Genomic DNA, 115,343 nt, shown 5'->3' with positions numbered 1-115,343 from the left:
TCTCCTTCAGGATGCGCTTCCTGCCGTACGAGATGACCCCACGCGGAGCAGACAACAACGCGCTGATCCAAACCGGGGCGTTCGCTTCACTACTGTCATTTTTTCTTTTTTGGTTTAGGTACTGGTAATTCAGTCAATGATATTCTGACTAATTCACTTAACCATGAGCTGTCTTCAATTTTGTCTTCTATTAAAAAACTTGGCTTTGCTCCCTCATAAGGCGATGCTTCAACAACATTTCCTATAAACTTTCGCCCTGAAGGGGTTGGCTTAATAAATAGTTTATTGTCACATATCAACCCAAATAGTTTTTCTTCTGAATAAATACCGTATTCACCAAACATCTTTTTAGCCGTTATTTCTCCTGAATTTCTGATTTGGTCTACTACAAAATCTACAAAGCTTGTGTCGGATGCCATTGGTTAATCTTTTAGCTGAAAGTGAGGATTATAAATCAACCCAATTACGTTTCCAAATGGGTCTTTAACAGTCGCTGTCATTAAATCTTCACCAACGCTATATGGTTTTTCATTTTCGGTCGCCCCTAATTCAATTAGTCGGTCAAAAGTCGCTTGAATGTTTTCTACTCCCCAATAGGAAACAACACTTTCAACTTTATTAAATGTCGGGTTTTCTTCTGGCTGAAGTCCAAGTTCGTAACCTCTAATGTTAAAACCAACGTAATAGGGTTCGTTGTAATAAGGATTAGTTTCAAATGCGTTTGAATACCATTCTGTCGCTTTTTGAATGTCTGAAACTTTGTAAATTGTTGTTCTAAGGCCTAACATACTGTTTCTTTTTATTTATTAATTTTTCATTTTTTTGATGGTTGCTGGTTTTTTACGCTTACCGCTAACTCGCCGATTGCCGCACTTTCAATACAAAATACCCACCGATACGCCGGCCCGGTTCGCATTTTGTATTGCTCTACCTGTTTCCAAGCCCGAATCTTGCCGGGTCGGCTGGCCTATCGCCAGAGCGCAACCCCACCAACCAAAACCTGCTAGACCGGGGCGTTTACTTTGTCGCCATAACGCTGGGCGCGGAAGATAAACCTTTTATTATCAAAGGATTTCCCCCTGTTGCCCGGACGCTACCCTGCAAACTCTGTCAAATCAACCACCCAACACCCACAGGTGTTGATGGTGAGCGAAGCGAGCCTTTACACCTGTGGGTGTTGGGCTGAAAACGCTGACCTTGCGGCCTGCGGCCTGTCGCTCACCAGGCCACCCAAGCGGAGCGGACAATACGGATTTGCCGAGCACAGTCAACAAAAATCTTCTATTCTCATCCGTTTCGTTTGGCTCAGTTGTCAAAGCTACATCATCCAATAATAAGGTAGCATGACAAACATATTCAAACAAATCGTAATTACAGAGTACGGTAGTCCCGAGGTCTTACACGTTGTTGAAACACTGCTTGTTCAACCGGAAGTTGGCGAAGTTCTGATTCGGGTAAGCGCCGTTGGCGTAAATTATTCAGACATACTTCGGCGGAAAAATCAGTATTTCCAACCCACACCGTTGCCTTACGTATTAGGGGCAGAAGCTGTTGGAGTGGTTGAGTCCATTGGCCCGGAGGTGTCAGATACTGTTCAGCCTGGAACCCGCGTACTCGCAATTCTACCTTCTGGGGGAGGGTATGGTGAGTATGTCCGCGCGCCTGCTCAATTCTGTGTGCCTCTTCCACCGTCAATAAGCGATGCCGCAGCGACGGGAATTTTTGTACAGGGCAGTACGGCCCAACTCATGGTAAGCCAACTGGCGAAGGAAATTAAGGGGAAAACTGTATTGATTACCGCAGCCGCTGGCGGTATTGGTTCACTATTAGTGCAGTTAGCCAAACAAGGTGGGGCTACTGTTATCGCTGCCGCCAGTTCAGAGGATAAATTGACCGTAGCTAAAGCACTGGGGGCCGATGTGACGGTGAATTATTCAGTTCCACAATGGGGGCAGTCTGTCAGGGAGGCTACGCAAAGCAAAGGCGTTGATATTGCCTTCGAGATGGTTGGTGGTACCGTTTATGAGCAAACGATTCGGTCATTAGCTCAGGGTGGCCATCTTATTGTCTACGGTTGTGCCAGTGGTGTACAGGGACAAATTCATCCTGAGTATTTTGTGGACGAAAACATCACTCAGTCCGGATTTAATCTGGCGTTTTACATCACTTCGCAAATGTCGGTTTGGCAGGAAGCTTTGGGTATGGTGATAGGCCAAATTGCGAGCGGTCAACTTAAAATTAAAACACCGAAAACCTTTGTGTTAACTGATGTTGCTGAAGCCCATCGGCAGATTGAAGCCCGCATGACAACAGGAAAAGTAGTATTAACGGCATAAATAGATCAGATGCCTGACAGGCACTAATTCAATTCATATATGGAAACTCAGGAACAAATCTGGCAACGAGCCGCTCAGAACGGGGATATTCAGGCGTTTCAAAGCCTTTTTCTAAATTTTCAGGATCAGTTACGTTCTTATTTATACCGACTATTGGCAAATCGAAACGATGCTGAGGATTTGACGCATGACACCTTTATCAAGGCTTTTGATAAATTGTCAACTTTCAAAAACGAATCGTCTTTAAAAACATGGGTATTTCAGATAGGCACAAATTTGGCATACAATCGATTGAAAATAAAAAAACGTTGGACTTCCGATGTACTGGAACAGGCGAAAAACAAAACACTTGCTGATCGTAATTTATACAATAATATTGTACGAATTCACGAAACGGCACCAGATGCGCGCTATGATATGAAAGAACACATTGATACTTGTTTCACCTGCATAGCCAAAAATTTGACTGTTGAAAATCAAGTGGCTATAATTCTGAAAGACGTGTACGATTTTCCAATTATTGATATTTGCCGTATTTTGAGTAAAACGGAAGGGGTAATTAAATATTTGTTACAGGACGGCCGAAAAACAATGATGGACATATTCGATGACCGTTGTTCATTGATAAACAAAGCGGGTGTTTGCCATCAATGCTCTGAACTCAACCACTGGTTTAACCCGAAGCAAAACCAGCAGGCTGCGCTACTATCACTAGCTTTGGTAAAAGGATCAAAAAAATTCAATAGGAGCGAGCTTTACACACTCCGAACCCGGCTTGTTAACGCGATTGACCCCTTACGGTCTCCGGGATCTGATTTGCAGGAGATTTTATTAAGTTGTAGCAAACAGGTTATGGATGATCTGTAGCCCATTTTGATGTACATCACATTACAGTTCCCTTTTGCCTATCTTGGACGTTTTCGCTCCGGCAACCTGCCGATTCCACAAAAAACCTGACGACTGTGATCTGCAACCTGTCGCCCGATAAGCCGCCCACGCGGAGTGAACTACGACTTGATTTTACTCAAATAATACAGTGAAAACCCACCAATGAAAAAATGACTAATGAAAAAAGGCAATGATTCAAGACCTATAATTCCTTGATTATAAGCCATCAGGTCATGTACGGTGTTAATGGCGTGATTGACTAAATTACAAATTAAAACTGCCTTCAACGTAGCCGAATCTCCATGATTGCGAACTAGAAAATTTAGAATCGCTAAGGAAAAAATAAGTCCTCCTGAATGGTGAAATGAGATTTCTATGAAGGGTATAAAATAATGTCTTTCAACTTTATAATTTGGAGGGAACGACATTACAAACCCCGCAAATGCAGAAAGGATGGCAGTAATCAGGAAAAACAGTGAACGTTTCATGGTTAAATTACTGGAACTGATTTTTTAAGTCTGCTCTTTTGGGGTGTTTCTCGTGTCAACCGTAACCCGACTAACGGACAAAAACCTCACCTCTACTAGTTGCAACCTATCGACCGAAACGCCGAAATGGAAGCTTAAACCTGCCCACACTAGAAGTACAATATGTCACGCGGAACCTGACCCCCACAAGCACTGTCTGACTGACGCACCCAACACCAACGGGGGCTGATGAGGAGCGTAGCGAGACATTTGCACCCCCGTTTGGTTGGGCTGAATGCTTTCCTCCAGGGGCGAGCAACCTGTCGCCCGAAACCCGCCCACGCGAGGACTACTTCAATACAAACTATCAGGTCAATAGGTAATATGTCACTGAGATGCCTAATGGGATTAATACTATTCCTAAACACCCACCTTGACCACTTGCAGCTTGTCTATTTTCGGATTGATTAACAGATTCCTCCTTTTGATTCCGTCTTATAAAAAGCTGAATACCTGCTTTGCTACCATTAATAAGAAGTGTTTGTGGAGTCTTGGTTTTGGTATCCCAATAATTGAGTACAAGGTATGATTTATCCTGAACCTTCTGTTTAGAACCGATACCTGACATTCCACCAACGACTGCTCCTAGAGGACCAAGTATCAACCCACCAACAACTGCTCGGCCAATGACAGACTTGTCCATATTGACAAGCTCTGACTTTGTTGTTTGTTTGATACTTATCACTTGGGAATTATGAATATCAAAAATCGGTATATACATACTATTTGCGATTCGTATGCCGTGAGTATGCAAAATCACTTTGACCTTGTCGCTTGGAATTTCAACTACGTTCTCATCACTCTGATATTCTCCATCAATTGCCGCGTCACCGCCCCAATTAACAATCTGCCTACCAATGCTCAAGTTTGAAGGAAGCTCTGGAAATTGCAGTAGTTCGGAACTAATCGAATTAGTTGAGGGTGGATTTGAGTCTAATGGAAACCCACAATTCGGACAAGCCCTCGCTTTATCACTTACTTCCTTATCACATTCAGGGCAGGTTATTAATGCCATTCTACGGTTGAAAATGCTGTGTAAATGAAATGAAATCAGACATTTAGTTTATAATTATCAGTTAGAGGCCAAAGGTTAGCCAACTTCAAAACTGACATTTGAATCATCTAAATACAGTCGAACCCGTTTACCATCCTTATCTGTGGCTTCAATAATCAGCACGGAGACGGGTGGTCTCATGTCGGGCATAAAGTATTTTTCAATAGCCCGCTTAGGTGAATCAAATGACAACGGATAACTTTCACCGCCGTCTACTGTTCTTACAATCACTGTAATCGTATTCTCCATATTTTGAGATAAAAATGTTTGCCTGTTGGGGCATTTGCTTTGTCGCCAGAAAGCTGGACTTTGAACACCCAAAACTACCACTTATAAGCGTTCGGCTTGTCAGCCGAAACCCGCCGAACAAGCAAAAAGCCTAACCTCTGCAGCCTGCAACCTGTCGCCCGAAACGCCGAAATGGATGCTAATTTATGGACCCGCACCCAACGACCACAGGTGTTGATGGCGACCGTAGGGAGCCTTTACACACATGGCCGGTTGGGCTGGCGGCCTGACTTCGGGACGTGCTGCCTGTCGCCGGTAACTTGCCTTGCTTCCAGTAAAAAATCTATGTCATTATTGCTCATTCCATTTTTTGGGGAATTTTGTTCCAAAATCACTGTAGCGGCTATTTGAATTGAAAATAATTAGATTTTCTCTTGTCCTAGTTAATGCGGTATAAATTATTGTGTCAAGTTTTTTATTAGTCTCAGGGGATTCAGATGGGATAAACAAAACAATGTTCAACAACTCCCACCCCTTGAAACTATGGATTGTCGACATTTTCAATCTTCCATCACCCATCCAGAATGCTTTTTTATGAGGATGGTATCTTGCTTCTGTGTCTTCCTCAAAGACATGGTTTACACCAATTTTCTTTTCCTTAAATAAATCAACAGCTATTTTTCCGATTTTATGACTAGGCAATAAGATGACCATATCTGATGCGCTATAACCTTCTTTTTTTAATCTTAAAAAAGCGTTGTAAATATAGTACTGCCAGTCGTCCTCATTTATATTCAACCAAATAATATGATGAGAATGGAGTAAGACTGGATTATCTTCAATCCTACCAACCTTTAGCTCCTGATTAAGATTAAAAATTTCACTAAATTCATTTGACATGATTGCAACTCTTTTAGGAAGTCTAAAAGTGACAGTCAGATCAATATATGGTTCTTTAAATTTATCTAACCCCTCTTTGGTTACTCTCTTATCTAACCAATCTAACTCTCTATCAAATATATTTTGTCTTTTATCACAAACAATCATTACTTCATCTCTACTCTTAAGAAAATATCTGTTTAGAAGGTAATACCAATCAAAATGATAGTCTTGCCCTTCATCGATGAGTATTGCGTCGTACTTTTGATAATCCTTTCCTCTTATTGCAGTAATTACAGCGGCTGGAACTGTAGATTTAAAAAAATCATCTATAGCATTTTCGTAGTCTACTTGTTCTTTAAAATCCGTTCGCTGAGGAGATTTCGGCCACTTAGTTTCAAACTCGTTTAACTTGTCTTTACAAAACCCGTGGAAATGAGTGAAAGTAAACTTACCCCAACTAAAATTGAAAGGTGAACGGGCAATCATATCCTTGACATAATGCCATAATGTAATATTGAAAGATATTATAAGTACATCAAATCCTTGTGAAGCTAATTTTCCAGCCCTGTAAGCGAGTGCTTGGGTTTTGCCACTCCCGGCTACACCTCTGACACGATAATGGCCACTTTTAGGTTCAGCTACCTTAATTTGATTACCTCTTAGTTTTAGAACAGTTCCTTGCTCAATACTATGATAAGGTGGATTAAGCCAGAAAAGTATATCCTCATTCCAATCTCTATTCCAGTAGTTACTACTACTAATGTTAACATCTGGCACAATTTCTTTGAGATTATTTTCTCTAATACTATCAAATCCAAAGAAGGGAAAATATCTGTAATCTTCTATTTTTGCACCTAATTTTTCTTGACATACACTTGTTTGAGCCTTGTGAAAGTAAACCCCTGTTTTAATAAGACCGAAGTTTTTCTCGTTTTGATCTATGGCTTCACCAATGTTAGGAACTAATTGACCAATTAACTTTTCTTTATAATGTTTTACTTGCTCAATAGGACTTTTAATTTGATGAACACCTTTGCCGTCATTTACGAATAAACCTCCTTCATTCGACTCATAAAATTTCAAATCCCAGTCTTTCACTTCATAGATAACTATCCCTACTTGTGGATTAAATATAATAACGTCTGGTCTTGTACCATTTAAGAATGGTTGGGCAAAAATTATCCATCCTTTGTAATCCTCTAATTTATGGTTTTGCTGCCAATTTTCATCTTTCGGCAAGTAAGTATCAAGATACCTTATTAAATGCTCTTCACCGGCTGTTAAGGGGTTATTTTGTTCTTTTAATTGTTCCCAATTCGGATATAGTCTATTTGCCAAGTTGAAGCTGTCTTTTAGAGACGGATTATATAGTCTGAAAGGTATTTTGATGTAAAACTTACTGAGTCTTGCCAAACCTGACCTGTTGGGGCGATTGCCCTGTCGCACAAATGCTGATCCACAGATCTAAACCTGCCGAACATGGGCGTTCACCCTGTCGACCGAAAGCTGGAACTGCGAGCCTAAAACTTGACCTCTGAGGCCTGCAACCTGTCGCCGGAACGTTGCCTTGCAAGCACTTTATGGACGGGCCACCCAACGCCCCAAAGGGCTGATGGTTAACGAAAGATAAGCCAAAACGCAGGTACGTAACAACCTTTACACCCTTTGCCACGTTGGGTGCGCTCGGGCTAGCCGGGCAGTTTCCTGTCCGAGGTAAGTGGACCCAGCAAAGCTGAACAACAACGCACGTAACCGAACAAGCCGAGAGAGGCCGAGCAAACGAGCCGAGGCTGTCGAGCGGTGGCACTCAGGTACGTTCCTATGTCGCACGAAACGCATTTTGATCGTGCTGTCCACGGATGTTTGACCTGTCCAACCACACGCGATACACCAACCAAAGCACGCTGTCGAACGGTGATTCACCTGTCGACCGGAACGCAAAACTCAAATAAAAATAACGCTCACTATCAATTGGTTATCCTGTCGCCCGATACGTGAAATACCTACCGACATGAACGGGCCACCCAACGACCATGAGTGTTGATGGTGGGCGAGTTACTCGACTGAACGCACGTACTTGCACCTTTACACACTCATCATGTTGGGCTGCCCGCTTGTCTTTGAGACGTGCGGCCTGTCGCCAGACAGCCGCCCACACGGAGCTAAAAGACATGTATTTCCTTTAACTGCAAGTACAGACCGTCGGAACACTTCACAAGGTCAAATGTCACAGTCAAGTCACTCCATTCGTCATTTAAAGGCAGGTCATACCACAATTCTGCTAACCGTTCTCGTCCTTCAACAAAGTTCACTACCTCGCCTTCATACCACATTACATCAAATCTGTTACCTTCTCCTACAGCTTTATCAGGTGAAGTGACTTCATATTTTGTTTGGCCTTCTTCGTAATCCATACCGTACCCATTCACAATTGACTCCATAAGTGTAGGAGTCCACTCGTAATAGTCATACTGAAGGACTGAATCATAAGCTTCCTGATATTTCCGCTGTGCCAGTAGGCCAACCCAATTTATGATAAACCGATAGAAATCTTGCTCAGTGGCGGTAAAGGGAAACTTGGCAAACATTGAGTCCAGATTTATGTCAAACTTTAGTCAAGTACAAACTGTCAACCGGAACCTGACTTGTGAGCTTACTTACCCAACCGGGACGTTTCCTCTGTCACAGGAGACTCGGTGATGGAAGCTTAATTCTTCCTGTCGAGCGTGAGCCCTGTCGCAGGTAACCCGCCTTTAACTCTCATTATGGACTATCACCCAACATGGTATTGTACGCAAAACTGCGGAACTATTTCTTGCTGATAGTCAGGCAGATATAGTTCCGCAAATAACGCATAATTTTGTGTTGCTTTCGGCACCGTTTGTAAAGAACGAGAAAGCCAGTAGCCCCCACAACTACTTACTATCCAATTGACTAAGCGGTATATATCTTTATCAGTACAGCGGCTTTGGGATATCGACGGTTACCCGAACTACTTCTTCGATCAGGCTGGTCAGTTGTACCGATTTACGGCCCGCGGTGATGTCAAAACCGTGCGCCGGACGATGAAGCGATACACACAGGGCTATGTATTGACCAGTAAATTCTATAGTCTGACCCAACTTCGTCCCCTGCTCCGGCGGCACGTACCTACAGATTATCTAATGGGTTCGTGAGGGTGTCGATTTTGTTAGCCGTAACGTGGGTGTACCGCATGTGCTCATGACCTAACCGTCACGGCATAGCGAGTTGGCCGTGCCCATCGCCAGACGGCAGTCAGCTACGAAAGCATCGCGTGCGCGAGATGAAACTGAGCCGACACGACTGAAAAAGCCACCCTGGTTATCGCTAGGCCTCTACCGGTTTCAGATCAAAATAGGTCTGAAAAATGGCCGTACCTACTTCGTTTGTGCGCGTCTGAAACTGATCGAGGTACTGGTGCAGGCCCGCTTTGAAAATATCGGCGGTTTCGGTGAATTCAATTTCGGTACGGAGCTTGGAGAGAGCCCGTTCGGCGGGGGTACCGAAGCCCTGGGTTGGGTTATTGCCCGATATTTCATACAGCGACAACTCGGCCTGCCGGATGCAATGGGCCACCGCTCGGGGAAACATCTTATCCAGGATCAGAAATTCGACAATGCTGGATGGCGTCAGACTACGGTACTGCTGGCGGTGCATATTATACGCACTGACCGACTTCAGTACGGCCGACCAGATCATAAGGTCGATGGTTGACCCAACGGCGTCTACTTCGGGCAGCAGCGTGAAATACTTCACGTCCAGAAAGCGCGACGTTTTGTCGGCCCGTTCCAGAAACCGGCCCAGCCGCCCAAAATGCCAGGCTTCGTTACGGGTAATGGTTGCGTCGATGATGCCGTAGAACAGCTGGGTACTGTTGCGTACTTCGGTAAAAAAATGCTGAGTCTGGTTCTGGCCCCACTGCTGCTTGGGAGCCATGTCACGCACCATGAGGTAGAACTGGTTCAGGTGTTCCCACATCTCTTTGGAGATGGCCTCCCGAATGGTACGGGCGTTTTCGCGGGCGTTGCTCAGGCACGACACAATCGAGTTCGGATTCCGCTTGTCGAACGTCATGAACTGAATTACGTTCTCCCGGGTGGGCTGGTCGTAATATTTCTCGAACAGATGATTGTCGGCCGTAGCAATCAGCAACGGCTCCCACTGCTGATCTACGTTGGGAGGCAGGTCGAGCGCCAGGTTAAAATTCACGCTCATGAACCGGGCGTAGTTCTCGGCCCGCTCAATATAGCGGTGCATCCAGTAAACAGAGTTGGCAACGCGGCTCAGCATAGACTAAAAGCGTTAGTTTTAGAGGTGGGTGACCAACAAAAATAGGGTTTATGCGCTATTCTACAAGTATTGCGACCCCGGTTTTCGCTTTTCAACCACAGCGCCCGTATCTGATCAACCCCCTACCGGTCGGTCAGTACGACCATTTACTCTTTATCGACCACGTCTATCAGTATCGCCTGCCTGTTGTCAACATCATGTCCAGACTGTCTTTTTTACTGACCCTTATCTCGCTGTCAGTATCTGCTCTTTATGCAAGCGCAGCGCCGGGAAAACCGGCTTCGTCCAAACTCTACGAAATTCGTATCTACTACCCTACTCCCGGCAAATATGCCGAGATTGTGGATCGGTTCCGGCAGTATACAACCCGGATCTTTGCGAAACACGGGATGGAAAATATCGGCTACTGGACCCCCACCGACACGAGTCGCAAAGAATTGATTTACATACTGGCCTATCCCGATCGCGAAGCCCGCGAAGCGTCATGGCAGGCTTTCCGAAACGATCCTGAATGGAAAGCGGTGGTGGCCAAAACGGAGGCTAACGGAAAGCTGGTCGACCACGTAGACCAGATTTTCATGACCGAATCGCGGCTGTCGCCAACTATCAAAACGGGCGTCAAAAACCCCGAGCGTATTTTCGAGATGCGTACGTACACGTCCCCTCCCGGTAAGCTACCAAACCTGTTGACCCGCTTCCGGGACCATACGATCAAGCTGTTCAGCAAACACGGCATGACGCATATCGGCTACTGGATTACAACCGAGGTCGATGGGAAACAGCCTAAGCTCATCTACATCCTGGCCCATCCGAGCGAAGCAGAAGGCCGACAGCACTTCAAGGAATTTGCCGCCGACCCCGACTGGGTTAAAGCCCGCGAGGCCTCAGAAGCTAACGGCAAAATCACCGAAAAAGTCGAGTCGGTCTATATGAAACCCACCGATTATTCCCCGATCCGGTAGAGACACAAGGGCCGGGCGGCCCGGTCATTGCGTCTCACGCGCGTTAGCAACAATCCATCCGGTCAGGAGACGATAGCCGTCCGGTCAGGAGATGATAGCCGTCCGGTCAGGAGACGCAAGGGTTTGCGTCTCTACGGGTTCGAAGAAATACGACATGCGTTCGCCTTCTACGTCGTCGTAGGTGTAGATAGTGCGGGGACGGCGTTTGTACCAGTATCGGATCAGGGCGAAATCGCCGATGCAGGCGCTGCTGTGAATGAGCAGAAGCCCCGCCCAAAACACGTAATAGGCCGGTACGAGCACCCAGCCCACAATCAGGCCGGCTGTGATAACCAGAAAAGGCATGACGGCCACAAAGGCTACTTCGCGCATGGTGGTTGGGAAGTGCTGGCTATAGGCATACACCATCAGGCTTTTCAGCGAATAGCCATACCCTACCTTTGGCGCGCCGATGTATTTGAAAGCCAGCCCGTGGATGAGTTCATGAATAGGCAGCAACAAAAAAAGACCCAATACGGCCGCGCCGATCTGCCATAATTCTGTTCCAGCGCCCGATTTGCCCACGCTGCTTACCAGGTAGTAGGTAACAGTAAAACCAAGCCCACCGCTGATGGCACCCACTCCCATCATGGTCAGTGTTTTCTTCCAGTTTTGCCGGGCGGATTGCTGCGGAGATGGGGCCGTGCCCAGCTCGCGCATGATGAACTGATTCATCTCGTCGATTTTAAACGATTCGATCAGTCGATACTGCCCGGAATGATGTAGTTCTTCGACGGTAGGACGCATGGGCGCAGTCGATTAGTTTTCGTAACAAAGGCACAAACAGCAGGTTCAGTCACCAAAGCTACAACGTTATGAAATTACTTGAACACCTCGCCAATGGGTCGGCTACCGACACCACGGGTACCGCTTTGTCGCGCCAGCATTTTCTGCGGCTGGCGGGGCGCAGCGTAGCCGCGGGCTTCGCGGGAAGCCTGGCCGCATCGTGCCGGACGAACCGGAACCCGGCCACAGCCTCGGGCGTATACAGTACCGCGGGAGGAGCGTCGGTGCCGAAGCTCCCGGCCACATCGCCCCCCGCCAACGTACCCGACAAACCCGAAGATCCCGTTAAGCTGGAAGCCTGGAAGGCAAAGACCGAACGGGAGTCCGGGCCTACGCCGACCCCCATGGCCCCGGATCAGCGCGTTGGCTATGCGCTGGTAGGTCTCGGCCATCTTACCCTGGAAGAGTTGCTACCCGCTTTTGGCGAATGTAAAAAGTCGAGGGTGGTAGCCTTGGTGAGCGGTAATCCGGACAAAATGCGAAAGGTAGCCCGCCAGTATGGCATCAAAGAAACCAGCCTCTACAGCTACGACACCTACGACCAGCTGAAAAACAACCCGGAGGTTCAGGTCATTTACATTATACTGCCCAACGGCATGCACGCCGAGTACACCATCCGGGGTGCGCAGGCCGGCAAGCATATCCTCTGCGAAAAACCCATGGCCAACACCCCCCAGGAGTGCCAGGCGATGATCGACGCCTGCCAGAAGGCCAACCGAAAGCTGATGGTAGCCTACCGGATTCAGTATGAACCGAACAACCGCATGATTCGGGAAATAATACAGTCGAAGCGATTTGGCCAGACCAAGTTCGTTGAAGCGTTCAATGTGCAGAACTCAGCCAATCCGGATCACTGGCGCCATAAGAAAGCCCTGGCGGGTGGCGGGGCCCTGCCCGACATCGGCTTGTACTGTCTCAATACGGTTCGATACCTGCTGGGCGAAGAACCTACCGAAGTGTTTGCGTATCAGCACAGCACGCCCGGCGACGCTCGTTTTCGGGAAGTAGAAGAGATGGTCAGCTGGCAGATGCGGTTCCCGAGTGGTATCGTCGCCAACTGCGGCACCCACTACGGTGTTCACGAAACCCGTCGATACCGGGTCATGGCCGAACGCGGCTGGATGGGACTCGATCCGGCTTTTGCCTATAACGGACTGCAGCCAGAGGTGTCTTATGCAGAAGGAAAAATCGAGCATAAAGAGCAGCCGAAACAAGCCGAGAAAAATCAGTTTGCGGCCGAGATGGATCACTTCTCGGACTGTATCCTGAACGACAAGCAACCGTTTACCCCCGGCGAAGAAGGGCTGCAGGACCATAAAATCATGGCCGCTATCTACCAGTCGGCCCGCGACGGTCGCCCCGTGAAACTGACGGCCGTGACGAAAAAAGATGCCTTTCGCGGACCACTGCCGGAGATGCAGTAACCGGCCCGGGCTAGAGCAGCACAAACTCGACCCGGCGGTTCTTCTTTCGGTTTTCTTCGTTATTGTTCGGCGCTACGGGTTCAGTGGGGCCGCGCCCTACGGCCCGGAGCCGCTGTTTGCGGATGCCTTTACCAACCAGATAATCAACCACCGACTGGCAACGGTCGCGGGAGAGCTGAACGTTGGCGTCGAAGTCGCCCTGGTTGTCGGTATGGCCCTGTATCTCGATACGCATCGACGGATACTGGCTCAGTACCTCATACAGCTGATCAAGTTCGGCATACGATTCGGGACGCAACACCGGACTGCTCTGATCGAAATACAGCTTGTTGAGCCGGATGCGTTTTCCTTTTTCAACCACACCGAACGCTTTGGTAGCTACCGCCGATACGGAAGCGGCTGCGGTTTCGGGACCAGGAGCTGGCGTTGGCCTAATCGCGCTGGAGTCCGCCTTCTGAGCGACTATCGCAACGGGTTTCGCCACTAGTCTGACCAACACCTCGTTCTGCGCTTTATCGATGGTAACGGACCGGCTCAGGTCTTCGTACCCTTCGGCCAGGGCACTAAGCTGGTAGGTTCCTTTGGCGGGCACCTGAACGCTGGCCAGCTGCGTACGCGAATCGGTTTTTAACGGCTGAGCCTCCGGATTGCCAGGCCCGGCCAGTCTGAACTGTGCATTCGGAACGGACTGGCCGGTCTGGCTGTCGACGGCCCGCATCGTCAGGAAAAAACGAATAGCATCCAGCTCCGCGTCGAACTCGTACCGTTTCCCGCCCGCCGGTACGTCGATGCGGAGCGTTCGTCGAATCGATGTATAGCCCGGCGCACTCACCTCGATCGTTAGGTCGTCGTTGGCCGTAAACTGTTGCTCGAGTCGCCCGTCGGGTAGCGTAAACTGTTCCGTCTTCCCGCTGGCTGTCGACGTGATGGCAACAACGGCCGAACGCAGCGGCTGCCCGATGTGCATGGCAAACACTTTGATGGTTAGCACGCTGGGCTGTCGGCGCACGGTATCGGTCAGCACCAGACGCGCCGTATCGGCCAACGCCGGTTGTGACGCCCGTATTCGCTCAACGACGGGCTCTGCCGGTTTGGGAGCCGCTACGGGCGGGGGTACGGGTTCCACACTGGTAGCCGCCGACCGCGGTGGCTCGGTTACAATTACAATATCGTCGGCATGACGGCCCGCTGCGGGCAGGGCGCTGGGGTCTGCCCGAATGGATTTCAACCGAAAATTGGCCGGAATTACGGCGCAGGTCAGGTAAGCTGCCCGGTCGACAGCCCGGCTCATAAGCCGGTATTCTTTTTCATTGACCGACAGCCGATACCCGTTCGTTATGGGCAGCAGCACCGTATAACGCCCATCGGCCGGGTTGGTCTCGACCGTGGTGACCACGCTTCCGGACGCTACGTCGGTCACCACCACCCGGACCGGCAGGGGCGCGCCCGTCAGCGAGTCGGTCACGAAGCCCTGTACGGTAGCCAGTTTAAACGGCCGGAGTTCTTCAGGAATTGCCGTTGTGTACAGGTCGCCGTCGCTGACGTAGTAGAGCAGATCCCCGCAGGCGCTGATGGCCACCGACTGATCGGATCGTTTCGTGTTGATATATTGTAGGTTCTTCGGCTCTGACCAGCGCCCGTCGGCCTGCATGGTACTCATGTAAAGATCGAAATCGCCCATGCCTCCGGCTTTGATCGACGAATACACCAGGGTCCGGCTGTCGGCCATAATGCGGGGAGCTTTCTCGCAGTCGAGATTAACCGGCGGGGGCAGTTCGATCGGGCGTTTCCACTGGCCGTCGCGTCCTTTTTCGGAGACCAGAATGCTGTAGCAGGTATGCCCCTCCCGGGAGCGGCTGGTCAGGTTTTCGCGGACAAAATACAGCCGGCGCCCATCGGCCGAAATACTGGGAAACCCTTCGTAGCCGCTGGTGTTGATGGCTGGACCAGCGTTGACAGGCGGTCCCCAGCCGTCGCGCTGCCGAACGCAGTAGTAAATATCCTCGCGACCAAAACCGGGTTTGGTGGGAAAATTGGCGAAGAAAAACAGGTAATTGCCATCGTAGCTGATGCTGGGCCCGCCAATCAGGGGTGTCATCCCATCGCTATCGTATCGATTGATCGACTGGATCGGCTCGGGCCGGGTCCACTGCCCGCTCGGGTGCAGATGCGCTTCGTACACGCCGAAAAACTGGGCACTGAGCTTATCGTCTACGGCCTGCTGATCACCCTCGGCGTTGATACGCGGCACTTTCCGATACGCATTGACAAACAACCCGTAGCGATCCGACTGAAAAATGAGCGTTTGCCCGTCGGCACTCACCGATGGGGCATATTCGATATGGTCGCGTAGGTTCAGCGGCTCCGGCATTCGCTTTTTCCCCTGCGCCAGCGCATCGGCACCTGGCACAGTCAGCAGCCCGGTCAGTACGGCCCTGGCCAGATACCTAAAAACCGGTCGACTCAGGCATTGCCGGAAGCCAATAGTGATCATCATGCAGGTTGTTTTCAGCTATCGACGCGATGCTCGACTCCTTTTATTCATCCTTGAACGAAACCCGCAGGCCGGCTGCGGTACCCGACCGCACCGCTACCGAGAAACGAAACCGTTTCGTATCGCCGAAAGCCGTGCCCAGCTCTTCTTTGAACAGATTAGCCACCCGAACCAGCGGTTCCTGATCGCCCCCCGAAAACTCCAGCACAACCACCCGCTTCGGATTGGCCGACAAGTACGTTTTCAGGTTCCCAATCGCGTCGTCATCTTTTTTGGGCCCAAGCAGCCAGCGCCGGTTCAGTTGATCGAGCAGAGCGCTTTCGGCAGCCGACAAATTCGCAGCAGGCAGCGGCTCCAGTGCTTTCAGGGCGCAGCCATCCAGTTCTTTCAGGCCAGCTTCGGTAGGGCAGGCGTCCTGACTATCGCGCAGGCCATCCTGATCCCGATCGGGGCAGCCGCCCAGCGCCGGTACCCCCGCCACCGTCGGGCATTCGTCGTCGTTATTGGCGATTCCGTCGTTGTCCGTATCGGGGCATCCGTTGAACCGGGCCGGGCCTGCTTCGTTGGGGCAGGCATCGTTTTTGTCGAATATACCGTCTTTATCAGCGTCGGGACATCCTTTTGTTTCCGCGGGTCCGGCATCCTGCGGACAGGCATCATCTTTATCCTGAATACCATCGCGGTCGGTATCGGGGCATCCCTGAAACATCCAGATACCGGCCAGATCGGGGCAGCGGTCCCGCCGGTTCGACACATAATCGCCGTCGCGGTCGGGCGGTCGTCGGGCGCCTATGGGCAGGGCTACACCCGCAAAAACATGGGCCGACAAGCCGTTGTCGCTGAAGAAGCCCAGCAGGTTATCGGTACCGACCGTAAACAACCCCACCCGAACGTGGGTACCGACCGAGAACTTTCCGAGTGGCTGCCAGTAGTTACCCGTCACCGAGAACTCGCTGCCCGCCGACTCGTAGCGCGGCCCAAAGGTAATCAGTTCGGCCCGGTGCTGGGCAGCGGCATCGGCGGTAGTCGGTTTCCACCAGGCCGCGCCGAAGAACCAGCCCTTCCCCAGCTGCGCATCGGCCTGAACCGAGAACGTCTGCGGGAGTTTATGGGTCAGATCACCGATGCTTCCTTCGGGCAGCACCCCCAGCGACTGCGCCACGGCATTGCGTACCTCGGTGGGTGTTTTGGGGGGTTGAACGGCCGCCTGCTGCAGCGTACCGGTTCGGGGCTGAACGGTCCATGAGCTGGCATTTTTATACCGGATCGAGCCGATATCGAGCAAGGCCAGCCCCAGCCGGAACTGGTATTTGGTCTGCGTCACATCGGACATCGGCCTGCCATCCATCTGATACCGGAACGACTCGGCCCGGGGCCTGAACTCATAGGTAACGCCAATGTCGAAGCCACTCCCGCTTCCCGGAACGCTACCGAGCAACACATCGGCCACGTTCAGCTTGCTCAGCGTGGCCAGGTCTGAGTAGGTCGTCTGCAGGCTGTTCAGCGAATAGCTGACCTGGGTAGACGGGGCGCTGAAATCACCATTGGCCTGTAGGCTGGACGACTGAAGCCCCCGGATGTATTTGTAAGTAAGACCCGCTTTCACGAAATGCTGCTGCCAGTCGAATACGGGCATCGCATACGAAAAAGCCACCTCGCCGAACGCGTCGGAGCTGAGCGCCACGGAACGGTTCCCGGCGGGGAGCGGGGCTTTGCTTCCTTCGAACCAGTCTACCAGATCGTATCCCCCCGTCAGGTTGATGTCGGATCGGTAGCGGGTTGTGATCGCAAACGCTTTACTGTCGCGCAGTTGTACCATCAGGCCCGGTCCGCGCAGGTCTGCCTCTTTTACGGCCAGGTCCTGCCCGCGCAGTTTCAGGCTGGCACTGGCAAAAGGAACCGTAGCCAGCGGCAGGCGGGGCTGAGCTGCAGCCTGAACCGATACCGTAGCCAGATTGATGTGCGTACCCAGTCGCGAGTCAGCCATCGAAGACGGATTCAGATATACGCCGTTAGTACCGGCATAATTACTGAGCTGATAGGCCGTCAGGCGCTGGGCAAACGCATGAGCAGACAGCAGACACAAAACAAGCGCAACGAAGAAGTGGGGCATATCGAGAGGAGAAACGTACCCGGCAAAAATGCCGAATTGTGCCCCCGCATCCAAAACTAACCCAGTCTGATTTAGTAAGCGCGCAATCTACTGATAACCACGAGCCTGCAAACCAAACAATTCGGCGTAGCGACCGTCTTTCTCGAGTAGTTCGTAATGACTGCCAATTTCGAGCAGGGTGCCGTTCTCCAGCACCAGAATCCGGTCGGCCATCCGAACCGTACTGAACCGATGGGAAATGATGACTGATGAGCGGCCTTCGGTCAGTTTGATGAACCGCTGAAACACCTCGTACTCGGCGCGGGCATCGAGGGCGGCCGTGGGCTCGTCCAGAATGATCAGCTGCGCATCGCGCATGTAAGCCCGGCCCAGCGCTACCTTCTGCCACTCGCCCCCCGACAGTTCAACGCCTTTGTTGAACGAACGACCCAGTTGCTGATCGTAGCCCCCGGCCAGTTTAGCGATTACGGTATCGGCCAGGCTTCGCTCGGCCGATGTTTCAATGCGCGGCTGGTTGGTTCGTTCGTCGATGTCACCCACGGCGATGTTGACCCCCGCCGACATTTTGAAGCGTGTATAGTCCTGAAAAATAACCCCGATGTTTCGCCGGAGTTCGAGCAGGTCGTACTCGCGCAGGTCATAGCCGTCGAGCAGGATACGGCCTTCGGAGGGGTCGTAGAGCCGGGCCAGCAGTTTAACGAGCGTGGTTTTACCCGCTCCGTTCTCGCCGACCAGCGCCAGCTTTTCGCCAGCCTGCAGCGTGAACGACAGGTTGCGTATGGCCCAGCGTTCGCTGTTGGTGTATTTGAAGCCGACGTTCTCGAACACGAACCCGATGCGAATGGGACTGGGAAAAGGGCGCGTCGTTGCGGGCGAGTCGATCAGCGGCTTGATGGCAAAATAGTCGAACAGGTCCTGCAGGTAAATGGCTTCCTGAGTCAGGCTGCTGAACTGCAGCAGGATCCCTTCCAGCGAAGCGCGCACCTGCCGGAACGAGCCCGCCAGAAACGTCAGGTCGCCCAGCGAAATCTGCCCGTTTACGGCCCGGAGCACAATCCAGACGTAGGCCCCATAGTACCCCGCCGTACCCAGCGCCGTCAGCAGCACTCCCCAGCTGGCCCGGCTGATAGCCAGCGCTTTGTTTTTCTGAAAGAACTCGCTCGATAAGGTCCGGAACCGATCGATCAGGAAACCCGACAGACCAAAAATCTTTACTTCTTTAGCCGTTTCATCACTGGCCCCTACGTAGCGGAGGTAGTCCAGCTCGCGCCGTTCGGGCGTCCAGGAACGCGACAGCGAGTAGCTACGCTGGTTGAAGTAGTTGTCGCCGATAAACGAGGGGGTTACGGCTACCAGAATCAGCAGCAACAACCAGGGGTTATACACGGCCAGACCAGCCGCCAGAAAGCCAACCGAAATTAACTCCTGCACCTGCCCGAACACCCCCGACAGCAGCACCGTACGACCCGTAGTTTGCCGACGGGCGCGCTCCAGCTTATCGTAAAACGTAGCGTCTTCAAACTGTTCCAGATCGAGCGATGCAGCATGCTCCATCAGCCGGATCGAGGTGCGGTTGGCAAACAGATCGCCCAGCAACCCGTCCATGAGCGACACGGCCCGGCCCAGAGCAGTAGACAAAATAGCCATGCCAAATTCGGCCGCCACCAGCCACCACAGGTAATCGGTATCCTTGTCGGCTGTCTGTCCCGCCAGCCGCACCACTTCGTCGATGAGCAGCTTGCCCACGTAGAGCGTCGCTGCCGGAATAGCCGCCCGCACCAATCGCAGGAGTGCATTCCCGATAAAAAGCCCCGGCGACACCGCCCAGACCAGTCGAAAAAAGGCGGGCAGGTTACCCAGAGCGGCAAACCGGTCGCGCCAGCTTAGCTCTTCCTTCCGGTCCGTTGGCACCGCACCGTTCGGCGGACCGGCGGGGCGTGTAGTTGTCTTTGCCATATACGAAAAAGACAAGGGTCGTATGTGATTAGTTCATAGATAGCCGACCCCGCCAGACTGGTAGTAAAATCATATTATGCCAGTCTGGCCAGAATAGCCGTTATTTCGTGTAAAGATGCCAAACTGCCCCACTGCATGAATACGAACAAATTCACCGCCTTCTTCGAACGCTTCGCATCCCGGGCCACCCGTGCCACTGGCTCCTCAACCGCCTTTCTGCTCGCCCTGCTGACCATCCTGGTCTGGGTGATCACCGGCCCTGTTTTTGGCTATTCAGACACTTGGCAACTGGTCATCAACACTGGCACGACTATCATCACGTTTCTGATGGTGTTCCTGATCCAGAAATCGCAGAATAAAGACTCGCTGGCTATGCAGATCAAGCTGAACGAACTGATTGCCGTCAATCGAAAAGCCAGCAACCGCCTGCTCAACCTCGAAGACCTCAATGAAGCCGATCTGATTGCACTGCATCAGTTTTTTGGTCGACTCGCTGAGAAAGCCAAACAGGAAGACAGCCTTTCGGAGTCACACTCGATCGAAGAAGCCGAAGAGATCCACTTCGAAAAACAGGAGGAGAAGAAACAGCGAAAACAAAAGAAAACATCTAAAACCAGCCCGCAGAGCACTCAGGCGTCAACGCTGTAGACCAGTGAACTAGCTGGCCTGCCCGGACACCTAAAATATTCAACTGACTGTCAGCGAATTATCGACGTACCAATTACGAAATACAGCCTTTTTTGAGAGGGGTAGATGACTTTGCGCGCTGCTATCGTCAATAGCGCACAGTCATTTACCCTTTCTTATGTTACGACCCTACAAAATTGTGGTATGCGTTGTACCAGCCATCCGATCCACGATCCTTTTTCTTTTCGGACTCTGGCTGCTTGCGAGCTGTAGGGAAACGTTGCAACACCGGAACCGGCTTACAGGAGCGGCACCGAAACCAGTTGTTCATTCAAGGCCTCAGGAAGAAGGAAATCATCCTCAGGTTGATTTCGCCCACAATTCGATTGCTCTGTTAAAAAGCCACTTTACCGCCTATCCTGGCGACGGCGTTGTTATTTGTCAGAAAGAAAATCAGTTCAATAAAAGCGACATCGACTTTACCGGAAAAGTACGCCCTTCAGACCGGGCTTCGGATCGTATGACCGACCACGCTACATCGATAGCCTCCATGCTGGCTGGTCTAGGGCATTCGTCACCGCTGAATGAAGGAATTGCGCCAAACGCTCATTTAATTTCAGCCTCTTTCAATTCATTATCGCCGGAGCCAGATGAGTTTATTCTGGACAACAAAGTATGCCTGGTCAATCACTCTTACGGTTCTTCGATAAGCTACCAGTACAGTGCTGATGCCGCTGCCTACGACGAGCAGGTAAGCCGGCTTCCGTACCTGATGAACATTTTCTCAGCTGGCAATAGCGGCCAGGATACGGCTTCGGATGGTCTTTACAGAGGAATTCCGGGCTTTGCCAACCTGACAGGTCATTACAAAATGGCTAAGAACGTGCTGCTTGTCGGCGCCGTCGATGCAGAGGGATCCGTTATGGAAAACAGTTCGCGGGGTCCGGCTTATGATGGTCGGCTGAAGCCCGAACTAGTGGCTCACAGTCCCGATGGTACTTCGTTTGCGGCAGCCCTGGTTTCGGGCGTAACCGCCATTCTGCAGGATATTCATCAAAAATATTATCGGCAAAAAGCACCGGCCTCCCTGCTGAAAGCATTACTTATTAATTCGGCCGACGATCTGGATGTACCGGGTCCAGATTTTAAAACGGGATATGGAGCCCTGAATGGGTATGCAGCAGCATCGGCTTTAACCAATAAGCTCTTTAAAAACGGTATCGTAAGTAATGGCAAAGAGGTAACGTTTAGCCTGCCCGTACCAGCCAACGTACGCCGAATGAAGGTCACATTAGCCTGGGTAGACCCTGCTGGGAACCCCCAAAGCCTGACATCTGCCGCTTTAACCAACGACCTGGATCTGGAAGTCGTACAGAACAAAACCGTATGGCAACCCTGGGTGCTATCAAATAGCGCCCATGCAGATTCGTTACGATTACCAGCCCGGCGCAAGCGAGATGCACTCAATCCTGTTGAGCAGGTAACCCTGGATAACCCCAAAGCTGGTATTTATACAGTGCGGATAAAAGGTAACAGGCTTACATCGTCTGCGCAATCCTTTCATGTTTGCTACCAATTTGATCTGGCCAACACTTTGACCTGGCTCTACCCTACGGCTAACACCCTTCTTCGTAGCGCTCAGACAACAACCCTTCGCTGGAAAAGCACCTATACTGCTGACGAAGGAAGCCTGCACTATTCAATCGACCAGGGAAAGACCTGGCGTCTGATTTCCAGCGAGGTACCCTTAAAAGCAGGCCAGTACACATGGGAACCTCCCAATCTATTAACCGACTGCAGGCTCCGTCTAACCCCAAACGGTAGTGTAGTCCCTATAGACGTACGCTGTTCGGTATCACCCCAGCTGGAAGTAGTTCCGCAACGGCTTTGTGCCGATTCCTTGCTACTCACCTGGCCGTCTGTACAGGCTACCACACCGGTTCGGTATCTTGTTCAACAATTTAATACTCGTACGGGCTGGGCCACTATAGCCTCAACGGATCAGCGTCAGGTTTTTGTCAGACCTTCCGATAAAGCGGTCTGGCTTGCCATAACCCCCATCTTATCATCTGGCAAAGCAGGGTTACGCAGTACCGCGTTTTCTTTGGCCGACCAACCCGTTTATTGTTACTACGAAAGCTTCGACGCTAGCACAACCAATAACATGAGCGCGAATCTCTTCGTAACGCTAACCCAGACCACAGACATTGCGGAGGTCGTATTTGAAAAAATGACTTCATCGGGTGAATTCAATCCAGTATATACAAAGCCCGTAACGCCTGATTCGCTATATTACGAAGCTACAGATGCTACTCTGAACGATGGTTTGAATAGATACCGGGCGCGAATTCGGTTGGCTTCAGGAGCCGAAGTGGTCACAACCACAAAGGAGGTTTTCCGATTCCAGGAGCGGCAGCCGATTGTGTTATATCCCAACCCCATAAACGCCCAGGCTGCCGAGCTGACTGTTATGATTCAGCAGCCTAATGACTACACACTGGTGCTTTATAATCTGCTCGGGCAGATCGTACTCAGCACCAATCTATCGCAGTCAACGAATACCGTAGGTTTGACGGGGCTGCCACCTGGCCTCTACATAGCCCGCATCCAGCTGGCCGGCCAACTCGTTCAGACCAGTCGACTTCTGGTTCGGTAGGGCTGACTTTTGTTTATCGGTAAGCTATCGAGTACCCGTTTTGCAACACCAACCAGTTAACGAAGCTTAACTCTTCCGCTAACCAACCGATAAATAGACTATTGAATGCGAACACTGGCCATAGCTGACCAGGGTGACACACCGTTATCGGTATACAATATCCGCACTTTGACATTCAACAAACCTCCTCCTGTTGTACATGCACAACGTCTATAACGGAATGTGTATGAGCCAGCTCTACCGTCTGAAGTCTGTATAGTGAAGACTGGGTTATCAACCTCAATACCCCGCTGAATGGTTGAATGGACTATCTGAAAACCGGCTATTCTGTGGTAAGGACCTTTCCAGCGTAAAATTACCGGTATACTAGTAGGGTCAAAGTACAAACTGTAGGGCGCTGACGGATACAGGGCTTTAACAGCTAGTTTGTCTTTTGCTGAAAGTCCGGTCAGATTGCTATTACTACTAACAATGTAAACAGCGTTCATAATTGAGGCAGCGTCTGCTTCGGGCACGGCTGGTATGTCAACAGAATTTGGTTCACCAAAACGGCGCCAGTCTGTATGACGAAAGCCAATGGTATGACCAAATTCGTGAGCTATCAAAACCTTCTTAATATTATCTGGCATCACACGTATTTTGGCCACATCAAGTACGATGTCTCGCCCAGGCTTTCCCAGCAAGGGCAAGTTGGATTCACCAACAGCATCAGGACCATCTATAGTGCCGTTGTAAATAGTTATATCTCTATCAAACCGGTTTGGGGCATTTACAAATCGAATGCTGCTCCCGGCATTGTTCCACATTTGCATAGCTTGCATTACATGGCCAGCAATGGGAGCTATTTCTGGCTGTGCCCAAACCCGGATGTTTCGAATTCGGTTATATCGCTCGATCAAGGCATCTCTATCTTCCCAGGCCTGCTCTTCCAGGGCACCAGTCAGGTTGGGCACTTTCCTGTCTTTGGGAAACCTCATATCGCCTTCGACCACAAAGTATTCGCCCGCATCGACAATCAGTGAGTCGGCATAGCCTAACTTATTGAGGTAGGCCCGCACGGCCGCAGCGTTGTCGGCACTGGTGGGGAGGGGTAGCTCCTGCACCTGACAGGCATATGAAAAAACCAATACAACCAGCAGCCAGACAAATCCTAAAATGATCCGCATAATTTAGTAGTATTAAAAATGGGTAGAGATAAAACGAGGTACTTCTTTCACCCCCCTTTTCGTCGTCTTAGACTAGCAAAAACACCCAGGTAACCACATCGCGTCAATTTGCTTTCAGAAATAGACTTTCTGTTCTGAACACTGACCGGCGGCAACCAAGCACCCACCAATTTACTCATAGCCAATTCGTTAACCATCCCCCATCTGTCCGTTCAAAACAAATTTTTAAGTATATCAAACCCACCAATCAGACACTAGCAAGAGCCGCTTTTACTTACTGGCTACGTCGAAAAATTGATAATAAATTAATTGACCCATCGCTATGTTGTTCACGTCGAACAGGTATAACCAAGGCCTTCAAATCGTCACTTCGACATGTTGGGTTTGGGCAAGTTCTATGAACTCAATTTTATAGATACCAATAAGAACACTGCTATAGTCCTTAGTACCCCATCGGCTATCTTTATGCCATGAAGCGACTTATCTCTGTTTGCGTACTGTGCCTGCTGTTGATCAACGTCCGCGCCGACGAGCCGGTGGGCATGCGGTTCTTTGTCGGCTCCTGGCAACAGGCTCTGGCCGAAGCCCGCAACCAGCATAAACCGTTGTTCGTCGACTTCTATACAGCCTGGTGCCCGCCCTGCCGTCGTATGGCCCGCGAAGCGTTCCCCAACCCGGCCATCGGCGACGCATTCAACGGCCGTTTCATCAATTACCAACTCAATGCCGAAGTCGGTGAAGGCCCCGATGTGGCCCGGCAATACGGCGTAGGCAGTTACCCGACCGGCCTCTACCTGACCCCTACTGGCGAACTGGTTCATCGGTCGGTCGGTTACGCGGGCGTTAACGCCATGATTCAGCAGGCAGACCTGGTCTGGCGGATGCCCAAGCTACGCCGGTCGATCAGCAAACGGAATCGGGTCTATACCGAGGAGGGAAAGTAAAAACACCGCATCGGGCACTTTCTCTGGGGTTGGTACTTCTTGATCCTCAGCCCGGCTATGCTCACCCGTCGTGACTTTTTACAACGTTCTTCGCTCAGTGCGGCTGGCGCGCTGGTAGCGTGGGAAACCACCTCCGGCATGCCCCTTCAACTCCCGACCCAGCCTTCCGGCGTTCAGCCGCCCGCTGGCCTTCGGTTTCGCCAGGTGCATCTGGACTATCACACCAGCGAGCTGATTACCGATGTGGGCGCCCAGTTCGACCCCGACGAGTTTGCCGATACGCTTGCCAAAGCCCGCGTTAACTCGGTTACCTGCTTTGGGCGCTGCCACCACGGCTACATTTATCACGACACCAAACGCTTTCCGGAGCGGCATCACCCCCACCTGAAGCGGAACCTGCTGAAAGAGCAGATCGAAGCCTGCCACAAACGCAACATCCGGGTTCCTGTGTACCTGACCGTGCAGTGGGATCATTTTACGGCCCGGGAGCATCCCGAATGGATCGTCATTGACGAACACGGCAAAGCCAGCGGCACCGAACCCTTCGACGCCGGGTTCTACCGCAATCTGGATGTCAATACGCCCTATGGCGATTTCCTGAAGGAATACGTAGCTGATCTGTTCGAAGCGGTACCGGTCGACGGGCTATTTTTCGATATCATTAAAGTGCTCGACTCGTCGAACCCGCATACCATCCGCCAGATGACGGCCAAGGGAATGAACCCGGCCCTGAAGAGCGACCGCATCCTGTTTTATAACGAGGTGATGGCCAACTGGCGGGCTCATATGTCGGCCTTCGTTCGCAGCAAAGACCGCAACGCTACCATCTTCTACAACTCCGGCCACGTTGGCCCGTATATTCGCCGACACCTGCCTACATACAGTCATCTCGAGCTCGAATCGCTGCCGAGCGGTGGTTGGGGATACCTGCATTTTCCGCTCACGGGCCGCTACGCCCGCACGCTGGGCATCGATTTTCTGGGTATGACCGGCAAGTTTCACACCTCCTGGGGTGACTTCAGCTCACTCAAGAACAAGGCCGCGCTGGAGTTCGAATGTTTCTCGATGCTGGCCCTCACTGGCAAATGCTCCATCGGCGATCAACTGGCTCCCAACGGCAAAATCGACCCGGCTACCTATGATCTGATTGGCTCGGTATACAGTCAGGTCGAGCAGAAAGAGCCCTACTGCGTCGACGCCCGGCCCCTGGTCGATATTGGTGTTGTAACCATGGAAGAGATTCAGCCGCTCGACGTCACTACCCGCGTACCGGACCCGATGATGGGCGCTATCCGGATGTTGCAGGAGGGTAAACACCAGTTCGACGTCATCGACGGTCTGACCGACTGGTCGGGCTACCGCGTGCTTATCCTGCCCGACCAGATCCTGCTGACCGACGCCCTGAAGGCCAAACTCGACGCTTATCTGGCCGGTGGCGGGGCTGTAGTGGCCTCCCACAACTCGGGCCTGACACCCGACAAGCGAGCCTTTGCTACCAACGCCTTTGGGGTGTCGCTCGTGGGCGAAGCACCGTATAGCCCCGACTTTATCGTATCGACCGGCGAAGGAGTCAGCGCCGGGCTACCCGCCACGGAGCTGGTCGTTTATCAGAAAGCCAATGAAGTCCGGGTAACCGGCGCTACTGTACTGGCCATGACCAATGTGCCGTATTTCAACCGGACATATCAGCATTTTGTGTCGCATCGCCACACGCCCTCCAGCGGCAAACCCGGCTACCCGGCCATTGTACAGAATGGGAAGGTCATTTACATGGCTCATCCCCTCTTTTCGCAGTACGCCCAGAACGCGCCACGCTGGTGCCGTCAATTGGTGCTGAACGCCCTCCAGCGGCTCCTGCCCGACCCGCTCGTGCGTACGCCCGAGGCTCCCACTAGCCTGCTGGCCACCCTGAACAGCCAGGCGACCGAGAACCGCCGTATCCTGCATTTGCTGCATTACGTTCCCGAACGGCGCGGGCGCGATTTTGACGTTATCGAAGATGTGATTCCGCTGTACAACGTAGCGGTTTCGGTAAAAGGGTCGGCCAAACGGGTAAGCCTGGCTCCGTCGGGAACAGCGCTGAAGTTCACCCAGCGAAACGGTCGGGTCGAGTTTGTGGTGCCGGCGCTGCGCGGGCACCAGCTGGTGGTGTTGACCTGAGTTAGTCGGCAACCGCCCAGGTACCGGAAGCGACGTACTGTACCCGACCGCCAATCTGCAGATCAAACAGCCCTCCGCTGGTGAGCGAACCGTTCAGTTCGAGCAGCGATGGTCGGCCCGCTTCGTAGCCCTGTTCAAGCCGCAGCTGAACCGGACCCAGGCCAAATACCCGATGCCGGAGCAGGTAGGCCAGCAGGCATGACCCCGCGCTGCCCGTAGCAGGATCTTCGGCTACCTGCCCCTGCTCAAAGCAGAACATGCGCGCATTGAGCTGATTGGTGGCCTGGTAGGTTTCCCGGCAGAACGGGTAGAGCGAGCCGTGCAGCCCTTCGGGACTGTTGGTCTTATGTAACCCATTCGCCAACAGCCAGGCTTCCAGCTCGTTTTTGTCGAGTCGGATCGCGCGCACCGCAGCCAGCGAGCGAAGCAGCACCATCACGTAGGCAAGCCCTGTACTGACCCATTCAACGGGCCAGTCCGTATCCATTGCATCGGGATGCAGGTGTAGCAGGCGAGCCAGATCGGCAGAATCATAGGTTTGACCGAAACGAGGCTGGGCGGCTTTTAGCCAGGGCGTCTCCCCTTCCCATCGCACCGGAACGGGGCCTACACCCAGGTTCAGCGAAAAAGGAACAATGCCGGTTTTAGCCAGATGGTGGGCCAGTACCCAGCTCGTTCCTAACGTAGGGTGGCCAGCAAAAGGCACTTCGTATTCGGGCGTGAAGATGCGTACATCAAATCCCCGCTCCACCGACCCACCCATCACGAACGTACTCTCCTGAAAGTTTATCTCGCGCGCCAAGGCCAGCATCAGCTCGGTTGTCAGTACATCGGCGGGTGTATTACGCGCATCGAAAACAGCCAGGGGGTTGCCCTGATAGCGCTGGCTGGCAAACACATCGACAATAAAAAACGGCAGAGTAATCATGGGAAGCGTACAGATCAGGCGGTAATCTCGATCCGATTCTGCTCGGGATCGAGTACCACACTTTCGTAATAGCCGTCGCCGGTTCGGCGGGGTTCACCCACAACGGCGTAGCCATCGGCCCGAAGCCGTTCGGTTAACGCATCGACGGCGGCTTCGCTTCCTGCTGATATAGCGAAATGAATTAGCCCTAAAGCCTGCTTGAACGGGTCGTTCTGCGAGTAGGGAATACCGGGCATTTGCATTAGCTCCAGCCGCGCCCCACCGTCGAAGCTGAGAAAATAGGATGAGAACCCGGTCCGTGCGTTTCTGTACGTATCGTTACTGGTAGCGCCGAAATAGGTTTCATAGAATGTCCTCATCGACTCCAGATCAAGAACCCAAATAGCCAGATGGTCGATACGCATGTCAGAAACCTACTTTTACGGCTTCCTGCCGCTCGCCCGAAACTGTTTGTTCTTCGAGGTTGAAGATGTCGGCCAGCGTCATGGCCTCCTGGGTACGGTACTCCATGCCGAGATGGGCCAGCAGGTCGTTGGCTTTGTTGGTAGCCAGTTTACCGAAGGCGTAATCGACCATCAGGCGACCTTTCCGGAGGAGGGCTTTATCGAGCAGATGTTTGCTGGCGTTGAAGGTAGCAATGACCTGAATATGCATACAGTCGGCCAGCAACCCGTCGGTCAGGTTCAGGATGTTGGAAACGCTGTTAGTATCGCCCCCGGCCTCACGCGACTGAAGAATCCGCTCTGCATCTTCGATGATCAGCACCGAATCTTTGTTATCGAGCAGAAACGGAATGATCTCCGGCGAAGTCAGGTAGTTGGTCATGTAGGGCGGCAGAATCAGCATGTCCTTCTTGACCAATGAACTCAGGTACTTGATATAGGTTGTTTTGCCGGTTCCCGGTTCGCCATGGAGCAAAATCAACCCTTTGCTTTTGGGTTGTGCCAGCAGGTTTACCAGCCGTTCGTGTACCGGCGGAAAATCGCTGTTGTAATGCAGTTCGAGGTCTATGCTCGGCGGCAGAATCTCAACGCGCTCGGTATGCAAGCCACCCAAACCACTCTGAATCAGGTAAATATGCGTCTGATTCTCTTCATGCACGTATTTGTGTTCGTAAAAACCGGTCAGCAGTTCTTTTGCCGAGGCCTCATTGAGGTAATAGCCATAGAGCCGAAAGAAGCGTTCGCCAACAAATTCGGCTTTCAGTACCAGGCCTTCGTCGTGTTGATAGATACGCTCGATGGTGTGCCAGCCTTCGTCGTTGACGCGGCTCGTATGGTTGATCAGCCGAAACCCACGCCCATCCAGTAACTCCCGCGCCGACAACTTGAAGTCGTCGTTAAAGTGCAGATAGTTCGGGTAGGTACCGAACGCCTGTACAAAATGGGGAGCCAGCGGAAACTCACGGTCAAGATCGCTGGGAATATACAGGTTCTGAATAGTTTGTTGGTTGGGCATACGACTGTCGGCCGTCAGATAGCGAAACATGTCAGCCCTTGAAAGCTCTTCGTAAGGTTTCAACGGGACGCTGGATTACGTTTCAACGCGTCTAAGTTACCGAAAAATTAACGAATAGACCAAGGAGTATTGTGTGTGTACAACCCGGTTTGCGTGGCTAGTAGACGAACTGCAATGCACCGGGCGAGAAGCGTAACGCAATTTCGTGCACGCTTGGCTGGAAATACAAACTGGCGTTCGGATTCTCGGGTGTTTGTGAATAGAACAGATAGCTGATCCGAATCGCTTTGGTAAACTGGTATTCGGCCAGGGCGTGCAGGTAGTTGGTTTGCACCAGACCGGGGCTGTTGTGCCGATACGAAATGCCCAGTCCGATCTGCTCGTGGAACCAGATGCGGGCATTCAGGTCAGCTCCCACCGGGCGATCGGCAATTTTGGAGATCAGCACCGACGGGATCAGGACGGCGTTGTCGCCAACGGCAAAGCGAGTGCCGGCCTGCACCATCAGCGGCCGTACGCTCTGGTACAGAAACCGCCCTGACAGATCGAGCGCGCGTCCCGTAAGTTCGGGCAAGGAAATACCGCCAAAAAATCGGTCTGACTGGTAATAAACGCCAACGCCAAAACTTGCGATAGCCCGGTTCAGGCTCGATGCGGTGGCATAATCATACAAGGGTAATACATTGACACCGCCCTGAACGCCGATCGACAGTCTTGCCAGCGCGGGCAGGTTAAACCGATACGCCACGCTCCCCGACACGCCGGTAGCGGCAAAGAGCCCCATTCGATCATTGAGCGCCTGGAAACCTAACCCGACCCGCCCGTTGGCCACCGCCCCATCGGCAGCCACGCTCTGCGTCAGTGGCGCCCCCCGAACACCGAGCCATTTGCGTCGAAGCAAAGCCGTCAGCTGAAACGATTCGCGCGCGCCCGCATAAGCCGGGTTGATAGCCAGTGGATTAACCAGGTACTGTGAATAAAGCACTTCGCGCTGGGCCTGGACCGGCTGAACCAGCCCGCCACATAGGGCAGTCAGAAAAAGGAGAAAAAAACGGACGCGAACAAAGCGGGGCATACCAAAAACCAGAGTTGAGCAATCAAATTGGCCGCTTTTCATCTAAAATCCTAATCGGGACTAACTGGCTTGCCCTGTTAGCCCGATGCCTGTTTATAAAAGCAAAAGCGAGCAATACACCAGGGTATTGCTCGCTAATTTATTGTTAAGTTGGATAAAGCGCTTGTCTGTGTAACAGGCAAAAACTATACCAATGTTTCTACATTTAATCAATCCATCGACAGAATTTTTATTTCTGTCCGCCGATTTTGCTGATGATCCGTTTCTGAGCAGTTGATGCCGTCTTTACAGGTGTTCAGCAGCAACGTTTCTCCGTATCCTTTGGCGATCATTCGTTTGGCCGGAATACCTTTCGATTTCAGGTAAGCAACGGCTGCTTTGGCACGGTTGGCAGAGAGCGTATTGTTGTAGGTACTGGTAGCGCGGCTGTCTGTATGCGACCGCATTTCGATCCGCATGGTTGGATATTTCGTCATCAGCGCTACCACTTTATCAAGCTCCACAGCCGCATCCGGGCGGATGTTGAATTTATTGAGGTCATAATAGATGTTGTCGATTTTGATAACATCTCCTTTACGGAACATAACCAGTTCAGTAGGCCCCGTGCCATCTTTGGCGATATGCGATCCGGTAGTACCCATGTCGTTTTTCATCGCTTCGAGCGAGTAATCACAGCCCGATGTAATCGAGAAGGAGTAGCTGCCGTCTTCTGTCGTAGTCGTTTCCTGGGAGCTGCCATCGCATTCGTTGATCATTACTACCTTAACGCCCGACATGGGTTTTTTATCAGACTGGGCTATTACACGCCCCCGCAACGTACTAACCACCCCCGCGGCTTTGGCTGAACCTTTGGGGCGACTGAGTGGAATGTCGAGCCGGGAGGGCTGATCGTCAGCCATGTCTTTGGTCGAGAAACCGATTTTATTGTCGAGGTACCCATCCCGGCTGGCCAGGATGCTGAATTCATTATCTACGTCGACGCAGAATCTGACCAGTCCTTCGGCATCGGTCTGGAGTTGCTTCTGCCCGTTAGCCGCTGCATTATCGACCGCCACCGTGGTGTTGATCAGCGGTTCGCGGGTTTCAGCGTCGAACACGCTTACCGTCAGCTCCCGACACGGATACAGCGAGCCTTCGCGCGTGAATCGATACAGATCGTCGTCAGCCCCTCCGTTTTTTCGGTTACTGCTGAAATACCCCCGCTGCCGATTGCCATCGGTAACAATGCCGAAGTCATCTTTGGGCGAGTTGAGCGGTTCACCCAAATTGCGGATGCTGGTAGCTGACGTTCCCTCTTCTATCAGGCTCGCATAAAACATATCCAGATCGCCCAGACCCGGGTGGCCATCCGACGAGAAGTACAGATTACCTTTTTCGTCGACAAACGGGAACAGCTCGTTGCCCTTCGAGTTGATCGTAGGACCAAGATTCACGGGTTCACCCCATTTATCTTTGTTCCAGCGGGAGACATAAATGTCACTCCCCCCGAAGCCACCTGGCCGGTCAGATGCGAAGTAAAGCAACTGATCTGGCGTGCCGTTTTTATCTTTAGCCAGGGCCGGGTGACCCGTTGAAAACTCGTCGCTATTGAATGGTAACTCTTCCGCTTCGCTCCAGTACCCATTGGTATGGGAAGAGGAATACAGCTTTAGTTTGTTAATCCGGTCAGAACTCTGGCCGTATTTCCCGTTTGTATAGTTATTCCGGGTGAAGATGACCCGTGAACCATCTTTGGTAAATGAAGCCGGCCCCTCATGGTACTTGGTGTTAAGGGTCTGGCTAAACCGATCTGCTTCGCTAATGACCTGATCTTCGTACCCCTGGCTGATATTTTTACCCCCAAAGAAACCTACCGTGCGCGAATCATTGGCCGTAGGACTGGTAAAATCATCGCTACCCAGCGGACGAATGAGCTGCATACGAGACGTAGGCTGTTTTATAGCCGACCCACCCAGGCTCGAGGCTTTAGCGGCCCGTAGTCCTTTTACTTCCGGGAGGTAATGCAGATCCAGAAATGGGGTGCTGTTCCAGTTAAATACGCGCTTTATACCGGCTCCACTGCTTTTGGACGATACAAATACCAGTCCGTCTTTATACAGCATGGGGCTAAATTCAGCTTTGCGGGTATTCATCCGCAAAAATTCGACCTTGTAACTAGCTGCGTTTTTTGTGAGCGGGGTTACGTCGCGGTAGAGCTTGGAGAAGGCTGGCCCCCGTTTATCCGTCGTCTGAAGAGTACTGTATTTTTCATAGGCTTCCTGCGCTTCCCGGTACTTGCCATTACTGGCCAGCGACTGTGCATAATACAGGTAATATTGATTGTCTTCCGGCGATAATGAGCCGCTGCTGATCAGGTCTCGATATACCCGTTCGGCGTTGACCATATCCCGAATTTGCTGGTAACTATAGCCCAGGCGCGTTTTGGTCAGGCGCAGCTCTTCGGCCGAGAGCGAAGCCGGTTTAGCGAGTGCCTGTTCATAGAGCTCGATCGCTCTGGCATAAGCTAACTGACTGAACTGAGTGTCGGCTTGTTTAACCAGCGATTGAGCCAGCAGCGAACCCGCCAAAAGACATAAAAAGGCAAGAATAGGAAATGTACGTGTCATACATTATGGTGGTTATGAGACGGAACGAGAGGGAGTAAGCAAGTTTATGCTTTCAGAGTCCCGTAGAAAATACAACTTTCCAGTAAGCAAATACTGCGCCGAATTTCTGCCGTTTTGTTCCGGAGAAGACAGCCAAACGGCCCATGATATCGACAGCGTTTCAGGCTTTGTCAACATCATGGGCCGTCAGAAAACCCACACTCCTATGATAGGTCTATTAGAAGTAACGCGGGGTCAGGATGCGGTTTTTACCAAAGCCAAACTCGTACCGAAGCATAACCTCGTGTGAGCTGGGAGCAATGGACCGCAGGCCGTTCATGGTTCGGTCGTAGGCATACCCAAACCGGAACTGATCGGTCAGCTGAACTTCCAGCATCCCGACGATAGCATCGGTCGAATAATCGGTCCATGTAGAGAACTGATTCCGGCGAATCGAAGCACCAATGGCTATCCGATCGGCAAACCAGAAGTTAATATTCCCATCGAAACCAAGTGGTGCTCCTTCTGCATATTTGACCAGCACAGATGGCTTCATTTTTACCGCCGGACTGATTCCGACAACGAAACCCGCTGCCGCAAAGGCATGACGCGCCTGCACCGACCGCAGATCTCCTACGTTATATTCGCTCAGTTTGTTCTTGATCAGGCGCGGTACCGATAGACTCAGGTACGACCGGTCATTACTGAGGTAGATTCCAGTACCGAAGTTAGGCAGCACTTTTGAGATATTCTGCGCAAAGGCCGGATCGATTGATCCGTCGGGATTGGTGATTACCTCTGCCAGGTTAGCCCGGTAGCTGGATGCTCCACCCTGCAAACCCAGAGCCAGCGTTGTACGCTGCCCTACCTTGATTCGGAATGCGTATGACGCAAAGGCACCGGCCTCCTCCATCACGCCGTACCGATCGCCATACAACTGCAACCCGATACCGACACGCTCCTGGTTGAGCGGCATGTCCATAGTGAACGTAGCGGTTTGAGGAGCCCCCTGCACGCCAGTCCACTGATTTCGGTAAAGTGCCGACATGCTCAGCACATCACGGCTTCCCGCATAAGCCGGGTTCAGGGCCATCATATTGAACATGTACTGCGAGAACATCTTGTCCTGCTGCGCCCGGACCTGGCTGCTGCCGATCCCGAGGATCAGCAGCAGCGCGATTGCCCACTGTTTTTTTACTAACTGGTTTACCATCGGTATTAGCGGTTAATCGTCATGTATCGTACAAACTTGCGCCCGTCGCTCAGGTTGATCACGTAGTAGTACGTTCCGTCAGGTACACCAGCAGCGTTGTCGCTGATTACAGTCCCTGCATTCGGCTTACCGTCCCAGTCGTTGCGATAGTCATCTTTCTTGTAAACAAGGTGTCCCCAGCGGTTGTACACCTCGAGATTGATCGTTGCCGCCCCGGTTCCGCGAATGACGAACAGGTCGTTGATACCATCACCGTTTGGTGAGAAACCTTCCGGAATAAACAACGCGGTGCTGGTAGCGGGCAGATTCAACGGAGTTGCTTCACGCTCGTTCAGATCGGTTGGGTTGCTGTTTCCGTTGATGTCCGGGTTCAGACCATTGGTCGAGACATCAGACACCTTCTCCGTACCCGAGATTGCCTCTGCGTAAGCCGTGTTCAGGAAGGTAGTTGTGCTACCGAACGTAACTACGTTCACCACAAACAGAATGGTGTCTACTTTACCGGCAGCCAGTGTACTGGTGCTATCGCCGAGAACGAGCAGCGGATTAGCGCTGCCATCGAACGCTGGGTTCAGCTTCAGTGCGCTACCGGTCGAAATTGTCACCGGCGGACTCACCACCTTGTAGCTGGCTCCGGTTATGTTGTTAAACACCTTGGAGAGCGTATCACTGACTGACACCTTCTTCAGCAACTCACGACCGAAGTTCTTTACAACGACCTGATACACTACGTTGAAGCTTTGATCAGCCTGACGAACGGTATCCCGAACAGACATAGCCACACCGATGAACGATCGCGTCGACAGGCTATTGAGAATCACCGGTGTTGGTGCGCTGTTGTTACGCGGGTCGAGGTCTTTATCCGGATCATAGTCGGTACCCGTCGTCGACTGGTCTTCAACTACTTTTTTATCCGGTGTCAGTGCTGTAGCCTTTGCCGTGTTATAGAACGTCAGCGAATCCGCATTGCGGGCATCTACCCGTACTATGAACGAGAGGCTACGACTTTCTCCTACGCCCAGGCTACTCAGTGAATCGACCAGCATCTGCGTAATCAGTCCCTGACCAGTATACTGCGGGTTAACGGTCAGCCCCGAGCCAGCACTTACGCTGATCTGATTGCTGACAATAAGCGCCCCGTTACCAAACGTTTCGGAAAGATTATCAACCACCTGCACTTTGGTGAGCGGCACCGTACCACAGTTTTTCAACGTGATCGTATATGGGATGTCGAATACACCTTCAGAGACAGCTATCGGCTCTCCAGCCAGCTTGGCTACACCGAGCAGACCGGCGGGCAGATCAAAGCGAACAGGTGTTGAGACGGCACCCGGCTTAACAGGATCAAGCCCGTCATTCGAGATGTCACTAACCGTCTGATTCGTTCCAGTCGTCTGTCCTGTCACCGTTGCCGAAGAGAAGAATGGACCATTATTGCCATTCGGCTTCACATTGACCACAATCAGAACAGTATCCTGCTCGCCTGCTGCCAGTTTGCTGGTTCCGGCAAGTACATTGGGGTAGGTATTGCCGTCATAATTGGCATCCAGTACCAGCTTGCTGCCAGCGCCTACTTTTGTGCCCACCACCGTATACGATACCGGCGGGGCGAAGGCCTGTACCAGACTGTCGGTCAGACTAATGCCTGTCAGATCAACATCACCCAGGTTCTTGATTGTTGCCTTGTAGGTAATGGTATAGCTGCTGTCAGCCTTCGGCTCAACCTTCAATACAGTGAGGGCCAGACCAATACCCGGTCCCTGTGGCTGTCCACCACCCAGCGTAAAGCTGGTTACAGTCGAGTTGTTGGTGGGGTCACCATCACCATCCGGATCAGTATCGCCACCGCTTGTCGACAGATCGGTTACGGTTCCAGAGCCATTCAGTGCCGTAGTACTTGCAATGTTGATAAATCCTCGGGTCGTATCGCCCGGTACGCGTCTTACAACCACGTCCATCGTGAATAGCTGCGAACGGCCTGGTGCGATATAGCTTACCGGGTCGAGCAGATCAACGTTACCTCCTGCACCTGTGAAGGTAGCAAGCGGCTTCAGGGTAGAACCGACCTCTGGCTTCACGACCGCACTCACCAGTTGGTTGGGTGCGAAGAAGAAAGCCAGATCATCAACCACCTGCACTTTCCGCAAGGTATCGTCACCGAAGTTAGTCGCAACGAAGCGGTAGGATACTTTGATCAATGAATCGCCCTCAGCTTTTGGCGTACCTAGTACCGACTTGGCAAGACCAATCTGGCTTGGTTTATAGGCCGAGTTGTTGGTAACCGTCACACTAGCCGTGTTGTTAGCCAGATTGGTGTCTTTCTGGTCGAAGTAGGTGATAGCAGCCGTATTGACAACCGCGCCTTTGGCTACGAGTCTTGCCTGGAAACTGATCGAATCAGACTCCCCAGCCTGGAGGCTGTCAATCCGCTTCGTTATCACACCATTCGATACCGAGAAGTCAAAGACCTCACTTGGTATCAGTTCGAGTCCCTTAGGCAGTACGTCGCGTATGTCGATGTTCTTAGCCGTATACAGGCCGTTGTTCGTTACCTTGATGGTATACGTTACCGGCTCTCCATCCTCTACCGTCGATATATCTGCCAGCTTACTGATAGATAGGTCTGTCTTAACTGTATCTGTAGCACAGTTGAAGATACTTACTACCACTTTGGCAGGTGCGCTCACACAACCGTTGCTGTTCCGGGCAAATACGTAGTATGTGCCGGCACCTACTGAGTCAGGGCGCGTGATGAGTTTCGACCAGGCTGGCTGCCCGATACGGTACTCATAGGTGCTACCCGCTGTTGTTGCCGAGAGAGCCGACGTCAGGTTAGCTACTACCGACGGACAGTTGTTGCGAATGTTCGCGACGAGCGGCATGGGAGCTGGTTCGGCTACTTTCACGACAACTGGCTCGGAGAAAGCTGAACTACATCCGCTTCCATCTACAACCTGCAGGGTGTAGGTGCCACTGGTTTTCACTACGATGCTCGATGAGCGCTCTTTGTTACTCCAGACGTAGCCGCTAGCACCTACTGGTCCAATAAGCTTGACAGAGTCACCATAACAGAGGTTCGTTGATCCTACGATCTGAACCGTCGGGACGGTCTTACTACCTTGAATCGTCAGCACCATCTCGTCCTTAGCGACTGCGCAGGCTGCGTTGTTCGTACTTACTGACAGCGTCAGCGTTACTTTGCCTGACGCTATATCCTCGGCGCTGGCCGTATACGTGGCGTTCAGCTGGAACGAGTTATCAAAAGTACCTGTACCGCTGGTGGTCCAGTGGGCGGTTTTACCCGCACCACCCATTACACCCGCTAGTTGATAGGTCTTCGCAGCGCATATGCTGGCGTCAGCACCCGCATTGGCCGTTGCCGGATTCTGCGGATTACAGGGTGAAGCGTCGCCACAGGTATTGATGTTAATATGGATGGCAACCGGCAGGCTATAGCAGCCGTCAATCGTTTTCTCCACCACATAATACGTACCGGCACCTACTGCTGTGTTCGTCACCTTTGAGGCTGCGCTCAGCGACTGGCTCGTATAGAACTCAAATACACCACCGCGGGTCGAGACCTGACTAGTTACGGCCGTCGTCAGATCGACCGTATTAATTGGACAGGTATTGGCTTTGTCTACTGTCTTCGGCTGAGCCACTTTCGGTAGTACCGTCACTGTTACCTCATTCGAGGCTTCGCTCTTGCAATTATCCGATGTGCAGCAGCGGGCCGTATAGGTTTGCGTAGTAGCCAGAGACACCGTCAGGGTCGAGCCTACCTGGTTGTTCGACCAGGTAACGTATGAACCAGCCGGGCAACCCTGCGCTACCAGCGTTACTGGTGCACCGAAGCAAGCAGTCGTGCTGGCTCCGCCGGCCACCGAGATCGTTGGCGCAGCAGGAGCACCTGCTTTAATAGTCGTGTATGGTGACCAGGCGCTCGAGCACTCTCCAATCTTACACTTCACCCGGTAGCTAACATCGTTTGTGGCGATGAATGACAGGCTGCTACCCGTTGTAACGTTGTCGGACCAGATATACTGACCACCCTCACAGCCTGTAGCGGTGAGTGTTACCCACTCGCCTTTGCAGGCAACCATCCGATCGGCAGAGATCGTTGGTACGTTCGGCGTGCTCACTATTGCATCGCCCATGTTCGAGTAATCGCTGGTACAGCCATCGATGGTGCACGTAGCCATTACCCATAGATCGGCCACGATTGTTTTCGTAATCGATGCGCCTACATCGCCGTTGGTCCAGCGGATGGTACCTCCCTCACAACCAGTGGCTGTAAACGTAACAGCAGTACCAGCACAGATCGTAAACGGTTTGTTCGGGCTTATGACAGGCGGAGCCACGCGTCTGACGTTAATCTTGGCCCCAGCGACATCGAGATCAGCACAGATCTTCCGTTCTGCAATGAGCTTAACGACATCACCACCCGTTGTCAGACCCGGTTTCACAGCCGACAGGTCGAAGTAGTTCGGCGTATTTGGTGTAGCGTTGTACACCAGCGTATGAATCGTATAGCTACCCGCTGCGTTGGTGACGCTGAAGGTTGGCGTGGTACTGGTCTGTTGAATTACCAGATCAGCTCCTTTTGTCAGCACATATAGTACTGAGTAGCCCGTCGGCTGCACCAGACCACCGTTTGGCGTAGCGGCCAGCGTTATAACGGTGGCAGTACCCGAACAGATTGTAGCTTCAACCGGCACCAGCGTACCTGCTTTGGCGACGCAGCTGCCCGGGTTCACGATAATCGTGTTCGACGGATTGCTGAGACAGGTGCGGTAGCGGCACTGGGCATAATACGTCTGCGTACCGTTCGGACGGACAACAATCACGTTACCCATGTTGTTGCCGTTGATATCGTTGGCGCTCCAGATGACATCACCCGTGCAGCCGATGGCGGTCAGCGATACGGTACCACCAGCTTCCACAACGGTTGCCGAAGCGACAATGGTTGGTGTTGGTACCGGCGTCACCGTGATCGTGTAGGTTGCCGACTGCGGGCTCCGGCATTTGCCATCCTGGCAGTAGACCGAGTAGCCCGTCGTTACCGTTGGCGACACGATGATGCTGGTCGTTGTCTGACCTGTGCTCCACATTGGTGTACCCATGCAGTTGGTCACCGTCAGCGTTACTTCTTCGCCTGGGCAGGTGTGATCCGTGCTGCAGGTTACGATCGGCTGTGGGGTTGCAGTTACGCTCACCTTGATGGTGTTCGACCGGCTGCTGCCACAGGCACTTCCGCTGGTAGCTGTACAGATTGCGTAGAACTCGTTTTGCGTTGGCGTTGCCGATACAGACACCACCGAGCCGGTCTGACCATCAGACCAGGTGATGGTACCTCCCGTGCAACCCGTTGCCGTCAGCGACACCAGGCCGCTGCCACAGATTGAGGTCGTTGAAGCAACAATCGTTGGCGGTGCTATTGTACCTGAAGTCGTTACCGTTACCCGGATACCGAGCGACCGGTCGCTTTCGCAGTTCCCCTGTTTGCAGGTAGCGAAATACTCTTTTGTTTCTGTCGGGAAGAAGCTAATGCTGGCACCGACGCGGTCAATACCATACCACTTAACAGTCCCTTCACATCCTTCGGCCGTGAGCGTCACTTTCTCCCCGCTACAGATCAGGTTTTTACCTGAGGTCAGACTGATTTGCGGAGCCTGTGGGTTCACGATCGTTACCGGAACGGCATTCGATGGCTCGCTTAGGCATGTGCGATAACGGCACTGAGCATAATAGCGCATGCTTGCCGTTGGCCGAACGGTGATAACTGACCCGGTCAGGGAGTTACCATCTGTACCCGCCACGTTCCAGATAACGGTACCGTTGCAGCCCGATGCTGTCAGCGAGATTGGCGCCCCGGCGCAGGCCGTATCCGCACTGGCCGTTACAGTCGGAACCATAGCCGGGACTACGCTGATCGAGTATACTTTTGAAGACTCGCTCCGGCAACCATTTGATTTACAGTATACCGAGTAGCTATTATTACCCAGGCTCGGGCGGACAACGATGCTTCCCGTCGTAAGAGTTGTGCTACTCCATACCGGTGTTCCCGCGCAGCCATTCACGGTTAGGGTTACTTCTTCACCCGGGCAAGCAATGGTTGTACTACAGGTGATGGTCGGCGTCGGCAGGCCTGTCGAAATATCGATGGTCTTCGTAGCCGGTTTGCTTGGGCAGCTACCAACGACACACTGAGCCGTATACGTAGTGCGGTTTGTTGGTTCAACCACAATCACGTTGCCGGTTTGTGCCCGCTCTGACCATTCAATTTTACCACCTTCACAACCCGATGCAGTCAGCGTTACGGATGTACCTGGGCAAACCTGATCCGCACTGGCCGTAATGACTGGTGGCTGCGGATCCCGTACGGTTACCGTGATGAGGTTCGACCGGCCACTGATGCAGGCCTGACCCAGTACACAGCTAGCCGAGTAGGTAGTCGTTACAGATGGCGTTACGATCACACTGAAACCAGTTTGTTGATCCGACCACCGAACAGTACCTCCTTCACAGCCTCGGGCCACCAGGGTCGTCGAACTGCCTTTGCAAATCTCCGTCAGGGCGCAGACAATAACCGGCGGTTCGGCGTTACAAACCGACACATCTATCGTTGCGCGAGCGGTATCGTTTTTCGCATATCGCGGATCGTTGTTCGAACCGCTGATGATGCCCGTATTCGTAATCGTACCACCAGCGTTAATCGTTGCTTCGATTAACAGGCTACGGTTCGATCCTTTCGTGAGCGTACCGATGGTCCAGGTACTGGTAGCTGCATTGTACTCAGCAGCTGGCGTGGCGCTTACAAATGTCAATGTGGGCGGAAGCACATCTTTCACCTTCACATCGGCACCCGTAATCGGTCCGTTGTTGCTGGCCGTGAGCGAGTAAGTTATTTTCTGACCTACTTTATACGGACCTGCCGTCACGACAGTTTTCGCAAGAGCCAGGTCTGGCAGGCACGTTCCGACCGTGATAGTCAGCGACGCACGCGGGCTTACACAACCACTTGAGTTAACTGCCTCGGCGGTATAAACCACCTGGCCGGCCGTAGCTGGCGTTACGATCAGTTTACCACCGCTTTCCGTTGTACCCACCAGTTTGTTATTCTGATCATACCAGTTGATACGAGCACCCGGCGCAAAGCCTATCAGCTTAGTGCTGCTACCCTGACAAACCAGTGTGTCGTCGCAGGCTACACCAACCGGCATATCGGGCCGCTTGTTGATAGAAACAAGCATTGAACTGGTAGCAGCCTTACAAACACCGGCTCCGTCAGGATCGTTGGTTGTTGCAGTCAGCATAACTGAACCGCTGGCAACATCAGCTGCAGATGGTGTATACGTAGTGCTCAGGCTGGTTGGGCTGCTGAACGTACCCGTACCGTTGGTCGACCAGACAACACTTGTTGCCGAACCAGACAGTACAGCTTTTACAGGAACGCCATCACCCGAGCAGATCGACACCCCTGGGCCTACATTGACACCTGCCACGTTCTGGCAGTTACAGTCTACAATTTCCACCGTCAGCACCGTTGGGTTGCTGTAGCACCTTCCTGATTTGGCAAACAGGTAGTACTTCCCGGCACCTACTACTGTAGTGTTCGTCACCCGGGTGGCTTCTGAGCGGGTTAGACTCGTATACCACTCATAAGTAAGTCCTGTACTGTGGTTTTCTATTTCGATCGTTGTCAGATCGACAGTTGTCTTCGGACAGATATTCTTGATGTTACCGAGACAGATTGGGGTGGGCACGGTCGTTACCGTTACCACGATCGGCTTGCGTGGGCTAACGCAGCCTTCTGTCATTGCTTCGGCATAGTATACAGTCGTTGTGGTCGGATTAACCACGTACGGCTCACCACTGGCTGTGGTCGCAACAGCTACCCCGTCATATGGGGTGAGGTACCAGCGAATTTTTGCACCCGGAACTGAAGTCGATGCCACCAGCGTGGTACTCTCCCCGTTACAGATGCTGGCATCAGCAGAAACCGTCAGGTTGAAATTATCCGGGCATCCTGTACCAATAGAGATGCTGTACGGAACAGCTACCAGGCAGGATTTGGCATCTGTAGCAACAACCGTAAAGTTGCTGACACCAGCCGTAGTTGGCGTCCCGGATAGTACACCCGTAGTCCGATCCAGCGTCAGACCAAGAGGTAGGCTACCAGCCGTCACAGCGTATGTATAAGGTGATATGCCTCCCGTGGCTACCAGAGTCTGACTATAGGATGTCCCTTTCACACCTGCTACCAGCGTTGACGGCGTCAGGGTTATTGGCTGACAGAGTGTGCAGGACGCCGGCACGGCATAGGTCGTACTCTTGATCATATTCACCACACCTGCCAGCGTTGCCGTAACTGTGCGCGAAGCAGGACCATTGCTGACCCCCGTCAGAGAGAACGAGACGGAAGCCTGTCCAGCCGTAACCGTGAATGAGGCAACAGGCGAACCATTTTCCGTAATCGTCAAAACACCCGGAATAATGTTCGTAAACGAAACAGTACCGGTGGTGATGTACCCGTTCGTAGCGGTATTACAGATAGCTGGTGCTACAACGATGGCCATAGCCGGCATTCCACCTACCGTTACCGGTACAGACGCAGTATTATTAGACGGGTTGGTATCAACAGGTCGGTATCCATCCGTGTTCGATACCGATGTGAATGGACTGAGGACGGCTATGTTGGTCAGCGAACCACCCGCAAACGCGGCACTGATCTGCGCCGACAACGTCAGCGAGGTTGTACCTCCGTTGGCGGCCAGCGGTCCGGCAATCACCGTGCTCACCGAATTGGCTCCGCTCGTCGCGAAACCAGTTCCGCTCACAAAACTCATACTGGCCGGTAAGAGGTCATTAACAACCACATTATAAACCGGATAAGCTGAGTTGTTCGTAACCCTTACTTCATACGTAACAACATCACCAGCCGTGAACGAGCTGCGGCCACCGGCTACCGTCTTAGCGATACCTACATCATAGCCCGGTACAAACCCGGCATCCAGACTGCCGTTGAACTCGCCCGAGGTCAGCGTCACGCTGCCCGTGCGGCCCGTGGCCAGCAGGTCACTGTCCATGGTACGATCCGTACCGCTCAACGGCGTGGTAGCCGTGAAGCCCGTCGGTGTCGAGAAGCCTACCGCATAGCTGTTGCTGCTGCCCGGGGTCAGCCCCGTAAAGCTATAGAAGCCCGTGCTGCTGGTGAGCACCGTCTGGCTGGTGGGCTGTCCGTTGAGGAACAGCGTGGCCACCACCCCGGCAATGCCTGGTTCTCCGGCATCCTGCACGCCGTTGCTGTTTAGGTCCGCCCATACATAGTCACCCAGACCGGCGAAGCTACCCACAGGTACCGTCGTCGTGGCCGTGTTATTATTCGGTGTCGAATCCTGGGGCTTGTACCCATCCACGTTACTGGTGGAGGTAAACGGACCAACTACTGCTACGTTGGTAATGCTGGTGGCCGAGTAGGTGTTGCTAATCTGGGCGGTATAAGTCAGGCTCACCGAACCACTAGCTGCCAGCGGACCAGCGATGGTACCACTGGCTGAACTGGGGCCGCTGCTAACCAGGCCGCTGCCGCCTACAAAGCTCACCCCGGCAGGCATCTGATCTTTCACCTCTACGTTATAAACCGGGTAGGCCGAATTGTTGGTGACCAGTAACCGATACGTGATCAGGTCGCCCGGCAGATAGCTGCCTTTGGGGTTCACCACCAATTTCTCGATACCTACGTCATAACCCGGTACAAACCCGGCATCCAGACTGCCGTTGAACTCGCCCGAGGTCAGCGTCACGCTGCCCGTGCGGCCCGTGGCCAGCAGGTCACTGTCCATGGTACGATCCGTACCGCTCAACGGCGTCGTGGCCGTGAAGCCCGTCGGCGTCGAGAAGCCTACCGCGTAGCTGTTGCTGCTGCCCGGGGTCAGCCCCGTAAAGCTATAGAAGCCCGTGCTGCTGGTGAGCACCGTCTGGCTGGTAGGCTGTCCGTTGAGGAACAGCGTGGCCACCACCCCGGCGATACCCGGTTCTCCGGCATCCTGCACGCCGTTGCTGTTCAGGTCCGCCCACACATAGTCACCCAGGCCAGAAGTCGGAATCAGATAACCGGCATCGATAGTCGTGTTGTTCTCACCCGAGGTCAGCGTCACCGAACCGCTCAGCCCCGTCACCAGATCGGCGTCGGAGTCAATCGTGTTATCGGTGCCAGAACGCGGGGTAGTCGCCGTCAGACCGGTCGGGGCCGTGAAGCTCACCGAGTACACGTTGGTCAGGCCTGGCGTCAGGCCTGTGAAGCTGTACAAGCCACTAGCATCGGTTGTGGTCGACGCCACTACTGTACCGTTGAGCAACAGGCTTACCGGCACGCCCGAGATGGGGGTGTCGCCGGTCGACTGAACACCGTTGCGGTCGTTATCGGCGAAGACGTAGTTACCCAGGCTGGCAGGCTTGATGAAACCCGCGTCTACGGTACTATTGAACTCGTTAGCGGCCAGTGTGTAGCTACCCGTCACACCCGTGCTGGGATTAGCATCACTATCCGTTGCGTCAGGGCCTATGTTGGCCACCGTTCCGCTAAAGCCGGTTGGGGTTGAGAAGCTTACCGAGTAGACGTTGGTCGAGCCAGGGGTCAGCCCCGTGAAGCTATATAAACCACTGGCATTCGTCGTGGTCGTAGCGATCTCCAGCCCATTGAGCCGCAAGCTTACGGTTACCCCCGAAATAGGTGGCTCACCGGCATCCTGCTGCCCGTCGGCATTCTTATCTTCCCAGACAAAGTTGCCCAGGCCAGCCGTCAGACCCTGGTAGCCGGCGTCGATGGTCGTATTGTTCTCACCCGAGGTCAGCGTTACCGAACCGCTCAGCCCCGTCACCAGATCAGCGTCGGAGTCGATCGTGTTGTCGGTGCCTGAACGCGGGGTAGTTGCCGTGAAGTTGGTCGGGGTGGAGAAGCTTACCGAGTACACGTTGGTCAGGCCTGGTGTCAGGCCTGTGAAGCTGTACAAGCCACTGGCATCGGTTGTGGTCGACGCCACTACTGTACCGTTGAGCAGTAGACTCACCGGCACGCCCGAGATGGGGGTGTCGCCGGTCGACTGAACACCGTTGCGGTCGTTATCGGCGAAGACGTAGTTACCCAGGCTGGCAGGCTTGATGAAGCCCGCGTCTACCGTTGGGTTATTCCGGGCGGTACTCGATTCAGGCTGACTTGTATCTATAGTATATACGCGCGTCAGTCCATTGAGGCCCGCATCACTGTTCATGTCGTCCGATACACCCGTTACCGTTTGCGACGTAGGCTGGAACCCAGCTGGTGTCACGAACTTAACCGTGTAACTGCCATCGGTCAGACCGGTAAAGCTATAGAGCCCACCCACGGTTGTTGTGGTCGAGGCCAGCAGCGTTGTACTCGTTGGATCATATAGCTCAACGGTTACACCGCTGATACCGGGTTCGTCAACGTCCTGTTTGCCATTGGCATTTTTGTCTTCCCAGACAAAGTTACCCAGGCTCCCCAGCGGCCCCGGTACAAATTCGATGTTACAGCAGTTTGATGAAGCACATTCATTCTTGTAGGTCACAAAACGATAAACGCCCACCGACTTTATAGTCAATGAGTTGTCATTGTTTACTACAGCCAGCGAGGTCGATACGGCGGATGTACTGATGGGTACATCGTTGCGAAACCATTCGATCCGGTCGAAACCAGCTGGTACTGACACAGTATATTCATCACCCCCATAGAAAAAGATAGGAATAGCGAAGCAAACGGCCGCATAATCATCTTCGTATATATTACCAGACGCAGGCGAATCGGGATCGGTCTGATCGAGGCTGGTAACCTCGGCGGTGTTAAACCATACTCCTCGTCCGACTACGGTGGCCCGGAAGGTAAGCGTCGCCGATGCGCCGGGCGCAATCGAAGGAATACGCCAGGTTCCGGTCGTCACCGTTGATGACGCTGCCGCCGTGTATGTTCCTGATGAAGTCGACGCTGACGAAGGCACATAAGTAGCCCCTTCCGTAAGCAGGAGGTCCGTTACTACTACATTGGTGGCAGTAGCAGTCGCATTAGCTGCGTTGGTAACGACCACCGAATACGTGATAACATCACCAAGTGCCGGGTTCTGGTTGCTGACGGCTTTAGTCAGACTTAGGTCGACGACGGCCGTTTGCGCAAACGTTGCCGGAATACCGCCTAGCCAGAAAACAAGCAGTGCCACCAGTGACAGCACTCCCTGACGAGACCGCGCGCCCCATGAACGACCCTCGCCCCCTGCACCGGCCAGACGTTGTGAAAAACGGCTCGTGCGAGTAGGCTTCTCTAATGCCGTATTATCCCCCCTGCCCACGTTAACTCTGGGTCGGCTTATGGACATATGAGGTGATTCGTTCTGTAAAATTTGATCATTCATTCGCGGTAGAGTAAGAAAAGTGGGTAGCTGCTGGATAAAGTCTATAGATGGGTTGATAGTACGCCCGGGCGGAATATCGGGCGGGCGCCCCGCCGACCGGATACTGCCAACGGCAAAGAGCCGGGCTGGCGCCAGCAACGACTCTGTCATGAAGAAAGGGAAAGGTTGCTGTTTGGGTTGAATTGATGGAAGAGGCTGAAACTTTCTCTGTATCAGCTGAAGCACATAGCCAACTACCTGATTTGCCAGATAACCTAGTTTTTCTCGGACATTATCAATCTTCCGGTCGTTTTTACGACCGACCGGATTAACTGAAACGTCAGGACGTTTTATGCGAAGCGTAGACGTTACTTCCATCTGCAACTTTATTTGGAGCGTATACTTAGCGGCAAAATCAGCCCGCAAACGTTGCGATTATTCTGACCGACAAACCATGCATAAGTCACGGTTTGCCCTGCCTGAGAACAGTGGCTATTTTACTCTCCAAGAATTTAACTAAAACTATGCCAAACACCCACCCCTCAGTGATACGCAAACAGGACGGCAAGTAAATCATTGTATATTCGAGAGTTAATGACCCGCACGTATAGTGGTTGGGGTAAGTAAGGGCAGTCTGATCCCTGCCGAATTACTCCAATACGACTACAGGAGCAACCCGCCGGGTTTAGCGAAAACTATGCCAAGTGTAATGTAACCGGCCCGGCGTGACTAATTTATTCAGCACGCCAGATTACGCATGACGGATCACTCTATTTGACAATAAAGCAGCCCAGCAGGCAGGTCGATAAGAGAGGATACGAGAAAATGGGAGCCGGATAAGAATGTCCAGAGAGGCTTATCAACATAATCGGCCGACAAATATAGCTACTCAACAGAGTAAAATAGTTCTGACTCGATAATTTGACCTAAAAAAAAGAGCTGCCCTTTTAGGAGCAGCTCCGGTAAGCAGTTGCGAGTAGTTTTTCCTAGAAATCGTAGCCAAGCGTCAGGTAGGCAATGGGCTTGGTGACCGTTTTATCTTCCAGCCCCCAGCCGTAATCAAACTTGACGAAGTAGCCGAACAACATGGTTCGGGCGCCGGCGCCGTAACCAATCAGGAACGGATTTTTGAAGTTGGTGACCCTGGCCCGGAACGGGATATTCCCCCCTCCTACACTTTCCGTATTCAGACTATTCTGCTGGCTGAACGGCCCACTTCCCGTCCAGGCGGTACCAATATCGGTAAAGGCCACCAACTGCAGATTCCGCAGGAAGTTCGACGTGATGTTGCCCCGATACAGGTACCGGATCAGCGGGAGCCGGAGTTCGGCGTTGAATAGCATATAGCTGTTACCCGTCAGTTTTCCCTGCCGGAACCCCCGCAGCGGAGCCGCGAAATCCAGGAAGAATACATCGCGGTAATCATACGGAATTTCGTTGGCCAGCGTGTTGGGCACCCGTAATGGGTTATTGACAATAGCATCTTTCTGGTTCGCTCCAATCCAGTTTTCCATTCCGCCCAACGTACTTTGCTTCGGCGATGGTCCACCCGACTGGCTAAACGCAAAACGGGCGGCCAGAATCAGGTCCCGGTGTATTTTCTGGTAGTGACGCAGATCGAGCGATAGCCGGCGGAAACCCTGCGAAGCAGCCCGCAACCCACCGTATTCCTCGAAACGGAGTTTCATGCGGGTGCCTACGGTCATATTCATGCCGTTAACCTTTGTATTATCGAACACAAACTCGCCCCGCAGACCGGCATAGTCCGACACGCGGTCGGGTTCAGCAAAGGTGGTCAAATCAATCAGCCGGGTAATGGCGTAGAAGGGCGAGATGGTAAGCCGGCTGTTTACCGAAATCGGATACGAAGCCGACACGGCTATGCGGTTGTATCGATATTTCTGAGTCAGGCCCAGCTGATCAATGAACAGGGTCTGCCGATCAACCCGGGCGCCGTAATCGATGCGGTTCGTCTGATTGGTGTACTCCGCGAAGAGATCGCTGTTTCGCAGGGTCGTTGTGATGAAACCACCCGCCCGAAGCACGTGATTCTCGAGCAGGTCGGTTAAAGTTACGTCCTGCGCGAAGCCAAAGCCCCGAATCGGATCGATGCGCCAGTTTGAGGTAGCATCGTTGATGGTAAACATTCCTTTGTACGCATACGGCCCACGAATGGTAATGTTTTCGCGCCGACGATTACGCGGAGGAGCGGTGGCAATACTAGGGGTTAGCCCCACTGTCCGGCGCTGGCGGTACTCGGCCGCCTTCAGCACCTCGGGGTCGAACTGGTAATTATCGGTATCCACCTCACCAGGTTCCAGCGCCAGCTGCCGCGCCGGTTCAGGACGTACCGTATCGGCCTGCCGGGCTGCTACCGAATCGCCCGAAACGGCACCGGCCCGTCGGGTGGTATCGGTACGCAGCTGCTCGGCCCGAACCGAAGCCGACGGATTGGTGCGATTGAGCGTTGCCACCCGCGGGGTAAGCGGAGCCTGAGCCGTTTGGGTCAGGTTTAGTTTTGAGCGGAACCCGATATACTCATCGCCATCCTGCAGAGTGCTGTAGACGAAGCCACCCGTGGCCGGGTTGAGGTCATACAGTCGGATACTCTGCGGGAAAGCGGTTACCTGCCGGGCCGTACGCGTTTCGGTATTATACCGGTACAGGTTACGGACACCGTTGGCGTCGTTCAGATAATAAATCGTCGTTTCATCGGCCGGAATGGGGTTCGCAGCATGGGTCAGCGAATCGGTCAGCCGCTGCACCGACAGGTTACGGGCGTTACCTTCGTGGCTGAACAGGGTAAGCCGGTCGCGGATGGTCTTGTAGCTTCCTTTGTCAACACCCAGCGTGTCGAGCTGGCGGTTGGAGCTGAACACGATCTGCCGGGCCGTACGCCCAACAAACTGCGGATACAGATCGTCGTAGAGGTCGTTTGTGATCTGCTGGTAAGACCCGCGGTTAATACTGTATAAGAACAGATCATTCTGCCCTTTCCGGTCGGCGCTCATGATGAGGCTGCTGCCATCTTCCGACGCATCCATCCAGACAACCTGCGTTAAGCCGTTCACGGTGCGTCTGAACTCCTGGCTTGGCCGCTTTTCCAGGTTAGAAAACTGGTACAGGTTCGTACGGCCCAGCTCGTCGGTCAGTACCAGCAGGTTGTTGTCTTTCTGCCAGGCCACCAGGGGCGTACTGGTCCGGGTCGACTGCCCATCGAGCCGGTACCCACCCGACAGTACGGTTGTCTTTTTCCGGTTCGTTGTATTGACAACTTCTACGTTGAATTTACCATCCCGAAGGACGGTATACGCAACAAACTGGTTATCGGGGCTGATCTTCAAACTAACCAGCGATGATTTTTCGTCGGCCGAGCTGACATTGAGTCGAAAATCGTCGGAGCCAGCCTGGTACGACTGCGATACGCTCCCGGCCATACCGGCATAGTATTCGCGCCATTCGCGCAGGAACCGGTTGTAGGGTACACCGAGTGTGCTGGCAATACTGCTTTGCTCGTTCCGGATAATGCGGGTCAGGTTCAGGATATTGGATACATTATCGCGCCCGTATTTCTGCACGATGTAGTTCCAGATGGAGTGGCCTACCCGTTCGGCTTCGGCCCCGGAGAGGAGCGACGGTTTCTTGACGGGTCGGGTCAGCGATACGTCGCGCATGTAGTCGTCGAGTTCTACACTATTGCCCTCGGCAATATACGACGCCACCCCCGGCATGAACCAGTCGGGCAGCGTCAGCAGCAGTGAGCTTTGTAAGGCATCTTTCAGACTCCCTCCGTACAGCATGTCGTAAACGAACAGCATGGATATATCGCGGATAATCTGTCGGCGAAAGCTGATCTGATCGCCTGTAAAAGCCAGCTCTACCCGCGACTTCGATAAGTCGAGATCACGACCGCTCAAGCCCGACTGTGCGTTGAGACCAATGTTACTCTGTGCCAGTTCCTGCGGGGAGTTGAACAGAAAAATTTTGATACGATTGTAGGGGGTATAGCCCAGGAGTTCGGTGATTCGGTCGAACTCCGACTCGGCATACTGGGCCGTCAGGTTGGCGATCTGAGTGCCGTCCTGGTAATAGTAGATTTCGAAGTTCGATGTCCGAACAATTTTCCAGTCGAAGTTCCGGTACTGAATCCGGTTTTTACCGAACCGCTCGAGCGACGGATAATTTTGCGCCACGGCTGCGCTCAGCCCTCCCAGCCACAAGCCCAACAGCAGTATGTAATGGTTCCGCATAACGAAATAGTATAGACGTTGGCTACCGGTTTTCGGTACTCAGTATACGGTAAACGACCTGATAAAGATGCTGGTTACCGATCCGAAACTGAAAACTAATCAACCGTGACTGTATAACGACACACAGCGGCTAATATTCGCTTCCGGTTCTAATTCTTCACCATCGAGCAGGTGCCGCGCAAAGTCTTCGGCCAGGTAGGGGGCCAGCGATACGCCCTTGGTCCCCATACCGCCAAAAATCCCCACAGCCGGATGTTCAGGATGGATCCCAACAAACGGCCGCCGATCTTTGGTAGATGGTCGAATACCGGCCTGCTGCGCCACAATCTGATACGGTACCCGCAGGACTGGCTGTACTTTCGACTCTAAAAACGATCGACCGTCATCGGTTGTTTGCCAATCGAGATCATGCCATGAATAGGTAGCCCCGATACGGACCAGTCCCGGACGAACGGGCAGGATAAAAACCCCCTGATTAACTATAGCCGTAATAGGATAATTTTCGATGACCGCCGTCAGAATCTGTCCTTTAACAGGATTGTAGGGTAAGTAGCCAAATAACGGATTCTCACGGGCCTGCACCCCATCACAGAATATGACTTTATTGATAGATATGCCGTTCCACTTCACAGCATTTTCCTTGATAATCAGGTCACTATTATCAATACTTCCTTCATAGTATTGATTTTTTCTAACAAAATAGCCTTTTATCAACCGAACAAACTCGGTTAAATCGACCCATCCGGCCCCGTGCACATCTAACCCACCGTAAGGATTGTTGATATACGCCCCATATTGCTGATTATCAGCTGACTCCCGCGCATACGCACGAGCCGCCGGGTCATTGATCAGAGCGAGGTAATCAGCTTTCTCGGCTTCGGAGCGAAACGGACGGTAGATGGTTTTAGGATGGAAAAACCGCACGCCCAGTTCATCTTCGATACCTGTATAATACTGGTGCAAAAACGGAAACAACTCATCCGCTTTCCAGGTACGAACGAGTTTACGGCCCGTGAGCGGATTGACAATACCAGCCGCCACACCCGACGCTGACGGTAAAGCCGGATCATCAGCGAGCAGCACCGAGCAGCCCCGCTGATCAAGTGTCCAGGCCAGCACCGACCCAGCCACCCCCTGCCCCACTATCAGAAAGTCGACGGTCATTTATAAGGAATGATGAGTGATGAGTGATGAATTAATTATACATTATTCATTTCCCACTATACATTTTTAGCCTGCTCACTTTATTGCTTTCTGCCGATGGAGTTCAGACAGGCGCCGGTCGGCCTGTTCGATGACCCAGTCGACCTGCTCTTCGATGGTCATGTGCGACGTATCCAGCAGGGCCGCATCTGGTGCCTGCATGAGTGGACTTTCTGAGCGGGTCGTATCGATCAGGTCGCGCTTCTCAATATTTTTAATGATATCGTCGAGGTTGACCATGTCGCCTTTTTCGAGCAGTTCCTGCTGTCGGCGTTTGGCCCTGATGTAGGTATCTGCCGTCATGAACACTTTCACCTCTGCATCGGGAAACACCTTGGTTCCGATATCCCGGCCGTCCATGACCACGCCCCGTTTGCGCCCCATCTTCTGCTGCTGAGCGACCATGGCCCAGCGCACTTCGGGGATAGCACTTACCTCGCTGACAATGTTCGAGATATACATGGTTCGGATCTCTCCTTCTACGTTGAGGCCGTTCAGGCACGTCTCGTTCTTGCCGGTACGGGGGTTGTGGTTGAAGGTAATATGAATTCTGTCGAGGGCAGCTACCACTTCTTTGTGGTTGGAAAGCGCAATACGTTCCTGGGTGAAGAACAGGCTTACAGCCCGGTACATAGCCCCGGTATCAATATAACCGTAGCCCATGCGGGCGGCCACAGCTTTAGCGGTGGTACTTTTGCCACAGCTCGAATACCCGTCAATCGCGATAACTATCTTCGGCATGTAATAAGAACCCGCCGAAGCGGTAATGTTTTGGCAAAATAACCACAAAAAAAGCAAAGGGGAAAAAGCAGCGGGCCTGGAGCCTGGGGTACTGTCTACTTCCCCAGACTCCAGGCCCCGGCCCACAGGCACTTATCCCCGTTCAGCCCGCAGGATAGCAAAGACATGCTCATCCAGGTACTGGTTGTTCTTGACGGCAGCCTTCTTATGGATCGCTTCGTGTCGGTACCCGGCCGACTCCAGCACCCGCATAGACCCGATGTTGCCTTCCAGCACGCAGGCAAAGATCCGGTTGACCTGAAAATTACTGAAGATGTAATCGGTCATGATCGGTACGGCCTCGGTCATGATGCCCCGCCCCCAGTACTCTTCGCTGAGCCAGTAGCCGATCTCGGCGTTGTAGCGGTAAATATCATCCTTCACCGTAAACCCGATATTCCCAACCGCCTGTCCGTCAACTTCAACAGCCAGGTTGTTGGGCTGCTGGTACGATTTGTTGGACCGAACCCACGAATGCGCATCGCGGGGCGTGTATGGGTACGGGAAAAAGTCACGGACATTGTTCCAGATACGCCGGTTACTGGCGTGGTGTGTTAGCGAATCTTCGTCGCCCTCGCGCCAGGGGCGAAGCCGACCCAGGGTTAGATCGAACGTAATCAACGTCGTTGTCAAAGAAGTCAGGGTTAATACTACGACAGTAACAACTGGATTAGGTAAATGTTAAGTCGCCCGGTTATTCGGGTAACACGACGGTCAGGCTCCGGGCGCCGTGCGCTCCAATGACCAGAGACTGCTCGATATCGGCGGTCTTCGACGGGCCCGCAATAAATGTTCCGTAGGTGAGCCGGGACCGGTCAAGGCGTTCGTAGGCTACGTGCATGTTGGGAACGAGCGCGTCGCGGTCAACCACCAGCACCAGGTATTGGGTGATGAACGGCAAAGCCCGGTGCATCATTGAGGCCTCCGGTACCCAGATGGCCGCGTTCTCCGCAACGGCAAAATCGCCCCGCAAAACGGCCACGTCAATCTGCTCAAGTACCTGTTTATCGGTCTCCGGCCCGACCGGTACGAGGTCCAGCCCCGGCAAAGGCACCGACGAGGCAATTCGCTGAGCATCAGGAAAAGTTTCCTGCAGAAAACCAACCAGCGAGGCCGGGGTGGCCTGTAGATCGACCAGTTGACCGCCCACAAAAGCCAGCGCTTTCTCGAACCGGTCGCTCAGATCGTCGGCTTCGTTTACGAAGGTCGGCACATCGGGTAGCGGTAAAGGCTCCGGCTTGTTCTGCCGGATGCGGGCAAGCATGGTATCCCGGGTGGTCGTCATGGGCGACAAGTTGGTTTTGTAGCCAATACTACGAAATAACTTCGTCAGCACCCTAACGGATTTCATACCCGCCATTCGGGCGTTCGTCAGAAAAGACTCTGCTGTCGGCTGACCGTGCGATAGTTTTGTGGCTGTCGACACCTGCATAAACCGACTATACACTGTACTTTTCATGAACCTGGCCAGCTCCGTATCCGCCGGTATTCTCTATCGTTTTCCGGCCGGAACCCTCTTTTGTGTCGATCCTATCGGGATTTCGGGCAAACCGGGCCGAAGCAGGCCACCGAAAATGTACTATTTTTAGACCGGCCAGCAATCTTATTCCGACAGGAGTGTCAGCCAGACCCCTGCCTGCTGAGCAACCGATTTTCTGGATCTATTCTGCCACGCTGTCGTTAAGAAATGCGATACACCCACTTTCTGAGGATGAACAACCGAAGACTATCTTCCGACCTATGACCCGCGAACAACTTATCGGCACGATTGGCAAAAATGGCAAGCGGCTAAAGCTGCGGGGGTGCGATCTGGCTAATTTCGACTTTAGCGGCCTCGACATGACGGGGGCTGACCTGAGTTTCTCCGACCTGGCCCGAGCCAATTTCCGCGGAGCTATTCTGCGTGGTGCTAACCTGAGTTTTTCCAACCTGACCGGCGCCGACTTTACCGACGCCGACCTCTACGAAGCCAACCTGAACTACTGCGGTCTCCAGCAGGTCAACCTCACCGGTGCCAACGTAGAAGGCGCTTCGTTCAACTTTTCGGGTCGAAGTTCGTACCAGCCCAATCTGCGCCGGGAGCCCATTACGCTCACCACCATCTTGCAGAAACCCGGCTGGGGAACCCTGATCGGTATGATTCTGGGGGCCCTGCTGGTGTACGGAGCCAGCGGCATTATCTATTTCACCAACCTGATTGCTACGGCTACCGACGACTGTATTGCCGACCTGTACCGGTTTGTAATCGCCCAGAACATTGCCGATGGCATCGCTACCTTTCTGGTGACCTGGGGCTTGCTGGGCTGGCTCACCCATCGGTTTACTACGGTCTGGAAACGGCACCTGATCTTGAGTATTGCGGTATTGGCTTCGGTCATGACGATCAGTACCGGAATCTATTACTGGTTAGGAAGAGAGGTCCTCACCGAACTGAGCAAACGTCCTGATTACAATAACACCAACGCCCCCTGGCACATCTATTTGATAGCCGATGTTTTGATAGCCAACGTCTTTTTGTACGTGCTGCAACAGGGCCGGCAGCTGACCCGCAAGCTCTCCGAACAGGAGTTCCAGCTCCTGAACATGGAGAAACTGAAAACCCGCGCCGAACTGGACGCCCTGCAGGCCAAGATCAACCCCCATTTTCTCTACAACGCGCTCAACAGCATTGCCAGTCTGGTTCATGAAGACCCCGACAAAGCCGAGGAGATGACACTGCTGCTCTCCAAACTGTTCCGCTATTCGACGGGGCGCGAAGGCGAGTTGTTTGCCAGCCTGGCCGATGAACTCGAAATGGTCCGGACGTACCTGAAAGTGGAGCAGGTTCGGTTCGGTAACCGGCTGGCGTTCAGCGTTGAGGTGTCCGAACCCAACCTGATCGATCTTAAACTACCGCAGTTTCTGCTCCAGCCCATCGTCGAAAACGCTATCAAACACGGCATCGCCAAACGCGCCGATTCGGGCCGTATTGATGTTCGTATCTACGAAAAAGCGGGGGAGTTACACCTGTGTGTTCATGATAACGGCCCGGCCTTTCCCGACGAGATGAGTGGTGGTTACGGCTTGCGCAGCATCCAGGACAAACTAAAACTGCTCTACGGCGACGACGGCCGGGTGGAGTTGCAGAACTGGCCGCTCAAGCAGGTGCTGCTGTCTATAAAACTGGCAAAACTTGTCCATAACGACCAGTCATTCTCCGTATCGGAGGTCCACTAATATCCTACCCTTTTACATTTCCCGATTAGCTTCGCCAGCCTTATGTCATTTCCCCTCAGAACCCTACTCATCGACGACGAACCATTGGCCATCAGTCGATTACGGCGCCTGCTGGATAAACACAGCGATACGTTTACCGTTATTGGCGATGCGGCCAACGGCGCCGAGGGCCTGACGCTCATCGAAGCCCGCCAACCCGACGTTATTTTTCTGGACATCGAAATGCCGCTGCTCAACGGGTTCGAGATGCTTTCCAAACTCACCGCCATGCCCATGGTCATATTCGCCACCGCCTACGATCAGTACGCGATCCGGGCGTTTGAGGAGAACTCGGTCGATTACCTGCTCAAGCCGATCGAAGCCGAACGGCTGGCCCGAACCGCTCAGAAAATCCGGGCGCTGGTCGAGCGTAACGAGCCCGAGAGCCGGAGCAATCCGATGACCGAAAGCGTGATGCGCCTACTGGCCCAGATGCAGCCCAAAAAGGAAATCTATTCGATTTCGGTTAAAACCGGCGAAAAAATCCGGCTCGTGCCGCTCTCCGATATTGCCTTCTTCGAAGCCGAAGAGAAATACGTTTTTCTGTCGACCGTTGACGGGCAGAAGTTCCTGACCAGCTACACCCTGACGGCCCTGGCCGAAAAACTACCCGATACGTTCGTGCGCGTCAGCCGGTCGGTGCTGGTTAACCGGCAAAAGATCTCGGAAGTCCACCGCCATTTCGACGGCAAGTACCTCCTGGCCATGAGCGACAAAAAAAGCACGAAACTGACCACGGGAAGCACGTATGGCGATACCGTGCGGCAATTGCTCGAACTGTAAACCAAAACGGGGCTGGGTGAACGACACACTGAGCAGAACCGATTAGTTTTGTAGTATGAGCAAGAAAAACCGCTCCGGGGTTGTCTACTCGACCAACCCGGATTTCAACTACCAGACCGATGAGCAGCCACCGGCCGAAACCCTGCCGCCCACCCAGCAAAACCTGAAGGTATGGCTGGTTAAGCTGGGGGGCAACAAAGTGGTTACGGCTGTTCGGGGGTTTATCGGCAGCGAAGCCGACCTGGCCGAGCTGGGCAAACAACTCAAAGCAGCCTGCGGATCGGGCGGCTCCGCTAAAGACGACGAAATCCTGATTCAGGGCGACCACCGCGACAAAGTCCTGACCTGGCTGACCAATAAAGGCTATAAAGCCAAAAAAGCCGGCGGATAAAGCCATGCCGCTGGCCTGCTCCAGTCCGAAACGATAGGCTCTATACGTAATCCAAAGCGATTACGGTAACGCAAAAAAGGCCAGCGCCGGTGAACTTCCCAACGCTGGCCTTTTTAGTGCACCGATACGCCTTACTCGGTCGTCTGCCCGTCTTCCGGCAGCTCCATGTAGTTTACCTCCCAGTGATGACCGTCGAGGTCGAAGAAGCTCCGGTAGTACATAAAACTCTCATCGTGAGGCTCCCCGGCGGGGGTAGCTCCGCCAGCCATGGCCCGATCTACCAGCGTGTCGACCTGCTCCCGGCTATCGGCCGATAATGCCACGATTACTTCCGTCGTTTTAGCGGTGTCGGCCAGTTCTTTAGGAGTAAAAGTTGTAAAGAAACTGTCGACCAGCAGCATGGCGAAAATGTTCTCGCTGATGATCATGCAAGCCGCTTTCTCGTCCGAAAAGCGGGCGTCGAAGCGGAAGCCGACGCCCGTAAAAAACTCGACCGACCGATTCAGGTCACGAACGGGTAGATTCACAAAAATTTTGGTTGCCATAGTAGTTGTTGTTTGATTTTGTACTGGACAAAGGTACCCACCCCCGCCAGGGCCCTTGCTGTGTGATCAGGACAAGTTGAGGGGGTGATTGCGACAACCCATTTTATTCGCATTTTTACCCGCCCGCAACCGGCATTTCTCTTAACCCACACGGTATGCTTCGCCCTTCTTACGTACTCACGTTACTGTTCATCAGCGCGCTTCTGAGCGCCGGTCTGGCCCCCGGCCCAACTTCCAAACCCATTGTGCTGGCCTACGTTGGCGGCTTCCGGGGGCTGGTCAACACCGACCAGATTGCAGTCGAAAAACTGACCCATATCAACTACGCCTTCGTCGATGTGCGGAATAACCGCGCCTGGCTTCACAACCTGGCTACCGACTCGACCAACTTCCGGAAACTGAACAACCTCAAGCAGCGCAATCCCGACCTGAAGATTCTGATCTCGATTGGCGGCTGGTCGTGGAGTGAGAATTTTTCCGATGCGGTGCTGAGCGATACCGCCCGCGTAGCGTTTGCAGCCTCGGCCGTCGACATTGTGCGGCAATACCAGCTCGATGGGGTCGATATCGACTGGGAGTATCCGGGTATGAAAGGCGAAGACAACGTTTTTCGGCCCGAAGACCGGCAAAACTTTACCCTGCTGTTCAAAGCCCTGCGCGACCAGCTGAACAACCTCCAGAAACAGACCGGCAAACCGTATCTGGTTACGACGGCCCTGCCCGGCTTCGACGCCATCTTTACCCATACCGACATGGGTCAGGCGCAGCAGTACCTCGATTACATCAACATCATGTCGTACGACCATTACACGGGCGGGCCGCTGGCCGGGCACCATACCAACCTGTATCCGACGGGTCAGGTACCCAACGAACAATCGGGCGACCGGGCCGTACAGGCGTACCGGAAAGCGGGCGTACCCGCCAGCAAGCTCCTGCTGGGCATTGCCTTCTACGGACGTGCCTGGCAGCTTCAGCAAGACAACCCCAACACCCACCCCAGAACCATCGCGAAGGTAGAACGGGGCGGTGGCTACACGTTCATCAAAGACAGTTTACTGACCAACCCGGCCTACAAACGCTACTGGGACCGTAAAGCCAAAGCGCCTTACCTCTACAATGCCGACCTGAAACGCTTCGTCTCCTACGACGACGAAGCATCGGTAAAAGCCAAATGTCGGTACGTGAGAAAAAAAGGGCTGGGGGGCATCATGTTCTGGGAGTACTCCAGCGACCCTAAAACCTACCTGCTCAGCGAGATTGACCGGCAGCTCCGCCAGCCATAACTTCACACCGCAACCTCTGTTCCTATACCCTTACCCCCACTCCCATGACGGCCAGCCGCGCACTTTTTCTGTTCTGTTTCCTGCTGTTTACTGGCCACGCCCGGGCCGCCAAAGTCGATACTGTCGACACCTATAGCGCATCGATGAAAAAAACGATCAGGGCCGTGGTGATCACGCCCGACTCGTATACCACCGGCGCCGAGTTCCCGGTCGTTTATCTGCTCCATGGGTATAGCGGTAACTACAGCAACTGGATTCAGAAAGCACCCGCCCTGAGCCGGGCGGTAGACGCCAACGGGATCATTGTAGTTTGCCCGGACGGCAACTACGGCAGCTGGTATTACGATAGCCCCGTCGATGCGTCGTTCCGCTACGAAACCTACGTCTCCAACGAGCTGGTAGCCTGGGTCGACAGCCATTACAAAACCATCAAAGACCGGCAGGGGCGGGCCATTACGGGCCTGAGTATGGGCGGCCACGGCGGGCTCTACCTGGCGTTCCGGCATCAGGACATTTTCGGAGCCGCCGGCAGCATGAGTGGCGGAGTCGACATTCGGCCGTTTCCGAACAACTGGGACATTGCCAAACGGCTGGGTCCGTATGCCCAGTTTCCCGACCGCTGGGAGCAGCATACGGTCATCAACCTGCTTCATCTGCTGACTCCCGGCTCGCTCTCGCTGATTATCGACTGCGGCACCGACGATTTCTTTTTCCGGGTCAACAACAACCTGCACGACAAACTCCTGGAGCGCAACATAGCCCACGACTACATCACCCGGCCCGGCGGCCACAACTGGACGTACTGGAATACCGCTATATCCTATCAGCTCCTGTTCATGCGGCAGTTCTTCGATAAACGGAAGCCGGGTTGAGCAGCCGTACGACGGCGTTCAGCAGACGCAAACTAGGTCAGGGCGACGGGACCAAACAAAAGGCCCGGGTCGTGGTCTTTCCATAAAGACTACTACCCCCATGAATACGTCAACCAACACCGTCCTGATTACGGGCGGAGCCTCCGGCATTGGCTGGGCCCTGGCCGAGCGGTTTCTTCAGGCAGGCAGCCAGGTCATTATCTGTGGCCGACGCGCCAATAAGCTGCAGGAAGCCCAACAAAAGTACCCACAGCTTCACACGCGCCAATGCGATGTAGGCCAGGCGGCTGAACGAGTAGCGCTGCTCGACTGGGTCCGTACCGAGTTTCCGCAGGTCAATGTACTGATCAACAACGCGGGTATTCAGCGCCGGATGCAGCTGGCCGATAGCCAGGACGACTGGAGCGAGAGCCAGCAGGAAATTGCGATCAATCTGGAAGCTCCGCTGCACCTGGCTACGCTGTTTATTCCGCATTTGAAGCAACACCCACAGTCGGCCATTGTCAACGTAACATCGGGGCTCGCCTTTGTACCGGGCGCGTTTGCCCCGATATACAGCGCCACCAAAGCGGCTCTGCACTCGTTTACGATGTCCCTGCGGCATCAACTGGCCAACACCTCGATCGAGGTTATTGAACTGGTACCGCCAGCCGTCAATACCGACCTGGGCGGGCCGGGGCTGCACACCTTCGGCGTGCCCGTCGGCGACTTTGCCGACGCCATGATGAACGGCCTGCAGGCTAGCGCAACCGAGATTGGCTACGGCACTTCAGAAACCAATCGCATGGCCTCCCGCCCGGAAATCGACGCCATCTTCGCCCGCATGAACAGCCGATTCTAACAAAAAAACGGCAACCCGCGGCTGGCCCTTTCGGCCCGATGCTGATGCCTGGCGAGAGAGCCAGGCAACACTATAATATTTTTTTATCATACATAATATAACTATAGACAAAAGCGCTTACTTTTAGACCATAAACAACATGCTGAACAAATCTGACAGAAGCGGTCATCGTCGGTTTTGTCAGGCTGTCATATAGCCTGCTGGTTGCGTAACCCTCTGTTTAGCCACCTTTTGTTATGGTCACAAAAAGAAAGCAGATAATCCGGGTCGTCTTCGATGTGCTCGACGAAATGAAAAACCAGCTTCGGCTGAATGAAGACTTATCCGTTGCGGCCACCGACCCCGACGAAGCCATCGACTGGGTCTTTGCCGAGATGCAGCGCCAGTTCAACCGCTCCGACATCCGCCTGTCGCGGGTACGGATCGATGCGTAAGAACATCGGGTTGCCAGCCATTACGAACGACGAGGCAGCCGATATGGAGTCGGGCGCCGAGCTGATTGACAACGAGTAACACAACCTTCGTGTAGGAGTGCCCAGCCCCGACCATCTGTGTCGGGGCTGCTGCTTATATGCACCCACTCCTGTTTATTTATGCTCCATCTATCAACTGATAACCAATTCAATAGACATCACTTATCGGCTACCAGGCTACCCTCTGTACCAATAAATTAGTTATCGAAAAATAGATTATTGAAAATCGTTTCTACATTTGTCTTGCTGAAAAGCGAAGCTTTAGGGGTGCCCGTACGGGCTGAGAGATCACCCTTTGAACCTGAACAGGATAATACCTGCGGAGGGAAAAGCGAGACAATAGATTCCTGTAGTGGCTCTGTGCGCGTGGCGCCATAGTGGCCTGCTCCTGTTTTTTCGCCTTCTTTCCGGTTTATCCGAGCGGTTCGCTCCCTGGCTTGTGCTTTTCTATGCGCTGAAGCACAGGTTCCATGATTGTATTCGTCAATAACCAGTCCGTAGAAACGCCCGATACGGCATCGCTCGAGAGTCTTCTCGCTCAACTGGCTATGGCCGACCGCAAAGGCATAGCCGTAGCGGTCAACAATGCCATTGTGCCCCGCACGGCCTGGGCACAGCTTGCCCTGTCGGGCAGCGAAAAAATTACCATTCTACAAGCAACCCAGGGAGGATAACGATGAGCCAGAAAACTGAACAACTGCCTTCGCAGCAGACCATTACGCGCCAGCCCCTGACCGGTTCGCGCAAAATCTACGTGCCCGGCCAACTCTATGACATCCGCGTGGCCATGCGCGAAATCACCCTGTCGGATACGGTCACGCAGGTGGGCAACCGGAAAGTCAGCCAGCCCAACGCGCCCGTAACGGTGTATGATACCAGCGGCCCCTATACCGACCCCGACGCCAGCATCGACCTGCAACTCGGCCTCGATCGGCTGCGGGAACCGTGGATCCGGGACCGGGGCGATACCGAACAGCTGACGTCGTTTTCGTCGGACTACTGCAACCAGCGACTGGCCAACCCCGATCTGGACGCCCTGCGGTTTGCTCACATCCGGTTTCCGGTGCGGGCCAGGGCGGGCCAGAACGTGACGCAGCTCCATTACGCCCGCAAAGGCATCATTACCCCCGAGATGGAGTACATCGCGATTCGGGAAAATCAGCGGATCGATACCCTCAACGATCAGTCGTCGCTCTGGAAACAGCACCCGGGCAACAGCTTTGGCGCCAACACCCCCGCTCCCTATATCACGCCCGAATTTGTTCGGCAGGAAGTAGCCGCCGGACGGGCCATCATCCCGGCCAACATCAACCACCCCGAGAGCGAGCCGATGATTATTGGCCGTAATTTCCTGGTCAAGATCAACACCAATATCGGCAACTCGGTTGTGTCGTCGGGCATTGACGAAGAGGTCGAAAAAGCCGTATGGAGCTGCCGCTGGGGTGGCGATACGCTGATGGATCTATCGACAGGCAAGAACATTCACGAAACCCGCGAGTGGATCATCCGGAACTGTCCGGTGCCCGTCGGCACGGTACCCATCTATCAGGCTCTTGAAAAGGTAAACGGGAAAGCCGAGGCCCTGACCTGGGAGCTGTTTCGGGATACGCTCATCGAGCAGGCCGAACAGGGGGTCGATTATTTCACCATTCATGCCGGCGTGCTGCTGCGCTATATTCCGCTGACGGCCCGGCGCGTGACGGGTATCGTTTCGCGGGGGGGCAGCATCATGGCCAAGTGGTGCCTGGCCCACCATAAGGAAAACTTCCTGTATACGCATTTTGACGAAATCTGCGAGATCATGAAGGCCTATGATGTGTCGTTCTCGCTGGGCGACGGACTGCGCCCCGGCTCCATTGCCGACGCCAACGATGCGGCTCAGTTTGCCGAACTCGAAACCCTGGGCGAGCTGACTAAACTTGCCTGGCAGCACGATGTTCAGGTGATGATTGAAGGCCCCGGCCACGTTCCCATGCACCTGATCAAGGCTAACATGGACAAGCAGCTGCGGGAATGTAACGAAGCCCCTTTTTACACGCTCGGGCCGCTCACAACCGATATTGCCCCCGGCTATGACCACATCACATCGGGTATTGGCGCGGCCATGATTGGCTGGTTCGGTACGGCCATGCTCTGTTACGTTACGCCCAAGGAACACCTCGGCCTGCCGAACAAAAAAGACGTTAAAGATGGCGTAATTACCTACAAGATTGCCGCCCACGCGGCCGATCTGGCAAAAGGTCACCCCGGGGCGCAGTACCGCGACAACGCCCTGAGTAAAGCCCGCTTCGAGTTTCGCTGGCAGGATCAGTTCAACCTCTCGCTCGATCCGGATACGGCGCGGGAGTTCCACGACGAAACGCTGCCCGCCGAAGGCGCCAAAACCGCCCACTTCTGCTCGATGTGTGGCCCGAACTTCTGCTCGATGAAGATTACGCAGGACGTTCGTGACTACGCCGACCAGAACGGCCTGGCCGATACCGACGCCCTCGATCAGGCCATGCAGGTGAAAGCAAAAGAGTTTGCCGAACAGGGTAACCAGCTTTACCTATGACCGCATCGCGCACCTGGCCACCGGTTCAGCACGAACGCCCTTACGCACTGTCTATTGCCGGACTCGACCCCAGTGCCGGAGCGGGGCTGCTGGCCGATGTGAAAGTTATGGAAGCTCTGGAGGTCTACGGCCTGGGGGTTTGTACGGCCCTGACGATGCAGCATGATGCCGATTTCAGGGCCGTTGAGTGGGTCGCGCTGGATTCGATTATCGCCCAGTGTATGCCGCTGGCTGACCGCTACCCGGTTTCGGTCGTCAAGATCGGCCTGGTTCAGTCGCTGCCGGTGCTGGCGGAGCTGACCGACTGGCTGACCCAAACGTGGCCCGGCCTGCCCATCATCTGGGACCCGATTCTGAAAGCCTCCGCGGGCTTCGATTTCCACGCGATGACCAGCCAGACGCTACTGTCGACCCTACTGCCCCGGCTGAGCCTGCTGACGCCCAACGTACCCGAGGTGCAGCAGCTAGCCGCTACGGATGAAGCCGTTTGGGCCGCCAGGACGCTCAGCGCGTATTGCCCGGTTTATCTCAAAGGCGGTCATGCCGAACCGATCAATGGCGTAACAACCGACAGGTTGCTGAAGGACGGGCAGGAGATCGCCGAGTTCCCGGCTCCGTTCCTGCCGGATGGCGAAAAGCACGGCAGTGGCTGCGTACTCTCGTCGGCCATTGCTGCGGGCCTGGCCAAAGGACAACCGCTACCAGAGGCTTGCGCTACGGCGCGTCGCTACATGAATCAATACCTGGCCAGTAGCCCCGGCTTGCTTGGCTTTCACCAGTCGCTCTCATGAAAATAAGCCAGTTACACTATATCGTCACCCAACCGGAACAGGCCGAAACCGCCTGCCGCGCCGGTGTCGACTGGATTCAGCTTCGGCTAAAAAACCGGCCCTATGCCGACTGGAAGGCAGTAGCGCAGGATACCCTCGCGGTTTGTCGGCAGCATAACGCCCGGCTGATTATCAACGACAACCCAACCCTGGCGGGCGATATCGGAGCCGACGGCGTACATCTGGGTCAGGACGACATGCCCGTGCCAGACGCGCGGGCGCTCCTGGGCGATGGGTTCCTGATCGGGGGCACCGCCAACAGGCTCGACACCATCCTGACCCACTACCGGCACGGCGTCGACTACGTTGGGCTGGGGCCGTTTCGGTTTACGACAACGAAAGAAAAGCTCAGCCCCATTCTGGGTCTGGCAGGCTACCAGGCGATCCTGTCGGCCTTGCAGAGTCGCTCCCTTTCTGTGCCCATTGTTGCTATCGGCGGTATTACCCTGGCCGATGTGCCCGCGCTGATGCAAACCGGTCTGCACGGTATCGCCCTATCATCGGCCATCAGTGGGGCCAGCGACCCCGCCCGCCAGACCCGCCTTTTTCTGGATCAGCTCTCACTCTCTACCCTCTCTTTTCCACTGACATGATCACCCAGCCTTTCGTCATTGCCGGCCAGTCGTTTTCATCGCGGCTGTTCACCGGCACCGGTAAATTCGGATCCACCCAGCTGATGGAAGAGGCCCTCCTGGCCTCGGGTACGGAGTTGGTAACGGTAGCGCTGAAACGGGTAGACGCCTATACCCATCAGGACGATACCCTCGTCCACCTGACCCACTCCCGGCTACGCCTGCTGCCCAACACCTCGGGCGTACGAACGGCCCGTGAAGCTGTATTTGCGGCCCAGATGGCTCGCGAAGCGCTCGAAACCAACTGGTTAAAGCTCGAAATCCACCCCGACCCCAAATACCTGCTTCCCGATCCGATCGAGACGCTGAACGCGGCCCGGGAGCTGGTAAAGCTCGGCTTTATCGTTCTGCCCTATATCCATGCCGACCCTGTTTTGTGCAAGCGGCTGGAAGAAGTTGGGGTAGCGGCCGTGATGCCGCTTGGCGCCCCGATCGGTACGAACAAAGGACTGCGAACGATCGATTTCCTGGAAATAATTATTGAGCAAAGCCGGGTTCCGGTTGTGATTGATGCAGGTTTGGGGGCCCCGTCGCACGCGGCTGCGGCTATGGAGCTGGGGGCCGATGCGGTGCTGGTCAATACCGCTATTGCCGTTTCTGACGATCCCGTACGCATGGCTACTGCCTTCAGGATGGCCGTTGAGGCCGGTCGGCTGGCCTACGAAGCCCGGCTGGCCCGCCCCGCAACCACCGCAAACGCCAGCAGCCCACTCACCGCTTTCCTGGACGAACTATGACCTCCAAACCCTGGTTTGAGGCCCACGACTGGACAACCGTTCAGCGTGACATTTACGCGACGACGCCCCGGCAGGTGGAGCAGGCGCTGGCCACTAGTCGACGCACACTCGATGATTTCAGAGCCCTGATTTCGCCGGCCGCCCAGCCTTACCTGGAACCGATGGCTCAGCTCAGTCATCAGCTGACGCAGAAACGGTTCGGGAAAACGATGCAGCTCTACGCGCCCCTCTACGTATCCAACGAATGCCAGAACATCTGTACGTACTGCGCCTTCAGCCTCGACAACCGGATTGCCCGGCGCACCCTGACCGCCGAGGAGCTACTGCGGGAAGCGCAGGCCGTCCGGGCGCTCGGTTATGAACATATCCTGCTGGTAACGGGCGAGGCCAACCAAACGGTGGGGGTTCCGTACCTCAAACAGGCCATCCGGCTGCTGCGCCGAATGTTTTCGCATATCTCGATGGAGGTGCAGCCGCTCGACCAGCCGGAGTACGAAGAGCTGATTAGCGAAGGGCTGAATACGGTACTGGTCTATCAGGAAACCTACAACCGCAGCACCTATAGAAATCACCATCCGAAAGGCAAAAAATCGAACTTTGCCTACCGGCTCGAAACGCCCGACCGGCTCGGCCAGGCAGGTATTCACAAAATTGGCCTGGGCGCCCTGCTGGGACTCGAAGACTGGCGCACCGACAGCTTTTTTACGGCCGCTCATCTGCATTATCTCGAACGAACCTACTGGCAAACCCGGTACAGCGTTTCGTTTCCGCGGCTGCGCCCGATCGACCTTCGGCAAAACGGTGCCATAACGTCGAAGTCGTTCGAGCGGTGTATGTCTGACCGGGATCTGGTGCAGCTGATCTGCGCCTACCGGCTGTTCAGCGAAGAGGTTGAGCTCTCGCTTTCGACCCGCGAGACACCCCGCTTCCGGGACCATGTGTTGCGGCTGGGCATCACGAGTCTGAGCGCGGGCTCGAAAACGAATCCGGGCGGCTACGTCGTGGAGCCCCAATCGCTGGAGCAGTTTGCCATCTCCGACGAGCGCAGCCCTGCCGAGATGGAAGCGGTTATTCGGCAGCATGGATACGAACCAGTCTGGAAAGACTGGGATAAAACGTTTATGCCCCTATGACTCCGGAAGAAATCAACCGCTACAACCGCCACATCCGCCTGCCGGAAATCGGTTTGGCCGGGCAGGAACGGCTTCGGCAGGCACGGGTGGCGCTGATCGGCGCGGGCGGGCTGGGCTGCCCGGTGGGGCAGTACCTGGCCGCTGCCGGCGTGGGCAGGCTGGGCATCATCGACGGCGACCGGGTGGAAGCCAGCAACCTGCAGCGCCAGATTCTCTTCGCCCCCGAGCATATTGGCCAGTCCAAAGCCGACGTAGCGGCCCGGTGGCTGGCCCGTCAGAACCCGCATATTGAGGTGATATCCCATGCCGTATTTCTGGATCGGACCAACGCGCTGGAGTTGCTGGCGCCTTACGACCTGATTATCGATGGATCCGATAATTTCGCAACCCGCTACCTGGTCAACGATGCCTCCGTGTTACTGGGCAAACCACTGGTAGTTGGGTCTATCTACCAATTCGAGGGCCAGGTCAGCGTTTTCAACTACCAGGACGGGCCTACCTACCGCTGTCTGTACCCCGAAGCGAGTGAGCTGGCGACCTGTAGCGAGGTAGGGGTCCTGGGCGTACTACCCGGTATGACCGGCTGCCTGATGGCCAACGAAGCGATCAAGCTCCTTACGGGCATCGGCACGTTGCTCAGCGGAACGGTGCTGGTTTTCAACGCGCTGACCTGCTCGTTCGATACCTTCTCGTTTGCGGCTAATCCGGCCAACCGAACCCTGAAGTCGCTGCCCGAGCCGGTGCCGGTTTGTGCGGATACGTGGCCGGAGATCGGGCCGGAGGAGTTGCCCGACTGGTTACAGCGAGCCGACAAGCCCCTGTTGCTGGATGTACGGGAGCCGGCTGAGTACGAGCAGGACAATATAGGTGGGCAGCTGCTGCCGCTGGCCGATCTGTTACAACACCCCACCCAGGTACCCGCCGATCGACCGGTTGTTATTCACTGCCAGTCGGGTGGGCGAAGCCGGCAGGCGATTCAGTTTTTATGGCAGCGGGGCTACCGGAACGTGGTCAACCTGCGCGGAGGTCTGAACGCCTGCCGAAGCCGGTCAGCGACCTACGGAAGCCTTTATCTCGGTCAGCGCCCCAACCGGATCGGGTTGCTGCCATAGTCCACCCATCAGTGCGGCTCCGTCAAATCCGGCCTGCCTGACCAGGGCTACGTTTTTGGCCGTGATGCCTCCCAGCCCAATCAGCAGCGGCAACTGGGTATGCTGCTCGCGCAGGGCCAGTAGCTGACGTCCGATGGTATCCAGGCTGACCGACGGGCCGTAGCCAGGCTTGCTGATGCTGCCGAACACCGGACTGTAGAAGACCATAGAAACGCGCCCGGCCAGGTTTGCCCACTCGCTAAGGTGATGAATACTGGTCGAGAACGGAGCAGCTTCGCGGCCCGTCAGCCACTGCCGGTCGGCTTCTTTCACATGCCATCGGAACGGAGGGCGAACCGCATCGGGCCGGCTGGCCGACAGCAGCACCGAGGCCTGTTTATCGGGCGGTAACCTGTCCGGCGAGGCTTCCTGCACGGCCGAACGCCAGTACAGAAAGTCAAGCCCGTTTGCTAACAGAGCCGCCAGCGTCGGTATGTCCTGACTCTGGGGGCTGCCGTCGGTTATGCCGACCAGCAGGAATGAAGGTGCGCTCATGGGGGGCAAATGTAGCTGTTCAGGCCCCGTCGGGCTTTCCCGGGCGCGGTCTATTTTCTATCTTAGAAGCGTCTCCCCCTTTACAAACCAGACAACCTGATGAAAACGTCCCGACGTCATTTTTTACGCCGAACCGGCCAGCGCGGTCTGGCGGCTTTATCGGTGGCTGCGCTGCCGGCCGGTGCCAGCCCGCTGCTGACCAGCCAGTCGCCCTTACCGGCTTCTCCAGCCACCGCCATCAAGCCCGACCACGTAATTCGGTCGTTGCCCGAAAATATGGTATGGGGCTACTTCGGGGCCGATGTACCCACGGTTTATACCGTGAAAGACGGCGATGTGGTCGAGATTCAGACGGTCAATCCATCGGGCGTAAGCCGCACCAATCCGGACGAGTTTTACACGAAGAACAACCTGCCCATCGACGCCCACGCGAAGGAGGTGATCGCCATCATGAAGAATGTGAAGCCCGAGCCCTCCGGCATTCGCGGCCATATGCTGACCGGCCCTATCTACATCGACGGCGCGCAACCCGGCGACACCCTGGAAATCCGCATCCTCGACCTAACGTTCCCGGCTGGCTTCGGGATCAACAGCGTATGGCCCGGTGGCGGAGGTATCCCCGACGCTGTCACCTCGCGCGAAACCTTTGTCTATCGCTACGACAGCAAACGCCGGGTGGCGGTATTGAAAGAAGGAGTCGAAATTCCGCTGAAGCCATTCATGGGCGTTATGGCCCTGTCTCCGCCCCCCGGAACCGGCCGGGTCAGCTCCATCCCACCGGCTTTTTTTGGCGGCAATCTGGACATCAAACACCTCACCAAAGGCACTACCCTCTTTCTACCCGTCTCGGTACCGGGGGGTCTCTTTACCACCGGCGACGGTCATGGCGCACAGGGTAACGGCGAAGTCAGCGGAGTCGCTATCGAAACGGCTCTTACCCTGACGGCCCGATTCATCGTCCACAAAGGAAAAACGCTGAAGATGCCCCGTGCCGAAACGCCCACTCACTTCATTGCCGTCGGGCTCGACAAAGACCTCAACAAAGCCATGAAAAACGCGCTCACGGAAGCCGTCACGTTCATAAAAGAGGAACTAGGGTTTACCTTCAACGAGGCTCTATCCATTGCCAGCACCGGTGTCGACTTTGAAGTAAGTCAGGTGGTTGATCAGACACTGGGCGTTCATGCCATGATCCCCAAGTCCATCTTCACCAAACGCAAATTCTCTTACTGGACGTAACAACTACCTTGGTCCGTGGAGACACGGACCAAGGTGATCAGCCGACCGAACCCCGATGTCGGCTGATCACCGACCGCCCGTCTCCAACAAACCAGTGCGTATTCATGTTAAAATGAAATAGTCAGCATTTGTTTCGCGAACTGGCCGATAACGCCAGGCTTCTACAACGGCTGGAGCACATGGTCTCAACGGTATCGTTCAGATGAATCTATCGAAGCTGTTTGGTCTGATTACGCCACTCGTTCTGCTGTCGCTGATGGGCCTGATCATGATTCTGTATGGGTTTGTCGATATGAAGCAGGAGAATAACGTACTCCAGTTTTTCTTCGGCATTCCGCTCATGGCGGGCGCCCTTGGACTCCACTGGCTCGTTCGGCGGGCTGTCCGCTATGACACGCGCTACGTCTGGATTATCGAGTCCATCATGGTGGCCTTTATGTGGTATGCCTTTAACCACTCCTGATGGCGGCCTCCCGATCTGCTCACCAAACCTTCTACGCTTATGCTTCGCTGCGCTTTGTTTGCTGGTTTTCTGCTCATCTCTGCCCTTCTCGTCGGCTTTCAGTCGACAGACAGCTGGCTGGGCAAATGGTCGGGTGAGCACCCGGATGGCGTCACGTATACCATCACCGTGAAAGACAAGTACAAGGGCATGAACCTGTGCGACGTACACGCGCAGGGCATCCAGACCTTCTATCACCTCGAGTGCTGGGCAACCGGTACCCCAACCACGCTGAAGGTCTATTACCGCTCCACCACCGACGGCGCTTTCTACGCCAAAGACCGGGTTAAGCTGAACCAGCCGCTTTTCATCCTGCAACGGGACAAAGGCAAAACCAACTGGCAATGGCAGCAGATCTTCGACGGAAAAATACCCGTTCGAAAAAAAGCGTCGGCATAAATACCGACGCTAGTCATGATCCCAAACGGCAGGATTCGTATTGAGGGCTACCGATGAATAGGCCCGGCATTCATGCCGGGAAAACCGGGTGGTATTTTAAATATGACATCGGCATGAATGCCGACGCGATTCATGAACCCAAACGGCAGGGTTCACATTGAGGGCTGTCTATGAATAGGTCCGGCATTCATGCCGGGATATATTATCCACGAATTGACATCGGCATAAATACCGACGCTAGTCATGAACCCAAACGGCAGGGTTCGCATTGAGGGCTACCGATGAATAGGTCCGGCATTCATGCCGGGATATATCATCCACGAATACGGCATCGGCATAAATGCCGATACTAGTCATACCTCGCCCTGAGCGGAATCCGGACCGGGGCGAATCATGAATAGGCCCGGCATTCATGCCGGGATATACGATATACAAACGGGATATATTATCCACAAACACAACCCGGCAAGCGCATTACCGGCGAGTCGACTGCTGTTGCAGGGCTTTTTTGAAGTACGTTCCCTGGCGGGTAGGTTTGTAGGTCCAGTCGGTAAAGAGCATGGGAGCCCACTGCGGGTCGAACACCCAGACGATGTACGAAATGCCGTTCGCGTCGCAGTACCGCGTGATGGCGTCACCGTACGATTCGTCGCTGATGACCGGCACGTGAGCGCCTTTGTCGTCGGGACCACAGAAGCCGATTTCGGTCAGGATCAGCGGGTATTTCTTGGCCACAAAGCCCCAGTCGGCCGTCCATTTATCCTCCCAGGGCTTTTCGCGTTTCATCGGGTACGGATGGCTCACGTAGCCGATTCCCTCCGCATTGATCGGACTACCGGCAACGTCCCGGAGGTCATAGGCCCAGTTAAAACCCGCCACCAGCGGAATCGCTTTGCCGCCGTTGGCCCGGATAATGGTAATGGTTTCTTCCATCAGCGCTTTCCACTCGGCCCAGCTGCAGGTGCCCAGTTTGCCGCCCATGACGGTAGGCTCGTTGAAGAGTTCGAAAAACCCAACGGTCGTGTTGTCTTTATAATGGTCGGCTATTGTCCGCCAGAACTCGAACGTTTCCCGGCGGGTGGTTTCGTACATGGGGTTCTGGTACATCTCGTTTTTGAGGTTACCGATGGTATGCCAGTCGATGACCACGTACAGCCCCAGTTCACCGGCCCAGGCCACGCCTTTGTCGAGCAGCTGGAGGTACTGAGCTTTACCCCGGTTGCGCCAGGCAGCCGGATGAACCGGAAACCGAACGATGGTAGCGCCCCAGCGTTTCATCTCTTCAAAATACGACCGGTCCCAATGCCCGCTCTTCTCCAGCTTATCGGGGTCGCTGGCGTTCAGGCCCCGGAAAACCATCGGCTTTCCTTCGGTCGTAACGAAGGCGTTACCCTGAACCCGCAACCGACTGAGGGGCGTAGCGGGCTGAGCCACGAGCTGACCAACCACCAGAAAAAAGCCGAGAGCCAGACCCGGCACTGAAAACCTCATCATCAGACTGGTCGCTTAAAAATCAGTGTCGGCTTTGGCCAGATCCATGTCCTTGATCCAGAGATTGCGGTACAGCACGTTATGCCCTTCGGCCTGTAGTTTCAGCCCACCGGGGGTTTCGGTGATGCCTTTTCCGCCATCGTTACCGCCGTCGATACCCGAGTTGGGCCCGCCCCAAACCTGTTTGATGGCATGGTTGGTATGCACTTTTTTTCCGTTGAAATACATAGTTACCAGCGGCCGCTCGGTTAGTTTCCCGTTTTCGAAACGCGGAGCGCGGTACATGATGTCGTAGGCATTCCACTTGCCGACGCCGTTGTAAGCGTAATAAGGCGAGGGCGTTTCGTTGATGACCGCGCCCATACCGTGGGAGGTGGTGTCGCCGTCGAACACCTGAATCTCGTACCGATTGTGGAGATAAACGCCACTATTACCGCCCGGCTCCGGAATGAAAAACTCGACGTGAATACGCGCATCGCGGTAGTTCTTCTTCGTCACGATGTCAGCGGCACCGTACTTGCCGCCTGCGCCGGCCGGGTCGTTGGTATTCAGCACCATGCCTTTCCCCGCGGGGTCGGGCACGAGAAACCATTTGATGGGGAGCGTAGCTGCCAGACGCGGTCCCTGCCAGTACGTCCACTTATCGTCGAGGGTCTGCCGCTTCCCGTCGAACAGGATATCGGCGCCTTTGGGAGGCTTCGTTCCAACGCCGAGCGGCTCTTTGGCCTGGGGAATCATGGCAACACTACCAGCCAGCAACAGCAGAGCCGGTAAAACGAAAGCGGGTTTGCGAAGGAATGTCAACATAGACTTGGGAGGTTACAAGATAGGTTTAGGTTATGGCCACTGTTGAAGCGGTTGTACGGGCCGGGCCGATTTGGCAGCCGCCCGCTCGGGCAGCAGCGACACGGTCAGGACACCCTGAGCACCGGCCGCTACGGGTACCTCAAAGGTCAGCAGAGTTGTGCCGGGGTTGGGCGCATCATAGTCGTGGTTTGGTTCGGCGGGGGCGGTTTTCAGCGTCACGGCGGCCGGTTCCTGCACCTGAACAATGAGTTTCTTCCCGTTTTTGGTCAGTTCGGCGCGGTTGTTTCCGACTACGGTTACGGCAGCCGTTGTGAGCAGGGTCCAGCGGATGGTAACCGGACTGGCAGCGGCTTCGACTTCGTCACGCACCACCACATGATCCTGGTCAACGATCGCAATACCCCGGCTGGCTTTGGCCAGCGAGCCGCTGTAGAGTGAACTGAGGTCGGTCGTGGCGTGCATGAACCCGGCCGATCCCGATGAGCGGGTAATGGGCGCGTAGCCGTCAACCCGCTGCAGACCATTATTGACGGTGAGGGTATTGTGTACGGCATTGCCGTAGCGGTAGACCTCCCAGCGCTGCGAATCCTGCTCCTTACCCCATATTTTGATGCCTTTCGACTCCAGCGAGTTGTAATCCTGCATGCCCAGGTCCATAGCCCACCGAACGCCATCGGCTTCCATCACGAACGAACCGGCATCCATATGCGCGTGGTTAACCGACGGCGACCCGCCTTTCACCCCGACATAAACAGCCGCCGGATCGGTCCAGGACGAGCGCATCAGCGCCACCGGATTTTTCCCCTTGCCGACCCACAGCGTCGACGCGGGCGCCGGAATGGAGTTGACCCGTATGCCCCCGTTCCAGAGCATGATGGCCGGCAGCAGCCGGTCTCTGACCTGGCGGGCGGGGTCTTCCGTCAGCAGCCGCCCCCGCTCTACCCACAGCAGCGACGGATTCTTCGTTTTCGTAGCGAACCAGAACATGGCCGGCTGCAGGCTACCGCCCGTACCCGCGTCGGAGTAGTTGAACGAGCTGCCCGTTGGTCCCGTCATATTGGCCATATACTCCGCCGTTTTCAGGAAGCCGGGCTGGTTCGACAGGCCAAAATCGCGACCGAAGACTTTCTCCATGGCGCTGATGTACATGACGTTGAAGCTCGTACCGTACCCCCAGTAGCCGTATCCTTCGGGATAGGCGCCGTCGGGACCGTAGTCGCCCATCGACAGGACGATGGTTTCGACAGAGCGGTTCAGGATCGTACGGGCCAGCTCGGGCTGATCTTCGTAGATAGCCAGGGCGCCATAGGCCATACCCGCGTTGCAGACCTGGTTCCAGTTGTGCGTTGCTTTCAGCCAGCTGTTGTAGCGGCTGTCGAGCGAGGGTTCGATTCCTTTTTTCAGAATGGCCGTTTTGATGGCGGTTCGGGACGCAGCCGACAGGTCGTTGTAGAGCCAGTCGTAGCCAATCCCGGCGGCCATGGTCATTTCGGCCACGTCGAGAAAATGAGACGGGTTCCAGTCGCTGAAGGCCGATATGGCGAGCAGTTCTTTCTCGGCCCGCTCCAGGTACGGCCGCTGTTTGGTGGTTCGCCAGGCGTACGATAGCAGAAAGAGCCGGCGCAGGGCCTCGCGCGATTTGTCGAGCAGCCGCCGACCAATCTGAATCCGCTCTACCGGGGCTACCGCGATCAGCTTGTCGCATTCGGCCAGCATTGCCTGGTGCAGGCCGTTCCAGGTTTTATCGGCGCGGAGGGTCTGCTGAATGGTCGCTTCTTCGCCAGCCAGCATCAGGATACGCGGATGGGCGGGCAGTTTGGTGGCTGCAGTGATGGGCTTGTCCTGAGCCTGCAGCGCCGGGCCGCAGAGAACAACCACCGTAAGTATTTGAAGGTAAATGGAGAGGGACTTCATGAAACGCTGATTTAGTCAGAAAAGCAGTCAGTCCCCTATTTATACCGGCAATGTATTCCGGCTTGTTATCCCTCATCACGATTTGTGATGCCTGCTGGCGACCCGGCCGGGCTACCTTTACGGCGAATTAATCACCTCATCCGGGTGTTTTACCAATAGCGTTGGTGTCCTCCAAACAGGCCACTGACCGAACCTCGTACCAACAATGATTACGACTGATATATGCATTATTGGCGCAGGCCCCGTTGGTCTGTTTGCCGTATTTGAAGCGGGTTTGCTGAAAATGCGCTGCCACCTTATCGACGCCCTGCCGCAGGTAGGTGGTCAGCTTTCGGAGATCTATCCGCACAAACCGATCTACGATATTCCCGGCTATCCGGCCATCAACGCGCAGGATCTGGTCGACAATCTGATGGAGCAGATCGAGCCGTTTCACCCAACGTTTACCCTCGGCGAACGCGTCGATGCGCTCGAACGCCAGCCCGACGAGTCGTTCATCATCACGACCAACGAAGGCACCGCCGTTCACTGCCAGGTGGTGGTCATTGCGGGTGGACTCGGTTGTTTCGAGCCCCGCAAACCCGAGATCGAAAACCTCGAGCAGTTTGAAGGCAAAGGCGTAGCGTACATGGTCAAAAATCCCGAGCAACTCCGCGACCGGCGGGTGGTGCTGGCCGGTGGTGGCGACTCGGCCCTCGACTGGACGATCTTTCTGGCCAATGTAGCCAGGGAAGTAACCCTCGTTCACCGCAGCGACACCTTCCGTGGGGCGCCCGACTCGGCCGAAAAGGTGTTCGAGCTGGCGCAGCAGGGTAAGATCAACCTCGTTCTGCAATCAACGATTACGAGTATCAACGGAAACGGCCACCTGCAGGAAGTCAACATTACGGCCAAAGACAAGACGGTGCGGACGCTGGAAGCCGACAACCTGATTCCGCTGTTCGGCCTTACGCCCAAGCTCGGCCCGATTGCCGACTGGGGGCTCAGCATCGACAAATCGGCCATCAACGTCGATACTACCGATTACTCGACCAACGTGGAGCGGATCTACGCCATCGGCGATATCAATACCTACCCGGGCAAGCTGAAGCTGATTCTGTGCGGGTTCCATGAGGCTGCGCTGATGTGTCAGAGTGCGTTCAAATACGTACACCCCGAGCAGAAACTCAGCTTCAAATACACAACCGTCAATGGCGTTCCTGCCTTTTAGTTAAGCCGGTCTGACTGCCAGCAATGGGTAGTCAGACCTTACCATACCGTTATGATTCAATTCACTGTAGAAGACCGCGACGGCACGCGGCAGACGCTGGAGATTCCGGAAGGCATCAACCTGAGCCTGATGGAAGTGCTGAAAGCCTCTGAGTACAACATCCTGGCTACCTGTGGCGGGCTGGCTCTCTGCGCCACCTGCCACGTACAGGTGCTGGCCGGACTCGATGCCCTGGCTCCCGCCCAGGACGCCGAACTCGACATGCTCGACACCCTACCCGATGCCGACTCGGACAGCCGTCTGGCCTGCCAGCTCCGGGTCGACGAACGGCTCGAAGGCGGTCTCTTCCGGATTCGGGGCGCCGAGCAGTAACCATAACAGACAATAGCGGGCGTGGTGGCATGACGTTATGTCGGGCATCGCGCCCGCTCCGTGTTCACTCTCTCTACTCTACCTCCACGACCATTTCGATCTCGACGGCGTAGTTGGATGGCAGCGCGGCCATACCCACCGCCGACCGGGCGTGTTTGCCTGTATCGCCAAAAGCGGCTACGAGCAGGTCGGAACAGCCGTTGATTACCTTGGGCTGATCGCCAAAGTCGGGCGAGGAATTGACGAAGCCCGTCACCTTCACAATCCGCCGGACCCGATCGAGGTTTCCCAATTCAGCTTTCAGACTCGACAGCAGCGCGATCGTTGCCTGCCGGGCGGCTTCGTAGCCCTGCTCTATGGTCAGATCGACACCCAGTTTGCCGGTTGTTGTGGAGACATGGCCGGCCAGGAAAACCAGATTGCCGGTGCGGACGGCTTTGACGTAGTTGGCCATCGGCTGGGCGGGCGGGGCCAGGGTTATACCCATTTTGGCCAGCGTTGGCTCAATCGACTGGGCGTTGGCTACGACAGAGGCTGTCAGCATCGACAGCAGGAGAAAGACTCGTTTGGGGTTCATCAGACAGGAGGATCAGGCCGGAAAAATAGGCAAAAGGACCGAAACCGCAGTTGAATCAGTCCCCGCCCGCCGTTAGCAGTTAGGTCTTTACAACTAACTTAACAACACCATGAACAAGCCAATTTCGAGACAACAACACGGCCTGGCCGACTACACCTACGCGCCCCTGGTAGCCACCGCCCCCGAAACCCTTGGATTCACTGACAACCAGACGGCCACGACCCTATGCCGGATTCTGGGGGGTGGCGTGCTGGCCGCGACCCTGCTCACCCGCGCCGAGTGGGGGCTGGTAAAAGCCATTCCGTTCAAAACCCACCTGACGCTCGACGTCATCAGTGGTGCTCTGGCAGCAGCGGCCCCCTGGCTGTTCGGCTTCTCGGGCAACACCCGCGCCCGCAATGCCTTTCTGGTCATGGGCGCGACCAGCCTGGTTGTGGGTGGGGTACTAACCCAGCCCGACGAAATGCCCCGCTAAGAAAGTTGTTTGATACCTGTACGACCCGGCCCGGCAGAACCGAAGTAGTTCTGCCGGACCGGATTTGCTGAGTCGAGCCTGCTCCTGTCCGGCAAAGGCCCAACCCGACTACGGGCTTTAACTCACGGATTTTTCCAGCACGATAAACGAGAGCGGCACTTTAGGCATACCGAAGCGCGGGTCATCCATCGGAAACGGTTTAGTCTCACCCGTGGCGCTGTACCCACGCCGTTCGTACCAGGCTACCAGTTCGGTACGTTGCGGAATAACGGTCATGGTGATGGTGCGGCACTGCCAGTCCCGGGCCATTTCTTCAGCGGCTGCCATGAGCTGCTTACCAATGCCCCCAGCCTGCGCATCGGGCGATACGGTCAGCATACCCAGGTACAGACTGTCGCCTTTTTTTTCCAGATAGACGCAGCCCAGCAGCTGATCGGCCATGCGGTAGGTCAGGATGGTAGCCAGAGGATTGTCAAGCATAGCTTTCAGCGACTCGTCATCGGTGCGGATACCGCCGAGCAGGTCGGCCTCGGTGGTCCAGCCCCGGCGGGAGCTGTCGCCCCGGTAGGCGCTGTTAACCAGTTGATTCAGAATTGAGACATCGCCTTCGGTGGCCGGCGAGATAGACGGATTGTTCATGGTGCAAAGATAAGGAACCCTTCCGCACAGGTGCTTATCCTCTCCATAGCAGCCGGTCGGGTCGCCATTTCCGAATAACTTAGGGGCGTCTATTACAACCTGCTATGAAAACCTCTGTCTGCCTGCTCGCCTTCCTGCTGACCACAGCCGCTCTTGCCCAGACCCGGCCCGACCTGATCACCCCCTACGAACGAAGCCAGGGTCGACAAACGGCAACCTATGCCGAAATCATCGATTACTACCGGCGACTCGATCGGCAGTTCGAGCAGGCCAAACTGGTCGACGTGGGGAAAACCGACGTAGGTCAGCCACTACACGTGTTTCTGCTCGCGGCCGATAAAGTTTTTACCGCCCGCCCCGACCGCGTCACCCTGCTGATCAACAACGGCATTCACCCCGGCGAACCGGAAGGAATCGATGCCTGTCTGATGATGGCGCGCGACCTGCTGCTGACTAATAAACTGCCCAAAAACGTCTTGCTGGCCATCGTACCGGTGCTGAACGTAGGCGGCTGTCTGAACCGGGGCGTATCGCGGGTAAACCAGAACGGGCCGGAGACCTATGGCTTCCGGGGTAATGCGCGAAACCTGAACCTCAACCGCGATTTCATTAAGGCCGATGCCGAAAACACCCGCTCGTTCCAGGCCCTGTTTCAGCAGCTGAAGCCCCAAGTACTGATCGACAACCACACCAGCAACGGCGCTGACTACCAGCACGTGGTCACCTATTTCTCCACCCAGAAAGACAAGCTCCACCCGGCTCTGTCGGGCTATATGACGAAGACCTTTCAGCCCGATCTGGACAAGGTACTGACGGCCAGAGGATTTCCGCCCGCGCCTTACGTCAACCACCCTAAAGACACACCCGAAAGCGGGCTGCTGGGCTATAACGACTCACCGCGCTACTCAACGGGCTATGCGGCTCTGTTCAACTGCTTTGGCTTCACCCTCGAAACCCATATGTGGAAAGACTACCCGGCGCGAGTCAAAGGGAGTTATGCCTTCGACGAGGCCGTTCTGCGCCTGTGCGAGCGAGACGCCAGTCAGATTCTGGCCAACAAACGACGCGCCGATGCCGCCGTTAGCCAGCAGACGACCTTTGCGCTCAACTACCGGCTCGACCGCAGCCAGACCGACACGATCACCTTTCTGGGCTACGAAGCAGGCTATAAACCCAGCGAGGTATCGGGTCTCCGCCGATTGTATTACGACCGTAGCAAACCCTTTACCAAACGGATTCCATACCAGAACACCTTTGTAGCCGATCTGGAGCTGACCAAACCCCAGGCCTACCTGATTCCGCAGGCTTGGTCTGAAATTCTGGCGCTGCTGAAACGGAACGGGGTGCAGATGAAACGACTCACCAGCGATACCCTGATCACCGTTTCAGCCTACTACCTCGACGAGTACCGCACCAGTCCGCGCCCGTATGAGGGCCACTACCCGCACTCGGGCGTGAAGGTCAGGACCGAAACGCAGCGTATTCAGTTTTACAAAGGCGACTACCTCATCCCGACCAATCAGCCGGCCAACCGGTACCTGATCGAGACGCTGGAGCCCCAGGCACTGGATTCGTTTTTCGCCTGGAATTTCTTCGACAGCATCCTCGACCAGAAAGAATATTTCTCCGACTACATCTTCGAAGACACAGCCGCGGAACTGCTCCGCAACGATCCGGCCCTTCGTCAGAAACTGGCCGATAAGCGAGCGTCTGACAAAGCCTTCGCCGAAAACGCCGACGCGCAGCTCTCGTTCATCTATAAACAGACACCCTATTTTGAAAAGACCGTCAATCGCTACCCGGTTTTCCGGCTGGAACGCGCCCGGTAAAAGCTTCCAACGGCCTGACCGGGTTTGATTCCTCTACCCCATCAGGCCGTTTAGCTGACTAGTTGTACCAGGCGTCGAAAGCGGCTACTACGTCGGTCCATACGCTCGTACCTGCTTTCGGGTCCGAGTTGACCAGTACCGCCACGTAGACTTCATTCCCGAAACCAAACACCCACGCGCCCACTTCGCCCGAGTTCAGGGAAGCCGGGTAGCCCCCGTTTTTCATGACGTATTTGATCCCCGTGTTGGTCAGTATGTTCGCGTTGTCGTACCCCAGCGTGTCCCGGCGCATGGCATCGGCCACCGACTTGGGCAGAATCTTGTAGGTATGATGCAGGGCGTTCATGAAGGTTGCCATCTGCAGGGCCGACATGTTCCAGCCGCGCTCCGCATTGGTCAGGGTCATATCGCCCCAATCGGTACCCTTTCCGTCAGGAGCGGCCCATTTGTAGCACAGCGCCGGGTTGGCATCGGTGGGTTTGCAGGCCATGTTGGGGGCTATCCCGATCTTATCGAACACGTTGAGCTGGCAGTAGTTCATGTACGCATCGGTATACTCCTGCGCCTGCTTCTGCTCGACCTCGCTGATTTTCTGAGCCGATGCGTTGGCTGGCATGGGCGTGATGGAGTAACCGCCGACCAGGTTGGGAATCAGGAACCGCATGAGCGCGAAGTTCATGTTCTGATAGTTGTACGTCAGCCGGGGTGAGGTAGCCCCAACCACCATAGCCGCTTTCAGCGAAGCATAATCCGAAGCCACGTTCTTGGGAAAGCCACTGCGCATGGCCAGTAACTGGCGGAAGGTAATGGTTTTGATGCTCTTGTGCAGTGACCAGTGTTTGGGCAGGTAGGCCCACATGGTTGAGTCGATGTTGATATTTTTGGCGTTGAGCGCGTGCAGCAGGGCCGCGGCCGTAACGGTTTTGCTGACGCTGGCCACGTTGATTTTGTCGCCTACATCCATCTTGCGTTCGGGCGCATCGGCGGCCCGGCGGGCATTGCCTCCGGCGCGGGAAGCCCGCAGCGAGCCGTCGGCAAACACCACAATCTGGTACCCCATCACGTCGGGTTTGATACGCGCTTCAATGTCGTTGGCCAGGGCGTCTACGTCGAGCGATTTACCATTTTTACCCACGTTGGCAGTGGGCTCGCAGGCGGTCAGCACCGCAGCCAGGGCAAGCAGGCTGATGACTGAGTTAGAAAAGGTTTTCACGGGCAGTTTTGGTTTAGTATGTCCGGGGCAAAGGTACCGCAGCTGCCCACGGCCCCACAAGCGCATAAAACCCTGTCCTGATGGCGATTAGTACGGATTCTTGTAGTCAAGTATTCCTACGTATCAACCCATGTATTTACGTAAGGATAAACATATAGACCAATGCTGGTTCGATCGTTCAGCGCCCTGGCACTACCAGGATTCGGGCCATAACCGGTATTGGAGACGGGGCTTAACAGTTGGCCCGCAGATTCGTTAAAGAATCACGAGCCGGCTAAGGCTGTAGACGAAACGCTTCGACCACGACATCCCGTCACGACTATGCAGACAACCCTGCTCTGGGCAGGCCTGGAACACCCGTCGCTGGAACACTGCCTGATCACGGCCAGCGCTACCGGATTTGAGATCCATTCGGTGATTGTAGGTCTTGCCGACCTCGGCCCGTATCGCGTAGACTACACGATCACAACCGATGCCTACTGGCAAACGACAGACTGCCAGCTCCTGATGCAGCTGGATACCCAGACCAGGCAACTACACCTTCGTCGCGATGGAAACGGGAACTGGCTGGCGAATAACGAGAAGATGACGGCCTGGCGGGGCTGTACCGATGTCGATATTTCGTTGACGCCCTTTACCAATACCTTACCGATCAACAGGCTCCGGCTGGCTGACGGACAGGCTGAGCGTATTCACGTTGTTTATATCGATGTGCTGGCTCAGCAAACCGCGGCCGTTCATCAGCGCTACACCCGACGCTCGGCCACCGCTTACCAGTACGAGAATGTACCCAACGATTTTGAGGCAACGATTACCGTTGATGGCGCCGGGCTCGTAGTCGATTACCCCGGTCTGTTTACCCGACACGCACAACGCCAGACCGGCTAATGGGCTAATTGAACGAATGGCGGAAGGCCAGCGGAGACGAACGGGTCTTGTTTCTGAATAATTTGCTGAACGACTGCGGGTGTTCAAACCCCAGCCGGTAGGCGATTTCACTGACCGACAAATCGGTGGTCGACAGCAACTCTTTCGCCTTTTCGATCAACCGACTATGAATGTGCTGCTGAGGAGCCTGCCCCGTCAGCGACTTCAGCAGACTGCTCAGGTAAGAGGGCGACAGATTGAGCTGATCGGCCATGTAGGCCACCGTAGGCAAACCCGATCCGAGCAATTCGTCGCTGTCCAGATAAGCCGCCAGGGTTGCTTCAAACCGATCCAGCACATGGTGGTTGGTGATCCGGCGGGTAATGAACTGCCGCTGGTAAAACCGGTCCGCGTAGTTGAGCAACACCTCGAGCTGGGCAATGATGATGTTCTGGCTGAAGGCATCGATAGAGGCCTGGTACTCCTGCTGAATCTGCCGGATGATGTTGACAACCACGGCTTCTTCCTTCTCCGACAGGAACAGGGCCTCCCGGATGGAATAGTCGAAATAAGCGTGTTGCCGAATGGTTTTGGCCAGCGCAGTACGCCACAGAAAGTCGGGGTGAATCATCAGCAGCCAGCCGGTAGGCTCGGCGGGTTCGTCGGTCGTTACGGTAAGAACCTGACCGGGAGCCAGAAACACCATCACGCCATCGTCGAAATCATACGGCTGCTGGCCGTAGTTCAGCCGGCCGTTGAAATTCCGTTTCAGCGCGATCGAGTAAAAATTGTTCACAATAGCTTTCGGCCTGTCGATCTGCCGCGGTCTGATATCATCGAACCGGACCACGCTAATGAGCGGATGGTCGGGCTTCGGAAGACCCGCAAACTGATGGTAGGCAGATATGGTATCGATGTGATGAAGCGGTCCGGTTGTCATGATTCTATCAGCTTGTAGCCAGTCCTGGTATCGGCAAGGCCCGGCATGTTACCTGGCATAGAGCGTTGCTAGTCCGTCGCGGAGGGGGGTGGGCCTACGACCCAGCAGCATCTCCAAATCCGGGCTGACCCGGTCTTCCTGCCCATTGGCAATATCGGTGATAAACCCGGTGATTCGGCGGGCTACCACCTCGCTCAACCCGCGCCCAAGCAGCTGCGTTTCAAACGTGGCTGGCGCTGCCGGGGTGTAAGTTACCACCTTATCCGACAGATTCGAAAGGAATTCGGCTACATCATAAAACGAGTAGGATTCGCTCCCCGTCAGCAGGTAGGTCACGTTGCCGTCGGTGCGTCTGGCCAGCGCGTTGGCAATGGCTTCGCCCATCTCGCTTCGAAGGGCAAACGCAACCCGGCCCTGCCCGGCTGGTACGTAGATACCCTGCTCAAAAACGGCATCACCACCCAAAAACTGCGGCAGAGCGTCCATGTACAGCACGTTCTGGAACAGGGTGTAGGCCAGCCCACTGGCTTTGATATAATCTTCGGTCTGAAAATGGCCGTTCATCAGCTGGTTGACCAGCGTAGCCGGCTCTTTCAGGGCCCGACTCGTGTAGGCAATTCGCCGAACCCCGGCTTTTCTGGCTGCGTCTAACACGTGCTGGTGCTGGCGAACCCGGTTTTGCTCGTCGGTGCCCGCAATCAGGAGTACGGTTTCCATACCCACCATAGCGTGGTCGAGGGCCTCCGTATCGTCATAATCACCCCGGCGTATCGTTACGCCCTGTTCGAGCAGATGGGCGGCCTTATTTTCGTCCCGCACCAGGGCAAAAAGCTGGCTGGCCGGTACGAGTTGCCGTAGCTGCCGGATAACGGCAGTACCCAGCTGGCCGGTGGCTCCGGTTACTAAAATCATAGCGTTGCTTTGTTTTGTTTAGGACAAAGGTCCGCCGGATTGTGTCCGCAAACGTAGCCGGATTTGTGGTAGTTGTAGCCGAATCGATGACCGGGCCGGGCTGATACCGGACCGGCCTATACGCCAACCGGCCCAGGCGCTGATTCGTACAGAACCACCGCCTGGGCCAACCAGTAGAGGGCGTTTACTTCCAGCCCCCGCCCAATGCCCGGTAAATAGTCACCATGGCATTCATCTGCTGCATCTTGGTCTCAACGAGTTCGAAACGGGCCTGTACCGCATCGCGCTGGGTCAGCAGCACTTCCATATAATCGGCTCGGGCTGAGTTGAAGAGTGTAGTTGAAATATCGATCGATTGGGTAAGCGCCTGTACCTCCTTCGATTTCACCCCGTAGCTCTTCGCCAAGTTGCTGATGTTCGAAAGCTGGTTGGCCACCTCGATATACGCGTTCAGCACGGTTCGTTCGTAGTTGTAAACCGCCTGAATCTGCCGCGCGTTGGCGCTGTTATAGGTGGCGACAATCGCGTTTTTGTTGATCAGCGGAGCGGCCAGATCCCCCGCCAGCGACATGATTATCGACTCGGGCGTCTTCAGCAGGTAAGCCGGATTAAAAGCCTGATAGCCAATACCGGCCGAGATACCCAGCGATGGATAGAAACGGGCTTTGGCCACCTGAACATCCAGTTTACTGGCCGCCAGTTCCTGCTCGGCCCGCCGAACATCGGGCCGGTTTTCCAGCAGCTGCGACGGAATACCGACCCGTATGCTGTCGGGGACCAGGTCGTTGAACGTCGCCGAGTTTCGCACCACGGGCTGCGGGTACCGCCCAACCAGGAAGTTGATCCGGTTCTCTGTTTCCACGATCCGCTGCTGAAGGCCATATTGCAGGTTCTGGGTATTCAGCACCTGCGCTTCGAACCGGCGTACGGCCAGCTCGGTAACCCGGGTCGCTTCTTTCTGCAGCCGGACCGTCTTGAGCGCGTTGTTCTGAATCTCCATGTTCTGCCGGACAATAGCCAGCTGATTATCCAGCGCCATGAGTTCGTAATACGACGTGGCTATTTCGGAGATCAGGTTCGTGATGGTAAAGTTTCGGCCTTCAACGCTGGCCAGGTAGCGGTTCACAGCCGCCTTTTTCGCATTGCGCAGCTTATGCCATATATCTACCTCCCAGGTAGCCACGGCCCCCACCATGAAGTTGGGCAGCGGGTCCGGAATCTCTTTTCCCGGCTTGATCTCCGTCGTAGCCTCCGTTGCACCCAGCAGCGTATAGCGACCTACTTTATCGACACCGGCTCCACCCCGCAGCCCTACAAAAGGCAGGTATTCGCCCTGCCGGGCCCGAATCTCGTTCTGGGTAATCTGAATCTCCTGCAGGGTGATGTTCAGCTCCTGGTTGTTGGCCAGGGCCGTATCGATCAGGGATACCAGGTTAGGATCGGTAAAGAATTCGCGCCACCGCAGCCGAGCCGTGTTGGTCGAGTCCTGCGAGGTGTGGTAACTCACCGGAACGGTGCGGTTTTCGGTTCTGGTAACCAGAGCAGGCGTCTTGCAGGCAGTAAACGCTACCGACAGGCAGGCCACTACCAGGTAGATAGGCAGGCGTATTTTATACATGGTCAGGATTGTCTTCGGTTACAGGAAACGCATCTAACTGATGCACCAGGTTTTCGGTCAGCGGATCGTGTTCTTCATCCCTGATCATCTTCCGCCCGTCGGCCAGATGACCGAATATGTAGTACAGGCCCGGGATGATGATGACCCCGAAAATGGTTCCGAACAACATACCCCCCAGCGCCGACGCCCCGATGGTCCGGTTACCGATAGCCCCCGCACCGGAGGCCGTAATCAGCGGAATCAAGCCGGCTACGAAGGCAAACGAGGTCATCAGGATCGGGCGGAAACGAACCCTGGCGCCTTCGATGGCCGCGTTCAGAATCGTTTCGCCCTGCTGCCGCTTCTGCACCGCAAATTCGACGATCAGCACGGCGTTTTTACCCAGCAGACCCACCAGCATGATCAAACCGATCTGGGCGTAGATGTTGTTCTCCAGCCCCATCAGCTTCAGCACCAGGAACGAGCCGAATATCCCGACGGGCAGCGAAAACACAACGGCCAGCGGAATGATGAAGCTTTCGTACTGCGCGGCCAGCACCATGTAGACGAAGGCCAGTACGATCAGAAATACATACAGCGACTCGTTACCCCGGATCGACTCGTCGTACGAAAGCCCTTCGAACGCAATGTCGTAGCCTTTCGGCAGCGTTTTGGCCGCTACCTCCCGGATGGCCTGTATGGCTTCGGCGGTGGTGTAGCCTTTGGCCGGCAGGCCCTGAATGGCGGCCGAGTTATAGAGGTTGAACCGGGTAATCTCGTTCGGCCCCTGCCCTTTTTTCAGCTTCATGAAGGCCGAATACGGGACCATCTCGCCTTCGTCGTTCTTCACGAAGAGCTTCAGCAGATCGGACGGGAGCCGCCGGAAACTCGGATCGGACTGTACATAGACCTTGAAAAACTGGTTGAACTTGATAAAGCCCTGCTCGTAGGTACTACCGATCAATATGTTCAGGTTGTCCATCGCTTTACCGATCGACACGCCTTTCTGCATGGCCAGGTTATTGTCGATCTCCAGCTCATACTGCGGATAGTTGGCCGCGAAGAAGGTAAACAGGCCCGCCAGCTCTTTGCGCTTGCCCAGATCCTCCATGAACTGCTTGTTGATTTTATCGAATTCGCTGTAGTCCGTGTCGGTGTTCTTATCCAGCAGGCGCATCGAGAAACCGCCCGACGTGCCGAAGCCGGGAATGGCGGGTGGTTCGAAAAACTCGACGGTAGCGCCCAGGTTTTTCGATTTCTCTTCCAGCTCTTCCATGATCTCCTTCACGTTATGCTTGCGCTCCGACCAGGGTTTGAGGTTGATCAGACAGGTACCCGCGTTGGAGCCCCGCCCTTCGGTCATGATCTCGTAACCGGCCAGCGACGAGATCGACTCGATGCCCGGCACCTCTTCACAGAGCGCCTGAAGCTTTCTCGACACCTGGTTGGTTTTTTCCAGGGTAGAACCCGGGGGCGTCTGGATAATGGCGTAGATCGTGCTCTGGTCCTCGTTCGGAATAAAGCCGGCCGGCAGAATCTGGTTCTCATACGCAATGCCCAGACAGAAAGCCGCCAGAATCGCGAACGTAACGAACCGACGGCTGACAATGAGTCGCAGCAGGCCTACGTAGCGTCCGGTGAGTTTATCGAACCCCCGGTTGAAGCTGTCGAGCGCGCGGGTCAGCGGATTTTTCCGGCGGGCGTGTCCGTGGTGGTTCTTGAGCAGCATGGCGCAGAGCACGGGCGTCAGCGTCAGGGCGATCAGGGCCGAAATCACGATGGAACTGGCCATGGTGATTGAGAACTGTCGGTAAAACGTACCGACCGGCCCCGTCATGAACGAGATGGGCAGGAATACCGATACCATCACCAGCGTAATGGCGATAATAGCCCCGCTGATCTCGCCCAGCACTTTTCTGACCGCCCCGAACGGCGACAGATGCGGCTCTTCTTCCATCTTGGCGTGCACAGCCTCTACCACCACAATGGCGTCATCGACCACGATACCGATGGCCAGCACCAGCGCAAAGAGCGTAATCAGGTTGATGGAAAGCCCGAACGCCTGAATGACGAAAAACGCCCCGATCAGCGACACCGGAACCGCCAGGATCGGTATCAGCGTCGACCGCCAGTCGCCCAGGAAGATAAACACGACCAGCGCCACCAGCAGGAAAGCATCGCGCAGGGTATCGATAACCTGTTCGATCGACGCGTCCAAAAACTGCGATACGTCATAGCTGATTTTATAGTCGACCCCCGGCGGAAACGAGGCCTTCATAACCTCGAGCTTGGCTTTTACTTCCTCGATTACGTCGCTGGCGTTACTGCCGTAGTTCTGCCGCAACACGATAGCGGCCGACGCATGTCCATCCAGGTTCGAATAGATGTCGAAGAATTCGCTCCCCAGCTCGACCCGGGCTATATCGCGCAGGTGTATACTTTCGCCGGCCGAATTGGCGCGGATAATAATACCCTCATACTCTTCGGGTTTGTTGTATCGCCCTTTGTAGGTAAGCACGTACTCGAGCGACTGAGCCGCTATGCCGGAGCTTTGCCCGATCCGGCCGGGCCGGCCAATGATGCTCTGTTCGCCCAGGGCCTTCATCACTTCTTCGGTAGAGATGTTGTAGGCCCGCATGCGCTCGGGGTTCAGCCAGACGCGCATGGCGTACCGCCGGCTTCCCAGAATCTGCGCCCTGGCTACCCCTTTGGTCCGCTGAATTTCAGGGATCATCTTAACGGTAGCGTAGTTGAACAGGAATTTTTCGTCGATGCTCTTATCTTTCGAGTAGAGGTTGACGTACATCAGCATACTGGGCTGGATGGGCGTGATGATGACCCCCTCCCGCTGAACCAGTTCGGGCAGCAGCGGCATCACCTGGTCAACCCGGGTTTTGACCCGGATAACGGCATCGTTCGGGTCCGTACCCGGCTCAAAAATAATCCGGAGCGTGGCCTCACCGGCGCTGGTTGCATCGGTAGCGATGTACCGCATATCCTGCACCCCGTTGATAGCCTGCTCGAGGGTAATGAGCGTCGATTTCACCAGCACATCGGCACTGGCGCCGGGATAGGCGATAAAGATGTTTACGGTTGTTGGGGCGATATCCGGAAATTGGGAGATCGGCAGTTTCTTGATAGCCAGTACACCGATAAAGACGATCATGACCGAAATCACAATGGCGAATACGGGCCGGCGAATGAATTTGCTAAACATATGCTGGTTTGAATGACTACTAAATAATGAACAGGACACAACAGACCCGTAAGCCGCTATCAGTCAGCCGACAGCAGCCACTCGTTATGTCTTTCACATGGTACATTCTCTTATTCGGCGTACAGGCTCAAATGAGCGATAACAGCGGCAGGCTGCTCGAATTTGTATTGTATTTTCTCGTTCTCTTTCACCTGGCGCAAGCCTTCCAGCAGGATTTTGTCGGTTTTGGTCAGACCCGACCGAACCACAAAAATGTGCGGCATCTCGGCGGCTACGGTGATTTCCCGCGACCGGATCACGTTGTCTTTGTCGACCACGTAGACGTACTTCTTGTCGAGCACTTCGAAGGTTGCTTTCTGCGGAATAATGAGGGCGTGTTTGAGCGGTAGGGTCATCTGAACCGTACCCGTTTCACCATGTCGCAGCAGCCCTTTCGGGTTGGGGAAGGTGGCCCGGAACGCAATGTTGCCGGTTTCGTTGTTGAAGTCGGCCTCGATGGTTTCGACTTTACCCGAGAACGGGAACAACTGGTTGTTGGCCATCAGCAGGTGTACGTTCGTCAGATCGCCCGACTGCGCTTTGGTCCGGTAATCGAGGTATTCGGCTTCCGGCACGTTGAAATAGACCCACATCCGGCTGTTGTCCGACAGCGTCGTCAGCAAGTCGCCTTCATCGACCAGGCTACCCTGACGTACGTGAAAGTGGTCCATTATGCCGGAAAAGGGCGCTTTGATTTTCGTGAATCCCAGGTGCGTCTGGGCCAGCGACACCTCGGCTTTGGCCTTGTCCAGTTTGGCATTGGCCATCGACAACTCGTTGGGCGCTACGATTTTGTTGTCGGCCAGTTTTTTGGTGTTCTGGTATTCGATAGTGGCGAAGTTGGCCTCGGCCTCGGCCTTCTGCAGCTCGGCTTCGTACAGCTTGGGCATAATCTGAAACATCATCTGCCCCTGGTGCACATACTGCCCTTCATCGACGAAAATGTTCTGAATATAGCCCCGCTGCTGCGCCCGCATCTCAATGTGGCGGATGGCCTGTATCTGCGATACGTACTCTTTGGTGATCGTCGTATCGCTCACCAGCGGACTGGTAACCTGATACCTGACCGCTTCCTCTTTCTTTTCTTCTTCTTTTGTACAGCCCGTGCAGCACCAAACGGCAGACAGGCTCACAAGCATCAGGATTTTTTTCATACAGGTTGTATGGTTTACACAAAACGTTTTGGATAGGGGTGTATGGGGGGGTATTCTCGGTTAAGAACGCTAATCGGACGGCTGGCGCTGGGCGCTGACCATCTGCTGCGGAGGGGCGTTGGGCGCTTGCTCTAACTGATGAATCAGGCTGTCTTTGTGCTCATTAGCGCGTTTGCAGTCTGACAGCTGCTGCTGCCAGACCAGCAGATCGACGGGATGCACGGTGCTGCCCGCATCATAGTCGGCCAGCCGTGGCGGGCGACTTTTTTCATGCAGCAGAAATCCGTTGAACACCAGCGAAAGAGCCAGTGCTAACCCGAAGCTGTAAAGCAAAATCGATGGAGAATGCCGACGCTGCATGACTCGTGTCCGTGTTAGATTGACACAAAGCAAGCACCACCACATTAGAACGGTGTGAGAAGGAAATTAGAAGATATTAGAATAGTATAATGGGTAATTATTCTAGAGCCCCGAACAGCTGCTCAGGCTATAAATTATTATATTTTTTAACCTATAAAGTCAAGTTAAGATAGTTAGTTTCTTACGGGTTTTATCGCCAACGGGTGAGGTATAAACGTAGTCTGTTCAGTAGGGATTACGGATCATGTGTAGCTAACAAACTAATTTACAGTCATTCAGTAACCGCACCCATCACCAAAACTACAACGATGGATGGTCGAGCCACTGTGGTAGCCTACGCCTGGGCTGGCAGACGAATGGTAACCGAGGTGCCTTCGTTGACGCGGGAGCTGATCTGAATACTGCCCTGGTGCAGCTCCATAATTTTTTGGGTTACGGCCAGTCCAATGCCATAGCCAGGCACACCCTCTACGTTTTTGCCGCGGTACAGCGGGTCCAGGATATGAGCCGTGTCGGTTTCGGCGATGCCCCGCCCCTGGTCGGTTACGGTCACGACAATTTCTTCGTTCAGCGACTGCAACTGCACCGAAACGGCTTCGCCGGAGTACTTACAGGCGTTGTCCAGTACGTTCAGGAAGGCCGTTGTCAGCAGCGTGGCATTGCCTTTTACGGTCATCGAGGCTTCGTCGGCGGTAGTGAATCGAAGCGGCAGGTTGCGGCCGGGGTACTTGGTCTGCACCTGGCCGATGGCCGTCAGCAGGCAGTCGTCTACCTGAACAGACGTCAGGGCCACCGTTCCGTCAGTCACCTTAGCCAGACCCAGTAGTCCGTTGGTCAGCAGGATGAGTTTCTTCAGCTCGTCGACGGCTACTTCCATACTGTCGCGCCAATCGTCGGGGTTCTGGTCGTAACGGAGGGAGGTTTCCAGCGTACCCAGGGTGTTGGTGAGCGGAGTTCGCAGTTCGTGTGACGCGTGCGAAACGAAGCTGCGCTGCGACACAAACGCATCTTCCAGCCGGAACAGCATCTGGTTAAACGTCATGGCGAGCTGGGCAATTTCGTCGCGCCGGTTGCCTTCCTGTACGCGTTTATGCAGGTGCGTGGCGGTAATCTGCTCCACTTCGTCCACGATCTGGGAGATAGGTTTCAGCACCCGGCCCGAAAAATACCAGCCCGCCAGCACGATCAGCGCAAACCCCAGCAGGTTGGCCAGCATCAGAATCTGTTGGAGCGTACCCAGCTTGGCAAAGCCGATGCGGTCATAGCCCGACGCAAAAATAAAGAACAGCTGCCCCCGATCCCGATACGGAATCAGGATAGACTCCAGCCGACCGCTCTTGAATTCGAAGGGAACGTTGGAGGTCAACTGGTCAATCTGGCCCTTGTAGTAGTCCGACCCCTTTAGGTTCCGGTTGGTAAATACCAGGTTCCGGCGGCTGTCGTAAATGCTGAGCTGCTCGTCTACGATGGTGAGCAGGTCGGTGCGCACCATGTTTTCGAAGAAGTCGTCGTGCAGATGCCGGCGCGAAATCAGCACCCGGCCTGTTACCCGCGCCTTTCCTTCCAGCTTATTGTAAAACTCCTCCTGCCGGTACAGCGAATAGAAGTACCAGACCAGCAACGACAGGGTAATCTGGATGGCGGTGGCCAGTAGGGTAAAGCTGATCGTCAGTCGGTTCCGGATGAGCATGGAGGTAGTTGAGCAATGGGCAGATCTGTGTTACGGCATACGTGTCAGCACCTGTCGGCCGCCATCAGTCTTCCCGGAGAACATAGCCCATACCCACAATGGTATGCAGCAGGCGGGGTGAAAAATCTTTGTCTATCTTCTTCCGCAGATAACTGATGTACACGTCGATAACATTGGTGTTGCTATCAAAATTCAGATTCCAGACGCGCTCGCTGATATCGACCCGCGAAATGATCTTTCCTTTGTTGAGCATCAGGTACTCCATCAGGGCGTATTCGCGGGTGGTCAGGTCGATCCGTTTGCCGGCGCGCGTAACGGTTTTGGTATCCAGGTTCAGTTCGAGGTCGGCCAGCCGCAGCACTTGCTTGGGTTTGGGGCCGTTTCGGCGAGTCAGCGCCCTGAGCCGCAGCAGCAGCTCCTGAAACTCGAACGGTTTGGCCAGATAGTCATCGGCTCCCGCGTTGAACCCATCGGCTTTATCGGCCAGGCTATCCAGCGCAGTCAGCATCAGTACGGGTACGGCCTCGTTTTCGGTCCGGATCAGCCGACAGAGTTCAAACCCGTTGATCTGCGGCAGGTTGACGTCCAGGATGATGATATCGTAACTATCCTTGCGAAAGAGCGACAGGCCGGTTCGCCCGTCAAAAGCCACGTCGACGTCGTAGCCCTCGGCCGATATGCCTTTGCGGATAAACGAAACCACCCGCTCCTCGTCTTCAACCAAAAGGATTCTCATGAACGTTATTCATTGAGCCGCACAGGACCCGGTCGTTGCTGGCAACGGCTTCTCGTACAGACACGGCAAAGATACCAGTAGATTCATTCATATCCGGCGTGTACAAGCTGCGCCAACGCCCCCTATACGGCTTTATTCAGAGCTGATCGCCCACGACGCGCAGCCGGACAGAAGCAGGCTGACGATCAGCCCGAAGGAGTTGTGTTATTCGGCGAAAGTCCTGGTATTCCGGTGAAATTAGAGGTTTGGCTAAACCAGGGCTTGCCGACTTGCGTTGGGTACGTATGTCTATTCTCCTTTCTCCCCTGCAACTCCGCAGCATCCGGCTCCGGAACCGGATTGTTGTCTCACCCATGTGCCAGTACTCGAGCGTCGATGGGTTTGCCGACGACTGGCACCTGGTACACCTCGGCAGCCGGGCCGTTGGCGGAGCAGGTCTGATCATTACCGAAGCCGCTGCCATATCGCCCGAAGGCCGCATCAGTCCCGACGATCTCGGCATCTGGTCCGACGACCACATACCTGCCCTGCAACGGATCACTCGTTTCATCAGCCAGCAGGGTGCGGTAGCCGGTATTCAGCTGGCCCACGCTGGTCGGAAGGCCAGCCATAGCCGACCCTGGGACAGCGGTACGGCCATTGCGCCCACGGAGCCGCGCGGCTGGCAGACCGTAGCGCCCAGCGCCCTTCCGTTCAACAACGGCGAGCCCGAACCGACAGCCCTCGATGCCGCCGGTATCGAAACCATACTGGCCGACTTCCAGTCCGCCACCGAGCGGGCGCTCAGGGCGGGTTTTCAGGTCGTTGAAGTGCACGCGGCCCATGGGTATCTGCTTCATCAGTTTCTATCGCCGTTGAGTAACCAGCGGACCGACCACTACGGCGGCTCGTTCGAGAACCGGATTCGTCTGCTGGTTGAAGTCATCGGGCGCGTTCGGGCGGTCTGGCCGGCTGAGCTGCCTTTGCTGGTTCGTATCTCGGCAACCGACTGGACCGAGGGCGGCTGGACACCCGACGATTCGGTAGCGCTGGCGGCCGTGCTGAAGCAACTCGACGTCGACCTAATCGACTGCTCAACGGGTGGTAACGTGCCGCGCGCATCGATTCCGACCGGGCCGGGCTATCAGGTATCGTTTGCCGACCGGGTCCGGAACGAGTCGGGTATACCGACCGGCGCCGTCGGGCTGATTACCTCCCCCGAGCAGGCAGAAGCCATTCTGGCCAGCGAACAGGCGGATTTGATTTTACTGGCCCGCGAGTTTCTGCGCGATCCTTATTTTCCACTTCATGCCGCCCATGCCCTGGGCGACGACATGCCCTGGCCCGTGCAGTACGAACGGGCTAAACCAAGACAGTAATCGTTATGATGACATTTGCATCCAACCAACCCGAAGATCTATTTTTCGATGCCGCCCGCCGGGGCGATGTGGCTTACCTGCGCGAACAGATCAGCGCGGGCTTCGACGTTAACCAGCAGAACGGCAAAGGCTTTACGCCCCTGACCATTGCGGCCTACGACGGACAAGTCGAAGCTACCCAGCTTCTGCTCAACGCCGGGGCCGATCCCAATATACAGGACGTGAGCGGCAACACGGCGCTGATGGGCGTAAGCTTCAAAGGCTACGCCAACATTGCTCAACTGCTGATAGCGGGTGGTGCCGATCTGAACCTACAGAATGGCAACCAGGGTACCGCGCTGATGTTTGCCACGATGTTTGGGCGTAATGCGCTGGTGAAGCTGCTGCTCGACGCGGGTGCCGACATCACCATCCGCGACGTCCGCGGCCACACGGCGCGCGACCTGGCCATTCAGCAGGGCAACGAAGAAGCCCTGGCCTTGCTGGGTTAAGGATTCATCGGCATCAATGCGGGTCCGAAAACAGGGCCATCGGCATGAATGCCGATGCTAGTCATGGATCGCCCGGGAAAGGACCCGGACCGGGGACGGATCATGCATAGGCCCGGCATTCATGCCGAGATACCAATGCGAATCGGATTCATCGGCATCAATGCCGATGCAATCCATGGGTCGTCCGGGGCGGGGTCTGAACCGGGGCGGATCATGCATAGGCCCGGCATTCATGCCGGGATATCAATGCGGGGCCGGAAACAGGGTCATCGGCATTCATGCCGATGCAATTCATGGGTCGCCCGGGAAAGGACCCGGACCGGGGACGATCTATGAATAGGCCCGGCATTCATGCCGGGATATCAATGCGAATCGGATTCATCGGCATCAATGCCGATGCAATCCATGGGTCGCCCTGAGCAGGATCCGGACTGGAGACGATCATGCATAGGCCCGGCATTCATGCCGGGATACCAATGCGAATCGGATTCATCGGCATCAATGCCGATGCAATCCATGGGTCGCCCTGAGCAGGATCCGGACTGGAGACGAATCATGAATAGGCCCGGCATTCATGCCGGGATATCAATACGGGCATACATACCGACATACAAATCCCGCGAGGCTGGCCGTTCATCAGGAGCGGAAGCCTCGCGGGAGTAAAGGGTATTGGTTTGCTTAGTTGCCTTTCTTTTTGTCGGCTGGCGGAGTCGATGACCCCATTTTGGCGGGAGCACTGGCCGGAGCGGTAGCGGTTACGATGGGTTCGCCTTCTTTGTCGAGTTCAACCAGTTCGTAGCCGAGCTTCGCCAGACCGGGCTTGATCAGATCTTTATTGCCGACCACCGTAATGATCATGTTGTTGACCGGCAACCGTTTCTTCGCAATGGCGTCGATCTGCGCTTTGGTGATGTTACGCAGGATCTCGCTTTGCTGCTCGACGTAGTTGCGGGGCAGGTCGTAGTCGATGATCCGGCTCAGGAAATACGCTTTCTGGAGCGATGTCTCGTACCGCAGCGCGTCGACCTGGCCGAGCGAGCTTTTCACGAAGGTCAGCTCCTGGTCGGTAATGCCCGTCTTGCCGTAGTTGGTGATCTCTTTGATGAATTCAACCACCGAGCTATCGGTAGCGGCCGCTTTCACCCCCGCCTGTGCCGTAAACGGACCCGGCGTTTTGGTACTCGAGAAGCCCGATCGAGCCCCGTAGGTCCAGCCTTTATCTTCGCGCAGGTTCATGTTGATCCGGCTGCTGAACGCACCGCCCAGCATGTAGTTGGCCAGGCTCGTCTTGTAATACTCACCCGTCGCGTCGTAAGGCATGTCGGTCAAATATCCGACCCGAATCTCCGACTGAGCCGCCCGTTCCTTGTCGATCAGGTAGATCCGGGTTTTGTCGATTTTGCGGCTGACGGCGGTTTTCGGCATGGCGACGGGCTTGGCCGCCCATTTGTTCAGGAACGCCAGCTTCGGCATCACCCCCGTCTGCTCGACATCGCCCACGATGATCAGGTTCGTCACCGACGGCGACAGGTACTTCTGGTAAAACGCCTTCACGTCGTCGAGCGTAATGGCCTCAACCGTTTTGGCCGTCCCGCTTACGGGCACCGACCGGATGTTGGATGCGCCATAGAGCAGTTTGTTGTAAGCCTTATTGGCAATCACAACCGGCTGGGTGCTCTGGTTGGCAATCAGCTCCAGCTGCTGCTTCTTGAGCCGGTCAAAATCGTCGGCGGCAAACTTGGGCCGGAATAGTTTCTCTTCGACCAGCGCCAGGGTCGAGTCCAGATTTTTGGTCAGCGACTCGACCGATACGCTGATATCTTCGGTGCTGGCCCGGATGTCGATACTGGCGCCCAGCTTTTCGAGTTTGGTATTCAGCTCTTCGTTCGAGAACCGTTCGGTAGCCTCGTTCATCAACGCGGCTGTCAGTTGCGCAATACCGGCTTTCGATGGGTCATTGGCCGACAGCAGGTGCCCTCCTTTGATGGTGAACAGCATCGTTACGGACGGAATCTCGTCGTTGCGCGTTCCGATCACTTTCAGGCCGTTGGGCAGTTTATCGGTCCAGAAGGGCGGCACTTTCAGCGCCGGGTTGGCGCCGGGGCCGGGTTTCACGCTCCGGTCGAAGCTATCTTTCGCTTTGGCGTAGGTCAGCGATTTGTAGCCGTAATCGGGTGCCTGATAGCCAGCCGTCGAGATCGTATAGTTGTCGGGTTTGGCCACAATATCGGCTTTGCCTTTCGGGTATACGGTCAGCAGCACCGCATTCTTACCTTTCACGTACTGGTTATACACCCGCATCACATCGGCTTTGGTAACCTCGCGGTAGCGTTTGAACTCCTGCGGCAGGTAGTTGGGCGTACCCAGATACGTCTGGAAAGCGGCCAGCTGCGACACCTTGCCCGACACGCTCGACAGGCCGTCGATAAGCTGGGCCTCGCGGGTAGCGGTGAACTGCGCAATGTCATCGTCGGTAACGCCCCGGCGCTCAAACTCGGCCAGTGTCCGCCGAACGATGGCTTCGGTACTATCGAGCCGTTTGTCGGGAAAAGGCAGGATCGTCATCGTCAGCTGACCCGCCAGTTCGGTAGCCGGATGGCCGGCGTTGGCCTGCACCGCCAGCTGCGGCTTCACCAGGTTTTTATAGAACAGGGAGTTTTTACCACCGCCCAGAATTTCGGCCAGCGCGTCGAGCGGAGCTTCGTCGGGGTGGTAGTTCGGCACCGTCGGGAAAACGATCTGCAGCATCGGGAAACGTACATTGTCCTCGTACGAAACGTACCGATCTTTGTCCAGGACGGGCGTAGGCACCTTGGTTTTGGTCACTTCAGGACCACGCGGGATGGAGCCGAAATATTTCTCGGCCATAGCCACGACCTGTTTGGGCGTTACGTCACCGCCTACCGTCAGTACTGCGTTGTTGGGTCCGTACCAGCGCAGGAAGAAGTTTTTAAGATCGTTAACGTCGACCCGGTTCAGGTCTTCGATGTAGCCGATGGTCAGCCACGAGTACGGGTGGCCGTAAGGAAAGAGGTTTTTAGCCACGTATTCGCTGGCCAGGCCGTAGGGCCGGTTGTCGTAGTTCTGGCCCCGTTCGTTCTTGACGGTAGCCCGCTGAATCTCGAATTTTTTCTGGGTAACGGCATCCAGCAAAAAACCCATGCGGTCGGCTTCGAGCCAGAGCGCGCGTTCCAGCTGGTTGCTGGGCAGGGTTTCGTAGTAATTGGTCCGGTCGCGGTTGGTCGATCCGTTGAGCGTTCCGCCCGACTCGGTAACAATTTTGAAGTGTTCGTCATCGGCTACGTGGTCGGAGCCCTGAAACATCATGTGTTCGAAGAAGTGCGCAAAGCCCGACTTGCCGATCTCCTCGCGGGCCGACCCTACGTGGTAGGTAACGTCGACATGGACGATTGGGTCAGAATGGTCTTCGTGGACAACCACCGTCAGCCCGTTGGGCAGCACGTACTTTTCGTACGGAATCAGGAGTTCCTTTCCCTGCCGGGTGACTTTCTCCACGAGTTTCGTTTGCGCACTGGCTGGGTCGGTCATTAACCCAGCCAGCAGCAACGAAAGGTAAACTGTAGCTTTTTTCATGTAGAGTACTAACAGAAGTAAGCTTCTAATTTACATAGAGAAGTCAACTCGTTAGGTACTCCTGGCTATTTTTTTGTCACTTATTTGCCACCCGGTCGCGAGGGGCGTACTTCTACCTTGCTGGGCAGCGTACGGGGATGCATTTTCAGCAGGTCATAGACGATGTTGCCGATATCTTCGGGCTGTATTTTCCAGGCATCGGCATCGCTGGGCTGGTGGTCGGCAAACTCCGTGGCCACCGAGCCGGGCATGATCGTCGACACCTTGATGCCTTCTCCGCGCAAGTCGAGCATGATGGCCTGCGTAAAGCCCACCAGCCCGAATTTACTGGCGTTATAGGCCGATCCTTTCTCGAAGAAATTGGCCCCGGCCAGGCTGGCAATCGAGATAAAGTAGCCCTGAGTCTTTTTCAGTTCAGCAATGGTGGCCTTGGCAGTGTTGAAGACGCCGGTCAGGTTGATATCGATGGTTTCGCGCCACTGGTCGGGCGTCAGCTCCTGAATCGGCGCAAAATGCCCTACGCCCGCGTTGGCAATGACGTAATCGAGTCGCTCCCACTGCTGAACGATCGTGTCGACCGCGCGCTGCTGCGACGCCAGGTCGCGCACGTCGGCCGCCAGCCCCAGCGCGTGGTCGGGCCTGATCTCGTTCAGTTTGGCCGCTGCCAGCTCGGCCGCCACCGACGCCCGGCTTGTGATGGCCACCTTGATGCCCTGTTTGATGAGTACTTCGGCCACGCCGTACCCAATACCTTTTGAACCACCCGTAATCAGCGCGGTTCTGATGTGATCTGCCATGAATTGAATCGAAATAATGAAAACTATCTCTGCCGATAACCGCGTATCAATCCCGAAGGTTTTACCGGAAAACCCGGGTCGGCATCGCTGACAACCGATTGCTCCCACACGCGCGACAGGCTGCCTGGTCTGCTCTACCGCTTTTGCGTCAGCTGTAGTGAGCTGTCGTTGATCTCGAACTGCTGCTTTTTCAGGAGATGAATCACCTCCGCGCCGGCCAGCAGCACCGGACCGTAGCCATGGGCCGCGTACAGGTTGATCGGCCGATGGTAATAAAACGCCGGATCGAAGCCCATACCCGTACCAACGCACGTTCCCGCCACCTGTCCTTTTTCCGTTACTTTAGTCGCCACAGCGTTCCAGCCCAGCAGAACGACCGGTGCGTAGGCCAGCGGATCGATCCAGCCCCGGTTAATGGCCCGGGCCATTGAGTACACATAGATTGCGGTAGCCGAGGTTTCCAGATACGAATCGGTCCGGTCGAGCAGCTGGTGCCAGAACCCCGAACCCGACTGGCAGGCGGCCAGCCCCCGTACGTGGGTTCGCAGCAGGTCGAGCACAGCCGCCCGGCCTGGGTGGGTTTCGGGTAATACGTCCAGCAGTTCAACCGCCGTCATGACCGCCCAGCCGTTGGCCCGCGCCCAGTGAAACTCCGGGTGAACGCTCATGCCTTCGACCCAGCCGTGCATGTAAAGTCCTTTCTGACGGTTGAACATCCGGTTCGAGAATTGCAGAACCTGCTTTACGGCTTCGTCGTAGTAGGCTCCGTTGCCCGTCAGCTTCCCCATCTGCGCCAGGGCCGGCACGCTCATGAACAGATCGTCGAGCCAGAGGGTGTTGGGTTGTGGGCGATTACGGGCCAGGGTTCCGTCGGCCAGGCGGTGTTCTCTGGTCTGGATATACGACAGATAGGTGTCGATCTGCGGGCGCAGGTCAGCTTTGACGCGACCGGTTCGGGTGGCTTTGATCATGGCCGCGGCCATGGCGCCCGCATCGTCGAGGGCATGGGGTGCCAGCATGGGCCGCAGCGAGGTGTTGGCCTGCGGGTTAGCCCGCACCTGCTCGCGGAAGTACGGAATCAGGTTGACCAGAAACGCCAGCCGCTGGTTGGTATACTCGGCATAGCGCGGATCGCCGGTGGCTTCGGAAGCCAGCAGCATACCCGCGTAGGTAACGCCCCATTCGTAGCTGGTCAGCCGGAAATCGCCGGGTTTCAGCACCGCGTTGGGGTTGAACGTACCGAAGCTGGTAATGGGCTGGCTGGTCTGCTTGTCGATGACCTCCATCGGCGTCACACCGGCCAGGTAGGTATAGACCCGATCCAGCACCTTCGTTACGTCGGCAACGGCGGGCTGACCATACGGAACGGGATAATCGGGCTGGAGCAGATGCAGGGGCGTGGTCGAGTCGTTGGCTTTGGGCGGAGTCGACTGCCCCGACGACAGCGAAGCGGTAGCGGCCCAGCATACGGTCAGGGCAGCGCGAAGAAAAGCAGGAGATTCGGGCATAGAAGTGTCTGTACGGAAAACAGGTACGCTGCCGTCAAAAGACCCCGTCGGGCTGCGGCTACTGTGCCGCCCGCGCCCGCCGCTCTACGGTTTAACTCCGACAAACCGAAGCAGACTCTGGTAGATCACGTTGTTTTTCCAGTACAGCTGCGTTACCATGCCTACGTGCTTCTTACCGGGCAGGGTAGTATACTCGTGTCGGATACCCAGCGCCTGCAGCCGCTCGTGAAACCGACGGCTGCTGCTGGTAATGCTCGGATACGTTTCGCCACCCACAAACAGCAGCATAGGCGGATTTCCAGCCCGGACGTGGTACATCGGCGATACCGCCCGCCAGACGGCCGGGTCTTTACCGAACGGAATCAGGTACTGCTCGTCGTTGGGGTATTCCAGCTTCGTCAGGTAATCAAACATATCGAGACCGGCCGGGTCATCGAGAATGGCCCCTTTAACGGGATTCGTTGACCGGCCCAACCCGGCAAACAGCTCATCTTTTACGGCCAGCAGGGCCGCCAGTCCGGCCCCGGCTGAGTGCCCCATGGTAAACAGCCGGTTCGGGTCGCCCCCGTAGTCGGCAATGTGCCGCGCGGTCCAGTCGACGGCGCGGGCACAATCGGCAGCCATATCGGGCACCCGAACGCCGGGCGAAAGCCGGTAGTTGATCACCACCGCCACTACCCCCTGTTTGGCCAGCCGCCTACCCACGAAACTGTACAGGTTTTTGCTGCCACTGTTCCAGCTTCCGCCGTGGATGAACACCACCACCGGCCGCAAAGTCGATGATGTTGTCCTCGGCGCATACACATCGAGCCGATGCCGGGCCGCATCGAAATCAGGGGCCGTTGCGGCCACATAAGCAACATCTTTGGTTCGGCGGCTGGCGCGGGCGGTAGCGTATTCGCTGGCGACGAGCAGCACCAGCGCCAGGGTAAGCAGCAGCGCCGGCACCAGCCAGAGCAAACGGGGGATCAGCATAATCCGGTGGGAGTCAGTATACGATAACAGCCGCGCTTCTGTTGTAGAAACGCGGCTGTTGTACATACGCAGTCGGGCCCGTTTGGGTTCAACCCGCTAGTAAGTGATCTTCTGTATTTTGCCGTCGGCCAGGCTGTTGATGTAGTAGGTATTGGCCGCATTTCCCAGCTCGATATCGGTTGGCAGGTTCAGGCCTTCCAGCAACGTGGTGGCCTGTCCATTCACTGACCGAATCAGTTTTCCGGTTTTGGGCGTCAGCCCCTGGGGACCAAACTGGGCAATCTCCAGAATAAGCGGGTTCTGGTCGGGCGCAAACAGCACATCGACCAGGCTCGTGAAGCCATCCTGATAGAGCGATACGTTACCGGCCACATCGATCTGGAACACACGGGCTTTACCCACCGGAAATGGAAAACCCGACAGGGTGGAGACCAGGAACCGCTTGCCATCGAACGTAATACCGGTTGGTACCGCCTGGATGACAGGAGGTCCTACCTGTGTTGGATTGGGCAGACCCGGCAGCGTAGCAAAAACGCTCAGCGCCCCGTTTTTGGCCCGGCGGATGATGGCATTGGCACCCGCATCGGCAATGAACAGGTCGCCGTCGGGTCCGAACGTCAGGTTATAAAGGTTCGAATCTTCCGTATCGTCGGTGAACTTGTAATCGAGCACAAACTGACCGATGGCTTCGCTCTTCAGCGTGTTGAACGAAACCGGTGCGTCGCCGGGTTTGAACGACCCTACATTGGCGATGTACATTTTCTCATCGATGCCATGCAGGATATACAACATCCCGTCCTTGTACAGCAGGTGGTTGAGCCCATCGGGGGTATTTTCGGGGCTGATGCTAACGCTGAACCCGGTAATGACGGGGTATTTCTGGCCGCCGGGCATGATAACGGATACCATACCGGCTGCCGTTTCGGCAACCCAGATACGCCCCTGATTGTCGGCCGACATTCCGATCGGGAAGGCCAGCTGGGTGGCCACATCATCGACCCGTAACCGGCTGGGGCCGCTGGGGACCAGGTGGTCCTGACAACTGTTGAGCAGAAGTAGTGTGCATACAGAAAGAGCAGCAAGTAATGAGGTACGCATACGTTTGGTTGTTTTTGGAAGGAAAAAAAGAAGATATGAGCGTAGAACAGCGATATTGAGAATACGGGCAAAAGTTAGAAACAGCTCATTGGCGCCCTTCTTTTTAGTTAGGCAGCGGTACAATGATTTATTAATAGGTAGTTTACTGATTACCAACAAATAGATACCAGCCAGTTGGCCGCGGCCAGGCCGGATTCTGACCGCGCAGACCATCGGCTCCTTAACCTGCCGTACCTTTGTTACTTTACGACGATCAGCCCATGCAAAACCTGCAACCCACCTCCGCCAGCGGGCCTGTTACCGATGAACAGCGAGCCTACGCCCTCGACGCGCTCAACGCCACCCGCATCAGCCTGCGCCAGTCGCTGGAAGGCCTGACCGATGCGCAGCTTTCCTACAAACCGGCCCCCGATCGCTGGTCAGTAGCCGAGTGTACCGAACATATCGCGTTGGTTGAACGAGGTATCTTCGGCGGCATCCAGAAAGGGATGAGTTACCCAGCCGACCCCGCCAGGCGGGCCGAGGTGCGGCTATCCGATGTCGACGTGATCAAGGCTGTTCGCAGCCGCGCCGTAACGCTGCCGGCGCCCGATCCGTTTATACCGACGGGGCGGTTTGGCTCAACCGCTGCGGCCCTGCTGGATTTTGAGCAGCAGCGCGACATAGCCATTGCCTACGTACAGGCCCAGACAGACGACCTGCGAACGCACTACTTCCGCCATATAGCCCTGGGGTGGCTCGACATCTACCAGGCCGTTCTGCTCCTGTCGGCCCACGTGGAACGGCATCGCAAACAGATCGACGAACTCAAAAGCAGCCCCGACTTTCCGGCATGATCGATCCAGCCAGCCGGGCGCTGCTGCCCATTCTGTACCAGTCCAGCGAGCTGGTAGCCATCAATAAACCGCATGGGCTGCTGGTCCACCGCTCGCCCATTGCCAGCGACGCCAGCGAGTTTGCGGTGCAGCTTCTACGCGACCAGCTGGGGCAGCGCGTCTACCCGGTGCATCGGCTCGATCGGAAAACAGGGGGCGTCTTGTTGTTTGCGCTGGATGAGGCCATGAACGCGGCCATGCAGCAACGGTTTATGGACGGGCTTATCGACAAAACCTACGTTGCTATTGTCCGGGGTTTCACCGACGATGCGCAAACCATCGACTACCCGCTCCGGCGCGACGATGGGGTGGTGCAGGAGGCTGTCACGCACCTGAAAACGATTCGTCGGACGGAGATCCCGCTGGCCGCCGGGAAACATGCCACATCGCGGTATTCGCTGGTCGAGCTAACCCCCACCACCGGCCGGATGCACCAGCTGCGCAAACATATGGCGCACATTCTTCACCCCATCATCGGTGATCGGCCCCATGGCTGCAACAAGCAGAACAAGCTTTTTCTGGAACATTTTGCGATGAATACGATGCTGCTGCACGCCCGGCAGCTCAGGTTTGAGCACCCCATCACCGCCGAACCCATCGACATCACCGCCCCTTTCCAAACCGAGTTCACCCGTATGCTGGCCACCCTGTTTGGCCGTACGGAATGACCTGCCTGAATAGCATAGCTGACGCATGAATGGCCCGCGAGGACACGGCCCGCGATGCAGGAGTCGGACTGCGCGTCCCGGACTGCGCGTCCCGGTGCAAACAGGGACTACGGTTTGGAAACGCGAGCCTTCGGACCGTAGAGACGCGACCCATCGCGTCTCAGACGCGTCAGCCAAAGTCCTATCCCAGGCTCCGTGTCCCCACAGCCCCTGGCCGAAGGGTCTGTTGCTGACGTCAGTCAAACGCAATGGGTTGTGTCTCTACGAACCGGTAAAGCATTACAAATTCTTCTGCCAGATCTCGCGCAGCTTCAGCTGTTCGGGCGTGGCCTGGGGATTGACCTGGAACGCGAACCGTTTAACCTCGTCGATTTCGACCATGGCGTTTTTGATGGTCAGCTCCTGCCCATTTCGGCGAATGGTCATTTCGTAACTGTCGGCCGGGGTAAGCTGGCTCATCTGTTCGACAACCGCCCCCGCGTTGCCCATCGACAGCGGCTGCCGGTTGTAGCCGATCCACTCGTCGTTTTCCTGCAAACCGGCTCTGAGGGCAGCCTCGCTAAGCTTGCTGAGTATCAGCTTACCCTCTACCGGCCGTACGCCATAGCCGCGCGACACCGTTTTGCGGCCCGTTGCCAGCGCCGGACTGTAGTTGATGCCCAGCTTACCGTAGTACTCGGTAAACGGCAGCGGCTCGGCGGCCTTGACGTAGCGGTTGAAGAAGTCGGCAATTTCGGGGTAGGTCTTCTGGGTGAAGATGGCAAAGAACTCTTTCTCCGGAAACGCTTTGTTGGGGCCATAGGTTGTAGCCAGTTCGTTGACCACCTCGCGCAGACCACGCGTTCCCTTCGATAGCTCCAGCAGCCGAATGTCGAGCAGCCCCGCTACCAGGGCGCCCCGGTTGTAGATGTTGAAATATTGTTTCTGACCTTCGTCGGTGAAGCACGTCAGGCCCAGCTGGCTCAGGGTGTAGGTCGTATCGAGCTGTTTGTCGATGCTGATTTTCTTACTCTGCTGGTCGAGGTATGTCGGCAGGTCCATGATCTGGCCGCGCAGCTGCATCGCGTTGCTGGCCCATTCGGTTACGCCTTCGTACAGCCACAGATGCTCCGATGGCGTCGGCGTCACGAAGTTGAACTGCTCGATCAGTTCGCTGTGGATATTGAGCGGGGTTACTACGTGGAAGAACTCGTGGGCTGCAATGGAGGTAACCTCCTCCCCCACCTTCTTCGAGAACTCATCTTCTTTGAGCACGTACTCCGAGCTGTACGAATGCTCCCAGGCACCCCAGCTCTCGTCTTCGAAGTGGTACAGGAACGTATATCGCTTTACGGGCAGCTGCTTCAGAAACTGACCGGCCGCGTTCAGCATAGCCTGCATACTACCCAGCAGCTGTTCCGACCTGATCTTGTCCGTCTTCGAGTAGGTATAGACGTCGATCTGCGCCCCGGCCACGGTCGTGGTAGCCTTTGTTAGCCGACCGAGCAGAATGGGCGAGTCAACGATGCGGTCGTAGCTGGCCGCTACGAAGTTACCTCTGGCATTTTTGTCCAGGGCCGTTCCTACGCTCCAGTCGGCGGGGTAGTTGAGTTTCACCTCCAGCGGAGCCGCCTGCATACCCGTCGGGAAACCGAATACGCCCTGTCCGTTGATCAGCACATGGTCATTTTCGATGGACGTGCCGCACATGTTGTACGGCTTATGCTCGGTAACCGGCGTATCCCAGGTTTCGGCAATGCTGTACTGAACGGTTCGCACGTTCTGCGGCTCGGCAAACTTCCACTGGTTGGTAGATACCTGCTCGGTTTTCAGTTCGCGGCCCTTGCTGTCGAACGCTTTGAAGGCGCGCACGTACCGGCCAATGTCCATGATCTGATACGTGCCCGGGGCGGTGGCGGCAAACTGGTATACAGCATTGTCGGCGGTGAGGCCGTTTACGCGCAGGGTCACCTTGAACTGGTCATCGGCGCGATTGGTGAGATCGATTTCGTAGACCAGCGGAGTCGCCGGTTTAGTGGCGGCCATCGTTTCCTGGCCCAACAACAAAGCAGCCAACAGGCCTGCCCATCCAAAACGCTTCATAGAATTTCTAGCTGGTGAAAACACGATGAAGCAAGTTACCGCAATTTGCCGACCCCGGAAACCGGGCCGTTTTTGGCGGAATGATTCGAGGATAAGCGGTTGGTTGACTACACTAGTACCCCATCAGATCCAGTTCGTCGGTGGGGCGTATCTCAACCCGCTTTCCCATCTTTTTCTGGATAATTTTGAAGTGGTGCTCATCGTCGGGGGTTATGAGCGAGATCGCTTCTCCGGAGGCTTCGGCGCGTCCCGTACGCCCGATCCGGTGGATGTAGTCTTTGGGCGAGCGGGGTAGTTCGAAGTTGATCACATGGGGCAGAAACTGAATATCGATACCGCGCGCAATCAGGTCTGTAGCCACCAGCACCGTCAGCTTACCCGACTTGAACTGCCGCAGCGCTTCCGTTCGGGCACCCTGCGTTTTGTCGCCGTGGATAGCCATGGCCTGGATGCCGTTTTTGCTCAGTTTCCCGACCACGTTATCGGCCGTTCGGGTCGAGGATACGAACACGAGTACCTGCTTCATCTGGCCCGTTTTGATCAGGTAGCGCAGCAGAGGCCCTTTCCGTTCGGGATCGACCCGGTACGCCAGCTGTTGGATCTGGTCGATGTCCTGCGGCTCTTCGGCAATCTCGATTTTGGTCGGGCTCCGCAGCAGGCTGGTGTTGATATCCTGAATGGCGTCGCCCAGGGTTGCCGAGAATAGGATGGTTTGCCGGTTTTTGGGCAGTCGCGCAAAAATGGCGTCCATCTCCTCCGCAAAACCCAGCTCCAGCATTTTATCGGCTTCGTCGAGCACCAGCACCTCTACCCCCGACAAACGCAGCGCATTACTGCTGAGCAGGTCGAGAAGCCGCCCCGGCGTAGCCACCACGATTTCGGCGCCGTGAACGGCAATCATCTGTGGGTTGATCGACACGCCCCCGTATACCGCTACCGTTTTCACTTTGGGAAACAGGTGGGCACCGAGCATCTCGAATACCTCGGCCACCTGTACGGCCAGCTCGCGAGTGGGTACCAGCACGAGCACGGTAGCCGACTGGCTCTTGGCCGTTTTTGTGCGGTGAAACAGCTCCAGAATCGGCAGCACGAAACTGGCCGTTTTACCCGATCCGGTTTTGGCGATGCCCAGAATATCTTTTCCGCGCAGAATGGCCGGGATAGCTTCCTGCTGAACGGGGTAAGGTTTGGTATACTGCTGATCGGCAACGGCCTTCAGCAGGGGGTCGGACAAGCCGAGCGATGAAAATGACATAGAGGTTGCTTGATTACTTTTTCCCACTCCGCTTGATGGGTCGGCCGTATTTGATCCGTTTCTCGGCGGCATAGTCGCGCCGGACGTTCACCTTCTGATTCTTAGCCGCTTTCTCATGAAAGGCCGGGCCAACATCCTCGCGTTTGGGCGCTTTGGGCTCAACGATCTTCATGTACACCTTCGGCTGTTCGTCATCGGTCAGCTCGTCCGAAATGGCCAGGTCGTCGGGTAAGGGCAGCATCGGAATGGTGTAGTTCATCAGCTGTTCGATAGCCGCCTGCTGGGGTTTCTCTTTCTCCGTAATGAACGTGATGGCAATACCGGTTTGGTCGGCCCGGCCGGTGCGTCCAATCCGGTGAATATAGCTCTCGGGTTCGGCCGGTACGTCGAAGTTGATCACGTGCGATACTTCGGCCACGTCGAGGCCACGCGCAATGATGTCGGTCGCAATGAGGATGCGGTAGGTTCCGGCCTTAAACCGCCTGACGGTCTCGAAGCGCTGATTCTGCGCCTTGTTGGAGTGGATAACCCCGATCTGATCCGGAAAGTCGTCGTCGATCTGGTCAAGCAGCTGATCGGCCAGGGCTTTCGTGGCCACAAAGATCATTACCCTGGTCATGTCGGCCTTCTGCCGGAGCAGATCGGTGAGCAGGTTGACCTTGGTATAAAAGTTGGGAACCAGATAGGCCGTCTGCTGAATGTTCTCCAGCGGAGTACCCACCGGAGCCGCTTCTACCCGGATGGGGTTGTTGAAATAGGTCTGGATCAGCTGCTCCACATCGCCGGTGATGGTGGCCGAGAACAGCAGGTTCTGCCGCTTGGGGGGAAGCAGGTCCAGGATATTTTTCAGCTGGGTCCGAAACCCGAGGTTCAGCATTTCATCGACCTCATCGATCACCATACGCCGGATCGACTTGGTTTTGACGGCACCGTTCAGGAGCAGATCGGCCAGCCGACCCGGTGTGGCGACCAGCACGTCGGCGCCTTTCTGCACCTCGGCCATCTGCGGCTTCATGTTAACGCCCCCGTACACGCCTACCGTTACGACGTTCATGTAGGCGGTCAGCTTGTTGACGGTTTCAACCACCTGCACCACCAGCTCGCGCGTAGGTACCAGAATCAGCACCTGCGGCTGTTTATCCTGGGTAAACTGGAACTGACGCAGACAGGGTAGTAGATACGCCACCGTTTTACCGGTTCCGGTCTGGGCAATACCGCATACGTCGCGTCCCGACATAACCACCGAAAATACATTCTGCTGAATGGTGGTGGGCGTCGTGTAGCCGAGGTCGGCAACCGCCTGCAGCAGCGGCTTGTTCAGATTCAGTTCCTCAAACGTCATGGCTCTTGTGCTAACGAAACCACGAAGGTACGGCTAATCTGCCGAATGCCCGGCCGGCGATGAAAAAGACCCCGTTCCGGGCAGGGCAACACCGGCCCATGTCCTAGGGTTCGCGGGTCCAGACCTCGTCGACTTTACCGCCGGTAGAACTCTGACCAGTATGCCGCCATTCGCTGCCGGACACGGTATCGGTGAAGGTCAGCGACCGGCCAACGCGGCTGTTATCGCGGGAGAAGAAATCGATGGTTTCGGTATACTGCCCATCCGCGAAGCGATAAGTCCCGCCACCCGTCCCGGAAAACTGCTTCGTTTGCGGGTTGATGGCTGCCCACTGAAACCGGGTGCCGGTCAGCAGCTTGATGGTTTTGCGCGCACCCCGCTGCATGGTCATGATTTGTCCGGCGTCGTTGGCCCGCCCCGTAATGCGCCACAGGCCTGCCAATGGTGTTTTATCGGATGGCTGATCCAGGTTCGCAAACGTCCGCACACCCGCCGGGCCGCTGAGCGTCAACTGCCCGTTCTTTAGCATGACCGAGTACGACTCAACCTGCCCCACCCGGCTGCTGTCGGCCGTATCGAACTCGACCGACAGGCTCAGCTTATCGCCCGACCGCTGCCAGGCTCCGCCCCGGGTACTGACAAACCGGCTGGCTTCATAAGTGGTCTGCATCAGGTAGTTGTCGACGATGGTCAGCATGACCGTTGCGTTGGCAGAGCCGGTCTGTTTCCAGGCGCCATCCAGGTCGGTGCGGGCCGGGCGGGTGGCCAGCAGAAATCCGCTGGCCATGATGGCGAAGCTAATCAGAAGCGTTTTCATAAGAGGGTTTACTTTGTTTATTTCCTTGGCATTATTTTCCCCGGCATGAATGCCGGGGCTAGTCATGGGTCGTGCTCCATGTGAATCCGGCCCGGTTCGGTCAATGACTAGCTCCGGCATTTATGCCGGAGAATCCGAAAATCAATCACTCCCCCGGCATGAATGCCGGGGCTAGTCATGGGTCGTGCTCCATTCAAATCCGGCCCGGTTCAGTCAATGAATAGCTCCCGCATTTATGCCGGAGAATCCGAAAATCAATCACTCCCCCAGCATAAATGCCGGGGCTAGTCATGGGTCGTGCTCCATTCAAATCCGGCCCGGTTCAGTCAATGAATAGCTCCGGCATTTATGCCGGAGAATCCGAGAATCAATCATTCCCCCAGCATGAATGCCGGGGCTAGTCATGGGTCGTGCTCCATCCAAATCCGGCCCGGTTCGGTCAATGAATAGATCCGGCATTCATGCCGGGGAAACATCAATACAGGAGAAACCGAGAACCCCGTACCCGATTACTGCTTTTCCAGCTTTTTGAGGGCCTGCTGTAGGTAGGCTTTGGATAGCCAGTTCGTACCGATCATAACCCCTTCGATGTTGCGGGTCTGGGTAATATCGGCCAGGGGGTTACCGCTCAGCAGGACCAGGTCCGACACGTTTCCGGTTTTGATAACGCCCGAGTCCGGTTTGTTCAGGTACGAGGCCACGTTGACCGTACCCGTCCGCAGCGTCTCGTAGGGCGTAAGTCCGGCATCGACCATGTAGTTCATTTCATGGTGGATGGAGAAACCGGGCACGTTGAAAATCTGGGGCGCGTCGGATCCCAGCAACAGCTCGACCCCGTTTTTCTGGCAGGCGTAGATGAGCTTCCGGCGGATGTCGATCAGCTTTTCAGCGTGTTCTTTCGAGAAGTTCGGGTTGCTCGTATAGCTGGTCTTGGCGTTGACCCAGTTCTGCACGTCCTGAGGCTTCATGTATTTCATCTCCGGATCGCCGGTGAAAGCTTCGGCGGGTTTGGGGGAAAGCCATCGCTCGGCCAGCGCCTGCGTCGGCACCACCCTTATTTTCTGGTCACGAAGCGCATGGACGAGTTTCGGAATGCGGGCGGCATCGGCCTGCCAGGCTATCCAGGAGCCAAATAGTCCCGTTTCGGGTTCGGCCAGGGTATCGCTCCCCGGCGTGATGGCTTCAATGAATCCATCCAGATGATCGATCGAGGAGTACCGCGCGTCAATGGCCCGCCAAACACCGACATTGAACGAAACATGACCGACAAACGGAATACCCACCTCCTGCGCAGTTCGGGCAATGGCCGGAAAGGTTTCTTTGGTCAGACCGGGGTGTAGCTTCAGATAGTCGTACCCGGCGGCTTTCTGCTCCCGTACCATTTCGGCCCCGCGCCCGGCGGTTTTTACGGTCTGTCCGTTAAACGAGGGACCTGTCGCATAGAAGTGCGGTCCCAGCACGTCACCGCTATTGATCATCCGGCGCAGTTCGAGGTGTCTGGGATGGCCGAGCATGCCGCGTATCGTCGTGATGCCGTTGGCCAGGTACAGCGTCAGCACCTCTTTCATCGGCTCCAGGTTATCGATGGGCGGAACGTGGGCGTGCATCTCCGCCCAGCCGGGCGTCAGGTACTTACCGGCCGCATCAATGATCAGCGCCCCGGGAGCCACCTTCACGCTGCCGTTGTTCCCCATGGCCGTGATCCGGCCGTTACGGACAACGACCGTCTGGTTAGTCAGCACCCGTTCCCGATCCATCGGAATCACATGAACTGACCTGAACACAATGTCGCGCTGGCGATTGCTGATCACCTCCTGCGCTAACCCGGCAGCAGGCAGAACCGTGAGGATAAAAAAAAGGAAGCGTAGCATAGGCATAAAGAAACAGGACCGGATAAAAGTAACCCTGATGCCTGCCGGGATCAGGGGTTAGCGGCAATGATCAGCCTGCCAATCAGGCAACCTGAACGTTCATTCGTAGTAATCAACAACGGGCGGGCCGGCAAAATAAGCACTCCTCTCGCGTAGACTAGCCAGGAACTCGTCGAGTTGCCAGGAGATGGTCTGGGGAAGCCGGTTACCCCGCCCCCTAAGTTATCCGGCCTGCTTCCGGTAGCTAATCACGAAAAAAAAGCTTACTTCTTTCAACTCGGTTACCAAACCCTTATCCAGAGGTCTACTCGCTTGACCGCTAAAAAAATATATCCCGCGCATCAGCACGTTGCCGAACCAACCCGTCGGGTGTATGAACCTATTTGGGCCCGTTCGGATTTTGGCTAATGATACGCTGGGCCGATCAGGCTGTCCTGTCGGCCTCCATGATAGCCTGATCGGCCCGGTGCTCAATATAACTAACCCATGAAGGTAAACGCAATTATTACAGGGGCCACTGGCATGGTTGGCGAGGGCGTACTCCATGAATGTTTACAGGACGCCGATGTAGAGCAGATTCTGCTGCTGAACCGTAAACCAACCGGAATTTCGCACGCCAAAGTACGTGAACTCATTCACGACGACTTTTTCGATCTGACACCTGTGGCGGCTCAGCTGACGGGCTACAACGCCTGCTTCTTCTGCCTGGGTGTATCGTCGGTAGGCATGACTGAAGCCGATTACTATCACCTGACCTACGATCTGACCATTCATGCGGCCCAGTTGATGGCGCGGCAGAATCCAGACATGACGTTCTGCTATGTTTCGGGCAGCGGCACCGACAGTACGGCGCAGGGGCGGGTGATGTGGGCGCGGATCAAAGGGGCTACCGAGAACGCACTGCGGCTGTTGCCATTCCGGAAAACATACATGTTCCGGCCCGGTTTTCTGCTGCCGACAAAAGGACTCAAAAACGTAAAGAGTTATTACCGGTATATTGCCTGGCTGTATCCGGTATTCCGGCTGGTACTGCCGAGCTTCGTTTCTACGTTGCAGGAACTGGCCAAAGCCATGATCAAAGCCACCACCAAAGGCTACGACAAGTCGATTCTGGAAGTCAACGATATCGTGAAGCTCGCCAAGTCCTGATGCGGGTGCGACAGTCGTCTTGCTACCAGGGTCCGCGTCCGTACCGGGACGAGCAGCCGGACAACCTGTCCGGACCACTTATGCGTCAACAAAACCATCCGGTCAGGGGTCCGTGTCCCCACGGACCTTGGTAGCAATGGGCACGCAGCCGCACCACGGTGGAAACGGGGGCGTATCGGTCACACATAACCATTTTACGGGCGGGGTACTTCCGCTATGTCGAGTTGCTGAATGAGCGCGGGGTTTTCGGGGGTAAGGGTGAAAAACACTTCGATGTTGGCGTTCTCGCCTTCGATGATGAAATGGCCGCGCAGCTGGTTCTCGGGTACCATCGCCCCAACCCGTTTGATTTTTCCGGCTTTGGCATACAACGTCTGCACCGCTTTCCGCCGGGTATCGACCGACTGATCAGGAAAGAAATTCTCGGCGAAGATGCCGCTCGATTCGGCGTTGGTCCAGTCGGGCAGGAGTTTGACCAGTTCGGCTTTGCGCTGGTTCAGGATGGGCGAAACGGGCAGCTGCCGGGGCATCAGGCCAGCCTGCGATACCAGTGTGTCGAGCACGACTGAGTTGATGGTTCCCAGCCCCGCATACGTCAGGTTTGCATAGGCAATGACAGCGATACCGTGGTTGGGTAACATGCGCCACTGACTACCGAAACCGGGCAAACCACCGCTATGGCCAACGCTCACCCGCCCCTCGCAGTTCTGCGACCAGCCGAGTCCGTAGCCATAGCTGCTGGTAACGGGACAGGGTTTACCGGCCGAGGTTTTTGCCTGGGTGGCCAGTCCCGAAAACATCCAGGGTTGCTGCATCTCCCGCACGGAACTGCGCTTCACGGGTCCGCGGTCAGCCTCGCTCCGCGGAGGCCACGCAGCCAGATGAAACGCGACATACTTACTAAAATCTTCGATCGAGGTGATCAGACCACCCATCGCCCCGTACGAACCGTCGTGCAGCAGTGGCTCCTCAACCCATTGCCCGTCCTGAGCCCGGTAGCCGTGCGCCAGCAGGTTGGCCGGTACGCTGCTGTATTCCCAGAGCGTCTGATCCATACCGAGTGGCTTCAAAATGGCATCGGTGATGTACTGCTGATAGGGCCTGCCCGACACCTTCGTGATGATGTTACCCAGCATGGCGAAACCGAGGTTACTATACTCGTAGGCCACGCCTGGCGCATTGGCACTGGTCAGCCCACCCTTAATGAGGTTGATCAGGTCGGCGTCCGAATCGGCCAGCTGGCGATCGCCCCAGGGGTTATCTTCCGGAAAGCCGGCCGAGTGGGTCATCAGGTTACGGATTGTGATCAGGGGCGCGTCGGCGGTGACGTACGCTATGGGTTTCAGTTCCGGGATGTACTGTTGCACCGGGTCGTCGAGCCGGAGTTTGCCCTGATCGCGCAGGTGGAGAATAGCCAGGGCGGTCAGACTTTTGGTCATGGACGCGATCCTGAACAGCGACTTAGGGGTGGCCGCCGTTTTCTTCGCCACATCGGTATAGCCCGTGCTGCCGGCATAAACCAGCTTTCCGTCGACCACGACACCGTAGGCCAGGGCCGGAAAATTACGTTTGACGGCATAGTCTTTATAGAGCTTATCGATCGTTGGCGCGAGGGCCTGTATCTTTTTCAGCCGGTCAGGGTCGGTGAAAACCGGGGGTTCGTAGGTCTTCACCGACGCTACAGGTGAGCCCACTGGCTGGGCATACAGGCTGGTCAGGGTAGAAAGCAGAACACAAACAGGGATAAGTCGCTGAAGCATGGCTATGAGGGAATGAAGCCCAAGATACGGCTTATCAGAAAAAGACGAGTGTAGACTCCGAAATCACGTATCGACCACGCCCCCCAATTCCGAGCCGCCC

Annotated in this window: 87 protein-coding genes and 1 riboswitch; of the genes, 35 read left to right on the top strand and 52 right to left on the bottom strand. The window is 55.2% G+C overall.

What is annotated here, in order from left to right; genetic code table 11:
• Positions 1–95: 95 nt before the first annotated feature.
• Positions 96–419, bottom strand: coding sequence for a TfoX/Sxy family protein (locus tag B1C80_RS25770; protein WP_077924067.1), 324 nt, complete (start codon positions 417–419; stop codon positions 96–98).
• A 3-nt stretch (positions 420–422) separates the two neighbouring features.
• The gene (locus B1C80_RS25765) at positions 423–788 is read right to left on the bottom strand and encodes a VOC family protein (protein WP_161492820.1); all 366 of its coding nucleotides are present in this window, start codon (positions 786–788) and stop codon (positions 423–425) included.
• A gap of 555 nt (positions 789–1,343) precedes the next feature.
• On the opposite strand from B1C80_RS25765, the gene B1C80_RS25760 reads away from it, so the two are divergent.
• Entirely contained in the window at positions 1,344–2,336 is a 993-nt protein-coding gene (locus B1C80_RS25760; RefSeq protein WP_077924065.1) for a zinc-binding dehydrogenase, read from the top strand.
• A 39-nt stretch (positions 2,337–2,375) separates the two neighbouring features.
• Positions 2,376–3,203, top strand: coding sequence for an RNA polymerase sigma factor (locus tag B1C80_RS25755; RefSeq protein WP_077924064.1), 828 nt, complete (start codon positions 2,376–2,378; stop codon positions 3,201–3,203).
• Positions 3,204–3,343: 140 nt separating this feature from the next.
• Here B1C80_RS25755 and B1C80_RS28830 read toward each other — a convergent pair whose 3' ends face one another.
• The 6 genes from B1C80_RS28830 to B1C80_RS25730 form a co-directional block, all read right to left on the bottom strand.
• On the bottom strand, positions 3,344–3,712 hold the full coding sequence (locus tag B1C80_RS28830) for a hypothetical protein (RefSeq protein ID WP_099084939.1): 369 nt from the start codon (positions 3,710–3,712) through the stop codon (positions 3,344–3,346).
• 346 nt (positions 3,713–4,058) lie between these two features.
• The gene (locus B1C80_RS28585; RefSeq protein WP_201723593.1) at positions 4,059–4,766 is read right to left on the bottom strand and encodes a zinc ribbon domain-containing protein; all 708 of its coding nucleotides are present in this window, start codon (positions 4,764–4,766) and stop codon (positions 4,059–4,061) included.
• Positions 4,767–4,841: 75 nt separating this feature from the next.
• The gene (locus tag B1C80_RS28240; protein ID WP_139361745.1) at positions 4,842–5,054 is read right to left on the bottom strand and encodes a hypothetical protein; all 213 of its coding nucleotides are present in this window, start codon (positions 5,052–5,054) and stop codon (positions 4,842–4,844) included.
• A gap of 330 nt (positions 5,055–5,384) precedes the next feature.
• Positions 5,385–7,253: an NERD domain-containing protein gene (locus tag B1C80_RS25745; RefSeq protein WP_139361744.1), complete on the bottom strand. Its 1,869-nt coding sequence runs from the start codon at positions 7,251–7,253 to the stop codon at positions 5,385–5,387.
• An 824-nt stretch (positions 7,254–8,077) separates the two neighbouring features.
• Complete coding sequence (locus tag B1C80_RS25740; protein WP_077924062.1) at positions 8,078–8,503, bottom strand: hypothetical protein; 426 nt, start codon at positions 8,501–8,503, stop codon at positions 8,078–8,080.
• A gap of 760 nt (positions 8,504–9,263) precedes the next feature.
• The gene (locus B1C80_RS25730; RefSeq protein WP_077924060.1) at positions 9,264–10,226 is read right to left on the bottom strand and encodes an alpha-E domain-containing protein; all 963 of its coding nucleotides are present in this window, start codon (positions 10,224–10,226) and stop codon (positions 9,264–9,266) included.
• A 197-nt stretch (positions 10,227–10,423) separates the two neighbouring features.
• Here B1C80_RS25730 and B1C80_RS25725 point away from each other — a divergent pair, with 197 nt between their 5' ends.
• Complete coding sequence (locus B1C80_RS25725) at positions 10,424–11,188, top strand: NIPSNAP family protein (protein ID WP_077924139.1); 765 nt, start codon at positions 10,424–10,426, stop codon at positions 11,186–11,188.
• A gap of 84 nt (positions 11,189–11,272) precedes the next feature.
• Here B1C80_RS25725 and B1C80_RS25720 read toward each other — a convergent pair whose 3' ends face one another.
• Positions 11,273–11,974 (bottom strand): DUF3267 domain-containing protein, encoded by a 702-nt coding sequence (locus B1C80_RS25720; RefSeq protein ID WP_077924059.1) that lies wholly within the window; start codon positions 11,972–11,974, stop codon positions 11,273–11,275.
• A 68-nt stretch (positions 11,975–12,042) separates the two neighbouring features.
• Here B1C80_RS25720 and B1C80_RS25715 point away from each other — a divergent pair, with 68 nt between their 5' ends.
• On the top strand, positions 12,043–13,437 hold the full coding sequence (locus tag B1C80_RS25715; RefSeq protein ID WP_077924058.1) for a Gfo/Idh/MocA family protein: 1,395 nt from the start codon (positions 12,043–12,045) through the stop codon (positions 13,435–13,437).
• Between the two features lie 10 nt (positions 13,438–13,447).
• Here B1C80_RS25715 and B1C80_RS25710 read toward each other — a convergent pair whose 3' ends face one another.
• The 3 genes from B1C80_RS25710 to B1C80_RS25700 all read right to left on the bottom strand — a co-directional run bounded on the left by B1C80_RS25710 (position 13,448) and on the right by B1C80_RS25700 (position 20,000).
• Positions 13,448–15,934, bottom strand: coding sequence for an OmpA family protein (locus B1C80_RS25710; RefSeq protein ID WP_077924057.1), 2,487 nt, complete (start codon positions 15,932–15,934; stop codon positions 13,448–13,450).
• A gap of 40 nt (positions 15,935–15,974) precedes the next feature.
• Positions 15,975–18,044 (bottom strand): DUF5723 family protein, encoded by a 2,070-nt coding sequence (locus tag B1C80_RS28235; RefSeq protein ID WP_236648927.1) that lies wholly within the window; start codon positions 18,042–18,044, stop codon positions 15,975–15,977.
• Positions 18,045–18,131: 87 nt separating this feature from the next.
• The gene (locus B1C80_RS25700; protein WP_077924055.1) at positions 18,132–20,000 is read right to left on the bottom strand and encodes an ABC transporter ATP-binding protein; all 1,869 of its coding nucleotides are present in this window, start codon (positions 19,998–20,000) and stop codon (positions 18,132–18,134) included.
• A 135-nt stretch (positions 20,001–20,135) separates the two neighbouring features.
• Here B1C80_RS25700 and B1C80_RS25695 point away from each other — a divergent pair, with 135 nt between their 5' ends.
• Together B1C80_RS25695 and B1C80_RS25690 are read left to right on the top strand one after the other, a co-directional pair.
• Positions 20,136–20,648, top strand: a complete 513-nt coding sequence (locus B1C80_RS25695; protein WP_077924054.1) for a low affinity iron permease family protein — start codon at positions 20,136–20,138, stop codon at positions 20,646–20,648.
• Between the two features lie 157 nt (positions 20,649–20,805).
• Positions 20,806–23,283, top strand: coding sequence for a S8 family peptidase (locus B1C80_RS25690; protein WP_077924053.1), 2,478 nt, complete (start codon positions 20,806–20,808; stop codon positions 23,281–23,283).
• A gap of 98 nt (positions 23,284–23,381) precedes the next feature.
• Here the strand turns inward: B1C80_RS25690 and B1C80_RS25685 are convergent, their stop codons facing one another.
• Positions 23,382–24,449: a M57 family metalloprotease gene (locus B1C80_RS25685; RefSeq protein WP_077924052.1), complete on the bottom strand. Its 1,068-nt coding sequence runs from the start codon at positions 24,447–24,449 to the stop codon at positions 23,382–23,384.
• A 470-nt stretch (positions 24,450–24,919) separates the two neighbouring features.
• Between B1C80_RS25685 and B1C80_RS25680 the strand changes: the two genes are divergently transcribed.
• Positions 24,920–25,393: a thioredoxin family protein gene (locus B1C80_RS25680; protein WP_077924051.1), complete on the top strand. Its 474-nt coding sequence runs from the start codon at positions 24,920–24,922 to the stop codon at positions 25,391–25,393.
• Between the two features lie 57 nt (positions 25,394–25,450).
• Positions 25,451–27,553, top strand: a complete 2,103-nt coding sequence (locus tag B1C80_RS25675; RefSeq protein ID WP_201723592.1) for an alpha-amylase family protein — start codon at positions 25,451–25,453, stop codon at positions 27,551–27,553.
• A gap of 1 nt (position 27,554) precedes the next feature.
• Here the strand turns inward: B1C80_RS25675 and B1C80_RS25670 are convergent, their stop codons facing one another.
• The 12 genes from B1C80_RS25670 to B1C80_RS25615 form a co-directional block, all read right to left on the bottom strand.
• Positions 27,555–28,481 (bottom strand): PhzF family phenazine biosynthesis protein, encoded by a 927-nt coding sequence (locus tag B1C80_RS25670; RefSeq protein ID WP_077924049.1) that lies wholly within the window; start codon positions 28,479–28,481, stop codon positions 27,555–27,557.
• A 14-nt stretch (positions 28,482–28,495) separates the two neighbouring features.
• Positions 28,496–28,885: a VOC family protein gene (locus B1C80_RS25665; protein WP_077924048.1), complete on the bottom strand. Its 390-nt coding sequence runs from the start codon at positions 28,883–28,885 to the stop codon at positions 28,496–28,498.
• A 1-nt stretch (position 28,886) separates the two neighbouring features.
• Entirely contained in the window at positions 28,887–29,969 is a 1,083-nt protein-coding gene (locus B1C80_RS25660; RefSeq protein ID WP_236648926.1) for an AAA family ATPase, read from the bottom strand.
• 127 nt (positions 29,970–30,096) lie between these two features.
• Positions 30,097–31,014, bottom strand: coding sequence for a PorP/SprF family type IX secretion system membrane protein (locus B1C80_RS25655; RefSeq protein ID WP_077924138.1), 918 nt, complete (start codon positions 31,012–31,014; stop codon positions 30,097–30,099).
• 209 nt (positions 31,015–31,223) lie between these two features.
• Positions 31,224–33,620 carry a carboxypeptidase regulatory-like domain-containing protein gene (locus B1C80_RS25650; RefSeq protein WP_077924046.1) on the bottom strand — a complete coding sequence of 799 codons (2,397 nt, stop codon included), beginning with the start codon at positions 33,618–33,620 and terminating at the stop codon, positions 31,224–31,226.
• A 217-nt stretch (positions 33,621–33,837) separates the two neighbouring features.
• Positions 33,838–34,812: a type IX secretion system membrane protein PorP/SprF gene (locus B1C80_RS25645; protein ID WP_077924045.1), complete on the bottom strand. Its 975-nt coding sequence runs from the start codon at positions 34,810–34,812 to the stop codon at positions 33,838–33,840.
• Between the two features lie 5 nt (positions 34,813–34,817).
• Positions 34,818–47,045 (bottom strand): SdrD B-like domain-containing protein, encoded by a 12,228-nt coding sequence (locus tag B1C80_RS25640; RefSeq protein ID WP_161492819.1) that lies wholly within the window; start codon positions 47,043–47,045, stop codon positions 34,818–34,820.
• A 1,157-nt stretch (positions 47,046–48,202) separates the two neighbouring features.
• Positions 48,203–51,466 carry a hypothetical protein gene (locus tag B1C80_RS25635; RefSeq protein ID WP_077924043.1) on the bottom strand — a complete coding sequence of 1,088 codons (3,264 nt, stop codon included), beginning with the start codon at positions 51,464–51,466 and terminating at the stop codon, positions 48,203–48,205.
• Positions 51,467–51,565: 99 nt separating this feature from the next.
• Positions 51,566–52,630: an FAD-binding oxidoreductase gene (locus B1C80_RS25630; protein ID WP_077924042.1), complete on the bottom strand. Its 1,065-nt coding sequence runs from the start codon at positions 52,628–52,630 to the stop codon at positions 51,566–51,568.
• A gap of 75 nt (positions 52,631–52,705) precedes the next feature.
• Positions 52,706–53,410: a (d)CMP kinase gene (gene cmk / locus B1C80_RS25625; RefSeq protein WP_077924041.1), complete on the bottom strand. Its 705-nt coding sequence runs from the start codon at positions 53,408–53,410 to the stop codon at positions 52,706–52,708.
• A 132-nt stretch (positions 53,411–53,542) separates the two neighbouring features.
• On the bottom strand, positions 53,543–54,082 hold the full coding sequence (locus B1C80_RS25620; RefSeq protein WP_236648925.1) for a GNAT family N-acetyltransferase: 540 nt from the start codon (positions 54,080–54,082) through the stop codon (positions 53,543–53,545).
• Between the two features lie 61 nt (positions 54,083–54,143).
• Positions 54,144–54,734, bottom strand: coding sequence for an LUD domain-containing protein (locus B1C80_RS25615; RefSeq protein WP_077924136.1), 591 nt, complete (start codon positions 54,732–54,734; stop codon positions 54,144–54,146).
• Between the two features lie 455 nt (positions 54,735–55,189).
• On the opposite strand from B1C80_RS25615, the gene B1C80_RS25610 reads away from it, so the two are divergent.
• Genes B1C80_RS25610 through B1C80_RS25600 form a run of 3 tightly spaced genes read left to right on the top strand, consistent with a single transcriptional unit; the run spans position 55,190 to position 57,878 of the window.
• Positions 55,190–56,665 (top strand): histidine kinase, encoded by a 1,476-nt coding sequence (locus tag B1C80_RS25610; RefSeq protein ID WP_077924040.1) that lies wholly within the window; start codon positions 55,190–55,192, stop codon positions 56,663–56,665.
• Positions 56,666–56,707: 42 nt separating this feature from the next.
• Positions 56,708–57,487, top strand: a complete 780-nt coding sequence (locus B1C80_RS25605; protein ID WP_077924039.1) for a LytTR family DNA-binding domain-containing protein — start codon at positions 56,708–56,710, stop codon at positions 57,485–57,487.
• Between the two features lie 55 nt (positions 57,488–57,542).
• Positions 57,543–57,878, top strand: coding sequence for a translation initiation factor (locus B1C80_RS25600; RefSeq protein ID WP_077924038.1), 336 nt, complete (start codon positions 57,543–57,545; stop codon positions 57,876–57,878).
• Between the two features lie 131 nt (positions 57,879–58,009).
• Here B1C80_RS25600 and B1C80_RS25595 read toward each other — a convergent pair whose 3' ends face one another.
• The gene (locus tag B1C80_RS25595; protein ID WP_077924037.1) at positions 58,010–58,423 is read right to left on the bottom strand and encodes a VOC family protein; all 414 of its coding nucleotides are present in this window, start codon (positions 58,421–58,423) and stop codon (positions 58,010–58,012) included.
• A 155-nt stretch (positions 58,424–58,578) separates the two neighbouring features.
• Between B1C80_RS25595 and B1C80_RS25590 the strand changes: the two genes are divergently transcribed.
• The 11 genes from B1C80_RS25590 to moeB all read left to right on the top strand — a co-directional run bounded on the left by B1C80_RS25590 (position 58,579) and on the right by moeB (position 68,890).
• Complete coding sequence (locus B1C80_RS25590) at positions 58,579–59,706, top strand: glycoside hydrolase family 18 protein (protein ID WP_077924036.1); 1,128 nt, start codon at positions 58,579–58,581, stop codon at positions 59,704–59,706.
• Between the two features lie 44 nt (positions 59,707–59,750).
• The gene (locus tag B1C80_RS25585; RefSeq protein ID WP_077924035.1) at positions 59,751–60,578 is read left to right on the top strand and encodes an alpha/beta hydrolase family protein; all 828 of its coding nucleotides are present in this window, start codon (positions 59,751–59,753) and stop codon (positions 60,576–60,578) included.
• Positions 60,579–60,678: 100 nt separating this feature from the next.
• Positions 60,679–61,419 carry an SDR family oxidoreductase gene (locus B1C80_RS25580; RefSeq protein WP_077924034.1) on the top strand — a complete coding sequence of 247 codons (741 nt, stop codon included), beginning with the start codon at positions 60,679–60,681 and terminating at the stop codon, positions 61,417–61,419.
• 236 nt (positions 61,420–61,655) lie between these two features.
• A complete protein-coding gene (locus B1C80_RS25575; RefSeq protein ID WP_077924033.1) occupies positions 61,656–61,853 on the top strand; it encodes a hypothetical protein in 198 nt (65 codons plus the stop codon).
• A gap of 292 nt (positions 61,854–62,145) precedes the next feature.
• A riboswitch (TPP riboswitch) is annotated at positions 62,146–62,237 on the top strand.
• Positions 62,238–62,362: 125 nt separating this feature from the next.
• On the top strand, positions 62,363–62,566 hold the full coding sequence (gene thiS / locus B1C80_RS25570; protein ID WP_077924032.1) for a sulfur carrier protein ThiS: 204 nt from the start codon (positions 62,363–62,365) through the stop codon (positions 62,564–62,566).
• 2 nt (positions 62,567–62,568) lie between these two features.
• Positions 62,569–64,446, top strand: a complete 1,878-nt coding sequence (thiC, locus tag B1C80_RS25565; RefSeq protein ID WP_077924031.1) for a phosphomethylpyrimidine synthase ThiC — start codon at positions 62,569–62,571, stop codon at positions 64,444–64,446.
• Positions 64,443–65,237, top strand: a complete 795-nt coding sequence (locus B1C80_RS25560) for a hydroxymethylpyrimidine/phosphomethylpyrimidine kinase (RefSeq protein WP_077924030.1) — start codon at positions 64,443–64,445, stop codon at positions 65,235–65,237. The genes thiC and B1C80_RS25560 overlap by 4 nt, the downstream gene beginning before the upstream one ends.
• Positions 65,234–65,869: a thiamine phosphate synthase gene (locus B1C80_RS25555; RefSeq protein WP_077924029.1), complete on the top strand. Its 636-nt coding sequence runs from the start codon at positions 65,234–65,236 to the stop codon at positions 65,867–65,869. Before B1C80_RS25560 ends, B1C80_RS25555 begins: the two co-directional genes overlap by 4 nt.
• Positions 65,866–66,645, top strand: coding sequence for a thiazole synthase (locus B1C80_RS25550; RefSeq protein ID WP_077924028.1), 780 nt, complete (start codon positions 65,866–65,868; stop codon positions 66,643–66,645). The genes B1C80_RS25555 and B1C80_RS25550 overlap by 4 nt, the downstream gene beginning before the upstream one ends.
• On the top strand, positions 66,642–67,778 hold the full coding sequence (gene thiH / locus B1C80_RS25545) for a 2-iminoacetate synthase ThiH (RefSeq protein WP_077924027.1): 1,137 nt from the start codon (positions 66,642–66,644) through the stop codon (positions 67,776–67,778). The genes B1C80_RS25550 and thiH overlap by 4 nt, the downstream gene beginning before the upstream one ends.
• On the top strand, positions 67,775–68,890 hold the full coding sequence (gene moeB, locus B1C80_RS25540) for a HesA/MoeB/ThiF family protein (protein WP_077924026.1): 1,116 nt from the start codon (positions 67,775–67,777) through the stop codon (positions 68,888–68,890). Before thiH ends, moeB begins: the two co-directional genes overlap by 4 nt.
• Here moeB and B1C80_RS25535 read toward each other — a convergent pair.
• On the bottom strand, positions 68,828–69,424 hold the full coding sequence (locus B1C80_RS25535; protein ID WP_077924025.1) for a thiamine phosphate synthase: 597 nt from the start codon (positions 69,422–69,424) through the stop codon (positions 68,828–68,830). The genes moeB and B1C80_RS25535 overlap by 63 nt on opposite strands.
• A 99-nt stretch (positions 69,425–69,523) precedes the next feature.
• Between B1C80_RS25535 and B1C80_RS25530 the strand changes: the two genes are divergently transcribed.
• From B1C80_RS25530 to B1C80_RS25520, 3 genes are all read left to right on the top strand, one after another.
• Positions 69,524–70,663: an acetamidase/formamidase family protein gene (locus tag B1C80_RS25530; RefSeq protein ID WP_077924024.1), complete on the top strand. Its 1,140-nt coding sequence runs from the start codon at positions 69,524–69,526 to the stop codon at positions 70,661–70,663.
• Between the two features lie 202 nt (positions 70,664–70,865).
• The gene (locus B1C80_RS25525) at positions 70,866–71,126 is read left to right on the top strand and encodes a hypothetical protein (RefSeq protein WP_077924023.1); all 261 of its coding nucleotides are present in this window, start codon (positions 70,866–70,868) and stop codon (positions 71,124–71,126) included.
• A gap of 39 nt (positions 71,127–71,165) precedes the next feature.
• Entirely contained in the window at positions 71,166–71,564 is a 399-nt protein-coding gene (locus B1C80_RS25520) for a DUF5991 domain-containing protein (RefSeq protein ID WP_139361743.1), read from the top strand.
• A 474-nt stretch (positions 71,565–72,038) separates the two neighbouring features.
• On the opposite strand, the gene B1C80_RS25515 is transcribed toward B1C80_RS25520, so the two are convergent.
• From B1C80_RS25515 to B1C80_RS25505, 3 genes are read right to left on the bottom strand one after another with little or no spacing between them, the layout of a single operon-like run.
• Entirely contained in the window at positions 72,039–73,058 is a 1,020-nt protein-coding gene (locus B1C80_RS25515; RefSeq protein WP_236648924.1) for a glycoside hydrolase family 5 protein, read from the bottom strand.
• A gap of 12 nt (positions 73,059–73,070) precedes the next feature.
• Positions 73,071–73,862 carry a DUF1080 domain-containing protein gene (locus B1C80_RS25510; RefSeq protein ID WP_077924021.1) on the bottom strand — a complete coding sequence of 264 codons (792 nt, stop codon included), beginning with the start codon at positions 73,860–73,862 and terminating at the stop codon, positions 73,071–73,073.
• A 30-nt stretch (positions 73,863–73,892) separates the two neighbouring features.
• A complete protein-coding gene (locus B1C80_RS25505; RefSeq protein ID WP_077924020.1) occupies positions 73,893–75,776 on the bottom strand; it encodes a heparinase II/III family protein in 1,884 nt (627 codons plus the stop codon).
• A 205-nt stretch (positions 75,777–75,981) separates the two neighbouring features.
• On the opposite strand from B1C80_RS25505, the gene B1C80_RS25500 reads away from it, so the two are divergent.
• Positions 75,982–76,986, top strand: coding sequence for an NAD(P)/FAD-dependent oxidoreductase (locus tag B1C80_RS25500; RefSeq protein ID WP_077924019.1), 1,005 nt, complete (start codon positions 75,982–75,984; stop codon positions 76,984–76,986).
• 51 nt (positions 76,987–77,037) lie between these two features.
• Positions 77,038–77,358, top strand: a complete 321-nt coding sequence (locus B1C80_RS25495) for a 2Fe-2S iron-sulfur cluster-binding protein (protein WP_077924018.1) — start codon at positions 77,038–77,040, stop codon at positions 77,356–77,358.
• A gap of 73 nt (positions 77,359–77,431) precedes the next feature.
• Here the strand turns inward: B1C80_RS25495 and B1C80_RS25490 are convergent, their stop codons facing one another.
• Positions 77,432–77,935 (bottom strand): RidA family protein, encoded by a 504-nt coding sequence (locus B1C80_RS25490; RefSeq protein ID WP_077924017.1) that lies wholly within the window; start codon positions 77,933–77,935, stop codon positions 77,432–77,434.
• A 109-nt stretch (positions 77,936–78,044) separates the two neighbouring features.
• On the opposite strand from B1C80_RS25490, the gene B1C80_RS25485 reads away from it, so the two are divergent.
• Positions 78,045–78,410 carry an SPW repeat protein gene (locus B1C80_RS25485; protein ID WP_077924016.1) on the top strand — a complete coding sequence of 122 codons (366 nt, stop codon included), beginning with the start codon at positions 78,045–78,047 and terminating at the stop codon, positions 78,408–78,410.
• A gap of 117 nt (positions 78,411–78,527) precedes the next feature.
• Here B1C80_RS25485 and B1C80_RS25480 read toward each other — a convergent pair whose 3' ends face one another.
• Positions 78,528–79,049 carry a GNAT family N-acetyltransferase gene (locus tag B1C80_RS25480; RefSeq protein WP_077924015.1) on the bottom strand — a complete coding sequence of 174 codons (522 nt, stop codon included), beginning with the start codon at positions 79,047–79,049 and terminating at the stop codon, positions 78,528–78,530.
• Positions 79,050–79,153: 104 nt separating this feature from the next.
• Here B1C80_RS25480 and B1C80_RS25475 point away from each other — a divergent pair, with 104 nt between their 5' ends.
• Complete coding sequence (locus B1C80_RS25475) at positions 79,154–80,878, top strand: M14 family metallopeptidase (RefSeq protein WP_077924014.1); 1,725 nt, start codon at positions 79,154–79,156, stop codon at positions 80,876–80,878.
• Positions 80,879–80,936: 58 nt separating this feature from the next.
• On the opposite strand, the gene B1C80_RS25470 is transcribed toward B1C80_RS25475, so the two are convergent.
• A complete protein-coding gene (locus B1C80_RS25470) occupies positions 80,937–82,091 on the bottom strand; it encodes a serine hydrolase (protein WP_161492818.1) in 1,155 nt (384 codons plus the stop codon).
• A 321-nt stretch (positions 82,092–82,412) separates the two neighbouring features.
• Here B1C80_RS25470 and B1C80_RS25465 point away from each other — a divergent pair, with 321 nt between their 5' ends.
• Positions 82,413–82,979 carry a putative glycolipid-binding domain-containing protein gene (locus tag B1C80_RS25465; RefSeq protein ID WP_077924012.1) on the top strand — a complete coding sequence of 189 codons (567 nt, stop codon included), beginning with the start codon at positions 82,413–82,415 and terminating at the stop codon, positions 82,977–82,979.
• Between the two features lie 4 nt (positions 82,980–82,983).
• On the opposite strand, the gene B1C80_RS25460 is transcribed toward B1C80_RS25465, so the two are convergent.
• From B1C80_RS25460 to B1C80_RS25425, 8 genes are all read right to left on the bottom strand, one after another.
• Positions 82,984–83,898, bottom strand: a complete 915-nt coding sequence (locus tag B1C80_RS25460; RefSeq protein WP_077924011.1) for an AraC family transcriptional regulator — start codon at positions 83,896–83,898, stop codon at positions 82,984–82,986.
• A gap of 48 nt (positions 83,899–83,946) precedes the next feature.
• A complete protein-coding gene (locus tag B1C80_RS25455; protein WP_077924010.1) occupies positions 83,947–84,810 on the bottom strand; it encodes an SDR family oxidoreductase in 864 nt (287 codons plus the stop codon).
• Between the two features lie 184 nt (positions 84,811–84,994).
• Positions 84,995–86,428: a TolC family protein gene (locus B1C80_RS25450; RefSeq protein WP_077924009.1), complete on the bottom strand. Its 1,434-nt coding sequence runs from the start codon at positions 86,426–86,428 to the stop codon at positions 84,995–84,997.
• Positions 86,421–89,624, bottom strand: a complete 3,204-nt coding sequence (locus tag B1C80_RS25445) for an efflux RND transporter permease subunit (protein WP_077924008.1) — start codon at positions 89,622–89,624, stop codon at positions 86,421–86,423. The genes B1C80_RS25450 and B1C80_RS25445 overlap by 8 nt, the downstream gene beginning before the upstream one ends.
• A 110-nt stretch (positions 89,625–89,734) precedes the next feature.
• Positions 89,735–90,817: an efflux RND transporter periplasmic adaptor subunit gene (locus B1C80_RS25440; RefSeq protein WP_077924007.1), complete on the bottom strand. Its 1,083-nt coding sequence runs from the start codon at positions 90,815–90,817 to the stop codon at positions 89,735–89,737.
• Between the two features lie 69 nt (positions 90,818–90,886).
• Positions 90,887–91,177: a hypothetical protein gene (locus B1C80_RS25435; protein WP_077924006.1), complete on the bottom strand. Its 291-nt coding sequence runs from the start codon at positions 91,175–91,177 to the stop codon at positions 90,887–90,889.
• Positions 91,178–91,511: 334 nt separating this feature from the next.
• A complete protein-coding gene (locus B1C80_RS25430) occupies positions 91,512–92,867 on the bottom strand; it encodes a HAMP domain-containing sensor histidine kinase (protein ID WP_077924005.1) in 1,356 nt (451 codons plus the stop codon).
• Between the two features lie 64 nt (positions 92,868–92,931).
• Positions 92,932–93,603, bottom strand: a complete 672-nt coding sequence (locus tag B1C80_RS25425; protein WP_077924004.1) for a response regulator transcription factor — start codon at positions 93,601–93,603, stop codon at positions 92,932–92,934.
• Between the two features lie 284 nt (positions 93,604–93,887).
• On the opposite strand from B1C80_RS25425, the gene B1C80_RS25420 reads away from it, so the two are divergent.
• Together B1C80_RS25420 and B1C80_RS25415 are read left to right on the top strand one after the other, a co-directional pair.
• Positions 93,888–94,961: an NADH:flavin oxidoreductase/NADH oxidase gene (locus tag B1C80_RS25420; protein WP_077924003.1), complete on the top strand. Its 1,074-nt coding sequence runs from the start codon at positions 93,888–93,890 to the stop codon at positions 94,959–94,961.
• Positions 94,962–94,969: 8 nt separating this feature from the next.
• Entirely contained in the window at positions 94,970–95,452 is a 483-nt protein-coding gene (locus tag B1C80_RS25415) for an ankyrin repeat domain-containing protein (protein WP_077924134.1), read from the top strand.
• A gap of 678 nt (positions 95,453–96,130) precedes the next feature.
• Here B1C80_RS25415 and B1C80_RS25410 read toward each other — a convergent pair.
• The 5 genes from B1C80_RS25410 to B1C80_RS25390 form a co-directional block, all read right to left on the bottom strand.
• Positions 96,131–99,046, bottom strand: a complete 2,916-nt coding sequence (locus B1C80_RS25410; protein WP_077924002.1) for a pitrilysin family protein — start codon at positions 99,044–99,046, stop codon at positions 96,131–96,133.
• 80 nt (positions 99,047–99,126) lie between these two features.
• Positions 99,127–99,843, bottom strand: coding sequence for an SDR family oxidoreductase (locus B1C80_RS25405; RefSeq protein WP_077924001.1), 717 nt, complete (start codon positions 99,841–99,843; stop codon positions 99,127–99,129).
• 134 nt (positions 99,844–99,977) lie between these two features.
• Positions 99,978–101,351, bottom strand: coding sequence for a glycoside hydrolase family 105 protein (locus B1C80_RS25400; protein WP_077924000.1), 1,374 nt, complete (start codon positions 101,349–101,351; stop codon positions 99,978–99,980).
• A gap of 84 nt (positions 101,352–101,435) precedes the next feature.
• Positions 101,436–102,326 carry an alpha/beta hydrolase gene (locus B1C80_RS25395; RefSeq protein ID WP_077924133.1) on the bottom strand — a complete coding sequence of 297 codons (891 nt, stop codon included), beginning with the start codon at positions 102,324–102,326 and terminating at the stop codon, positions 101,436–101,438.
• A gap of 96 nt (positions 102,327–102,422) precedes the next feature.
• Positions 102,423–103,424 carry a ScyD/ScyE family protein gene (locus B1C80_RS25390; RefSeq protein WP_077923999.1) on the bottom strand — a complete coding sequence of 334 codons (1,002 nt, stop codon included), beginning with the start codon at positions 103,422–103,424 and terminating at the stop codon, positions 102,423–102,425.
• Positions 103,425–103,660: 236 nt separating this feature from the next.
• Between B1C80_RS25390 and B1C80_RS25385 the strand changes: the two genes are divergently transcribed.
• Both B1C80_RS25385 and B1C80_RS25380 read left to right on the top strand, forming a co-directional pair.
• Positions 103,661–104,260, top strand: coding sequence for a DinB family protein (locus B1C80_RS25385; protein ID WP_236648923.1), 600 nt, complete (start codon positions 103,661–103,663; stop codon positions 104,258–104,260).
• On the top strand, positions 104,257–104,967 hold the full coding sequence (locus tag B1C80_RS25380; RefSeq protein WP_201723591.1) for a pseudouridine synthase: 711 nt from the start codon (positions 104,257–104,259) through the stop codon (positions 104,965–104,967). Before B1C80_RS25385 ends, B1C80_RS25380 begins: the two co-directional genes overlap by 4 nt.
• Before the next feature lie 279 nt (positions 104,968–105,246).
• Here the strand turns inward: B1C80_RS25380 and B1C80_RS25375 are convergent, their stop codons facing one another.
• The 5 genes from B1C80_RS25375 to B1C80_RS25355 all read right to left on the bottom strand — a co-directional run bounded on the left by B1C80_RS25375 (position 105,247) and on the right by B1C80_RS25355 (position 112,334).
• Entirely contained in the window at positions 105,247–107,049 is a 1,803-nt protein-coding gene (locus B1C80_RS25375) for a peptidase (RefSeq protein WP_077923998.1), read from the bottom strand.
• Between the two features lie 112 nt (positions 107,050–107,161).
• Entirely contained in the window at positions 107,162–108,304 is a 1,143-nt protein-coding gene (locus B1C80_RS25370; protein WP_077923997.1) for a DEAD/DEAH box helicase, read from the bottom strand.
• Between the two features lie 13 nt (positions 108,305–108,317).
• A complete protein-coding gene (locus B1C80_RS25365) occupies positions 108,318–109,646 on the bottom strand; it encodes a DEAD/DEAH box helicase (protein WP_077923996.1) in 1,329 nt (442 codons plus the stop codon).
• A gap of 103 nt (positions 109,647–109,749) precedes the next feature.
• Positions 109,750–110,463 carry a membrane or secreted protein gene (locus B1C80_RS25360; protein ID WP_077923995.1) on the bottom strand — a complete coding sequence of 238 codons (714 nt, stop codon included), beginning with the start codon at positions 110,461–110,463 and terminating at the stop codon, positions 109,750–109,752.
• 509 nt (positions 110,464–110,972) lie between these two features.
• On the bottom strand, positions 110,973–112,334 hold the full coding sequence (locus B1C80_RS25355; protein ID WP_077923994.1) for an amidohydrolase family protein: 1,362 nt from the start codon (positions 112,332–112,334) through the stop codon (positions 110,973–110,975).
• Between the two features lie 486 nt (positions 112,335–112,820).
• On the opposite strand from B1C80_RS25355, the gene B1C80_RS25350 reads away from it, so the two are divergent.
• On the top strand, positions 112,821–113,483 hold the full coding sequence (locus tag B1C80_RS25350; RefSeq protein ID WP_077923993.1) for an NAD-dependent epimerase/dehydratase family protein: 663 nt from the start codon (positions 112,821–112,823) through the stop codon (positions 113,481–113,483).
• Positions 113,484–113,677: 194 nt separating this feature from the next.
• Here B1C80_RS25350 and B1C80_RS25345 read toward each other — a convergent pair whose 3' ends face one another.
• Positions 113,678–115,243 carry a serine hydrolase gene (locus B1C80_RS25345; RefSeq protein WP_077923992.1) on the bottom strand — a complete coding sequence of 522 codons (1,566 nt, stop codon included), beginning with the start codon at positions 115,241–115,243 and terminating at the stop codon, positions 113,678–113,680.
• Positions 115,244–115,343: the final 100 nt, after the last annotated feature.

The sequence above is a fragment of the Spirosoma sp. 209 genome (assembly GCF_002006735.1).
Taxonomy (GTDB): Bacteria; Bacteroidota; Bacteroidia; order Cytophagales; family Spirosomataceae; genus Spirosoma; species Spirosoma sordidisoli.
The sequence above is the reverse complement of the archived record's forward strand: the minus strand, read 5'-3'. Positions and strand labels throughout refer to the sequence as shown.

What these genes read in the sequence shown, in the direction of transcription:
- B1C80_RS25770 (WP_077924067.1), bottom strand. Translation starts at nt 419, where the DNA reads ATGGCATCCGACACAAGCTTTGTAGATTTTGTAGTAGACCAAATCAGA.
- B1C80_RS25765 (WP_161492820.1), bottom strand. Translation starts at nt 788, where the DNA reads ATGTTAGGCCTTAGAACAACAATTTACAAAGTTTCAGACATTCAAAAA.
- B1C80_RS25760 (WP_077924065.1), top strand. Translation starts at nt 1,344, where the DNA reads ATGACAAACATATTCAAACAAATCGTAATTACAGAGTACGGTAGTCCC.
- B1C80_RS25755 (WP_077924064.1), top strand. Translation starts at nt 2,376, where the DNA reads ATGGAAACTCAGGAACAAATCTGGCAACGAGCCGCTCAGAACGGGGAT.
- B1C80_RS28830 (WP_099084939.1), bottom strand. Translation starts at nt 3,712, where the DNA reads ATGAAACGTTCACTGTTTTTCCTGATTACTGCCATCCTTTCTGCATTT.
- B1C80_RS28585 (WP_201723593.1), bottom strand. Translation starts at nt 4,766, where the DNA reads ATGGCATTAATAACCTGCCCTGAATGTGATAAGGAAGTAAGTGATAAA.
- B1C80_RS28240 (WP_139361745.1), bottom strand. Translation starts at nt 5,054, where the DNA reads ATGGAGAATACGATTACAGTGATTGTAAGAACAGTAGACGGCGGTGAA.
- B1C80_RS25740 (WP_077924062.1), bottom strand. Translation starts at nt 8,503, where the DNA reads ATGTTTGCCAAGTTTCCCTTTACCGCCACTGAGCAAGATTTCTATCGG.
- B1C80_RS25730 (WP_077924060.1), bottom strand. Translation starts at nt 10,226, where the DNA reads ATGCTGAGCCGCGTTGCCAACTCTGTTTACTGGATGCACCGCTATATT.
- B1C80_RS25725 (WP_077924139.1), top strand. Translation starts at nt 10,424, where the DNA reads ATGTCCAGACTGTCTTTTTTACTGACCCTTATCTCGCTGTCAGTATCT.
- B1C80_RS25720 (WP_077924059.1), bottom strand. Translation starts at nt 11,974, where the DNA reads ATGCGTCCTACCGTCGAAGAACTACATCATTCCGGGCAGTATCGACTG.
- B1C80_RS25715 (WP_077924058.1), top strand. Translation starts at nt 12,043, where the DNA reads ATGAAATTACTTGAACACCTCGCCAATGGGTCGGCTACCGACACCACG.
- B1C80_RS25710 (WP_077924057.1), bottom strand. Translation starts at nt 15,934, where the DNA reads ATGATGATCACTATTGGCTTCCGGCAATGCCTGAGTCGACCGGTTTTT.
- B1C80_RS28235 (WP_236648927.1), bottom strand. Translation starts at nt 18,044, where the DNA reads ATGCCCCACTTCTTCGTTGCGCTTGTTTTGTGTCTGCTGTCTGCTCAT.
- B1C80_RS25700 (WP_077924055.1), bottom strand. Translation starts at nt 20,000, where the DNA reads ATGGCAAAGACAACTACACGCCCCGCCGGTCCGCCGAACGGTGCGGTG.
- B1C80_RS25695 (WP_077924054.1), top strand. Translation starts at nt 20,136, where the DNA reads ATGAATACGAACAAATTCACCGCCTTCTTCGAACGCTTCGCATCCCGG.
- B1C80_RS25690 (WP_077924053.1), top strand. Translation starts at nt 20,806, where the DNA reads ATGTTACGACCCTACAAAATTGTGGTATGCGTTGTACCAGCCATCCGA.
- B1C80_RS25685 (WP_077924052.1), bottom strand. Translation starts at nt 24,449, where the DNA reads ATGCGGATCATTTTAGGATTTGTCTGGCTGCTGGTTGTATTGGTTTTT.
- B1C80_RS25680 (WP_077924051.1), top strand. Translation starts at nt 24,920, where the DNA reads ATGAAGCGACTTATCTCTGTTTGCGTACTGTGCCTGCTGTTGATCAAC.
- B1C80_RS25675 (WP_201723592.1), top strand. Translation starts at nt 25,451, where the DNA reads ATGCTCACCCGTCGTGACTTTTTACAACGTTCTTCGCTCAGTGCGGCT.
- B1C80_RS25670 (WP_077924049.1), bottom strand. Translation starts at nt 28,481, where the DNA reads ATGATTACTCTGCCGTTTTTTATTGTCGATGTGTTTGCCAGCCAGCGC.
- B1C80_RS25665 (WP_077924048.1), bottom strand. Translation starts at nt 28,885, where the DNA reads ATGCGTATCGACCATCTGGCTATTTGGGTTCTTGATCTGGAGTCGATG.
- B1C80_RS25660 (WP_236648926.1), bottom strand. Translation starts at nt 29,969, where the DNA reads ATGTTTCGCTATCTGACGGCCGACAGTCGTATGCCCAACCAACAAACT.
- B1C80_RS25655 (WP_077924138.1), bottom strand. Translation starts at nt 31,014, where the DNA reads ATGCCCCGCTTTGTTCGCGTCCGTTTTTTTCTCCTTTTTCTGACTGCC.
- B1C80_RS25650 (WP_077924046.1), bottom strand. Translation starts at nt 33,620, where the DNA reads ATGACACGTACATTTCCTATTCTTGCCTTTTTATGTCTTTTGGCGGGT.
- B1C80_RS25645 (WP_077924045.1), bottom strand. Translation starts at nt 34,812, where the DNA reads ATGGTAAACCAGTTAGTAAAAAAACAGTGGGCAATCGCGCTGCTGCTG.
- B1C80_RS25635 (WP_077924043.1), bottom strand. Translation starts at nt 51,466, where the DNA reads ATGCGGAACCATTACATACTGCTGTTGGGCTTGTGGCTGGGAGGGCTG.
- B1C80_RS25630 (WP_077924042.1), bottom strand. Translation starts at nt 52,630, where the DNA reads ATGACCGTCGACTTTCTGATAGTGGGGCAGGGGGTGGCTGGGTCGGTG.
- cmk (WP_077924041.1), bottom strand. Translation starts at nt 53,410, where the DNA reads ATGCCGAAGATAGTTATCGCGATTGACGGGTATTCGAGCTGTGGCAAA.
- B1C80_RS25615 (WP_077924136.1), bottom strand. Translation starts at nt 54,734, where the DNA reads ATGACGACCACCCGGGATACCATGCTTGCCCGCATCCGGCAGAACAAG.
- B1C80_RS25610 (WP_077924040.1), top strand. Translation starts at nt 55,190, where the DNA reads ATGACCCGCGAACAACTTATCGGCACGATTGGCAAAAATGGCAAGCGG.
- B1C80_RS25605 (WP_077924039.1), top strand. Translation starts at nt 56,708, where the DNA reads ATGTCATTTCCCCTCAGAACCCTACTCATCGACGACGAACCATTGGCC.
- B1C80_RS25600 (WP_077924038.1), top strand. Translation starts at nt 57,543, where the DNA reads ATGAGCAAGAAAAACCGCTCCGGGGTTGTCTACTCGACCAACCCGGAT.
- B1C80_RS25595 (WP_077924037.1), bottom strand. Translation starts at nt 58,423, where the DNA reads ATGGCAACCAAAATTTTTGTGAATCTACCCGTTCGTGACCTGAATCGG.
- B1C80_RS25590 (WP_077924036.1), top strand. Translation starts at nt 58,579, where the DNA reads ATGCTTCGCCCTTCTTACGTACTCACGTTACTGTTCATCAGCGCGCTT.
- B1C80_RS25585 (WP_077924035.1), top strand. Translation starts at nt 59,751, where the DNA reads ATGACGGCCAGCCGCGCACTTTTTCTGTTCTGTTTCCTGCTGTTTACT.
- B1C80_RS25580 (WP_077924034.1), top strand. Translation starts at nt 60,679, where the DNA reads ATGAATACGTCAACCAACACCGTCCTGATTACGGGCGGAGCCTCCGGC.
- B1C80_RS25575 (WP_077924033.1), top strand. Translation starts at nt 61,656, where the DNA reads ATGGTCACAAAAAGAAAGCAGATAATCCGGGTCGTCTTCGATGTGCTC.
- thiS (WP_077924032.1), top strand. Translation starts at nt 62,363, where the DNA reads ATGATTGTATTCGTCAATAACCAGTCCGTAGAAACGCCCGATACGGCA.
- thiC (WP_077924031.1), top strand. Translation starts at nt 62,569, where the DNA reads ATGAGCCAGAAAACTGAACAACTGCCTTCGCAGCAGACCATTACGCGC.
- B1C80_RS25560 (WP_077924030.1), top strand. Translation starts at nt 64,443, where the DNA reads ATGACCGCATCGCGCACCTGGCCACCGGTTCAGCACGAACGCCCTTAC.
- B1C80_RS25555 (WP_077924029.1), top strand. Translation starts at nt 65,234, where the DNA reads ATGAAAATAAGCCAGTTACACTATATCGTCACCCAACCGGAACAGGCC.
- B1C80_RS25550 (WP_077924028.1), top strand. Translation starts at nt 65,866, where the DNA reads ATGATCACCCAGCCTTTCGTCATTGCCGGCCAGTCGTTTTCATCGCGG.
- thiH (WP_077924027.1), top strand. Translation starts at nt 66,642, where the DNA reads ATGACCTCCAAACCCTGGTTTGAGGCCCACGACTGGACAACCGTTCAG.
- moeB (WP_077924026.1), top strand. Translation starts at nt 67,775, where the DNA reads ATGACTCCGGAAGAAATCAACCGCTACAACCGCCACATCCGCCTGCCG.
- B1C80_RS25535 (WP_077924025.1), bottom strand. Translation starts at nt 69,424, where the DNA reads ATGAGCGCACCTTCATTCCTGCTGGTCGGCATAACCGACGGCAGCCCC.
- B1C80_RS25530 (WP_077924024.1), top strand. Translation starts at nt 69,524, where the DNA reads ATGAAAACGTCCCGACGTCATTTTTTACGCCGAACCGGCCAGCGCGGT.
- B1C80_RS25525 (WP_077924023.1), top strand. Translation starts at nt 70,866, where the DNA reads ATGAATCTATCGAAGCTGTTTGGTCTGATTACGCCACTCGTTCTGCTG.
- B1C80_RS25520 (WP_139361743.1), top strand. Translation starts at nt 71,166, where the DNA reads ATGCTTCGCTGCGCTTTGTTTGCTGGTTTTCTGCTCATCTCTGCCCTT.
- B1C80_RS25515 (WP_236648924.1), bottom strand. Translation starts at nt 73,058, where the DNA reads ATGATGAGGTTTTCAGTGCCGGGTCTGGCTCTCGGCTTTTTTCTGGTG.
- B1C80_RS25510 (WP_077924021.1), bottom strand. Translation starts at nt 73,862, where the DNA reads ATGTTGACATTCCTTCGCAAACCCGCTTTCGTTTTACCGGCTCTGCTG.
- B1C80_RS25505 (WP_077924020.1), bottom strand. Translation starts at nt 75,776, where the DNA reads ATGAAGTCCCTCTCCATTTACCTTCAAATACTTACGGTGGTTGTTCTC.
- B1C80_RS25500 (WP_077924019.1), top strand. Translation starts at nt 75,982, where the DNA reads ATGATTACGACTGATATATGCATTATTGGCGCAGGCCCCGTTGGTCTG.
- B1C80_RS25495 (WP_077924018.1), top strand. Translation starts at nt 77,038, where the DNA reads ATGATTCAATTCACTGTAGAAGACCGCGACGGCACGCGGCAGACGCTG.
- B1C80_RS25490 (WP_077924017.1), bottom strand. Translation starts at nt 77,935, where the DNA reads ATGAACCCCAAACGAGTCTTTCTCCTGCTGTCGATGCTGACAGCCTCT.
- B1C80_RS25485 (WP_077924016.1), top strand. Translation starts at nt 78,045, where the DNA reads ATGAACAAGCCAATTTCGAGACAACAACACGGCCTGGCCGACTACACC.
- B1C80_RS25480 (WP_077924015.1), bottom strand. Translation starts at nt 79,049, where the DNA reads ATGAACAATCCGTCTATCTCGCCGGCCACCGAAGGCGATGTCTCAATT.
- B1C80_RS25475 (WP_077924014.1), top strand. Translation starts at nt 79,154, where the DNA reads ATGAAAACCTCTGTCTGCCTGCTCGCCTTCCTGCTGACCACAGCCGCT.
- B1C80_RS25465 (WP_077924012.1), top strand. Translation starts at nt 82,413, where the DNA reads ATGCAGACAACCCTGCTCTGGGCAGGCCTGGAACACCCGTCGCTGGAA.
- B1C80_RS25460 (WP_077924011.1), bottom strand. Translation starts at nt 83,898, where the DNA reads ATGACAACCGGACCGCTTCATCACATCGATACCATATCTGCCTACCAT.
- B1C80_RS25455 (WP_077924010.1), bottom strand. Translation starts at nt 84,810, where the DNA reads ATGATTTTAGTAACCGGAGCCACCGGCCAGCTGGGTACTGCCGTTATC.
- B1C80_RS25450 (WP_077924009.1), bottom strand. Translation starts at nt 86,428, where the DNA reads ATGTATAAAATACGCCTGCCTATCTACCTGGTAGTGGCCTGCCTGTCG.
- B1C80_RS25445 (WP_077924008.1), bottom strand. Translation starts at nt 89,624, where the DNA reads ATGTTTAGCAAATTCATTCGCCGGCCCGTATTCGCCATTGTGATTTCG.
- B1C80_RS25440 (WP_077924007.1), bottom strand. Translation starts at nt 90,817, where the DNA reads ATGAAAAAAATCCTGATGCTTGTGAGCCTGTCTGCCGTTTGGTGCTGC.
- B1C80_RS25435 (WP_077924006.1), bottom strand. Translation starts at nt 91,177, where the DNA reads ATGCAGCGTCGGCATTCTCCATCGATTTTGCTTTACAGCTTCGGGTTA.
- B1C80_RS25430 (WP_077924005.1), bottom strand. Translation starts at nt 92,867, where the DNA reads ATGCTCATCCGGAACCGACTGACGATCAGCTTTACCCTACTGGCCACC.
- B1C80_RS25425 (WP_077924004.1), bottom strand. Translation starts at nt 93,603, where the DNA reads ATGAGAATCCTTTTGGTTGAAGACGAGGAGCGGGTGGTTTCGTTTATC.
- B1C80_RS25420 (WP_077924003.1), top strand. Translation starts at nt 93,888, where the DNA reads ATGTCTATTCTCCTTTCTCCCCTGCAACTCCGCAGCATCCGGCTCCGG.
- B1C80_RS25415 (WP_077924134.1), top strand. Translation starts at nt 94,970, where the DNA reads ATGACATTTGCATCCAACCAACCCGAAGATCTATTTTTCGATGCCGCC.
- B1C80_RS25410 (WP_077924002.1), bottom strand. Translation starts at nt 99,046, where the DNA reads ATGAAAAAAGCTACAGTTTACCTTTCGTTGCTGCTGGCTGGGTTAATG.
- B1C80_RS25405 (WP_077924001.1), bottom strand. Translation starts at nt 99,843, where the DNA reads ATGGCAGATCACATCAGAACCGCGCTGATTACGGGTGGTTCAAAAGGT.
- B1C80_RS25400 (WP_077924000.1), bottom strand. Translation starts at nt 101,351, where the DNA reads ATGCCCGAATCTCCTGCTTTTCTTCGCGCTGCCCTGACCGTATGCTGG.
- B1C80_RS25395 (WP_077924133.1), bottom strand. Translation starts at nt 102,326, where the DNA reads ATGCTGATCCCCCGTTTGCTCTGGCTGGTGCCGGCGCTGCTGCTTACC.
- B1C80_RS25390 (WP_077923999.1), bottom strand. Translation starts at nt 103,424, where the DNA reads ATGCGTACCTCATTACTTGCTGCTCTTTCTGTATGCACACTACTTCTG.
- B1C80_RS25380 (WP_201723591.1), top strand. Translation starts at nt 104,257, where the DNA reads ATGATCGATCCAGCCAGCCGGGCGCTGCTGCCCATTCTGTACCAGTCC.
- B1C80_RS25375 (WP_077923998.1), bottom strand. Translation starts at nt 107,049, where the DNA reads ATGAAGCGTTTTGGATGGGCAGGCCTGTTGGCTGCTTTGTTGTTGGGC.
- B1C80_RS25370 (WP_077923997.1), bottom strand. Translation starts at nt 108,304, where the DNA reads ATGTCATTTTCATCGCTCGGCTTGTCCGACCCCCTGCTGAAGGCCGTT.
- B1C80_RS25365 (WP_077923996.1), bottom strand. Translation starts at nt 109,646, where the DNA reads ATGACGTTTGAGGAACTGAATCTGAACAAGCCGCTGCTGCAGGCGGTT.
- B1C80_RS25360 (WP_077923995.1), bottom strand. Translation starts at nt 110,463, where the DNA reads ATGAAAACGCTTCTGATTAGCTTCGCCATCATGGCCAGCGGATTTCTG.
- B1C80_RS25355 (WP_077923994.1), bottom strand. Translation starts at nt 112,334, where the DNA reads ATGCTACGCTTCCTTTTTTTTATCCTCACGGTTCTGCCTGCTGCCGGG.
- B1C80_RS25350 (WP_077923993.1), top strand. Translation starts at nt 112,821, where the DNA reads ATGAAGGTAAACGCAATTATTACAGGGGCCACTGGCATGGTTGGCGAG.
- B1C80_RS25345 (WP_077923992.1), bottom strand. Translation starts at nt 115,243, where the DNA reads ATGCTTCAGCGACTTATCCCTGTTTGTGTTCTGCTTTCTACCCTGACC.